Source organism: Janthinobacterium sp. SUN211, assembly GCF_030587315.1.
Lineage (GTDB): Bacteria > Pseudomonadota > Gammaproteobacteria > Burkholderiales > Burkholderiaceae_D > Janthinobacterium > Janthinobacterium kumbetense.
In genome coordinates this window covers 283794-399136 of record NZ_JAPWIC010000006.1, presented here as the reverse complement: position 1 = coordinate 399136, position 115343 = coordinate 283794, and the positions used below count along the sequence as shown (strand labels likewise).

General features: G+C 63.6%; 103 protein-coding genes and 1 pseudogene (2 of these 104 cut by a window edge). 45 read left to right on the top strand and 59 right to left on the bottom strand.

Going from position 1 to position 115343, the window contains the following annotated elements; all coding sequences use genetic code 11:
- The 6 genes from lnt to O3301_RS21605 form a co-directional block, all read left to right on the top strand.
- Nucleotides 1-761: the 3' end of an apolipoprotein N-acyltransferase gene (lnt, locus tag O3301_RS21630; RefSeq protein WP_305057457.1), read on the top strand. The gene continues 820 nt to the left of window position 1, outside the view; only the last 761 of its 1581 coding nucleotides appear in the window; the start codon falls outside the window, past its left edge; the stop codon is at nt 759-761.
- 147 nt (nt 762-908) lie between these two features.
- Nucleotides 909-1826 carry a glycine--tRNA ligase subunit alpha gene (gene glyQ, locus O3301_RS21625; RefSeq protein WP_034780177.1) on the top strand — a complete coding sequence of 306 codons (918 nt, stop codon included), beginning with the start codon at nt 909-911 and terminating at the stop codon, nt 1824-1826.
- 39 nt (nt 1827-1865) lie between these two features.
- On the top strand, nt 1866-3968 hold the full coding sequence (gene glyS / locus O3301_RS21620) for a glycine--tRNA ligase subunit beta (RefSeq protein WP_305057456.1): 2103 nt from the start codon (nt 1866-1868) through the stop codon (nt 3966-3968).
- Nucleotides 3968-4555: a D-glycero-beta-D-manno-heptose 1,7-bisphosphate 7-phosphatase gene (gene gmhB / locus O3301_RS21615; RefSeq protein WP_289913217.1), complete on the top strand. Its 588-nt coding sequence runs from the start codon at nt 3968-3970 to the stop codon at nt 4553-4555. Before glyS ends, gmhB begins: the two co-directional genes overlap by 1 nt.
- 16 nt (nt 4556-4571) lie before the next feature.
- Complete coding sequence (locus O3301_RS21610; RefSeq protein WP_034746739.1) at nt 4572-5312, top strand: 1-acyl-sn-glycerol-3-phosphate acyltransferase; 741 nt, start codon at nt 4572-4574, stop codon at nt 5310-5312.
- Nucleotides 5313-5356: 44 nt separating this feature from the next.
- Nucleotides 5357-6280 (top strand): M48 family metallopeptidase, encoded by a 924-nt coding sequence (locus O3301_RS21605; protein WP_305057455.1) that lies wholly within the window; start codon nt 5357-5359, stop codon nt 6278-6280.
- On the opposite strand, the gene waaA is transcribed toward O3301_RS21605, so the two are convergent.
- The 4 genes from waaA to O3301_RS21585 all read right to left on the bottom strand — a co-directional run bounded on the left by waaA (nt 6277) and on the right by O3301_RS21585 (nt 10396).
- Complete coding sequence (waaA, locus tag O3301_RS21600) at nt 6277-7554, bottom strand: lipid IV(A) 3-deoxy-D-manno-octulosonic acid transferase (RefSeq protein ID WP_305057454.1); 1278 nt, start codon at nt 7552-7554, stop codon at nt 6277-6279. The two genes, O3301_RS21605 and waaA, sit on opposite strands and share 4 nt — an antisense overlap.
- A gap of 32 nt (nt 7555-7586) precedes the next feature.
- Entirely contained in the window at nt 7587-8609 is a 1023-nt protein-coding gene (gene waaC / locus O3301_RS21595) for a lipopolysaccharide heptosyltransferase I (RefSeq protein WP_305057453.1), read from the bottom strand.
- A 4-nt stretch (nt 8610-8613) separates the two neighbouring features.
- The gene (locus O3301_RS21590; RefSeq protein ID WP_305057452.1) at nt 8614-9996 is read right to left on the bottom strand and encodes a phosphomannomutase/phosphoglucomutase; all 1383 of its coding nucleotides are present in this window, start codon (nt 9994-9996) and stop codon (nt 8614-8616) included.
- 91 nt (nt 9997-10087) lie between these two features.
- Nucleotides 10088-10396, bottom strand: coding sequence for an H-NS histone family protein (locus O3301_RS21585; protein ID WP_289917266.1), 309 nt, complete (start codon nt 10394-10396; stop codon nt 10088-10090).
- A 452-nt stretch (nt 10397-10848) separates the two neighbouring features.
- On the opposite strand from O3301_RS21585, the gene O3301_RS21580 reads away from it, so the two are divergent.
- The 7 genes from O3301_RS21580 (at nt 10849) to O3301_RS21550 (ending at nt 17288) form a co-directional block, all read left to right on the top strand.
- Entirely contained in the window at nt 10849-11688 is an 840-nt protein-coding gene (locus O3301_RS21580) for a symmetrical bis(5'-nucleosyl)-tetraphosphatase (RefSeq protein ID WP_305057451.1), read from the top strand.
- Between the two features lie 93 nt (nt 11689-11781).
- Nucleotides 11782-12702, top strand: a complete 921-nt coding sequence (locus O3301_RS21575) for an AraC family transcriptional regulator (protein WP_305057450.1) — start codon at nt 11782-11784, stop codon at nt 12700-12702.
- A gap of 118 nt (nt 12703-12820) precedes the next feature.
- Complete coding sequence (locus tag O3301_RS21570; protein ID WP_099666548.1) at nt 12821-13375, top strand: carboxymuconolactone decarboxylase family protein; 555 nt, start codon at nt 12821-12823, stop codon at nt 13373-13375.
- A 1-nt stretch (nt 13376) separates the two neighbouring features.
- On the top strand, nt 13377-14462 hold the full coding sequence (locus O3301_RS21565; RefSeq protein ID WP_305057449.1) for an acyl-CoA dehydrogenase family protein: 1086 nt from the start codon (nt 13377-13379) through the stop codon (nt 14460-14462).
- Entirely contained in the window at nt 14459-15259 is an 801-nt protein-coding gene (locus O3301_RS21560; RefSeq protein WP_305057448.1) for an ABC transporter ATP-binding protein, read from the top strand. Before O3301_RS21565 ends, O3301_RS21560 begins: the two co-directional genes overlap by 4 nt.
- A 17-nt stretch (nt 15260-15276) precedes the next feature.
- Nucleotides 15277-16521, top strand: coding sequence for an ABC transporter substrate-binding protein (locus O3301_RS21555; protein WP_305057447.1), 1245 nt, complete (start codon nt 15277-15279; stop codon nt 16519-16521).
- A 2-nt stretch (nt 16522-16523) separates the two neighbouring features.
- A complete protein-coding gene (locus O3301_RS21550) occupies nt 16524-17288 on the top strand; it encodes an ABC transporter permease (RefSeq protein ID WP_101482751.1) in 765 nt (254 codons plus the stop codon).
- Here the strand turns inward: O3301_RS21550 and O3301_RS21545 are convergent.
- From O3301_RS21545 to O3301_RS21520, 6 genes are all read right to left on the bottom strand, one after another.
- Nucleotides 17285-18031, bottom strand: a complete 747-nt coding sequence (locus tag O3301_RS21545; protein WP_289913204.1) for a 1-acyl-sn-glycerol-3-phosphate acyltransferase — start codon at nt 18029-18031, stop codon at nt 17285-17287. The two genes, O3301_RS21550 and O3301_RS21545, sit on opposite strands and share 4 nt — an antisense overlap.
- A gap of 87 nt (nt 18032-18118) precedes the next feature.
- Nucleotides 18119-19420: a dihydroorotase gene (locus tag O3301_RS21540; protein ID WP_289913203.1), complete on the bottom strand. Its 1302-nt coding sequence runs from the start codon at nt 19418-19420 to the stop codon at nt 18119-18121.
- Nucleotides 19421-19444: 24 nt separating this feature from the next.
- Nucleotides 19445-20410, bottom strand: coding sequence for an aspartate carbamoyltransferase catalytic subunit (locus O3301_RS21535; protein ID WP_034746695.1), 966 nt, complete (start codon nt 20408-20410; stop codon nt 19445-19447).
- Nucleotides 20403-20927 carry a bifunctional pyr operon transcriptional regulator/uracil phosphoribosyltransferase PyrR gene (pyrR, locus tag O3301_RS21530; protein WP_305057446.1) on the bottom strand — a complete coding sequence of 175 codons (525 nt, stop codon included), beginning with the start codon at nt 20925-20927 and terminating at the stop codon, nt 20403-20405. The genes O3301_RS21535 and pyrR overlap by 8 nt, the downstream gene beginning before the upstream one ends.
- Nucleotides 20928-20965: 38 nt before the next feature.
- A complete protein-coding gene (ruvX, locus tag O3301_RS21525) occupies nt 20966-21364 on the bottom strand; it encodes a Holliday junction resolvase RuvX (RefSeq protein WP_223278885.1) in 399 nt (132 codons plus the stop codon).
- Nucleotides 21361-21963, bottom strand: a complete 603-nt coding sequence (locus O3301_RS21520) for a YqgE/AlgH family protein (protein WP_034746689.1) — start codon at nt 21961-21963, stop codon at nt 21361-21363. The genes ruvX and O3301_RS21520 overlap by 4 nt, the downstream gene beginning before the upstream one ends.
- A gap of 386 nt (nt 21964-22349) precedes the next feature.
- On the opposite strand from O3301_RS21520, the gene O3301_RS21515 reads away from it, so the two are divergent.
- Complete coding sequence (locus O3301_RS21515; protein ID WP_305057445.1) at nt 22350-23813, top strand: deoxyribodipyrimidine photo-lyase; 1464 nt, start codon at nt 22350-22352, stop codon at nt 23811-23813.
- A gap of 1 nt (nt 23814) precedes the next feature.
- On the opposite strand, the gene O3301_RS21510 is transcribed toward O3301_RS21515, so the two are convergent.
- The 6 genes from O3301_RS21510 to O3301_RS21485 form a co-directional block, all read right to left on the bottom strand.
- Nucleotides 23815-29088: an Hpt domain-containing protein gene (locus tag O3301_RS21510; RefSeq protein WP_305057444.1), complete on the bottom strand. Its 5274-nt coding sequence runs from the start codon at nt 29086-29088 to the stop codon at nt 23815-23817.
- Between the two features lie 40 nt (nt 29089-29128).
- Nucleotides 29129-31366, bottom strand: coding sequence for a methyl-accepting chemotaxis protein (locus O3301_RS21505; RefSeq protein ID WP_305057443.1), 2238 nt, complete (start codon nt 31364-31366; stop codon nt 29129-29131).
- A complete protein-coding gene (locus O3301_RS21500) occupies nt 31366-31995 on the bottom strand; it encodes a chemotaxis protein CheW (RefSeq protein WP_305057442.1) in 630 nt (209 codons plus the stop codon). Before O3301_RS21500 ends, O3301_RS21505 begins: the two co-directional genes overlap by 1 nt.
- 2 nt (nt 31996-31997) lie before the next feature.
- On the bottom strand, nt 31998-32363 hold the full coding sequence (locus tag O3301_RS21495) for a PleD family two-component system response regulator (protein WP_077408483.1): 366 nt from the start codon (nt 32361-32363) through the stop codon (nt 31998-32000).
- Between the two features lie 36 nt (nt 32364-32399).
- Nucleotides 32400-32822, bottom strand: coding sequence for a response regulator (locus tag O3301_RS21490; RefSeq protein ID WP_305057441.1), 423 nt, complete (start codon nt 32820-32822; stop codon nt 32400-32402).
- An 85-nt stretch (nt 32823-32907) separates the two neighbouring features.
- On the bottom strand, nt 32908-33060 hold the full coding sequence (locus O3301_RS21485) for a rubredoxin (protein WP_010401308.1): 153 nt from the start codon (nt 33058-33060) through the stop codon (nt 32908-32910).
- A 96-nt stretch (nt 33061-33156) separates the two neighbouring features.
- On the opposite strand from O3301_RS21485, the gene O3301_RS21480 reads away from it, so the two are divergent.
- Nucleotides 33157-34014: a hydroxymethylpyrimidine/phosphomethylpyrimidine kinase gene (locus O3301_RS21480; protein ID WP_289900301.1), complete on the top strand. Its 858-nt coding sequence runs from the start codon at nt 33157-33159 to the stop codon at nt 34012-34014.
- 50 nt (nt 34015-34064) lie between these two features.
- The gene (gene hemL, locus O3301_RS21475) at nt 34065-35354 is read left to right on the top strand and encodes a glutamate-1-semialdehyde 2,1-aminomutase (protein ID WP_077408486.1); all 1290 of its coding nucleotides are present in this window, start codon (nt 34065-34067) and stop codon (nt 35352-35354) included.
- Between the two features lie 2 nt (nt 35355-35356).
- Here hemL and O3301_RS21470 read toward each other — a convergent pair whose 3' ends face one another.
- Nucleotides 35357-36073, bottom strand: coding sequence for an HAD family phosphatase (locus O3301_RS21470; protein ID WP_305054007.1), 717 nt, complete (start codon nt 36071-36073; stop codon nt 35357-35359).
- Between the two features lie 309 nt (nt 36074-36382).
- Nucleotides 36383-37348 carry a magnesium/cobalt transporter CorA gene (gene corA / locus O3301_RS21465; RefSeq protein ID WP_077408488.1) on the bottom strand — a complete coding sequence of 322 codons (966 nt, stop codon included), beginning with the start codon at nt 37346-37348 and terminating at the stop codon, nt 36383-36385.
- On the opposite strand from corA, the gene O3301_RS21460 reads away from it, so the two are divergent.
- The gene (locus O3301_RS21460) at nt 37347-37505 is read left to right on the top strand and encodes a hypothetical protein (RefSeq protein WP_161789554.1); all 159 of its coding nucleotides are present in this window, start codon (nt 37347-37349) and stop codon (nt 37503-37505) included. The two genes, corA and O3301_RS21460, sit on opposite strands and share 2 nt — an antisense overlap.
- Nucleotides 37506-37569: 64 nt before the next feature.
- Here O3301_RS21460 and mtgA read toward each other — a convergent pair whose 3' ends face one another.
- The 7 genes from mtgA to mpl all read right to left on the bottom strand — a co-directional run bounded on the left by mtgA (nt 37570) and on the right by mpl (nt 44805).
- Nucleotides 37570-38316 carry a monofunctional biosynthetic peptidoglycan transglycosylase gene (gene mtgA / locus O3301_RS21455; RefSeq protein WP_369812224.1) on the bottom strand — a complete coding sequence of 249 codons (747 nt, stop codon included), beginning with the start codon at nt 38314-38316 and terminating at the stop codon, nt 37570-37572.
- Nucleotides 38298-39140, bottom strand: coding sequence for a shikimate dehydrogenase (aroE, locus tag O3301_RS21450; RefSeq protein ID WP_305057439.1), 843 nt, complete (start codon nt 39138-39140; stop codon nt 38298-38300). Before aroE ends, mtgA begins: the two co-directional genes overlap by 19 nt.
- Nucleotides 39137-39994: an energy transducer TonB gene (locus tag O3301_RS21445; protein ID WP_289913189.1), complete on the bottom strand. Its 858-nt coding sequence runs from the start codon at nt 39992-39994 to the stop codon at nt 39137-39139. Before O3301_RS21445 ends, aroE begins: the two co-directional genes overlap by 4 nt.
- Nucleotides 39995-40131: 137 nt before the next feature.
- On the bottom strand, nt 40132-42222 hold the full coding sequence (locus O3301_RS21440) for a ribonuclease catalytic domain-containing protein (RefSeq protein ID WP_099666530.1): 2091 nt from the start codon (nt 42220-42222) through the stop codon (nt 40132-40134).
- A gap of 2 nt (nt 42223-42224) precedes the next feature.
- Nucleotides 42225-42839 carry a chorismate lyase gene (locus O3301_RS21435; RefSeq protein ID WP_305057438.1) on the bottom strand — a complete coding sequence of 205 codons (615 nt, stop codon included), beginning with the start codon at nt 42837-42839 and terminating at the stop codon, nt 42225-42227.
- Nucleotides 42836-43420, bottom strand: coding sequence for a YqiA/YcfP family alpha/beta fold hydrolase (locus tag O3301_RS21430; protein WP_305057437.1), 585 nt, complete (start codon nt 43418-43420; stop codon nt 42836-42838). Before O3301_RS21430 ends, O3301_RS21435 begins: the two co-directional genes overlap by 4 nt.
- Nucleotides 43417-44805: a UDP-N-acetylmuramate:L-alanyl-gamma-D-glutamyl-meso-diaminopimelate ligase gene (gene mpl, locus O3301_RS21425; RefSeq protein WP_305057436.1), complete on the bottom strand. Its 1389-nt coding sequence runs from the start codon at nt 44803-44805 to the stop codon at nt 43417-43419. The genes O3301_RS21430 and mpl overlap by 4 nt, the downstream gene beginning before the upstream one ends.
- A gap of 115 nt (nt 44806-44920) precedes the next feature.
- On the opposite strand from mpl, the gene O3301_RS21420 reads away from it, so the two are divergent.
- The 8 genes from O3301_RS21420 (at nt 44921) to O3301_RS21385 (ending at nt 51900) form a co-directional block, all read left to right on the top strand.
- Nucleotides 44921-45559, top strand: coding sequence for a hypothetical protein (locus tag O3301_RS21420; protein WP_289903508.1), 639 nt, complete (start codon nt 44921-44923; stop codon nt 45557-45559).
- 19 nt (nt 45560-45578) lie between these two features.
- A complete protein-coding gene (locus O3301_RS21415) occupies nt 45579-46145 on the top strand; it encodes a TlpA disulfide reductase family protein (protein ID WP_251350275.1) in 567 nt (188 codons plus the stop codon).
- 82 nt (nt 46146-46227) lie between these two features.
- A complete protein-coding gene (gene aroQ / locus O3301_RS21410) occupies nt 46228-46665 on the top strand; it encodes a type II 3-dehydroquinate dehydratase (RefSeq protein ID WP_034746628.1) in 438 nt (145 codons plus the stop codon).
- Between the two features lie 91 nt (nt 46666-46756).
- Complete coding sequence (accB, locus tag O3301_RS21405; RefSeq protein ID WP_077408497.1) at nt 46757-47221, top strand: acetyl-CoA carboxylase biotin carboxyl carrier protein; 465 nt, start codon at nt 46757-46759, stop codon at nt 47219-47221.
- Between the two features lie 101 nt (nt 47222-47322).
- Entirely contained in the window at nt 47323-48738 is a 1416-nt protein-coding gene (accC, locus tag O3301_RS21400; RefSeq protein WP_099666524.1) for an acetyl-CoA carboxylase biotin carboxylase subunit, read from the top strand.
- Nucleotides 48735-49679: a 50S ribosomal protein L11 methyltransferase gene (gene prmA / locus O3301_RS21395; RefSeq protein ID WP_305057435.1), complete on the top strand. Its 945-nt coding sequence runs from the start codon at nt 48735-48737 to the stop codon at nt 49677-49679. Before accC ends, prmA begins: the two co-directional genes overlap by 4 nt.
- Before the next feature lie 8 nt (nt 49680-49687).
- Entirely contained in the window at nt 49688-50950 is a 1263-nt protein-coding gene (locus O3301_RS21390) for a DUF3426 domain-containing protein (RefSeq protein WP_305057434.1), read from the top strand.
- An 11-nt stretch (nt 50951-50961) separates the two neighbouring features.
- Entirely contained in the window at nt 50962-51900 is a 939-nt protein-coding gene (locus tag O3301_RS21385) for a carbohydrate kinase family protein (RefSeq protein WP_099666521.1), read from the top strand.
- Between the two features lie 49 nt (nt 51901-51949).
- On the opposite strand, the gene O3301_RS21380 is transcribed toward O3301_RS21385, so the two are convergent.
- The gene (locus tag O3301_RS21380; RefSeq protein ID WP_251350272.1) at nt 51950-52483 is read right to left on the bottom strand and encodes a YggT family protein; all 534 of its coding nucleotides are present in this window, start codon (nt 52481-52483) and stop codon (nt 51950-51952) included.
- Between the two features lie 253 nt (nt 52484-52736).
- Between O3301_RS21380 and O3301_RS21375 the strand changes: the two genes are divergently transcribed.
- Nucleotides 52737-53744, top strand: a complete 1008-nt coding sequence (locus tag O3301_RS21375) for a hypothetical protein (protein WP_305057433.1) — start codon at nt 52737-52739, stop codon at nt 53742-53744.
- 835 nt (nt 53745-54579) lie between these two features.
- On the opposite strand, the gene O3301_RS21370 is transcribed toward O3301_RS21375, so the two are convergent.
- The 6 genes from O3301_RS21370 to O3301_RS21345 all read right to left on the bottom strand — a co-directional run bounded on the left by O3301_RS21370 (nt 54580) and on the right by O3301_RS21345 (nt 62042).
- Complete coding sequence (locus O3301_RS21370) at nt 54580-55731, bottom strand: ribonucleotide-diphosphate reductase subunit beta (RefSeq protein ID WP_071322017.1); 1152 nt, start codon at nt 55729-55731, stop codon at nt 54580-54582.
- A 118-nt stretch (nt 55732-55849) separates the two neighbouring features.
- Nucleotides 55850-58801: a ribonucleoside-diphosphate reductase subunit alpha gene (locus tag O3301_RS21365; RefSeq protein ID WP_289900290.1), complete on the bottom strand. Its 2952-nt coding sequence runs from the start codon at nt 58799-58801 to the stop codon at nt 55850-55852.
- 391 nt (nt 58802-59192) lie between these two features.
- Nucleotides 59193-59804: a 1,6-anhydro-N-acetylmuramyl-L-alanine amidase AmpD gene (gene ampD / locus O3301_RS21360; protein WP_289903502.1), complete on the bottom strand. Its 612-nt coding sequence runs from the start codon at nt 59802-59804 to the stop codon at nt 59193-59195.
- The gene (locus O3301_RS21355) at nt 59782-60861 is read right to left on the bottom strand and encodes a sigma-54 dependent transcriptional regulator (protein ID WP_354670188.1); all 1080 of its coding nucleotides are present in this window, start codon (nt 60859-60861) and stop codon (nt 59782-59784) included. Before O3301_RS21355 ends, ampD begins: the two co-directional genes overlap by 23 nt.
- A 120-nt stretch (nt 60862-60981) precedes the next feature.
- The gene (locus O3301_RS21350) at nt 60982-61242 is read right to left on the bottom strand and encodes a PP0621 family protein (protein ID WP_077408507.1); all 261 of its coding nucleotides are present in this window, start codon (nt 61240-61242) and stop codon (nt 60982-60984) included.
- On the bottom strand, nt 61239-62042 hold the full coding sequence (locus O3301_RS21345; RefSeq protein WP_077408508.1) for an inner membrane protein YpjD: 804 nt from the start codon (nt 62040-62042) through the stop codon (nt 61239-61241). Before O3301_RS21345 ends, O3301_RS21350 begins: the two co-directional genes overlap by 4 nt.
- A 326-nt stretch (nt 62043-62368) precedes the next feature.
- On the opposite strand from O3301_RS21345, the gene O3301_RS21340 reads away from it, so the two are divergent.
- Nucleotides 62369-62908, top strand: coding sequence for a hypothetical protein (locus tag O3301_RS21340; RefSeq protein ID WP_077408509.1), 540 nt, complete (start codon nt 62369-62371; stop codon nt 62906-62908).
- Nucleotides 62909-62971: 63 nt separating this feature from the next.
- On the opposite strand, the gene O3301_RS21335 is transcribed toward O3301_RS21340, so the two are convergent.
- The 9 genes from O3301_RS21335 to O3301_RS21295 all read right to left on the bottom strand — a co-directional run bounded on the left by O3301_RS21335 (nt 62972) and on the right by O3301_RS21295 (nt 73642).
- On the bottom strand, nt 62972-63961 hold the full coding sequence (locus O3301_RS21335) for an ABC transporter substrate-binding protein (RefSeq protein ID WP_369812219.1): 990 nt from the start codon (nt 63959-63961) through the stop codon (nt 62972-62974).
- Between the two features lie 134 nt (nt 63962-64095).
- Nucleotides 64096-66090 carry a MacB family efflux pump subunit gene (locus O3301_RS21330; protein WP_305057432.1) on the bottom strand — a complete coding sequence of 665 codons (1995 nt, stop codon included), beginning with the start codon at nt 66088-66090 and terminating at the stop codon, nt 64096-64098.
- 5 nt (nt 66091-66095) lie between these two features.
- Nucleotides 66096-67283 (bottom strand): efflux RND transporter periplasmic adaptor subunit, encoded by a 1188-nt coding sequence (locus O3301_RS21325; RefSeq protein ID WP_289917309.1) that lies wholly within the window; start codon nt 67281-67283, stop codon nt 66096-66098.
- A gap of 103 nt (nt 67284-67386) precedes the next feature.
- Nucleotides 67387-67728, bottom strand: a complete 342-nt coding sequence (locus O3301_RS21320; RefSeq protein WP_289900285.1) for a DUF3325 domain-containing protein — start codon at nt 67726-67728, stop codon at nt 67387-67389.
- Nucleotides 67725-69428 (bottom strand): PepSY domain-containing protein, encoded by a 1704-nt coding sequence (locus tag O3301_RS21315; RefSeq protein ID WP_305057431.1) that lies wholly within the window; start codon nt 69426-69428, stop codon nt 67725-67727. The genes O3301_RS21320 and O3301_RS21315 overlap by 4 nt, the downstream gene beginning before the upstream one ends.
- Entirely contained in the window at nt 69425-69688 is a 264-nt protein-coding gene (locus O3301_RS21310) for a hypothetical protein (RefSeq protein ID WP_369812218.1), read from the bottom strand. The genes O3301_RS21315 and O3301_RS21310 overlap by 4 nt, the downstream gene beginning before the upstream one ends.
- A gap of 134 nt (nt 69689-69822) precedes the next feature.
- Complete coding sequence (locus O3301_RS21305) at nt 69823-72033, bottom strand: TonB-dependent siderophore receptor (protein WP_305057430.1); 2211 nt, start codon at nt 72031-72033, stop codon at nt 69823-69825.
- 110 nt (nt 72034-72143) lie between these two features.
- Nucleotides 72144-73136 (bottom strand): FecR domain-containing protein, encoded by a 993-nt coding sequence (locus O3301_RS21300; protein WP_369812217.1) that lies wholly within the window; start codon nt 73134-73136, stop codon nt 72144-72146.
- Complete coding sequence (locus tag O3301_RS21295; RefSeq protein ID WP_305057428.1) at nt 73133-73642, bottom strand: sigma-70 family RNA polymerase sigma factor; 510 nt, start codon at nt 73640-73642, stop codon at nt 73133-73135. Before O3301_RS21295 ends, O3301_RS21300 begins: the two co-directional genes overlap by 4 nt.
- Before the next feature lie 238 nt (nt 73643-73880).
- Here O3301_RS21295 and ffh point away from each other — a divergent pair, with 238 nt between their 5' ends.
- Nucleotides 73881-75248, top strand: a complete 1368-nt coding sequence (ffh, locus tag O3301_RS21290) for a signal recognition particle protein (protein ID WP_034746567.1) — start codon at nt 73881-73883, stop codon at nt 75246-75248.
- Between the two features lie 436 nt (nt 75249-75684).
- Complete coding sequence (locus O3301_RS21285; RefSeq protein ID WP_071650146.1) at nt 75685-76080, top strand: SWIB/MDM2 domain-containing protein; 396 nt, start codon at nt 75685-75687, stop codon at nt 76078-76080.
- Nucleotides 76081-76159: 79 nt separating this feature from the next.
- Here O3301_RS21285 and O3301_RS21280 read toward each other — a convergent pair whose 3' ends face one another.
- The gene (locus O3301_RS21280; protein WP_305057427.1) at nt 76160-76786 is read right to left on the bottom strand and encodes a lytic transglycosylase domain-containing protein; all 627 of its coding nucleotides are present in this window, start codon (nt 76784-76786) and stop codon (nt 76160-76162) included.
- Nucleotides 76783-78522, bottom strand: a complete 1740-nt coding sequence (locus O3301_RS21275; RefSeq protein ID WP_251350261.1) for a proline--tRNA ligase — start codon at nt 78520-78522, stop codon at nt 76783-76785. Before O3301_RS21275 ends, O3301_RS21280 begins: the two co-directional genes overlap by 4 nt.
- 204 nt (nt 78523-78726) lie before the next feature.
- Here O3301_RS21275 and O3301_RS21270 point away from each other — a divergent pair, with 204 nt between their 5' ends.
- Nucleotides 78727-79359: an RNA pyrophosphohydrolase gene (locus O3301_RS21270; RefSeq protein ID WP_305057426.1), complete on the top strand. Its 633-nt coding sequence runs from the start codon at nt 78727-78729 to the stop codon at nt 79357-79359.
- Between the two features lie 100 nt (nt 79360-79459).
- Here the strand turns inward: O3301_RS21270 and mqo are convergent, their stop codons facing one another.
- Both mqo and O3301_RS21260 read right to left on the bottom strand, forming a co-directional pair.
- Nucleotides 79460-81058, bottom strand: a complete 1599-nt coding sequence (mqo, locus tag O3301_RS21265) for a malate dehydrogenase (quinone) (protein WP_305057425.1) — start codon at nt 81056-81058, stop codon at nt 79460-79462.
- Nucleotides 81051-81308, bottom strand: coding sequence for a hypothetical protein (locus O3301_RS21260; protein WP_305054025.1), 258 nt, complete (start codon nt 81306-81308; stop codon nt 81051-81053). The genes mqo and O3301_RS21260 overlap by 8 nt, the downstream gene beginning before the upstream one ends.
- Nucleotides 81309-81522: 214 nt before the next feature.
- Between O3301_RS21260 and O3301_RS21255 the strand changes: the two genes are divergently transcribed.
- Nucleotides 81523-81945 carry a DUF1841 family protein gene (locus O3301_RS21255; protein ID WP_034780276.1) on the top strand — a complete coding sequence of 141 codons (423 nt, stop codon included), beginning with the start codon at nt 81523-81525 and terminating at the stop codon, nt 81943-81945.
- Nucleotides 81946-82080: 135 nt separating this feature from the next.
- Here O3301_RS21255 and O3301_RS21250 read toward each other — a convergent pair whose 3' ends face one another.
- From O3301_RS21250 to nirK, 3 genes are read right to left on the bottom strand one after another with little or no spacing between them, the layout of a single operon-like run.
- Entirely contained in the window at nt 82081-84366 is a 2286-nt protein-coding gene (locus O3301_RS21250) for a nitric-oxide reductase large subunit (RefSeq protein ID WP_305057424.1), read from the bottom strand.
- Nucleotides 84367-84380: 14 nt separating this feature from the next.
- On the bottom strand, nt 84381-85058 hold the full coding sequence (gene ytfE, locus O3301_RS21245; RefSeq protein ID WP_305057423.1) for an iron-sulfur cluster repair protein YtfE: 678 nt from the start codon (nt 85056-85058) through the stop codon (nt 84381-84383).
- Between the two features lie 29 nt (nt 85059-85087).
- Nucleotides 85088-86572, bottom strand: coding sequence for a copper-containing nitrite reductase (gene nirK, locus O3301_RS21240; protein ID WP_305057422.1), 1485 nt, complete (start codon nt 86570-86572; stop codon nt 85088-85090).
- Nucleotides 86573-86722: 150 nt separating this feature from the next.
- Between nirK and norR the strand changes: the two genes are divergently transcribed.
- Nucleotides 86723-88279 (top strand): nitric oxide reductase transcriptional regulator NorR, encoded by a 1557-nt coding sequence (norR, locus tag O3301_RS21235; RefSeq protein ID WP_305057421.1) that lies wholly within the window; start codon nt 86723-86725, stop codon nt 88277-88279.
- A gap of 13 nt (nt 88280-88292) precedes the next feature.
- On the opposite strand, the gene O3301_RS21230 is transcribed toward norR, so the two are convergent.
- Both O3301_RS21230 and O3301_RS21225 read right to left on the bottom strand, forming a co-directional pair.
- On the bottom strand, nt 88293-88634 hold the full coding sequence (locus O3301_RS21230; protein ID WP_215409088.1) for a cytochrome c: 342 nt from the start codon (nt 88632-88634) through the stop codon (nt 88293-88295).
- 14 nt (nt 88635-88648) lie between these two features.
- Nucleotides 88649-88978: a cytochrome c gene (locus tag O3301_RS21225; protein ID WP_092796428.1), complete on the bottom strand. Its 330-nt coding sequence runs from the start codon at nt 88976-88978 to the stop codon at nt 88649-88651.
- A gap of 233 nt (nt 88979-89211) precedes the next feature.
- Between O3301_RS21225 and O3301_RS21220 the strand changes: the two genes are divergently transcribed.
- The 8 genes and pseudogenes from O3301_RS21220 to O3301_RS21185 all read left to right on the top strand — a co-directional run bounded on the left by O3301_RS21220 (nt 89212) and on the right by O3301_RS21185 (nt 98626).
- Complete coding sequence (locus O3301_RS21220) at nt 89212-90081, top strand: MoxR family ATPase (RefSeq protein ID WP_034780284.1); 870 nt, start codon at nt 89212-89214, stop codon at nt 90079-90081.
- Nucleotides 90082-90090: 9 nt separating this feature from the next.
- Nucleotides 90091-90741, top strand: coding sequence for a GNAT family N-acetyltransferase (locus O3301_RS21215; RefSeq protein WP_305057420.1), 651 nt, complete (start codon nt 90091-90093; stop codon nt 90739-90741).
- Nucleotides 90735-91904 carry a VWA domain-containing protein gene (locus O3301_RS21210; RefSeq protein WP_305057419.1) on the top strand — a complete coding sequence of 390 codons (1170 nt, stop codon included), beginning with the start codon at nt 90735-90737 and terminating at the stop codon, nt 91902-91904. The genes O3301_RS21215 and O3301_RS21210 overlap by 7 nt, the downstream gene beginning before the upstream one ends.
- A gap of 312 nt (nt 91905-92216) precedes the next feature.
- Entirely contained in the window at nt 92217-93404 is a 1188-nt protein-coding gene (locus O3301_RS21205; RefSeq protein ID WP_034780723.1) for a cation:proton antiporter, read from the top strand.
- The gene (locus O3301_RS21200; protein ID WP_034780287.1) at nt 93405-94535 is read left to right on the top strand and encodes a YbdK family carboxylate-amine ligase; all 1131 of its coding nucleotides are present in this window, start codon (nt 93405-93407) and stop codon (nt 94533-94535) included. It begins immediately after the preceding gene.
- 207 nt (nt 94536-94742) lie between these two features.
- Nucleotides 94743-95222 (top strand): annotated as a pseudogene (locus O3301_RS21195) (sigma-70 family RNA polymerase sigma factor); the annotation flags it as partial.
- Nucleotides 95223-95279: 57 nt separating this feature from the next.
- Nucleotides 95280-96059 carry a FecR family protein gene (locus O3301_RS21190; RefSeq protein ID WP_369812223.1) on the top strand — a complete coding sequence of 260 codons (780 nt, stop codon included), beginning with the start codon at nt 95280-95282 and terminating at the stop codon, nt 96057-96059.
- 95 nt (nt 96060-96154) lie between these two features.
- On the top strand, nt 96155-98626 hold the full coding sequence (locus O3301_RS21185; RefSeq protein WP_305057418.1) for a TonB-dependent receptor: 2472 nt from the start codon (nt 96155-96157) through the stop codon (nt 98624-98626).
- Here O3301_RS21185 and O3301_RS21180 read toward each other — a convergent pair whose 3' ends face one another.
- Nucleotides 98627-99706, bottom strand: coding sequence for an alginate lyase family protein (locus tag O3301_RS21180; protein WP_305057417.1), 1080 nt, complete (start codon nt 99704-99706; stop codon nt 98627-98629).
- The gene (locus O3301_RS21175; protein WP_305057416.1) at nt 99703-100701 is read right to left on the bottom strand and encodes a gamma-glutamyl-gamma-aminobutyrate hydrolase family protein; all 999 of its coding nucleotides are present in this window, start codon (nt 100699-100701) and stop codon (nt 99703-99705) included. The genes O3301_RS21180 and O3301_RS21175 overlap by 4 nt, the downstream gene beginning before the upstream one ends.
- A 218-nt stretch (nt 100702-100919) precedes the next feature.
- Here O3301_RS21175 and O3301_RS21170 point away from each other — a divergent pair, with 218 nt between their 5' ends.
- The 3 genes from O3301_RS21170 to O3301_RS21160 are packed head-to-tail and all read left to right on the top strand — an operon-like array spanning nt 100920 to nt 102782.
- Entirely contained in the window at nt 100920-101228 is a 309-nt protein-coding gene (locus O3301_RS21170) for a hypothetical protein (protein ID WP_305057415.1), read from the top strand.
- On the top strand, nt 101225-102262 hold the full coding sequence (gene dapA, locus O3301_RS21165; protein ID WP_305057414.1) for a 4-hydroxy-tetrahydrodipicolinate synthase: 1038 nt from the start codon (nt 101225-101227) through the stop codon (nt 102260-102262). Before O3301_RS21170 ends, dapA begins: the two co-directional genes overlap by 4 nt.
- 10 nt (nt 102263-102272) lie before the next feature.
- Entirely contained in the window at nt 102273-102782 is a 510-nt protein-coding gene (locus tag O3301_RS21160; protein ID WP_305057413.1) for a cobyrinic acid ac-diamide synthase, read from the top strand.
- Between the two features lie 54 nt (nt 102783-102836).
- Here the strand turns inward: O3301_RS21160 and O3301_RS21155 are convergent, their stop codons facing one another.
- From O3301_RS21155 to kdpF, 7 genes are all read right to left on the bottom strand, one after another.
- Nucleotides 102837-103586, bottom strand: a complete 750-nt coding sequence (locus tag O3301_RS21155) for a TorF family putative porin (protein WP_305057412.1) — start codon at nt 103584-103586, stop codon at nt 102837-102839.
- Between the two features lie 131 nt (nt 103587-103717).
- Nucleotides 103718-104416: a two-component system response regulator KdpE gene (kdpE, locus tag O3301_RS21150; RefSeq protein ID WP_305057411.1), complete on the bottom strand. Its 699-nt coding sequence runs from the start codon at nt 104414-104416 to the stop codon at nt 103718-103720.
- Nucleotides 104413-107154, bottom strand: a complete 2742-nt coding sequence (locus tag O3301_RS21145; protein WP_305057410.1) for a DUF4118 domain-containing protein — start codon at nt 107152-107154, stop codon at nt 104413-104415. The genes kdpE and O3301_RS21145 overlap by 4 nt, the downstream gene beginning before the upstream one ends.
- Before the next feature lie 58 nt (nt 107155-107212).
- Complete coding sequence (gene kdpC / locus O3301_RS21140) at nt 107213-107788, bottom strand: potassium-transporting ATPase subunit KdpC (RefSeq protein WP_305057409.1); 576 nt, start codon at nt 107786-107788, stop codon at nt 107213-107215.
- Nucleotides 107789-107798: 10 nt separating this feature from the next.
- The gene (gene kdpB, locus O3301_RS21135) at nt 107799-109877 is read right to left on the bottom strand and encodes a potassium-transporting ATPase subunit KdpB (protein ID WP_289913129.1); all 2079 of its coding nucleotides are present in this window, start codon (nt 109875-109877) and stop codon (nt 107799-107801) included.
- A 9-nt stretch (nt 109878-109886) separates the two neighbouring features.
- Nucleotides 109887-111692, bottom strand: a complete 1806-nt coding sequence (gene kdpA, locus O3301_RS21130; protein WP_289913128.1) for a potassium-transporting ATPase subunit KdpA — start codon at nt 111690-111692, stop codon at nt 109887-109889.
- Nucleotides 111692-111781 (bottom strand): K(+)-transporting ATPase subunit F, encoded by a 90-nt coding sequence (kdpF, locus tag O3301_RS21125; RefSeq protein ID WP_034746483.1) that lies wholly within the window; start codon nt 111779-111781, stop codon nt 111692-111694. Before kdpF ends, kdpA begins: the two co-directional genes overlap by 1 nt.
- A 463-nt stretch (nt 111782-112244) precedes the next feature.
- On the opposite strand from kdpF, the gene O3301_RS21120 reads away from it, so the two are divergent.
- Together O3301_RS21120 and O3301_RS21115 are read left to right on the top strand one after the other, a co-directional pair.
- Nucleotides 112245-114242 carry a DNA topoisomerase IV subunit B gene (locus tag O3301_RS21120; protein WP_077408539.1) on the top strand — a complete coding sequence of 666 codons (1998 nt, stop codon included), beginning with the start codon at nt 112245-112247 and terminating at the stop codon, nt 114240-114242.
- Nucleotides 114242-115343: the 5' portion of a molecular chaperone HscC gene (locus tag O3301_RS21115; RefSeq protein ID WP_289913126.1), read on the top strand. 608 nt of this gene lie beyond the right edge of the window; 1102 of the gene's 1710 nt are visible here — the first part of the coding sequence; the start codon lies at nt 114242-114244; its stop codon lies beyond the right edge, outside the window. The genes O3301_RS21120 and O3301_RS21115 overlap by 1 nt, the downstream gene beginning before the upstream one ends.

Sequence of the window (115343 nt, the reverse complement as noted above, 5' to 3'; positions counted from 1 at the left end):
CGCCGGAAACGGCCGTCACCGTGCTGCCGCACCAGCTGCCGCCCGGCTATCTGGATAGCCTGGCGACGTATGCGCGGCAGACGGGCAGCTCGATTTTGGTCGGCATGCCCGTGCTCGACGAGCAGCAGCGCTTTTACAATGCGGCCGTGGGGATCACGCCCAACGGCACGCCGGGACCGTATTACCAGTACCGCAAGCACCACCTGGTGCCGTTCGGCGAATTCGTGCCGCCCGGTCTGCACTGGTTTGTCGCCATGATGGCCATCCCGCTGGGCGACATGGGCCGCGGCGCCGAGGTGCAAGCGCCTTTGGCCGTGCGCGACCAGCTGGTGCTGCCGAATATCTGCTACGAAGACTTGTTTGGCGAGGAAATCGCCGGCCAGCTGGTCAGCGCCCACCGCAATGGCAAGCAGTCGGCATCGGTGCTGCTGAATATCTCGAACCTGGCCTGGTTTGGCGACTCGATCGCCATCCCGCAGCATCTGCAGATCTCGCAGATGCGCAGCCTGGAAACGGGCCGCCCGATGCTGCGCTCGACGAATACGGGCGCCACCGCCGTCATCGACGGCAAGGGCGTGGTGCAAAGCCTGCTGCCGCCGGAACAGCAAGCCACCCTGGCGGCCAAGGTGCAAGGCATGGGCGGCATGACGCCATACATTCTTTACGGCAACAAACTGGTGCTGGCCCTGGCCGCGCTGGCCCTGCTGACGGCCTTCCTGCTGTCGCGCGCCGCCCGCCGTGGCCGCGCCGCGCAGCAATAAGCGGCAGATATTGCCCGAAGAGTCACAGTGGGCCCGTAAAAACCGCTAAAATTAGCAAAACCCCGGCCCGGACGCGCTTCCAAGCATGTGTCCGGGCTTCAAGCAAACCTTAACAAAGCGCAGCCTCCCGCGCGGCGAACTCATACGATGCTCACATTTCAACAAATTATCCTGACCTTGCAAACCTATTGGGACAAGCAAGGTTGCGCCCTGCTCCAGCCTTACGACATGGAAGTCGGCGCCGGCACCTTCCACACCGGCACCTTCCTGCGCGCGATCGGCCCGGAGCCTTGGCGCGCCGCGTATGTGCAGCCGTCGCGCCGCCCGAAAGATGGCCGCTATGGCGAAAATCCGAACCGTATGCAGCACTATTACCAGTATCAGGTGGTGCTCAAGCCCGCGCCGGAAAACATCCTCGACCTGTATCTGGGCTCGCTGGCCGCGCTGGGCCTGGATTTGAAGCAGAATGACGTGCGCTTCGTCGAAGACGACTGGGAAAGCCCGACCCTGGGCGCCTGGGGCCTGGGCTGGGAAGTCTGGCTGAACGGTATGGAAGTGACGCAATTTACCTACTTCCAGCAAGTGGGCGGCCTCGATTGCAAGCCCGTGCTGGGCGAAATCACCTACGGCATCGAACGCCTGGCCATGTACCTGCAAGGCGTGGAAAACGTGTATGACCTGGTGTGGACCGAGTGGGAAGAGAACGGGGTCACGAAAAAACTGACCTACGGCGACGTCTTCCACCAGAACGAAGTGGAGCAATCGACCTACAACTTCGAGCACGCGAATACGGACCTGCTGTTCGAACAGTTCGGCAACTACGAAGCGGAAGCGAAGCGCCTGATCGAACTGCAACTGACCCTGCCCGCCTACGAAAAGATCATGAAGGCTTCGCACAGCTTCAATATGTTAGATGCGCGTGGCGCCATCTCGGTGACGGAACGCGCCGCCTACATCGGCCGCGTGCGCACCCTGTCGCGCCTGGTGGCGCAAGCGTATTACGACTCGCGCGAGCGCCTCGGTTTCCCGATGCTGCCCGCCGCAGACCAACCCGCCGCCGCTTGATTGCCTAGCTCATACACCGCCGTACCAGACAAGAACACCATGAACCAAACACTGCTCATCGAACTGCTGACCGAAGAACTGCCGCCGAAAGCGCTGGCCAAACTGGGCGTCGCCTTCACGGCCGGCATCGTCAACGGACTGAAAGCGCGCGACTTCCTGGAAGCCGACAGCGTCGCCACCAGCTACGCCTCGCCGCGCCGCCTGGCCGTTTCCATCACCAACGTGCGCGAAGTCTCGCCCGATAAATCGATCCGCGAAAAAGTCTTGCCCGTCTCCGTGGCGCTGGACGCGAACGGCAACGGCACGCCGCCGCTGGCCAAGAAACTGGCCGCGCTGGGTTTCCCCGAGCTGACGGTGGCCGAGCTGGAACGCGCCGCCGACGGCAAGGCTGAAAGCTTCTTCTACACCTACACGGCACCCGGCAGCCAGCTCGCCACGGGCGCGCAAGCTGCCCTGGCCGAGTCGGCCGCCAAGCTGCCGATTCCAAAGCTGATGAGCTATCAGCGCCCGGACGGCAGCACCGTGCAATTCGTGCGCCCGGCCCACAGCCTGATCGCCCTGCACGGCATCAATATCCTGCCATTGACCTTGCTGGGTTTGACGGCCGGCCGCACCACCCTGGGCCACCGCTTCCTCACCGACGGCGCGCCGATCACCATTGCGCACGCCGAGAACTATGCACCGTCGCTGATCCTCAACGCCAGCGTCATCGCCAGCAACGAAGAACGCAAGGAGCGCATCCGCGCCCAGCTGCTGGACAAGGCCGGCGCCGACCAGGTGCTGATGCCCGAAGCGCTGCTCGATGAAGTCACGGCCCTGGTCGAATGGCCGGTCGTGTATGAGTGCCACTTCGAGGAAGAATTCCTGGCCGTGCCGCAGGAATGCCTGATTCTCACCATGCAGACGAACCAGAAATACTTCGCCCTGACGGACAGCGAAGGCAAGCTGCGCTCGCGCTTCCTGATCGTGTCGAACATCGAAACGGACACCCCTGAACACATCATCGGCGGCAATGAGCGCGTCGTGCGCCCGCGCCTGTCCGACGCCAAGTTCTTCTTCGAGCAAGACAAGAAGAAAACCCTGGCATCGCGCCTGCCGCTGCTGGCCAATGTCGTCTACCACAACAAGCTCGGCACGCAAGCGGCCCGCACAGAACGCGTCAAGTCGCTGGCCGGCGCGATCGCCGCCAAGCTGCAATATGACGTCGCCCTGGCCGAACGCGGCGCCCTGCTGGCCAAGGCCGATTTGCTGACCGACATGGTAGGCGAATTCCCCGAGCTGCAAGGCATCATGGGCACGTACTACGCGCGCCATGACGGCGAAGCCGAGGAAGTGGCGCTGGCCGCCTCCGAACATTACCAGCCGCGCTTTGCCGGCGACAGCCTGCCATCGACCGCCACCGGTACCGCCGTGGCGCTGGCCGACAAGCTCGAAACCCTGGTCGGCATCTGGGCCATCGGCCTGGCGCCGACGGGCGACAAGGATCCATTCGCGCTGCGCCGCCATGCCCTGGGCGTGCTGCGCATGCTGCTGGAAAAACGCTTGCCTTTGTCGATCCAGGGCTTGCTGGCCGATGCCGCCGCGCAGTTCGCAGCCGTTCCCGGCTTCAAGGACCCGGTCGCGGACGTCACCACCTTCATGCTGGATCGCCTGCGCGGCATCCTGCGCGAGCGCGGTTTTTCGCCGAATGAAATCGAAGCCGTCGTGGCGCAAAACCCGGACCGCCTGGACGACATCGTGCAGCGCCTGGAAGCCGTGCAGGCGTTTGCCGCCCTGCCGGAAAGCGCCTCGCTGGCCGCCGCCAACAAGCGCATCACGAACATCCTGAAAAAGAACGAAGAAGCCGTGAGCCAGGTCGCCGCCGGCGGCGTCAACGTGGCGCTGCTGCAGGACGAGGCGGAGAAAAAACTGGCCGCCGCCGTCTCGCGCGTGCAGCCGGAAGTCGACGCGGCCTTCGCCAAGGGCGACTTCACCAGCACCCTGCAAACGCTGGCGCAGCTGCGCGACGATGTCGATGGCTTCTTCAACGACGTGATGGTGATGGCCGAGGATGTCGCCCTGCGCAACAACCGCCTGGCCTTGCTGTCGTCGCTGCACGGCATGATGAACCGCGTGGCAGACATTTCGAAGCTGGCGGCATAATGGGCACGCCGGCGCTGAAGCTGATTATTCTCGACCGCGACGGTGTCATTAACCATGACTCGCCGGACTTCATCAAGTCGCCCGCCGAATGGCTGCCGATCCCCGGTTCGCTCGAAGCGATCGCCCGCCTGAACCAGGCAGGCTATCGCGTCGTCATCGCCTCGAACCAGTCGGGCATCGCGCGCGAATATTTCGACATGACGGTCTTGAACGCGATCCACCAGAAGATGCACACATTGGCGCAGCAAGTGGGCGCCGATATCGATGCCATCTTCTTTTGCCCGCATGCGGGCGCGGACAATTGCGATTGCCGCAAGCCGAAACCGGGCATGTTCCATGAAATATCGCAGCGCTACAACACCAGCTTGAAAGGCGTGCCCACGGTCGGCGATTCGCTGCGCGACCTGCAGGCAGGCTTCATTAGCGGCTGCGTGCCCTACCTGGTCTTGACGGGCAAAGGCGAAAAGACCAATGAAACGGGCGGCCTGCCGCCTGGCACCCAGGTCTTCCCCGACCTGGCCGCCGTCGTCAGCCACCTGCTCAAGGCGCCGGCGGCAGCGGTGCCCACCGTGGCATTCAGTATCTAATCTTCGGAGAACCGCATTGCGTAATATTTCCCTGTTCCTGCGATCCCTGCTGTTCATGATCATCATGATCGTGGCCACCATCGTCTGGGCCTGCGTGTGCTTTTTTGCCGCGCCATTGAGCTATAACAAGCGCTATTGGGTCACCTCGCGCTGGAACGTGTTTATCCTGTGGTGTGCCAAGGTCATTTGCGGCATCCGCTATGAAGTCAAGGGCGCCGAGAACTTCCCCGATGCGCCGGCCATCGTGCTCTCGAAGCACCAGTCGGCCTGGGAAACCATCTTTTTGCTTCCCAGCCTGCCACGTCCGCTCGTATATGTGTTCAAGAAGGAGATTTTGTACATCCCCTTCTTCGGCTGGGCCATGGCGCTGCTGCGCATGATCCCCATCGACCGCAAACAGGGCAAGCATGCGTTCAAGAGCGTCGTCGCGCATGGCAAGCGCCGCCTGGCAGATGGCCAATGGATTATCATGTTCCCTGAAGGTACCCGCATTCCCGTGGGCCAGGCGGGCAAGTACAAGAGCGGCGGCACGCGTTTGGCTATCGCCACGGGCGCCGTGGTGGTGCCGATTGCGCATAATTCAGGCGAATGCTGGCCCAAGCAGTCATTCCTCAAACGCCCGGGACTGATCACCGTCTCGATAGGCAAACCGATTTCGCCGGAAGGGCAAACCCCGGACAGCATGATGCAACAGGTGGAAAATTGGATAGAATCAGAAATGCGCGTCATTTCGCCTCACGCCTACAACGCTGGCTAGACGGCATCAGCGCGGTCATCCAGGAGCCGACACTGCGCCAGCAGATGAAGACCATCAGGGTCGGCGACCAGCAACTGGATTTGTTCGCGCATGACGTCTCGACCAGCACGCCCCCGGCGGTGCGCCCCACGGCACCGCCAGCGCCGCCCGTGGCGCCACCGCTAGTGGCACTCGCGCCCCCCATCGCTCGTCCTGCCCCGCCTCCCCTGCCTTCCCCGCCACGCACCGCCGATGGCCCGCCACTGCGCCAGCTGCAACTGGACAGCCACCTCGTCGAATTTGCCCTGCGCCGTTCCACGCGCCGTTCCATCGGCTTCATGATCGACGATAACGGCTTGCGCGTCACGGCGCCCAAGCGCGTCACCCTGGCCGAAATCGACAACGCCATCCGCGCCAAGCAAGGCTGGATCGTCTCGAAACTGCTGGAACGGGGCGAGCGCAAGGTGCAGCGCCAGCAGCGCCCGCCCGTGGCCTGGGTCGATGGCGCCGTGCTGCCCTACCTCGGCGGCGACATTACCTTGCGGTTGCACCAGGCGCCGCGCCACCGCGCCAGCTTCCAGCGCGAGACGAATGAGCTGCACGTATGGGTTACGCCCACGGGCAGCGAACAGCAGTTGAAGGAAAAAGTGAAGGGCTGGTTCCAGCACGAAGCGCGCCAGCTGTTCGAGGCGCGCCTGGACGTGTATGCGGACAAGCTGGGCGTGCGCTACGATTCATTGTCGCTGTCGTCGGCCGGCACGCGCTGGGGCAGCTGCACCATCGAGCGCAAGATCCGCCTGAACTGGCGCCTGATCCATTTCGCCCTGCCGCTGATCGACTACGTGGTGGCGCACGAACTGTCGCACCTGCTGGAAATGAACCACAGCCCCCGCTTCTGGGCCACCGTGGAATCGATCTATCCCGATTACGATGGGGCCAAGCAGGCGCTCAGAAAACGCTCGCAGGAATTACCAGTCCTGTTCAATTAAGCTGGCAGCAAAGGCTGGATCGCAGCGATCGTGCGCGGCGTGGCGCCCCGGTGCTGGCTGGCAAACGCCAGCGCTTTTTCTCCCATGGCCGCCAGGCGCGCGGGATCCTGCAGCAGGGCCGCCGCCTGCGCCATCAGCGCGTCGGCGTCCGCCACCAGCGCGGCACCGCCGGCGGCAATCGCCTGTTCGGTCACCAGCGCAAAATTGAAGGTGTGGGGGCCGATCAGCACGGGCTTGCCCAGGGCCGCCGGCTCGATCAGGTTTTGCCCGCCCAGCGGCAGCAGGCTGCCGCCCACGAAAGCGCAATCGCAGGCCGCGTAATACGCAAACATCTCGCCCATCGAGTCGCCCAGCAGCACCTGCGTGCCCGCAGCCACGATGCCATCCTGGCCCAGACCGGACCTGCGCTGCACGGCCAAGCCCTGCGCCGCGATGAGTTTTTCCACCTCGTCAAAGCGCTGCGGATGACGCGGCACGATCAACAGCAGTGCATTCGCGGGCAGGCTGGCGCGGGTATAAGCATCGAGGATCAGCTGCTCTTCCCCTTCGCGCGTGCTGGCGCACAGCAGCACGGGACGTGTGCCGATGGCGCCGCGCAGCCAGGCGCCTGTCGCCAGCGCCGTTTCGGGCACGACGACGTCGAACTTGATGCTGCCCGTGACCACCACGTCCTGCACACCCAGCTGACGTACGCGATCGGCGTCGTCCTGCGTCTGCGCCGCGACCAGGGTGATGCCGCGCGCCGCATCGGCGATGAGTTTCCCCAGGCGCTGCGCCTTGCCCAGCGATCGCTGCGACAGGCGCGCATTGGCCAGCACCACGGGTACTTTGTAGCGATTGCACTGGTGGATCAAATTCGGCCACACTTCCGTCTCCATCAGGATGCAGATGCGCGGCGCGAAATGGCGGATGAAACGGGCCGGCATGGCGCCCGTGTCATACGGCAGGTAGCTTTGCACGAGGCGCGCCCCGTGTTTCGCGAACAGGGCCTTGCCCGTGGCGCGCCCCGTCGGCGTCATGTGCGTGAGAACGATGCGGCACGCGGGCCATGCGGCCAGCAGCGCATCGATCAACGGCTCGGCCGCGCGCGTCTCGCCGACGGAGACGGCGTGCAGCCAGATGGTGTCGGGGGCAGGTGTGGCCTGGCGCCCGTAAAAGCCCAGACGCTCGCCCCAATGCTGGCGGTAGCCGGGTTCCTGGCGTCCGCGCAGCCACAGCCGCGCCAGCACCAGGGGCAAGGCCAGCCACCAGGCAAGGGTATAAAGAAGTCGCATGTTTGTTTGATGTTGAAGTCAGGCGGTTGAAGTCAGGCGGGAGGATAGTCGGCCAGCAGGCGCTGCGCCGCGGCCAGCACTTCCGGCACGCCGGGCGGCGCACCTTTATCGCCCAGGTTGATGATTTTCGGCGACCAGTTGCCTTCCGTTTTCCACAGCGGCGAATCGGCATAGATTTCCACCGTCGGACGTACAAAGGCGGCGGCGATATGCGTCAGGCCCGTGTCGACGCCGATCACCAGCGCCGCATGGCGCGCCAGCAGGGTGGCGTCTTCCATCGACAGCTTCGGCAGCAGGCGCGCGTTGGGCAAGCTGGCCGCCAGTTGTTCGGCTTCCGCCTTTTCCTTGGGCGAACCCCAGGGCAGCAAAATCGGCATGGGAGCGAGCGCGTGGCCCAGGGCGATCCAGTTTTCCGGCGCCCATTTCTTGGCGTCGCGCGCCGTGCCGTGGAAATACACGCAGTAAGGGGCCTCGCCCATCCAGTCCGGGCGCGGCTCGCTGCCTGACACTTCCGGCAGACCGAAATCGGCCGGCGTATCGACCGTATAGCCGAGCGCCGCGCCGGCCACCAGGCGGCCGCGCGCTACCGCATGCGTGTGCGGGTCGAGCGGAATGCTTTTCGTATGAAAAATGCGCGAGATGCCTTCGTAGCCGGAGCCTTCGCTGCCATTGGCCAGGCCGACTTTCTGCCCGCCCGGCGCCAGGCGCGCGGCACCCATGATGATGCCCGTCTTGAGCAAGCCCTGGGTATCGAACACATAATCGTAATGCGTCTGCCGCAGGCTGCGGAAGAAGGCGGCGATTTCCGCGCGCGTTTCTTTCTTGCCCAGGCTCTTGCGCCAGCGCCGCAGCGCGAACGGGAAAATGGTGCCCACGCGCGGATTCAGGCGCACCAGGCTGACATAACCCTCTTCGACCACCCAGTCGATGGTCGCATCCGGATAATGGCGGGCGATATCCGCCACCATCGGCAGGTTATGCAGTACATCGCCCAGCGAGGACACCCGCACCAGCAGGATTTTCAAGGGCGCCTGTGCGCCAGCTTGGCCGGCCATGCTGTCAGAACGGCAGCACAGCGTCTGGCTTGGCGGCCAGGATCACGCTCTTGAACTGTCCCTGGATGCGCGCCAGCGCTGCCGGCGTTTCTGCTTCGAAGCGCATGACGATCACCGGCGTGGTGTTCGACGAGCGGGCCAGGCCGAAACCATCCGCATACTCCACGCGCAAGCCGTCGATGGTGATGATCTGCTCATTGCCGGGGAAGACGGCGTCGCGGCGCAGCATGTCCATCAGCGCGACGTTCTCGCCTTCCTTCAGTTCCAGGTGCAGTTCGGGCGTGCTGTCGGACTGCGGCAGGGAGTTCAGCAGGCTTGACGGGTCGGCTTCGCGCGTGAGGATTTCCAGCAGGCGCGCAGCCGAATACAGGCCGTCGTCGAAACCGTACCAGCGGTCCTTGAAGAAGATATGGCCGCTCATTTCGCCACCCAGCGGCGCACCCGTCTCGCGCAGCTTGGCTTTTACCAGCGAGTGGCCCGTCTTGTACATCAGCGGCACGCCGCCATGCTTGGTGATGTAAGGCGCCAGGTGGCGCGTGCATTTGACGTCGTACAAAATCTGCGCGCCTGGGTGGCGGGTCAGCACGTCGGCCGCGAACAGCATCATCTGGCGGTCGGGGTAGATGATCTGGCCATCCTTGGTGACCACGCCCAGGCGGTCGCCGTCGCCGTCGAAAGCGATGCCGATTTCCGCGTCCGCCTCAGCCAGGCAGCGGATCAGGTCTTGCAGGTTTTCCGGATGCGCCGGATCCGGATGATGGTTCGGGAAATTGCCATCGACTTCGCAGAACAGTTCGATGACCTCGCAGCCCATGCCGCGGAACAGGTCGCCCGCAAATGCGCCGGCCACGCCATTGCCGCAGTCGACGGCGATCTTGATCGGACGCGCCAGCTTGACGTCGCCCAGGATGCGCTCCAAATAGGCGGCGCGGATATCGTGCGTGGCATAGCTGCCTGGCGTGCTGCTGGCGCTGCCGTCGTGCGCGACGATGCTGTGGTACAGGGCCTGGATCGCTTCGCCGTGGATCGCTTCGCCGGCCAGCACCATCTTGAAGCCGTTGTAGTCGGGCGGATTGTGGCTGCCCGTGACCATGATGCCGGAGCGCGTGTCGAGCACATTCGTGCCGAAGTAGACCATCGGCGTGGCCACCACGCCCAGGTCGATCACGTCGACGCCTGCCGCTTGCAAGCCCTGCGCCAGCGCCGCCGTCAATTCCGGCCCCGACAGGCGGCCATCGCGGCCGATCACGACCCGCTGCTCGCCCTTGGCCAGAGCGGCCTGGCCAAATGCCTGACCGATCTTGTGGGCCACGCTGGCATCGAGGGTTTTAGCGATGATGCCGCGAATATCGTAGGCCTTGAAGATCGTTCTGGACAATGGAAGCATGGTGTGGGCGGTATAAAGAGGGTCAAATAGGGTGCCTGGCAAAGTGCAGCGCGGGGCTGACAGCTTGCTACTGCGCCAAGAGTATACCGAATTATACGCGCAGCAGATCGATCGACTTGCCCGATTCCACCCATTGCCTGACCCACAGCGGCTGGCGGCCACGGCCTGTCCATTGTTCGGTCGCATTGTCAGGATGGCGGTAACGCACCGCGACTTTGCCCGTGCGCGGGTGCAAGCCGTCGAGTATCAGTTGTTTCAGCGGAATGCCCGCCTGCTGCGCGATGGCCATGATCTGTTCGCGCGCCTTGTTCAAATCTTCACGTTCGCGGCTGTTCAATTCCTGCTTGATATTATCTTCCAGCTTGCGCAATTCCAGCATCGTCATCGTAGACAGATCCATCCCGTACATCCTTTATATTAATTTAAATAATAAAATAAGCGTGAAATATACTACATTGCATAAACATCTGCGTAGCATTGCATAATCCATCGCCTATTGAATCACGGCTATCGGCTTATTTATCTGCTCCACATTAAGATTCAATGAAAAATATGCCGAAAGTGCGCGTATAAAATAAATAAACATGGATGAGTGGTATTCCGGCCTCCTGCGCAGGCCGCTTGCAAGACCAGCGTGGCGCGGCTATCCATTCCGATAAACACGCTGGCGGATGATTATCGATATACGCCAGCGGGAAATGCCGCCCCATTAAATCTCCGGCAGCATAATCTGCATCCGCTTTTCTTCCCGCCGGCCGTGCGCGAAATCGGGTACCGACCAGGAATGCACCCAACACCAAAGGGCAGGCATGCTTATAATGCAGGCGCGTAGTTCACTTCACCCCGGCACATATGAAAACTTACTTTATCGGCGATCTGCAAGGCTGCCATGCACAAACCATCGAACTGATCGAACGGATCCAGGCGGCAGCGAATGGCCCGTACCGCCTGCTGTTCGCGGGCGACCTGATCAACCGCGGCCCGGCCTCGCTGGCCACGCTGCGCCACGTGTACGCGCTGGCGCAGCAGGGACTGGCCGACAGCGTCCTGGGCAACCATGACTTGCACCTGCTGGCCGTGGCCAACGGCATCCGCCCCGAGCATGCGTCCGATACGCTGGCCGAGATCCTCGACGCACCCGACCGCGACGAGTTGATCAACTGGCTGCGCCAGCGGCCGTTGGCACTGGAGCACGACGGCCACGTGCTCGTGCATGCGGGCTTGCTGCCGCAATGGAGCGCGGCCCAGGCCCTGTCCCTGAGCGGGGAAGTGTCCGCGATGCTGCGCAGCGACAGCTGGGTGGCCTTCCTGCGCACCATGTACGGCAACGAGCCGGCCGCCTGGCGCGACGACCTGCAGGGCGCCGACCGGCTGCGCTGCATCGTCAACGCCATGACGCGGCTGCGCTTTTGCACGCCGGAAGGCGTGATGGACTTCAAGATGAAGGAGAGCGGCAGCCCGCCGCCAGGCTCCGGCCTGCTGCCGTGGTTCGACGTGCCGGGACGGCGCAGCGCCGGCGACACCATCGTCTTCGGCCACTGGTCGGCGCTGGGACTGCAGCTGCGGGAGCACCTGATCGGACTCGATAGCGGCTGCGTCTGGGGTGGAAAACTGTCGGCCGTGTGCCTGGAAGACCGCTCGCTGCTGCAAGTCGCCTGCCCCGCCTTCCAGCAGCACAGCGGCAAGCGCTAGATGGCAAGCATGGCGCGCATATGCTTAGTCGAAATCGGTCGTTGGCCTTGCCGCGCGCAGCCCGTATGATGCAGCTTTTGCCTTTGCGATCCCATGCATCCTGATACCGACAGACTGGCGCGCTGGCTGCTCGGCAGCCTGGAACTCGACACCGCCGTCCTGCATGTAGGCCAGTACTGCGGCCGCTGGCGCGCCTCCACGGCGGGCCGGGAACTGGGCAGCTTTCACCTGGTGCTCGATGGCCACTGCTATTTGCACCTCGACGGGGCGCCGCCGATTGCGCTCGGCCCGCGCGACGGCGTCTTCCTGCTGCGCGACTTGCCGCACTTCCTCAGCCCACACAGCGACCCGCTGCAGGCGGTCAGCGCGCAAGCCATGCTGCCGCTGCAGTCGTCCACGGACCAGCCGGCGACGGCGCTGGCCTGCGGCTTCTTTCAATTTCGCGGCGCCCTCTCCGCGCTGATCGTCGACTCGTTCCCGCCGTACCTGCTGATACGCGGCGACGCGCCCGCCTTCAGCGCCGCTGCGGCGCTGTTCGACCTGATCCTGGCGGAAGCCGGCGGCGACCCGGAACAACCGTCGCCGCTCATCGCACGCCTGGTCGAACTGCTGCTCTTTTACCTGATACGCCATGTGGCGCAGGGCGAGCAGGTGGCGGCCGGCATGCTGTCGCTGCTGCACCAGCCCGCATTTTCGCCGCTGCTCGAACGCATGCTCGATGCCCCCGCCGCCGACTGGTCGATCGAGAACATGGCCAAGGCCGCGTGCATGTCGCGCGCCAGCTTCTGCAAGCATTTCGCCAGCGCCAGCGGCCACTCGCCGGCCCAGTTCCTGCTCCTGCTGCGCATGAAGATCGCCGCGCGGCGCCTGCACGATGGCGTCTCCGTCGAACGCGCGGCCGAACTGGTGGGCTACCGCTCGCACGCCGCCTTTACGCGCGCGTTCAAGCGGGTCACGGGCGAACAGCCAGGCGCCTACCGGCGCGACCAGCGCCAGCGCCAACTGGCCAGCTGAAATCAAGGATCGCACAATCGCAGACGAACGAGCACAAAAGGACGACGCTGACGTCTGTTACCTGCACGGCATGGCCGATATAATGCATGAGTGACTTACCAACTTAGCAAGGTACCCCATGTCCCGTCTGACGCTGCACACTCTCGATACCGCCCCGGCCGATAGCCGCCCCTTCGTGGAAAAGGCCATCGCCAACAATGGCTTCCTGCCCAACCTGATCGGCGTGCTGGCCAATGCCCCGCTGGCCCTGGAAACCTATCTGACCGTCTCCGGCATCAATGCGCGCGCCAGCCTGACGTTAATGGAACGCGAAGTGGTGCAAATCACGGCCGCGCGCATCCACGGCTGCGATTTCTGCATCGCCGGCCATAGCGCCATCTCGCTGAAAAAAGCGGGCCAGACACCGGACACCGTGCGCGCGCTGCAGCATGGCCAGCCGACGGGCGATACAAAGCTCGACGCCGTCGCCGCCTTCGCCACGGCCGTCATCGCCACGCGCGGCGCCGTCAGCGACGCCGAATATCAAACCTTCCTGGCGGCCGGCTACAACGAACAGCAGGCGCTGGAAGTGGTGCTGGGCATCAGCCTGGCCACCCTGTGCAATTTCTCCAACAGCCTGGCCGGCACGCCCGTCAATCCGCAATTGACGCCCTACCTGCCTGGCGCCGTCTGACATGGGCCACCTCAATCACTGGCTGCACACGCATGCCGACCAATTGGACCAATCGTCGGACCTGGCTGAAACCATTTTGCCGGCTCTCGCTGGCGACCAGTTGCTGGCCATCGGCGTGCCGCAGGAACACGGCGGCGCGGGCGGCGACGTACGCGACGCCATCGACGCCATCGCCAACGTGGCCGAACAATCGGTGACGGCCGCCTTTATTTTCTGGGGCCAGCGCTGCTTCATCGAATTCCTGCTGCAAAGCGAAAACCGCGCGCTGGCCGAACGCCGCTTGCCTGACCTGCTGGCAGGCACGCAGGCCGGCGCCAGCGGCCTGTCGAACGCCATGAAATTCTTGTCCGGCATCGAGCAACTGCAAATCACGGGCGCGCGCCACGACGACGGCTTGCTGGTCGACGGCGGCCTGGCCTGGGTGACGAACTTGCGCAAGGCAGGCTTTGTCGCGGCAGCCGCCGTGGCGCCGAACGATGGCGCGCCACCCGTCATCGTCGCCTTCGACAGCGGCACGGCAGGCGTGCAGCGCAGCGACGACCTGGACCTGATCGCCCTGCGCGGCAGCAATACCGCTTCCGTCAAGCTGGCGCAGGTGCACATTCCCGCCGCGGACATCATCAGCGACAACGCGCCAGCCTGGCTGCCGCAGGTGCGCCCATCGTTCCTCGGCATGCAGTGCGGCCTGTCGATCGGCCTGGCGCGCGCCAGCCTGGCCAAAGCGGCGCAAATTTCCGCCGGCTCGCGCAACCAGCTCACGCCGCGCATCGAAGCACTGCAAGCGACCCTGGAGGCCGCCGTCGCGACCTTGCTGGCCGGCGTGCACGATGGCCGCTTCAAGACGCAGGCGCCGGCCATGTTCCGCCTGCGCATACAGCTGGCCGACGTGCTGCAGCAGGCGCTGATGCTGGAACTGCAAGCCATGGGCGGGCGCGCCTACCTGAACGCCGAGCAGCAGGGCTTTGCCCGCCGCTGGCGCGAGTCGTCGTTCATCCCCATCGTTACTCCCAGCCTGACGCAATTGCAGGCAGCCTTGCAGCTGTTCGACAGCCAGCAGGCGGCCAAAGCGGCAGGAGCGCCGGCATGACGGCAGCGACGCAAGACTGGGCGCTGCAGGCGCAGGAGCTGAGCTACGCCTATCCGGGCACGGCACCCGTGTTCCAGCACGTCTCGCTGGGCGTGCGCAAGCGCGAAATCGTCTGCCTGCTGGGCGGCAGCGGCTGCGGCAAATCGAGCCTGCTGCGCGTGCTGGCCGGCTTGCAACCGCCGTCCACGGGTGAGATTCAATTCCTCGACGCCCCCATGCGCGAACCGGACCCGCGTAGCGCCCTCGTCTTCCAGCAAGCCAGCCTGCTGCCCTGGCTGAACGTCACGGGCAATGCCGGTTTTGGCCTGGACTTCAAGCACCAGCCCAAGCTGACGCGCGAAGCGCACCAGGCGCGCGTGGCACAAGCCATCGAGGCGGTGGGCTTGAAGGGACGCGAAAAGCTGTATCCATCCGCCCTCTCCGGCGGCATGGCGCAGCGCGTGGCGCTGGCCCGTGCGCTGGCGCGCGAACCGGAACTGCTGTTCGCCGATGAACCGTTTTCCGCGCTCGACGCCATCACGCGCGCCGAGATGCAGTCGCTGCTGGTCGACGTGGTGCACCGCTGGCACACGGCCGTGCTGCTGGTCACGCACGATATCGATGAAGCGATCCTCGTGGCCGACCGCATCCTGCTGATGGGCGGCAAGCCGGGCAACATCGTGCGCGAATGGTCCGTCGCCATCGATCAGCCCCGCATCAGCCACAGCGCCGACGTGATCGCCCTCAAGATGGACATCCTCGACGCCCTGCAGGCGCTGCAAAAGCAGGATCAAACGCCCGCCTTCGCTCCCAATTAATCGACCGGAACTTTCCCATGACATTCGAAGATCAAAACAAACCCCTGCATATCTGCGCCTCGTCCGATTGCGACTGCGGCCTGACGCGGCGCGACTTCCTGCGCATGTCGGCGCTGGCCACGGCCAGCGTGGCTTCTCCCCTGCTGTTCGCCGGTGACGCCATGGCCCAGCAAGGCCCAAAAGGCGACGACCAGCCCGTGAAAATCGGCTACCTGCCAATTACCGACGCCACCCCGCTGCTCGTCGCCCACGCCCGCAAGCTGTTTGAAGCGGAAGGCCTGCAGGCGGAGACGCCGCGTTTGTTCCGCAGCTGGGCGCAAATCATCGAAGCCTTCGTCGCCGGCCAGGTCAACGTCATCCACCTGCTGTCACCGGCCACCCTGTGGGTGCGCTACGGCGCCAAGTTCCCTGCGAAAGTCGTGGCATGGAACCACGTCAACGGCTCCGCGCTGACGGTGGCCAACGAGATCAACAAGGTCTCCGACCTGGGCGGCCGCACGGTCGCCATCCCGTTCTGGTACTCGATCCATAACATCCTGCTGCAGCAGATCCTGTCCTCGAACGGCCTGATCCCGGTCACGCGGGCGCGCAATGCGGCCATCAAGCCGAATGAAGTCAACCTGATCGTGCTGGCGCCGGCCGAAATGGTCTCGGCCCTGGCCAGCAAGTCCATCGCCGGTTACATCGTGGCCGAACCGTTCAATGCGGCGGCGGAAAACGCCGGCATCGGCAAGATCCTGCGCTTCTCGGGCGACGTGTGGAAAAACCATGCGTGCTGCGTCACCTTCCTGTCCGAGCGCGACATCAACACGCGTCCGGAATGGGCGCAGAAGGTCACCAACGCCATCGTCAAGGCGCAGCTGTGGACGCGTTCGAACCAGGTCGACACGGCCAAGCTGCTGTCGAACGTGGGCGAACACCGCTACACGCCGCATCCGCTGCAAGTGCTGACCAAGGTGCTGGCCACCACCGATTACTCCGGCTATGAAAAGCAGGGCCTGATCGTGCACAAGAACTGGCAGCAGCGCCGCATCGACTTCCAGCCATATCCGTTTGCCTCGTACACGGAAGAACTGGTGCGCGCCATCGGCCGTACCAAGGTGGAAGGCGATACGCGCTTCCTGGCCAACCTCGATCCGAAGTTCGCCGCGCGCGACCTGGTCGATGACCGCTTCGTGCGCAAGGCCATCACGGCAGTCGGCGGCCCGGCCGCCTTCGGCTTGCCGGCCAACCTGCTGCGCAGCGAAACCGTGGCGGTCTGACGATGGCAAGCAAGTTGTTCACGAAGTTCGGCCTGCCCCTGGTGGGGCTGGCCTGTGCCTTGCTGCTGTGGTCCATGGGCGTGACGGCGCTGGAGAAATCCACGCCCATCGCCACCGCCTTTGCGCCGCTGCCCACGGCGCTGGCGTTCAAGGAGATGCTGGGCGGCTCGGATATCTGGCTGCATGTGGTATTGAGCCTGCAAAGGGTGGCCGTGGGCCTGGGACTGGCGATCGTCATCGGCGTGCCGCTGGGCGTGCTGGTGGCCATGTCGAAGAGTTTTTCCGGCGCGGCCATGCCGCTGTTCCAGCTGCTGCGCATGATTTCGCCACTGTCGTGGATGCCGATCGCCGTGATGGTGCTGGGCGTCGGCGACGCGCCCGTGTACTTCCTGCTGGCGTTTGCGGCAGTCTGGCCGATTTTGCTCAATACGGCGGCCGGCGTGGCGCGGCTCGATCCGAACTGGCTGCTGCTGGCGCGCAGTCTGTCGGCCACGCGCAGCGAAATCGTCTTCAAGGTGATTTTGCCGGGCATTACGGCCGACATCCTGACGGGCGTGCGCCTGGCCATCGGCATCATCTGGATCGTGCTGGTGCCGGCGGAAATGCTGGGCGTGTCGGCCGGTCTCGGCTACTTCATCCTCGATACGCGCGACCGGCTCGCGTATTCGGAGCTGATGGCCGCCATTGTGCTGATCGGCATACTTGGATTTATCCTCGACTACCTGGCCCGCGCAGCGCATGCGCGCTGGCTGCACGTCAAAAACTAGGCGGTTTTTTCCAGCGGCAGCGCGGCGGCCACCGCCGCCTGCGTTGCCGTCGCCAGTTCGCGCCGGTGCGCATCGAACGTCGCCACTGGCGCCAGACAGGTCAGGCGCGCCGTGATGGGCGGGCCGCTCAGGATTGCCACCATGCTTTGCGCAAAACTCATTTCGCCGATGAAGTCGACGGCGTGATGCAGTGCTCCCTTGTCATCCACATACACGAGCGCGAACGGCTGCACCGGCACTTGCGCGTCGATGGCCGCCTCGAACAGGTTGGCGTGAAACGGCAGTATCTGTCCCTGCGCGGCGGTGGTGCCTTCGGGGAAGAACGCGATGCGCTCGCCCGCCGTCAATTTATCCACCAGGCCCTGGAAGATCAGGCGCAAATCGCGCTTGCTGCCGCGCGAAATGAAGATGGTGCCGGCGCGCCCCGCCAGCCAGCCCAGGATGGGCCAGGCGCGGATTTCCGCCTTGGCGACGAAACGGCAGGGGTGCACGGCATTGATGACGAAGATATCGAGCCACGACACGTGGTTCGCCACCACCATCGCATGGTCGAGCGCCGGCACGCTGTCTGCCGGCTGCGCCACGTGCACGCCGCAGATGTCGAGCAGCTGCGTCGACCAGCGGCGGATGCGCCGGTTGCGGCCCTCCAGGTCCAGCCAGGGAAAGAGCACGGCGCTCTTGGCCATGCCGCAGCTCAGGTGAATGGCGATGCGCGCGAGGCGGTAGGTAAGCAGAAGTTTCAAATCACACCAACAAATAAACCAGAACCGAAATCCGGGAGCAGACAAGGGATGCCGGGGCAGCGTGCCCCGGTCCACGGATCTGATTTTTTAACGCTGAAACGCCACCTGTCCGGCGACGATGGTCGCCTTGACGATGCCGCTCAGCTCATAGCCGAGGAAAGGCGTGTGCTTGCCCTGGCTGGCCAGCGACGCCGACGACACGGTCCAGCGCGCGGCGGGGTCGAAGACGCAGATGTCGGCAGCTTCGCCCACGGCCAGGCTGCCGGCAGGGATGCCGGCGACACGGGCCGCATCGGACGTGACCTTGGCTACGGCGCGCGCCAGCGGACGGGCGCCCGCCTGCGGTTGCGCCAGCGCATAGTCGTCGGCCCATTTCAGGGCCAGCGACAGCAGCAGTTCGAGGCCAGTGGCGCCGGGCGACGCTTCGCCGAACGGCAGCAGTTTCTCATCGTCGTCGACGGGCGTATGGTCCGAGCACATGGCGTCGACCGTACCGTCGAGCAAGCCGGCGCGGATCGCATCGCGGTCGCGCTGACTACGGAACGGCGGCGTGACCCTCGCGTTCGGGTCGAAGAAACCGATATCGGCGTCCGTCAGGTGCACATGGTGCACGCCCACGTCGCAGGTGACGGGCAAGCCTTCGGCCTTGGCGGCGCGGATCAGTTCCAGGCCCGCCGCCGACGAAATGCGGCACAGGTGCACGCGCGCGCGGCTGGCGCGCATCAGCTCAAAGATCGTGTGCAGCGCGATGGTTTCGGACATCACGGGCACGCCGGACAGGCCCAGGCGCGATGCCAGCGGACCGCTATGGGCGATGCCGCCGCGGCCGATGTGCGGGTCTTGCGGGCGCAGCCAGACCGTGTAGCCGAAGGTGTTCGCGTACTGCATGGCGCGCAGCAGCACAGTGGTGTCTTCGATCGGCTCTTCCGCCTGCGCGAAGCCGATGCAGCCCGCTTCCGTCAATTCGGCCATTTCCGTCAGCGACTTGCCCTTCAATCCCATGGTCAGTGCGCCCAACGGATGCACGTGCGCCTTGTTCTGCGTCTTGGCGCGGTATTTCAGCATTTCCACCAGGCCCGGCTCGTCGAGCACGGGATCGGTGTCGGGCGGGCAGACCAGGCTCGTGACGCCGCCCTGGAGAGCTGCCTGCAATTCCGATTCCAGCGTTGCCTTGTATTCGTAGCCCGGCTCGCGCAGGCGCGCGGACAGGTCGACCAGGCCGGGGGAGACCACCAGGCCGGCCGCGTCAAAGGTAGTATCAGCCTTGAAACCGGCCGGGGCGCTGCCCACGGCCAGCACCTTGCCGTCGGCGATAAACAGGTCTTGCAAGCCATCGATGCCGTTGGCAGGGTCGATCAGGTGGCCATTCTTGATATGTAGTGTCGTCATGCTCGCTTACTCGTCCTTGGGCTATCAGCCCTGATTACCAGCCAAAATACTCATCACCGCCATGCGCACGGCGATACCGAACGTCACCTGCGGCAGAATCACCGCCTGCGGACCGTCGGCCACGGCCGAATCGATCTCCACGCCGCGGTTCATCGGGCCCGGATGCATGACGATGGCGTCCGGTTTTGCCAGCGCCAGGCGCTCGGGCGTCAAGCCATAGCTCTTGAAATATTCCTGCGCCGACGGCAGCAGCGCGCCGCTCATGCGTTCATTCTGCAGGCGCAGCATGATGATCACGTCGACGCCTTTGAGGCCTTCATCCATGTTAGTGAAGGTGCGCACGCCCATCTGTTCCAGGCCGCCCGGCAGTAGGGTATGCGGGCCGATGGCGCGCACTTCCGGCACGCCCAGGGTGGTCAGCGCGTGGATGTCGGAACGGGCCACGCGGCTGTGCAGAATGTCGCCCACGATGGCCACCGTCAGGTTGGTGAAATCCTTCTTGTAGTGGCGGATCGTGTACATGTCGAGCAAACCCTGGGTCGGGTGCGCGTGGCGTCCATCGCCCGCGTTGACCACGTGGACGTGCGGCTGCTTCGTGTCGATCAGGTGCTTGGCGATCAGGTAGGGTGCGCCCGACTGCGCATGGCGCACGACGAACATGTCAGCATGCATGGCCGACAGGTTGTCGATGGTGTCGAGCAGGGACTCGCCCTTGCTGGCCGACGACGCCTGGATGTTCAGGTTGATGACGTCGGCCGACAGCCTTTTTGACGCGATCTCGAAGGTGGTGCGGGTGCGTGTGGAGTTTTCAAAGAACAGGTTGAAAACGCTCTTGCCGCGCATCAGCGGCACCTTTTTCACATCGCGGTCGGAGATGCCGACGAACGAGGAAGCGGTATCGAGGATGTGGTTGACGATAGACTTCGGCAAGCCTTCAATCGTCAGCAAATGTTGCAGTTCGCCGTGTTTATTCAGTTGCGGATTAAGCATGGTGGGTATCTATGGTGAGCGTGAATTTTCCATCGTTGGCTTGCTTCAGGACCAGGGCCTGGCCCGGCGGCACGGCAGTGAAGGCGGCCACGAAATCGGCGGCCACCGGCAGCTGGCGTTCACCGCGGTCGACCAGGGCGGCCAGCATGATCTTCGCCGGGCGGCCATAGTCGAACAATTCGTTGATGGCCGCGCGCGTGGTGCGGCCCGTGTACAGCACGTCGTCGACCAGCAGGATGGTGGCGCCGGCCACGTCAAAGCTGATTTGCGTCGGCTTGACGTCGGCATGCAGACCCTTCTGGGCGAAGTCGTCGCGGTAGAACGAGACATCGAGCACGCCCAGGCGGTCGAGCAGGTTCAGGTCGCGCGCCAGGCGTTCAGCCAGCCAGGCGCCGCCCGAATGGATGCCGACGATGGCCACGTTGGGGATGCCCGCCAGGCCGCTCTGCACCTGTTGCAGCAAGACCGCGTACAGGGCCTCGGCGTCGAGTTGGGAAGGATTCGTAGGATGCGGCATAGGGTTCTTGATCATTCAGGAATGGGTCAAAGGTCAGATTAATAATTCGCGTCGAAATACTGTTGCAGGATGATGGCGGCGGCGCGGTCATCGATGACTTCACCGCGCTTGGCGGCGATGACGGCCGATGAATAACGCTCGTCGACCAGTTCCACCGGCAGGTTGAAGCGGCCATGCACCTGGTTGGCGAAACGGCGGCAGCGCGCGCTCATTTCGTGTTCCGTGCCATCTGGATGGCTGGGCAAGCCCACTACGATGCGGCTCGCGCCCCACTCCTTGATCAGGCTATCGATGGCGGCAAACTTCGGCTCATTCGCCGTGGCCGTGATCACGCTGAGCGGCTTGGCCTGGCAAATCATGGTATTGCCGATGGCCACGCCGATGCGTTTCAAGCCGAAATCGAAGGCGAGGATGGTGTCGATGGCGTCACCGCTCATGCGTGGCCAGCCTCGCTGGCGAGCATGAGCGGATCGATACCGAGCAACTTGATGGCCGCCACGTAGCGCTGCTCGATGGGGAAATCGAACAGGATGTCGGCCGAGGCGCCCACCGTCAGCCAGCCGTTGCGGCCGATCTCGTCTTCCAGCTGGCCCGGGCTCCAGCCCGAGTAGCCGATCGAGACCAGCATGCGCTCGGGGCCATCGCCCTTGGCGACGGCTTCGAGCACGTCGATCGAGGTGGTAAACGCCACTTCATCGGTCACCGTCAGCGACGAGGAATAGCGCGCGCCCGGCGTATGCAGCACGAAGCCGCGGTCGTCCTGCACCGGGCCGCCAAACATGATCGGTTCGTTGATGATGGGCGTGTCGCTGCCGGCCGCCAGTTTCAGGTCGATGCGGTCGAACAGCACTTCCATGGTCATGTCGGTGGGCTTGTTGATGACGACGCCCAGCACGCCGTTTTCATTATGTTCACACACGTACACGACCGTGCCGCCGAAGATCGGATCTTGCATGGCCGGCATCGCAATGAGGAAATGGTTGGCCAGATTCAGGGTGGAGGAACCGGTCGCGGCCGGCTCTCCCACACCCTGCATCAAACGATGTCCTGGTAGAGTCTGGTCGATTTTACTCTTTTTCATACGCGATGCTCTCTCTGTGGGCTTGCTGGCAAGTCTCGCTTACCCCGCTATCGTACGCCTGGCACCTCCTGCCGCGAATGTTGGGCGGCGAGAGCCGTGTTGCCAGGCGCTATTCTTGTTATGTTATAAATTAATGGTCAATTCGCTTTGCCTGCAGGCGCATTTCAATGCCAATTGTAAAATTGATTGCAAAATCGCTGTCGCACATAAAGCACCACGAACATACCCGGTAGTTTACACTGAATTGCCGCCGCAGCGACGCCAAAGGCGCGACGCGAGCGGCGATAAAGCCCCGTTGGCGGCAAAAAATGGCCTATCTTTGACCCTGAACACGCGAAATAATGACAATCAAGACTTCCCTGGTGTGGTTCCGGCGCGATCTGCGCGCGTTTGATCATGCTGCACTGCATCACGCCCTGTGCCAGAGCCTGGCCGTGCATTGCGTCTTCGTGTACGACACCGCCATCCTGGCGGCCCTGCCGCGCCGCGACCGGCGGGTCGACTTCATCCATGCCAGCGTGGCCGAGCTCGCTGGCGAGCTGCGCCAGCTGGGCGGCGACCTGATCGTGCTGCACGCGGACGCGGCCGAGGCCATCCCGCGCCTGGCCGCCGAATTGAACGCCGACGCCGTCTTTGCCAACCACGACTACGAACCGCAAGCCATCGCGCGCGACGCCACGGTGGCCGCCGCGCTCACGCGCGATGCGCGTCTGTGGTTCAGTTTCAAGGACCAGGTGATCTTTGAAAAGGATGAAGTGCTGACGCTCTCGGCCAAGCCGTATACCGTCTACACGCCCTACAAGAATGCCTGGCTGAAGAAAATGCGCGCGGAACCAGGCTGCCTGGCGCCATTCGCTATCGAGCCGCATGCGGCCAGCCTGGCGCCGCCGCGCGCCGGCGCGCCGGTGCCCCTGCCCACCTTGGGCGAGCTGGGTTTCGAACCGAGCAACCTGGCCGAGCTGGCCATTCCCACCGGTATGTCGGGCGCCAGCACGCTGTTCGAGGATTTCCTGCCGCGTGTGGCCCGCTACGACGTGGCGCGCGATTTTCCCGCCTTGAAGGGGCCGTCCTACCTGTCCATGCATCTGCGCTTCGGCACCGTGTCGCTGCGCTACCTGGTGCGCACCATCGTCGACCTGATGGACAGGGGCGGCGGCGGCGATGGCGCGCCCGTGTGGCTGGCCGAACTGATCTGGCGCGATTTCTACGCCATGATTTTGTACCAGAACCCGCACGTGGAAGGCGGCGCCTTCAAGCCGGCCTACGACGCCATCGCCTGGGAAACGGGTCCCGAAGCCGATGCCGCCTTTGCCGCCTGGTGCGAGGGGCGCACCGGCTATCCACTGGTGGACGCGGCGATGGCGCAGCTGAACCAGACGGGCTATATGCACAACCGCCTGCGCATGGTCACGGCCTGCTTCCTGATCAAGGACCTGGGTATCGACTGGCGCCGCGGCGAAGCGTATTTCGCGCTGCACCTCAATGACTTCGACCTGGCGTCGAACAACGGCGGCTGGCAATGGGCTTCGTCGTCCGGCTGCGACGCCCAGCCCTACTTCCGCATCTTCAATCCGATCACGCAATCGGAAAAATTCGATGCCAGCGGGCGCTTCATCCGCCGCTATCTGCCGCAGCTGAAGGCGCTGGGCGACAAGGAAATCCACGCACCCTGGCTGGTGCCGCGCATGCTGCTCGAGCAAAAAAACATCGTGCTGGGGCGCGACTATCCGGAACCGCTGGTGCAGCACGACGAGGCGCGCAAGGAGACCCTGGAGCGTTATGCCGTGGTGAAGGTGGTGGCGTAGGTCAAGATTCGGTCAACAAGCGCCCCACTTCCGCCAGCAATTCCTCTTCCTGGAACGGCTTGCCGAAATACGCATTCACGCCCAGCTCGAACGCATGTGCGCGGTGCTTGTCGGCGCTGCGCGAAGTGATCATGATGATGGGGATGGCGCGCGTCTTGTCGTCGCTGCGCACATTACGCGTCAAATCAAAACCATCCATGCGCGGCATCTCCACGTCGACCAGCAGCAGGGCCGGCATGGCAGCCGGCTCCAGCGCATGCAACTGCTCCAGCGCATCGACGCCATCCTTGGCCAGCAGCACCTGGTAGCCTTCGCGCTCGAACAGGCGCTGCATCACGCGGCGCACCGTCAGCGAATCGTCGACCACCATCACGCGCACAACAGGCGCGGCCAGCGCGCTGGAAACGGCATGCTGCTCGCGGCTGGCCAGCGCATATTGCGACAGCAGTTCCGGATGGTGCTCGAGGTGCTGCGCCAGCGCCACGGGGTTCAGGATCAGCACGATGTCGCCCGTGCCCAGCACCGTGGCACCGGCAATGCCCGGCATGCGCGCCAGTTGCGGACCCACGTGCTTGACCACGACTTCGCGGTTACCCAGCACGTCATCGACCTGCAAGGCCAGCCTGTCATTGCCATTCCTCAGCAACAGCACGGGCGCATAGCGCTGCGTGGCCTGCGCCGCCGGCGTCTCGCCCAGCATGGCCGACAGGTGGTGCAGCGCCAGCGACTGCCCATGCGATTCGATGCACCCGGCCGCCCGCACCTGCTCCAGCTGCTCGCCTTTCAGGTGCAGCACCTGCTCCACCAGCACCGATGGCAAGGCATACGTCTTGCCGTTCGCCGCCAGCAGCACCACCTGGGTGACGGCCAGGGTCAGCGGCAGGTGGATGGCGAAGCGCATGCCCAGGCCCGCCTGCGTCAGCGTTTCCACGCGCCCGCCCAGCGCCAGCGCTTCGGAGCGCACGATGTCCATGCCAAAACCGCGTCCGGCCAATTCCGTCAGGCTGTCGGCGGTGGAAAAACCCGGTGTGAAAATCAGCTCGGCCGCCTGCGCGTCGGTCAATGGCGCGTCCGTCGTCAGCAGGCCGGCGCCGTGCGCCTTGGCGCGGATGCGTTCCATATCCAGCCCCGCGCCATCGTCGGAAAAGGCGATCGCCACTTCGTTGCCCTGCTGACTGACCTGCACCAGCAGCTCGCCCGTTTCGCTCTTGCCCGCAACCAGGCGCGCGTCGCGCGGCTCGACGCCGTGCACGATGGCGTTACGCAGCAGGTGTTCGAACGGAGCAGCCATGCGTTCGAGCACGCTGCGGTCGATTTCCACGCCGCCGCCGCGGATGTCGAGATTGACGCGCTTGTCGACTTCCTTGGCGCTTTGCCGCGCCACGCGGAACAGGCGTTCGGCGATGCTGGCAAACGGTACCATACGGATCTGCATCAGGTCGCGCTGCAGCTCGCGCGTCAGCCGCGCCTGCAGCACCAGGTCGTCCGTCACCGCGTCGACGCTGTGGCTGAGGTTTTCATGGAAGGAGGCCACGTCGTTGACGCTTTCGGCCATCATGCGCGTGAGTTCCTGCAAGCGCGTAAAGCGGTCGAATTCGAGCGGATCGAAATCGCGCTCGCTGCCGACGGCCATGCGCGAGGCAATCTGCGATTCGGCCTGCATTTCCACTTCGCGCAGCTGGCGCCGCAAGCGCGCCAGGTTGTCGGAAAACTCGGACAGCGAGGCGCCCAGCACGCCCACTTCATTCTCCATCTTCGAGCGCGTGATCGACACTTCGCCCGCCTGGTTCACCAGCCGGTCGAGAATATCGGCACGCACGCGCACCAGGGCCGCCTTCGGTTCGGCGATCGGCGTATCTTCCATGCCCGGCAAGGGCAGCAAGGGCTGCTGCAACTGCTCGAACAGGTGCAACGCATGGTCGTAATGGGCCAGCAATTCCTCGAAAGCCTGCGGCGTGGCGGTGCCCGCATGCAGCATGTTTTCGATATGCGTCTCGATTTCATGCGCATGCTGGCCCAGGCGCATGGCGCCGGCCATGCGCGCGCTGCCCTTGACCGTATGCAGGGTGCGCAACAGCATCTGTGCCTGGCCGCTATCGTGCGCCTGCTGCTGCCAGCTGCGCAGCGCCTCGCCGATCTGCGGCAGCAGGTCGGCGCCCTCTTCCAAGAAGACGGACAATAAATCGAGGTCAAGTTCATCGCTGATGCCAGCGCTGGCCTCCAGCAGCGCGGCCGCATCGGCTGGCATGATGGCAGGCGCCGGCGCTTCCGGCGCCGCGTGCTCCAATGGCGGCGCATGTTCGAAACCGGCGTCGAACAGGTCATCGCTGGCGCCGCTGTCCTGCACCGGCGCTGGCAGAGGTACTTCGGCAGCAGCCGGCTGCAGCGCGTCGGCGACGATGCTCGCATACGTCGCCTCGAACAGGGTCTCGAGCTGCGGCACAGGAACCTCGGCCAGCGCGTCGGGCAGCGCTTCCGCAGGGTGCGCCGGTGCGCCGACGATGCTGGCGTAAGCGGCCGCAAACAGGGCGTCGAGCCGCTCTGCCTTGCTCTCGCCGGGCGCCGCCGTCAGGGCGCGCCACAGGGTGTTGAGCGCTTCGATCATGTCCGGCTGCGTTGGCGCCAGATCGCCCAGCGCAAACGCCTGCAGCATTTGCCCGATGCGCTGCGTGGCCTGCTCCAGCACGTCGTGCTGTTCGGCGCGCAGTCCGGCCAGCGGCGGCACCACCGTTTCGATCACCGTCTCGAGCGCATGCGCCAGGTCGCGCAGGGGCTGGAAGCCGACCGTGCCCGACGTCCCCGCCAGGGTATGCACGGCTTGCAGCGCTTCCGCGCTGACGGCGCGCTGCTCATGACGCCATTCGCCGAAGTCGCGCGTGAGCACGCGCAGCAATTCATCCGTCTCGGCCAGGTAGATGTTGTACAAGGGAAGGCTGATGCGCAGTTCGCCCACGTGCTTGAGGTGATCGTCCGGCGCCTCGTGGAGCGCGGGCGCAGTGGCCAAGGGAAGGCCGATCACATTGCCGTTGCCGGCCACGGGCGCGGCCGGGCGCGGCTTGCGCAATTCGAACGGACCGCCTTCGCGCACGCGCTCGGCTGCCGCCAGCAGCATGCCGGCCTCGCGCTCTCGCCCTGCCCCGCCTTCCAGTTCCGCCACCCATTCGCTGAGCTGGTACCAGCCGTAATTCAGCAGGGTAAACAGATCGTCGCTGACGGGTCGCGCTTCGGCCAGCCAGGTATTCATGACGCGCTCGATGGCGCCGGCCGCTTCGGCAAACTGCGCCAGGCCGATCATGCGGCTGCTGCCCTTCAGGGTGTGGAACGAGCGGCGCAGCATGGCCAGGTGGTCGCCGCTGGCGGCTTGCTCGCGCGACAGGGCCAGGGTGGTGTCGATATAGGCCAGCACTTCGCGCGCTTCGGCGATGAAGATGTCGAGCATCTCCGCGTCGACATCGGTCACTGCGGGCGCGGCATCCATGCCGGCAGGCGCGGCGGGCGCCAGGGCCTGGTCGAGCACGGGCACGGCGCCGGCGGCGGCGACTTTTTCAAATGGCAGGGCGCGGAAGGCGCCGGCGGCCGCATCGAAATGGAAACGCCCGCTGGCCGCCTGCGCGTTACGGCCCAGCATATCGACAAAAAATCCCAGCGCGCTGACATTTTGCGCGATCTCGTCGAGCGCCTCCGCCTTGGCGTCCGCATTGGCGTCGCCATCGGCCAGCTGCCGCACGGCCGCATCGACCTGCAGCACGGCGGCGCGCGCCTCTTCCTGTTCCAGCCCGGCCAACTGCTGCTGCAACTGCTCCAGCACGGGCGCGACGCCATCGAGTGTCCCCGCCTTCGCCCCCGCTGCATCCGCGTAGTACGCATTGAGCACCTTTTCCACCTGGCGCAGGCCCGTCTTCATTTCCTCAGCCAGCGCGGCCACCGTCTGCCCCTGTTCGATCTGGCGCGACAACTCGCCCGCCGTGACGGGCGGCGGCGCTTCGCCAGCCAGCAGCGCCTGCAGGCGCGCAGCGATGGTTTCCGCATTGCCGGCGAAATCGTCGGGCAGGCGGCGCACCTGCTCCAGGCCCGTGTCGGCAAACAGCAGCGCCATGCCGATTTCATTTTCCAGGGCCGCACTGCGTCCGCTGGTCACGGCTTGCCGCGCCACGGCCGCGCATTCGCGCAACAGGCTGGCCAGGGCCGGCTGCTTCAGGGACTCCGCATGCGCGGCCACCTGTTGCAGCGAGGCGTCAAAATCCGTGCCCAGGGCAGGATCGAGGTCGGCTTGCGCCAAGCGGCTCCAGCTGGCACGCGCCTGCGCCAGTGCCGTGCGGGCGCCTTGCAGGGCCTCCTGGTCGACCTGGCCGTAGCGCCGCGTTTCCAGATCGGCGGGCACTTGCCCGTCCAAGGCGAAGGCGGCACGCAGCTGGCGCGCCTCCGGCGTCGGTTCGGTGGCGGCGGCAATGAAGAACAGGGCGTCGCGCAGCATCGCTTCGGGCAGGCTGGCCGTGCCCTGCGCCAGGCGGCGCAACTGCAGATTGATCAGGCCGAACAACTGTTTGACGTTGAGCGTACCCATGCCCTCGCCGCTGGCCGCCAGCCCGGCAAACGCCTGCATGGCGAACCAGAAGGTGCGCGCCGGCACTTCCTGCTGCGCATCGGCCACCAGCGTCAGGGTGGCGTGCAAGTCGCTCGCATGCTGACGCCGCGCCGCGTCAGCATGCGCCTTCAGGAACGGCAGCAGGGACTTTTCAAAGCGTCCGCGCCAGGCCGGATAATCGGCTACCGGGGGCGCGTCCGCCAGCGCGATCGCATGCCCTTCCAGCACCGACGCCGGCGGAAAGAACAGGTCGGCCGGGTGACTGCGCTCGGTGCCCAGCATGGTTTGCAGGTCACGGTAGTAGGGGAACAAGCGCGTCGGCTGCGGCGGCGTGCCGGCCACCAGGTCTTCCAGGTATTCCGTCAAGGCCTGATACAGTTCGGCGACGACTTGCGCATGGTCCAGGGTGTATTCGAGGCTGCCGTCGCGAAAGCGCGAAAGCGCCTGCTCCGCGCCGTCCGTCAGCAGGCTGGCGCCGGCCACGTCGACCATCACTAGTGCGCCATGCGCCTGGTGCAGATGCGAGCGCGCATGCTGCAGGGCCGTGGCGCGTTCCTCGCGCTCGCGGCCACCCGCCTCGAACAAAGCTGTTTTCGAGCGGCCCAGCGCTTCGCGGATTTCCACCATTACCCACGACAAAGGTTCGCTGTCGAACGGCTTGGACTGCAGTGGACTATCAGGTGTGCTCATGCATGCCTCGGTAAGGAAATCGCCTGGACTGGCGCGGCGTTCAGGCGGCGACGCGGAAGCGCGACACCGAATTTTTCAGTTCCTGCGCCAGCATCGACAGTTTATGGATCGATTGCGCCGTTTGCTGCGTGCCATCCTGGGTCTGCTCCGTCACGCTCAGGATATGCTGGATATTCAAGGCCACGCCGCTGGCCGAACCGGCCTGCGTGCCGGTGGCGAACGAGATGCCCTGGATCAGTTCAGCCAGGTGTTTCGACACCTGGCTGATATCGTTCAAGGCTGCGCCGGCAGCGTCGGACAGGCGCGCGCCCTCGACCACGCCCTGCGTGGACGTTTCCATCGCCCGCGTCGCATCCTGGGTATCGGCCTGGATGGTGCGCACCAGCGCGCCGATCTGCTTGGCGGCGGCGGCCGAGCGTTCGGCCAGGCGCTGCACTTCCTCGGCGACGACGGAAAAGCCGCGCCCCGCCTCGCCGGCCGAGGCAGCCTGGATGGCAGCGTTCAGCGCCAGCACGTTGGTCTGCTCGGTGATGTCAGAAATGAGCTCGGTGATTTCGCCGATTTCCTGCGACGATTCGCCCAGGCGCTTGATGCGCTTGGACGTATCCTGGATCTGCTCGCGGATTTCATGCATGCCCTTGATGGCGTTTTCCACCGCCGTCGAACCCTGCTGCGCGGCCGCCACCGACTGGCGCGCCACGTCGGCCGAGACACTGGCCGATTTCGACACGTCGGTAATCGCATTGGCCATCTTGACCACGGTGGCGCTGACGCCCTGGATTTCGCGCGACTGCTGCTGCGACGCGATCAACAGCTTGCTGGAGATGCTTTGCGCCTGCGTCGAGGCACGATTGACCTGTTCCGCCGTTGCCGTCACCCGCCCCACCAGACCGCGCAATTCCTCGACCGTGTAATTGACGGAATCGGCGATGGCGCCCGTGATGTCTTCCGAGACGGTCGCCTGCACCGTCAGGTCGCCATCGGCGACCTTCTGCAATTCGTTCATCAGGCGCAGGATGGCCGCCTGGTTCTGCTCATTCTTGGCCTTGGCCTGCTCTTCCTTTTCCTGCGACAGCAGGCGCTGGATTTCCGCTTCCTGGCGCCGTCGCTCGGCGTCGCGCGTGCGGTTGACGGAGTCCTGCAGCAGCACGCGGCCGATGCCGGCCGCCGCGATCAGGGTCAGCAACACGCCGCCGACCATCATCCAGAAGGCGACGCCCAGGGTTTCCTGGTTCACGTGGTACATCTGCTGCAGCAGGGTCAAACGCTGGCGCAGGTCTTCGTTCTCGTTGAAGATCAGCTGTTCGGCGCTTTTCGCCGAGCTGAATTTATCGAGCCGGTCGAGTATCGACGAAACCAGCTTCTGGTAAGTGTCGAAGCTGGCTTTCAGCGCCACCAGCCGGTCGCGCAGTTCGGCGTCGCGCGTGGGCGCCAATTGCAGCGACACGCTGCCATTGAGCAAGCCTTCGACGGCGGTGCGGAAATACGTCGTGTCGCGTCCCAGCGAGAACGCCGTTTCCGAGCTGATGCTGCCCGACGACAGGAACTCGCTGGCGCTGCGGCTCATGCGCTGGCTCAACATCATCAGGCGACCGATGACGGCCAGGTCGCGCGCATTGCCGCCACGCTGCACCTTGAGCGCGGCAATTTCCTCGGTCTGCGCCAGCAGCGCCGGCGACAGCGCATTCAATTGCTGCAAGGTCTTGTCGAATTCGCCCAGTTCCAGTTTCAGGCGCAAGATGGTGCTGGCCGCGCGGTCGCTGCTGGCCCACTTCTTGCGCGCGTCGGCCACCGCAGCCAACAGGGCGGAACGCGACTCGCCGATATCGCGCCCGCGATACGTCCCGCCGCGCAGCATCAGGCGGAAATCCTGATTCAGTTCATTGCGGCTTTCCTCGAGCTGGCGGAAGGCTTCCGGATTGCCTTGCACGGCGTTCGGCGCAGCCTTGCCGATGCGCTGCGAATGCATCAGCGCATCGCTGGCCAGCTGCGTCTGCGCAGAGGCGATATTGCCGCTGCGCGTATTCAGCCCGACGAACAGCAGGCTGGCGGCCAGGCTCAGTGCCATCACCGTCGACAGGATGCTCAATTGTTTTTGCAGCGGAAAATGGCCGATCAGCGGCAGCTTCCAGTCCCCGGCAGGCGCGCTGGCCAGCGACTTGCGCCGTCCCAGCGCGTCGCGCAGGCGCAGCGGCAGGTCGGCCGTCGATGCCGGCGCTTCCGGAGCGTGCTGCGCTTCGGGCAAGCCGGCCGCCAGGATCGGGGAATGGGCACCCATCAGCAAATATCCTTGTGGTCAGGGAGGCCGTCAAAGCCGGCATCGAGGAAGCGTGCCGACTGCGCCAGCTGCGCCAGGTCCAGGCGCAGCCACTGCTGCCCTTCGCTGTCGCGCAGCGCCTGTGCCGCCCACGATGGGAGCACGCCCTGCGCCGTATCCTGCACGGGCTGCATCGCGCGCAACTGGCGCAAGCCCAGTACGCGTTCGACCAGCAATGCGCAATTGAGGCCCAGGCGGGGAGAAAAGGTGATGATGCGGCAGTGATTGCCCGACACGCAAGCCGGCTCGCCCATGTAGCGGGCCAGGTCGACGACCCCCGTCAGACGCCCGCGCATGGCCGCCAGGCCCAGGTACCAGTCCTGCGCCAGCGGCACGCCCTGGATCTGCACACCGGCGGCAATGACGATTTCGCCAAGCTGCGTCAGGTCGAGCAGGCACGGCCGGCCACCGAGCATCACGCCCAGTTCCTTGCGCGCGGCCAGCGCGCCGCTGCGCGCGGCCTGTATCCGCTCGATCAATTGCAGCTGATACTGGCGCAAGCGCCCCTGCCGCGCACCCGTCTCGAAAGATGGCATGGCGGCGGACGAGTAAGCCGCGGTGGATACGCCGTGACCTGGCATCGTCTGCATGCTCAGGAAATCGCGGCGATCTTGGCCAGCAACTCGGCTTCGACCACCGGCTTGACCAGGTAATCGCGCGCGCCCTGGCGCAAGCCCCAGATGCGGTCCGTTTCCTGGCTCTTGCTGGAGCAGATAATCACCGGCACGTCCTGCAGTTCGGGATCGCGCGCGATGGCGCGCGTGATCTGGAAGCCATTCGCACCGGGCATCACCACGTCCATCAGGATCAGGTCGGGCCTGGCCTGCTTGAGTTGCGCCAGCGCGTCGGCGCCGTCCTGCGCCGTGAGGACGGCGTAGCCGGCACGCACCAGGATCTCGCTCAGGTAATAGCGTTCTGTCGGCGAGTCGTCGACGATCAGAATTGTGTGTATGGCCATCTGCTTCCTTGCTGCGTTGTCAATCAATAAAACCACTTACTCAAAATGCCCGGCCAGGTGCAGCCGCACGGCCTCCAGCAGCGCCTCGCGCGCCAGCGGCTTGGCCAGGCAGGCGCTGGCGCCTGCCATGGCGCCGCGCGCGCGGTCGAACAGGCCCTCCTTCGACGACAGCATCAGCACCGGCGTGGCATGATGCGCCGCGCTGGCCTTGATCAGCGCGCAGGTGCGGTAGCCGTCCAGGCGCGGCATCACAATGTCGCACACGATCAGCGCCGGCCGGCAGTCGGCAATTTTTGCCAGGGCCTCGAAGCCGTTTTCCGCCACCACCACGCGATAACCGGCCTCGCCCAGGATCTTCGCGGCCGCGCTGCGTATCGTCGCGCTGTCGTCGATGACGAGTATCGTGATGCCGGTGCATGCGGCATCAGCCGGCGCCTCGGGCAAAAAGGAACGCGTCATGTGATTATTCGACAATCTTTCATACCATAGCACAGGCTGCCGCGATACCTGCTTGCGGCAGCGGCATCCCATGGACTGCGATCAATTACAGCGCCACCATCTCGAAATCATCCTTGCGCGCACCGCATTCAGGGCAGGTCCAGTTCATCGGAACATCGGCCCAACGCGTGCCCGGAGCGATGTCTTCGTCCGGCAGGCCGGCCGCTTCATCATAAACCCAGCCGCAAATAAGACACATCCACGTTTGGAATTGCTGCGTTGTTTCGTTGCTACTCACGTTCTGCCACCCTTCAATCAAGTAAAATGCTGAATTAGGTATCTTAATCTACCCGCCGTGCAAAACCAAACTTCTCCCCTCATATTAAGCTTCGGCGTGTCCGATCCGGTCGGCGCGATCGGTATCCAGGCCGACCTGGCCACGTTTTCAGCCTTCGGCTGCCATGGACTGTCCGTCACCACGGGCCTGCTGATCAGCGATACGGCGCGCGTGGAAGACGTGCAGGCGGTCGATCCGGACTGGGTTTCCGACCAGGCGCGCGTGCTGCTGGAAGACATGTCCGTGGCCGCCATCAAGATCGGCGCGCTGGGCAGCGTGGAAAACGTCACGGCCATCGCCGAAATCGTCTCCGACTATCCGAACGTGCCGCTGATCCTCGATCCCTTCATTTCGGCGCTGCCGGAACAGGGCATGGACGACGAAGACATCCTCACGGCCGTGCGCCAGCTGCTGATCCCGCAAACGACCCTGCTGGTGCTCTCGCCGGTGGAACTGGAACGCCTGGCCGAGACCTGGCGCGACGCCGATCCGGACGACACCCTGCAAAACGACGTCGACTATCTGGTGGCCCTGGGCTGCGAATACGTGCTCGTCACCGGCATGCCGGCCGACGCCAGCAAATCCGGCACGGCCGAAGGCAAATTGCGCGCCAATACCCTGTTCGGCGAGGACGGCGTGGTGCGCCACGACGAATGGCAGCACCTGCCCGGCATCTTCAACGGCGCCGGCAGCACCCTGTCGGCCGCGGCCACCGCCCTGCTGGCCCTGGCGGAAAACGAAGACGACGTGCCGCAGGTGGTCGTGGCGGCGCAGGAATTCACTACCGGCGCACTGGCCCACGCGCAGCGCCACGGCATGGGCAAGCTGGTGCCGAACCGGCTGTTCCGGCAGCAGCGCCCGCGCGGCGGCCAATAGACACTGACCAGACGACACAGACAACGATCCACTTTCAAGGCACGATTATCATGACGACGACTTCACAGAACGACATCCTGTTTGCCCGCGCACAAAAAACCACGCCTGGCGGCGTCAATTCGCCCGTGCGCGCCTTCCGCTCCGTGGGCGGCACGCCGCGCTTCATCACGCGCGCCGAAGGCCCGTACTTCTGGGACGCGGACGGCAAGCGCTATATCGACTACATCGGCTCGTGGGGCCCGGCCATCGTCGGCCACGCCCACCCCGAGGTAGTCAAGGCGGTGCAGGATGCGGCAGCACTGGGCTTGTCATTCGGTGCGCCGACCGAAGGCGAAGTGCTGATGGCCGAGGAAATCACGCGCCTGGTGCCGTCGATCGAGCAGGTACGCCTGGTGTCGTCGGGCACGGAAGCGACCATGAGCGCCCTGCGCCTGGCGCGCGGCGCCACGGGACGCGACAAGATCGTCAAGTTCGAAGGCTGCTACCACGGCCACGCCGATTCGCTGCTGGTGAAAGCGGGCAGCGGACTGCTCACCTTCGGCAACCCGACGTCGGCCGGCGTGCCGGAAGATTTCGTGAAACACACGCTGGTCCTCGACTATAACAACGTGGAACAGTTGAAAGACGCCTTCGACAGCTTCGGCGCGGAAATCGCCTGCGTCATCGTCGAACCCGTGGCCGGCAACATGAACCTGGTGAAAGCCACCCCGGCATTCCTGCAGGCGATGCGCGAACTGTGCACGCAGCACGGCGCCCTGCTCATTTTCGATGAAGTCATGTGCGGCTTGCGCGTGGCCCTGGGCGGCGCGCAGGCGCTGTACGGCATCCAGCCCGACCTCACGGCGCTGGGCAAGGTAATCGGCGGCGGCATGCCGGTGGCGGCCTTCGGCGGCAGCGCGGCGCTGATGCACCATATGGCGCCGCTGGGCGCCGTCTACCAGGCCGGCACCTTGTCCGGCAACCCCGTCGCCGTGGCGGCCGGCATGGCCACCTTGAAACTGATCCAGCAGCCTGGCTTCTACGAGCAGCTGGGCGCCACGGCCAAGCGCCTGGCCGAAGGCCTGACGGCCGCCGCCAAAGAAGCGGGCGTGGTCTTCTGCGCCGACTATATCGGCGGCATGTTCGGCATTTATTTCAGCGCCACCCCACCGACCAGCTACGCGGAAATGATGGCGGGCGACCGCAGCAAGTTCAACGCCTTCTTCCACGCCATGCTGGACGAAGGCGTGTACTTCGCGCCAGCCGCCTTCGAGGCAGGCTTCGTCTCGGCGCAGCACGACGATGCCGTCATCGACGCCACCATCGCTGCCGCACGCAAGGTGTTTGCCAAGCTCGCGTAAAGTTACACCACCGCGGTGTCCATCACCGCGGCCACCAGCGCCGGCAGGCTGGCCATGTCGCTGAACACGACATGCGCGCCAGCCGCCTTCAGGCGCGCTTCCTGGCCGGCGGCGATGTGCCCGCCGCCGATGAATCCCAATACCGTCATGCCCGCCGCCACGGCGGCCGTCACGCCAGTGACGCTGTCTTCCAGCACCAGGCACTGGCCCGGCGGCACGCCGAAAGCAGCCGCCGCTGCCAGGTACAGGCCCGGATGCGGCTTGGCGTGCCCCACCAGGTCCGGCGTGAAGACGCGCTTGTCGAACAGCGGCGCCATGCTAGTCCGCTCGAGCGACGACAGCACGCGCGCGCTGACGCTGTTCGAGGCCACAGCCTTGGGCAGGGGAATGGCGGCCAGCGCCTGCGCCACGCCGGGCACGGCGCGCAACTGCGCATCGCAGGCCACATCGACGGCGTTGCCGATGGCCATGATCTCGTCGGCTGGCAATTGCGGCAAGCCCAGCTCCTTGTAGATGTCCTGCATCAGCGGCACCAGGCGCTGGCCCAGGCGCGGCTCGATCAAGCCCTGCAGGGTGACGCCCTCGGGCAGGTTGGGCAGACGCGGCCCCAGCAATTCCAGCAGCGCTTGCAGGGCCACGGCCTCGCTGTCGACCAGCACGCCGTCGCAGTCGCTGATCAGGTGGGTAAAGCGCGTTGGGATGGTGGCGGTATCAGGCATGGACTCTCCAGAAGGCAACAGTGACGGGAAATGCGGCGGCCAGCCGGCCAAGGCTGGCATCGCAACGATCATAGGTGGAACAGGCGGACGCTACCACGCAGAAAACGTCTGAATGACGATACTTTTCTGCCAAAGGCAGCCAACGGGGAAAGAATCAGGCGTCAGGCAAGCGGCTACGCGCAAATACCAATTCAATACCACGCAATACCAGTGATTATCGCTGATTTTTGAAATTGCTGCGCTCGCATTGAAATCCGGACAAGATCCGGTGGTAGCGCCGGGGCGCGGACGCGTCCCGGCGCCAAGGGCTTATTTCAGCCAGCCGCGGTGGCGGAAGTACAGGAAAGGGGCGATGGCGCTGGTAACCATCAGGCCCCAGGCCCACGGATAGCCGAACGACCATTCCAGTTCCGGCATCAGCTTGAAGTTCATGCCGTACACGCTGGCGATCAGGGTAGGCGGCAGGAAGGCCACGCTGGCCACCGAGAAGATCTTGATGATCTTGTTCTGGTTGATGTTGATGAAACCGACGGTGGCATCCATCAGGAAGTTGATCTTATCAAACAGGAAAGACGTGTGGCCGTCCAGCGATTCGATGTCGCGCAAAATCTGCCGCGCTTCCTCGAACTGCTCGGAATTGAGCAAGCGGCCGCGCATCAAAAAGCTCACGGCGCGGCGCGTATCCATCATGTTGCGGCGGATGCGGCCATTCAAATCTTCCTCGTGGGCAATAGCATTCAGCGCTTCGGCCGCGTGCGCATCCGTAAATTCCTTTTGCAGCACGCGCGTGCTGACTTCTTCCAGGTTCTGGTAGATGCCTTCGAGCACGTCGGCCGAGTATTCGGCATCGGTGGCGTACAGGTCGAGCAGCACGTCCATGTAGTCGGCAATCGAGCCTGGCCGCGAACGGGCGCGCATGCGCACCAGGCGGAACACGGGCAAGTCGTCCGTATGCATGGAAAACAGGATCTTGCGGGCAAGAATGAAGGCTACCGTGATGACGCGCGACGGGCCGTCGTCTTCTTCGCGCAAGAAGTCCGTGCGCAGATGCAAGTCGCCGTTTTCCGCTTCGTAATAGCGGGCCGACGCTTCAATATCCTTGACTTCGTCTTCGCCCGGCAAGGTGACGTTGTAGATGGCCTTGACCCAGGCCCGTTCATCATCGGTGGGGTCGGTCAGGTCGACCCACACCGGTTCGGCATTTTCGAGGTCTGCGCGGCTGTCGATCGGCACCTGGTTGAGCCGGCCATTCTGTAATACAAAGACATTGATCATGCGCGCTCTCAGCCGGATGTTGGGTTATCGTGATGTGCTGGCGCTGGCGCCAAAAATGAAAACAGCGCAAGTGTACCCGCAAAGGCCTTTTCACGACCACCCCCGGCACCGCTTTTTCACGGAAAAAGTGCGGCGTTGCACCAACCGGGCCGATTAAGATGCTGCGCCGCAATAATGCCAATCAGGCAGCCTTGATTTTATGCAAAGAAATTCCACTATCCTCAAGGCAATTCCGCCGCCCCCATGCGGCGCAGGATGACACTGGTACGCCGGTTCAGGTAGCCCGTATCGCGGTGACGGTCATAATAGCGGGGATTCGGCAGCATCACGGCCAGTTTTGCCGCCTGTCCGGCGCTCAGGCTCGCCGCGCTGACCCGGTAATAGTGGCGTCCGGCCGCTTCGGCGCCAAAGATGCCAGTGCCAAACTCCACCACATTCAAATAGATCTCGAAAATGCGCTGCTTCTCCATCAGGCTTTCCAGCATGTACGTGATGATCAGTTCCTGGCCCTTGCGCACATAGCTGCGCGAACCGGACAGGAACAGATTCTTCGCCAGTTGCTGCGTGATGGTGGAGCCGCCTGCCACGACCTTCTGCTTCTTGCTGTTTTTTTCATATGCCTTTTGCAAGGCTTCCCAGTCTACGCCTTCGTGCTCGGAAAAATTCGCGTCTTCCGAGGCGATGATGGCCCGTTTCAAATTGTTCGAGATGCGGTTGTACGGCACCCACGTCTGCTGGATGGTGGCGTTGGGATTCTTGTCCTGCAAGACAGACAACTGTTCGCGCATGAAAGCCGTGCTGGACGGGTTATGGTCGACCCACCACCAGATTTGCAGGAAGAAATACAGTTGCACGACGATAAAGGCCAGCACGGGCAGGATGAACAGCCACTTGATCCAGCCGTAGCGGCTGCCGCTGCCGCCCTTGCGCGCGCCCTTCTTGCCGGCGCTCACAGGGCACTGCGCAATTGCGCCAGCAAATCCTGCGTCTGCGGCCGCACGCCGCGCCACACGTAAAACGCTTCGGCCGCCTGCTCCACCAGCATGCCCAGGCCGTCGCGCACCTGCGCGCCATGCTGGGCGGCAAAGTCCATGAAGACGGTGGGCTGGGCGCCGTACATCATGTCCAGCGCCAGGGTATGGCGGCCGAAAATACCCGGCGGTACGGGCGGCAAGTCGCCCGCCAGACTGGCCGAGGTGGCATTGATGACGATATCGAACTGGCCATCGGGCTGCGCGAAACCGCCGGCGCGCAGCTGCCCGGGGGGTGCCAGCGCATCGGCAAACTGCGCCACCAGCGCCTCGGCCGTAGCCACAGTGCGGTTGGCAATGAACATTTCCTGCGGCCCCTGCTCCAGCAAGGGCAGCACGACGCCGCGCGCCGCGCCGCCGGCGCCCAGCAGCAGGATGCGCTTGCCCGCGACGCTCACGCCCGCGTTGCGCACAATGTCCGCCACCAGGCCCGCGCCATCGGTATTGTCGCCAAGAATGGTTTCATTATCGAAACGCAGGGTATTGACGGCGCCGGCCGCTTGCGCACGCGGCGTCAGCTCGGTGGCCAGCGCGCACGCGTCCAGTTTAAAGGGCACCGTCACGTTCGCGCCCTTGCCGCCCTCGGCGGCAAACGTACGGGCCGCCAGCGCAAAACCGTCGAGCGGCGCCAGCCGGCGATCGTAGACCATGGCTTGCCCTGTCTGCAAGGCAAACGCGGCGTGGATCAAAGGGGACTTGCTGTGGGCGATAGGATTGCCGAAGACGCAATATTGATCTGGATGAATGTTTTGCTTGCTCAATTGCTGCCGCCAGTCAGGTTAGCTTCCATTTTTTCTTCGCGCGTAAATTTGAAGCGGGTGATGACGACCCACAGGTCATCCTTGTCACTCGACAACATATTCGGTGGAAAACGGCCATACGGCGCCGCACGGCGCACGATGGCCAGGGCCGCCGCATCGAGCGCCGGGTTGCCCGAGCTTTTTTCCACGCGGGCGCCGCCTTCCTTCTGGTAAATCGTGCCGTCCTGGAAGATGGGGATATAGACGACCAGTTCGCCATACATCTTGCGGCCATTCTTTTGCGGGAAATTCAGGGTGCCGATTTCCTCGATGCGCTTTTGCAGGGTCTTGTAATACATGGCATAGCCGACTTCCTGCGTGCTGGGCGTAATAAAAGTCTTGCGCGGACGTTTATTCTGGTCTTCCACGGTCTGGCTGATTTCGGCCGCCATGCGCGCGATGGCCTTGCTGCTTTCCATCAAGTCCGAGCCGCTGGCCAGGGGATTGGGCTTGTCCTTTTCCGTGACGGGCGCGGCGCTGTAAGGCGTCGGCTTGGCCGCCTGCGTCAGCAATTCCTGCTGTTTTTGTTCCAGTTCGGCAATGCGCCGGGCGCTGGCCTTGACGCTGTCGCCCTCTTCCACCTTGCGCATGTCGGGCAAGGGCGACTTGGCGCGCCCCTTGTCGGCCTGTCCACCACCGTCGAGGTTGGCTTGCGCCAGCGCCTCGGCCTTCAGCGGCTTGTTCGCATGCTTGGCATTGACCAGGATCACTTCCAGGCCGGGATCGGTAGCCACGGCCCGCTGCGGCGGCGGGGCGACAAAATGCATCGCCAGCAAGGCGCCGTGCGCCAGCAGCGACACCGCCACGGCTATCATCAGGAAACGATTCTCTCGGAAAGACTTCACGCGCAACCCAGTTCGCAACAAGCACAAGATACAAGATGGCTGAATTCTACGTCAAAGGGCGGTGCCGGCAACAGTTTTCAGCACCGCCTGATGGCCTGACGGACGCCTTACTTGACCCCGGGTTCGCTGACCACGTCTTCGCTGGCCAGTTCCGCCACTTCCGCCTCGGCATCGCTGACCTGGTTGGCCGCTTCCGGCGATGCTTCCGGCGCCACATCGCCTTCGTCGGCGCCTTCGTCGCCCGCATCTTCCTCGTAGTCGAGCTCGGCGTCGTCGGCCGCCGCGTCCGGCACGGCGGCGATTTCCAGCAGGCGCGCTTCGATGCTCAGGTCGACTTCATCCCAGCGCAGCAAGTCCAGTTTCACCTGGGCCCCGCGCGCCACCGATGGCATGCCCGGCAGCTTGATGACCAGCGGAATGTCGACTAGGCGCAAGATTTCATCCTTCAAGACGACGGCATCGACCTGGCGCGCGTTTTCCTGGTGCAGCCAGCGCAAGCACCAGTAGCGTTCCATGTTCGACTGGAAATCGCCATACGCGGCATACGCGGCGTCGAAGGCCGAGACGATGGCGAACAAATTCGCATCGCGCGGCTTGAACGGCGCCACCAGCGGCGCCGTCACGCCATGCTCGGCGCAGGCGATGATTTGCCACTGATTCACCAGGTCCGTGTAGCGGCGCAAGGGCGAGGTGCTCCACGCGTACTGATCCACGCCCAGGCCCTGGTGCGGCGCAGCATGGGTGACCATGCGCACCTGCATCTTTGCCGCCCAGCTATTGCCACTGCCGCCGCCCTGGCTGCGGTAGATGCCCGGCACGCCATGGTCGTGCAGCATCTTGCCCCAGGTACTGTTGGCAAAAATCATCAATTCGGCGACGATCTTGTCCAGCGGCGCGCCACGCTTGCGGCGCGCCACGGTGACAATGTCATTTTCCACATAGAAATTGAAATCGACGCGGTTGTTCTGTTCCGGCTTCAAGCCAAACGCTTCGCGCTTTTTCATGCGGCCCTGTTCCAGCTGCTGCGCCCATTGCCACAACACGGCAAAATCGGCCTTGTGCGGATACTCGCCTTCACCGCTGGCCAGGGTTTCCTCGTTGACCAGGTCGTCCAACTGGTTATGGCGCAAATTGCTGGCGATCGGCACCAGTTCCGCGCGCGTGTGCGTGCTGACAACTGCCCAGTCCGCTTTCGGGTCCAGCGTGGCGTACAGCGACAGGGCCGGGCACGTCGTGCCCTCCGCGAGCGTGAAAGCATTCACGATTTCATCCGGCAGCATGGTGATCTTGTCGCCCGGCATGTAGACGGTCGACATGCGCTGGCGCGCCATCTTGTCGATCACGTCTTCCGGACGGATGCCCAGGCCCGGCGCGGCGATGTGAATACCTACTTTCACGGTGCCATCCGGCAACGGTTGCACGGAGAAAGCATCGTCGATCTCGGTGGTGGTCACGTCGTCGATCGAGAAGGCGGCCACGTCGGCCAGCGGCAGCTTGGCCGTCACGGATGGCACGGGCACGCTCGGGAAGCCGGCGCCTTTCGGGAAATTCTCGAAGAGGAATTTCGACAGGTGCAAGTCTTTCGGCGAAGCAATACCACCGACGGCCAGCATCAGGCGCGGCGGCGTCGTGTGCAATTCCGTGCACGCCGCTTCCAGCGCCTTGTATTCGATGGTGTTCTTGTCCGGCTTGAACAGCAGTTGCAGCACCATCGGCTGCATCGAGGCAGGCAAGCGGTTCTGTTTCAGCTCTTCCACATACGCGGCTTGCACCAGCGCCTGCTGTTTTTTCTTTTCGATGCCGGCCAGGGCCGCCTTCAGGGACGCTTCCGGCGCCGCCTTGTAGCGGCCACGGCCCTTCTTGTAGAAATACACGGGCGCCGAATGCAGGGCCAGGATCAGGCCGGCAGCTTCCGGCGGCAATGGTGCGTGACCGAAATACTCGGCGCCCAGCTCGGCAAAGCCGAACTCGTCTTCGCCCGCCACTTCCCACAGGAAATCGAGGTCAATCTCGGCAGCAACAGTCTTGGCTTGCTCCAGCAGCTCGGCAGGGGACGGCTTTTCATACTGCAGCAGCACATCCTTGACCTTGACCTTGGTGCGCTTGCCGCTGGCCATTTCGACCTGGTACGCTTCACCCGCTTGCGACAGGACCGTGCCGACCTTGAAATCGCCGGATTCTTCAAAAAATAGATTCATTGTTATGCTTTGTTTATTAATGTGTCGGTTGCAACGGTGCGAGTGACGGACGTCAACTCCAGCACCGCCGGCAAAAATACTTCGGTTACCAGCAGCAACCCCTGGTGACGCTGGTACAGGCAGCGGCGGGCAAAAAACAGCGACTTGTCATCGACGCGCTGCCCTTCCCCTGCCAGCGCCGCCTGCGCCCGCTGCACCAGCGGGTGCCCGGCGCGCAAGCGGGCAAATTCCAGTTCACCGCGCCGTACCATGCGGTCGCCAAACAGGGTCGTACCCAGCGAACGCTCGCCCAGCGCGGAAAACAAGGGCCAGTCCGTGGCCGTCGCCTGCATGGGCACGACGGTATGGCCAAACACGGCCGGTTTATTATCACAACGCAACAGCACTTCGCGTTCCCACACCCGGCCCGCACGGTGCAAACCGATGATGGCGGCCTCGTCGGTCAAACAGCGCGATGTTTCCTGATGCAAACATTGCACGCGGAACGCGCTGCTATGCGCTTTCAGCTTGGCCGTCAGCGAACCGCCGCCCGTCAGCCAGTGGCGCAAGGCCAGTGGCGCATTGACGGCATTCACGTGCGCATGCCATTGCGCCTGGCGCAGCGAACCCGGCCTCACCGAGCTGAGTCCGCGTCGATGCCGCAAAAGGCCAGCACGGGCGCCAGGTAATCGGCAAATTCGCTGATGCCATGGTCGCTGCCATCGATGACGCACTGCTGCGCCCCCTGATAATGCGCCACCATGTCGCGGTAGTCGAGTACTTCATCGCCGGTGGCGGCAATCAGGAAATAGCGTTGCGGCTGCGTAATTTTCTCTACAGCAAACGTGCGCAGCTCATCGATGTATTCGCGCTTGAACTCGAATGGCTTGTCCGAATGGAATTCGGTCGTCACGCCCACATGTTGTTCCAGGTCAATCAGGGGAACAATTGCCGGATTGAGCAGCACGGCGCGGCAACCGAGCCGTTCGGCCAGCCAGGTGGCGTAATAGCCGCCCAGCGAGGAGCCGATAATCGTCAGGTCGGCCGGCGCCACATCCTTGACCAGCGACAAGGCCAGTTCGATGGCCAGCTTGGGCGAGGCCGGCAACTGCGGGCACAGCCATTCTGCTTCGCGGCCCAGCGCCTGCATCTGCGCGGCCAGCAGGCGCGACTTCATCGACAGGGGCGACGAGCGAAATCCATGCAGGTACAGAATCATCGGCCCAGCGCCTCCAGCAACTTCTGGTGCACGCCGCCAAAGCCGCCGTTGCTCATGACGACGATCTGGTCGCCGGGACGGGCGCTGGCGGCCACGGCCGCCACCAAGGTATCGATGTCTTCATAGGCGCTGGCAATCTGGCCCAGCGGCGCCAGCGCGTCGCCCAGGCTCCAGCCCAGCGCGGCATGGCTGCCGAAACCGAAGACCAGGTCGGCATCCTTCAGGCTACCGGGCAGCGCATCTTTCATGGCGCCCAGCTTCATGGTGTTCGAACGCGGTTCCAGCACGGCCAGGATGCGGCCGCTGCTGCCGATGGTTTGGCTCATTTTTTGGCGCAGCCCGCCCACGGTGGTGGCAATGGCCGTCGGGTGATGCGCGAAATCGTCGTACACGGTAATGTTGTTGACCACGCCGCGCACTTCCATGCGGCGCTTGACGCTCTCGAACGTGGCCAGCGAGGCGCACGCCTGGGCAATCGGCACACCCACATGGCGCGCGGCGGCGATGGCCGCCAGCGCATTGCTGCGGTTGTGCTTGCCCGTGAGCGCCCACGCCACATGGCCTTCCTGCTGGCCATTGAAGTACACGTCGAAGCTGCCATCGGCCTGCTCTTGCAGTTGCCAGTTGGCATCTTGACCAAAACTTTCTTTTTCGCTCCAGCAACCGCGCGCCAGCACGCGCTGCAGCGACGCTTCGTCGCCGTTGAACACGAGGCGGCCGATGCCGGGCACGGTGCGTACCAGATGGTGGAATTGTGTCTCGATCGCGTACAGATCGGGGAAGATGTCGGCGTGATCATACTCCAGGTTATTCATGATGGCCGTCTTCGCGTGGTAATGCACGAACTTGCTGCGCTTGTCGAAGAAAGCCGTGTCGTATTCATCGGCTTCGATGACGAAAAAGTCCGAATCGGCGCTTTTGCCGTCGATCTTGCCGCTGAGGCGGGCGGAAATGCCAAAGTTCATCGGCACGCCGCCGATCAGGAAGCCCGGCGCGTAGCCCGCGTCTTCGAGTATCCAGGCCAGCATGGCCGACGTTGTCGTCTTGCCATGCGTGCCGGCCACGGCCAGCACCCACTTGTTGCGCAAGATGTGTTCGCCGATCCACTGGGGGCCGGACACATACGGCAGGCTGCGGTTGAGGATTTCTTCCACCAGCGGGTTGCCGCGCGAGACCACATTGCCAATCACATACAAATCCGGGTTCAGCTTGGTTTGTTCCGGATCAAAGCCCTGGATCAGTTCGATTCCCTGCGATTCCAGCTGGGTGCTCATCGGCGGATACACGTTGGCATCGCAACCAGTGACTTTATGGCCGGCTTCCTTGGCCAGGACAGCCAGGCCGCCCATGAAGGTACCGCAAATGCCGAGAATATGAATATGCATGTGATCAGTGCGAAAGGTGCACGCTTAAGTAAGTAAGACGGTGAGATAAAAAACAGCAAGTGCAGGATTTTACCTGACGCCATGACTTTTTCCGCTTCGGAGTATCATCTCGTTCATGACGAACGATGCATTTGACGATAGCGCGCAGTTGCGCCTGGAAATCGCCGCCGCTGCCGCGCGCCTCGTGGCGCAGGATGGCGCCGACTATGGCAGCGCCAAGCGCAAGGCGGCGCGGCAAGTCCTGGGCGACGCGCCGAACCGCCCCAATATCTTGCCGGACAACGACATGATCGAAGAACAGGTGCGGCAATACAATGCCCTGTTCCTGGCCGACAGCCAGCCGGCGCGATTGTTCCAGCTGCGCACGATTGCGCTGCAGGTGATGGAAGCGTTGCAACAATTTCATCCCCTGCTCAGCGGCCCCGTGCTCAATGGCACGGCCGGCCCCCACGACGAGATCTATTTGCAGCTGTTTGCCGAGAGCGCCAAGGACATCCACATCTTCTTGCTGAATAAAAATGTCGTGCTCGACATGTCGGAAAGCCCGCATTTCAAGGGAGCGCGTTATGATGCGGTCGAGACAGCCAGTTTCTTGTGGAAAAACGAAGGCGTGCACGCGGCCATGTATGAGCTCGACGATATGCGCGGCGCGCTGAAAGCCAAGGCGGATGGAAAAGTGCTGCGCACCGACATCGCCGGGTTGCGCAGCCTGCTGGCCGCCAGCCTCGCCGACGGCGTACCGACTGCCGACTAACATTGATATAGATAAAGTTATGACAAAAAAGAATTGGATCGCCTGCGCCATCGTGGCGCTGATGTTCGGCGGCATGGGTGCTTACGTCGGTTTGAGCAAGGAAAAAGCGAAAGAAGCGGGGAAAGAAGCGGGACCGCAGACGACCGCCATCGCGCCGGGCGCGAAGGGTCCCGTCAACGAACTGTATGCGCTGTCCCTGCCGGACGCGGCGGGCGTCACGCAGGCGTTATCGCAATGGAAAGGAAAAAACCTGCTGGTGAATTTCTGGGCGCCGTGGTGCCCGCCTTGCGTGGAAGAAATGCCAGAGTTATCCGAAGTGCAAGGCCATTACGGGGCGAAAAACCTGCAGGTGATCGGCATCGGTATCGATTCGGCCAGTAATATTGCCACTTTTGCCAGCAAGGTCAAGATCGCCTATCCCGTGTATGTATCCGGCATGAGCGGCACCGACCTGTCGCGTCATTTTGGCAATGCCACGGGCGGTTTGCCCTTTACGGTACTGATCGGCGCCGATGGCGAAGTCAAAAAGACCTATCTGGGCCGCTTGAAATTTGATCAGTTGCGCGCCGATCTGGATAAATTGTAAATTCGGAGCGTGCTTTTTTCTCTTGCCAATGCGTATCTTTGGCGGCAAAATGCGGAACTTTCGCTAAAACGGTCTTCCATACATGGCAAAAAACCTCCTTCTGCTCAACGGTCCCAACCTGAATTTGCTGGGAACGCGCGAGCCTGAGGTCTACGGCGCCAGCACCTTGGCCGATATCGAGCAGGCAGCAATGGCGCAAGCCATGGCGGCCGGTGCCGACCTGGTTTGCTTTCAAAGCAACCATGAAGGCGCGCTGATCGACCGCATCCATGCCGCGCGAGCGGAAGGGATCGATGCCATCGTCATCAATCCGGGCGGCCTGACCCATACCAGCGTTGCCTTGCGCGATGCGCTGGCCGGGGTCGCCATCCCGTTCGTGGAAGTCCATATCTCGAATATTTATCAACGCGAAACGTTTCGACATCACTCATTTCTCAGCGCGATCGCGCAGGGGACGATCTGCGGCCTGGGTATCGATGGATATCGGTTTGCCATCGACTTTGCGCTTAAAAAACGTTAATCTACGCGATCTGCACGCATTTAGCGCGGCGATAGGTTCTTGGACATCACCGCATCACTCATAAAACAAACTACATTCCTAGGGGTTTTACATGGATCTACGAAAACTCAAGACCTTGATCGACCTGGTCGCCGAATCGGATATCGCAGAGCTGGAAGTTACCGAAGGCGAAAGCAAGGTTCGCATCGTCAAATCGTCGGCCATGCCGCAAAACCAGATGGTCATGATGCAGCCGCAAGGCATGCCAGCCCAATACCAGCCAGCCGCGCCAGCCGCCGCTCCCGCTGCGGCAGCCGCCGTCGTGGTCGCCGCCGAGCCAACGGGCTATGTGGTCAAGTCGCCGATGGTCGGTACCTTCTACCGCTCTTCCGCTCCTGGCAGCGCCGCCTATGTTGAAGTGGGCTCGACCGTCAAGGAAGGTGATACCCTGTGCATCATCGAAGCGATGAAGCTCCTGAATGAAATCGACTCCGATAAAGCCGGTGTCGTGACCCAGATCCTGGTCGAAAACGGCCAACCGGTCGAATTCGGTCAACCCTTGTTTGTGATCGGCTAAAACCCAGTCCACACGGCCGGCAACGGCCGTTTGCAGTTTTAGCCCCTCACACTTGTTGTTTCGCCGGCTCGCCGGCTCTCACAGACATACGCGAACCTACCATGTTTGAAAAAATCCTGATTGCCAACCGTGGTGAAATTGCCCTCCGTATTCAGCGCGCCTGCCGCGAAATGGGCATTAAAACGGTTGTAGTCCACTCCGAAGCCGACAAGGACGCGAAATACGTCAAGCTGGCCGACGAATCCGTTTGTATCGGCCCGGCCCAGTCGTCGCTGAGCTACCTGAACATGCCCGCCATCATCAGCGCCGCTGAAGTGACGGATGCGCAAGCGATTCACCCAGGCTATGGCTTCCTGTCGGAAAACGCCGACTTTGCCGAACGCGTCGAGAAATCGGGCTTCGTCTTCATCGGCCCTCGCTCGGAATCGATCCGTTTGATGGGCGACAAAGTGTCGGCCAAGCAAACCATGATCAAGGCTGGCGTACCGTGCGTCCCCGGCTCGGAAGGCGCGTTGCCGGACGATCCGAAAGCGATCGTGCAAATTGCCCGCAAGATCGGCTACCCGGTCATCATCAAGGCCGCCGGTGGCGGTGGCGGACGCGGCATGCGCGTGGTGCACACGGAAGCGGCCCTGATCAACGCCGTGGCGATGACCAAGACGGAAGCCGGCACGGCCTTCGGCAACCCTGAAGTGTATATGGAGAAGTACCTGGAAAATCCGCGCCACGTGGAAATCCAGATCCTCGCCGACGAACACAAGAACGCCGTCTGGCTGGGCGAGCGCGACTGCTCCATGCAGCGCCGCCACCAGAAAGTGATCGAAGAGGCACCAGCGCCGGGCATCCCGCGCAAGCTGATCGAGAAAATTGGCGACCGTTGCGCCGAAGCTTGCCGCAAGATCGGCTACCGCGGCGCCGGCACGTTTGAATTCCTGTACGAAAACGGCGAGTTCTACTTCATTGAAATGAATACCCGTGTGCAAGTGGAGCATCCGGTCACCGAGATGATCACCGGCATCGACATCGTGCAAGAGCAGATCCGCATCGCCGCCGGCGAAAAACTGCGTTTCCGCCAGCGCGACGTCCTGCTGTCGGGCCACGCCATCGAGTGCCGTATCAACGCGGAAGATCCCTTCAAGTTCACGCCATCGCCAGGCAAAATCGTCTCGTGGCATGCACCGGGCGGCCCCGGCATCCGCGTCGACTCGCACGCCTACGCCGGCTATTACGTGCCGCCGCACTACGACTCGATGATCGGCAAAGTGATCGCTTACGGCGCCACGCGCGAGCAAGCGATCCGCCGCATGCAAATCGCCCTGTCCGAAATGGTGGTCGAAGGCATCAACACGAATATCGCCCTGCACCGCGAACTGATGATCGACGCGCGCTTCATCGAAGGCGGCACCAACATTCACTATCTGGAACAGAAACTGGCCGATATGCCGGACCTGGGCAAGAACCTGAATAGCGGCAGCCCCAGCATCGCCAAGAAATCCGAAATCAAGGCGGGCGCATGAGCTGGACGGAAATCGTCATTGAAATTGCCCGCGACAACGCCGAGGCCATGTCCGACGCGCTGATGGAAGCGGGCGCCCTGTCGGTCTCGGTGGAAGACGCCGATGAAGGCACGGATGCCGAGCAGCCCTTGTTTGGCGAGCCCGGCATGGAACCGAAGGAAGCGGCGTGGGAACGCAGCCGCGTGGTGGCGCTGACGGACGTCGACGCCGACCAAGCCGCCATCGTGGCCGCCGCCGCCCAGGCGGTCGGCATGACGGACGTACCTGCCTTTACCATGCGTCCCGTGGAAGAGCAGGACTGGGTACGCCTGACGCAGTCGCAATTCGCACCGATTCACATCGGCAAGAATATCTGGGTCGTGCCCAGCTGGCACGAGGCACCGGATCCTGACGGCCTGATCCTGGAACTGGACCCGGGCCTGGCTTTCGGCACGGGCAGCCACCCGACCACGCGCCTGTGCATGGAATGGCTGGAAGCAAACCCTGCTCCTGGCAAGACCGTGCTCGACTACGGTTGCGGTTCCGGCATCCTGGCCATGGTGGCCAAGAAACTCGGTGCGGAAACTGTCGCCGGCGTCGATATCGACCCGCAAGCGATCGAATCGGCGCGCGACAATGCCGAGCGCAACCAGTGCGAGATCGAATATTTCTTGCCAGACACGTTTGCCACCTCGGCACACGCCACGGCCAAGTTTGACATCGTCGTCGCCAACATCCTGTCGAGTCCATTGAAGCTGATGGCGCCGATGCTGTCGGGCCGCGTTGCCGACGGTGGCGCCCTGATCCTGTCCGGCGTGCTGGCACGCCAGGCGGAAGAAGTGGCCGCTGCCTACGCACCGTTCATCCAGTTGGGTGTATGGGCCGAGCAAGACGGCTGGGTGGCCCTGCATGGCCGCCTGGGCAGCACGCAAGCACCTGCGCCCCGCGCGGAAGGTGCATAAGCACAGCAATGGCCCTCGCCACCAAATGCCCCCATTGCAACACGATATTTCGGGTCGCTGCTGACCAGTTGAAGTTACGTGGGGGCATCGTGCGCTGTGGCACGTGCAGGGAAGTCTTTGACGGCAATGCCGCGCTGGTCGATCCAGCGGCGGCATCGCCGTTTTTAACATCCGGCCCCGGCACTGCCGCCCCCCTGTCGACCAGTTACCCGGTCGACAACAGCCTGCCGTCCGCCACGGACGACGAACCCATTTATTCCCTCGACTTCGATACCTCGTTCGACCCGTTCGGCATCTTGCCGGAAACGGCGCAGCTCAAGGACGATGCAGACGATGGCGAGCACATCGAGCTGGACCTCGACGTGGTTCTGCCCGACGAGGCGCTGGACCACGTGCCGGCCGCCGCACCGCTCGATATACCTGAAGCAACACCAGTGGAAACACCGGCAGAACTGCCCGAACCACCGTTGCCCCAGCCAATGGCGCCCTTCAAGCGCCGCCAGCTCGATGACGCGCCCGCCTTCGCCACGTATTTGCGCGATAGCCGCCGCGAACCGAATCTGGAAACTGGCGCCGCACCGGCATTGCCTGCCGCCGAAAAAGTCAGCCTGGATAAGCCCCTGCCGGCTGCGCCTGCCGCAGCCAGCCCCGCGCGCCGGGAACCCACGCTGGCCGACCCGCTGCCCGCCGCCCCGATTGCGCCGGATGCCGCCGAAGAGCAGGAGGAACCCGTCCAGCCGCCGGCCGACGACGAGCCGGCCTTTGTGACCTTGGGCCGGCGCCGCGAACAGAGCGGCAAGGCCTTGCGCGTGGCCATGGCCCTCGGCTCGGTGGTACTGCTACTATTATTATTCCTGCAAGTAATGACCACCTTCCGCAATCCGCTGGCGGCGCAATTTCCGCAGTGGAAACCGACCCTGGTAGCACTGTGCAAGCTCAGTGGCTGCCAGATCGACTTGCCGGCGCAGATCGAGGCGCTGGCCATCGAGCAAGGCGAGTTGCAAACCTTGAAGGACCAGACCTTTTCCTACGTATCGCTGCTGCGCAACCAGGGCCGCAGCGTGCAAGCCTGGCCCAGCATCGAACTGATCCTCAACGACGCCAACGACAAACCGGTCTTGCGCCGCGTAATCGCGCCGCGCGACTACCTGCCGGCCACGATCGACGTGAGCACGGGGTTTGCGCCGCGTTCGGAACAAGCCATCAAACTGTACTTTGCATTAGACCAGCTCACGGCGTCTGGCTACCATATCGCCATCTTTTACCCTTAACAGACACTATCATGACCAAAACATCGCTGATCTGCGGCTCGCTTGCCACCGACACCATCATGCAATTCCCCGGCCGCTTCGGCGAATCCCTGCTGGCCGACCAGTTGCACAAGGTAAACGTCTCCTTCCTCGTGCCCACCATGCGCACGGAGTTCGGCGGCTGCTCGGGCAACATCGCCTACAGCCTGAAAATGCTGGGCGGCGACCCGCGCATCGTCGGCGTCATGGGGCAAGATAGCGCCGCCTACCTGGAGCGTCTGCAAAAGCTGGGCATTTCCACCGCCAACATCCTGATCAAGGCCGACAGCTACAACGCGCAGTGCTTCGTCACGGCCGACGCGGACAATAACCAGATCAACGCCTTCCACCCGGGCGCCATGTCGTTTGCACATGAAAACCCGATCGCCAATGCGGGGCCGGCCAAGGTCGCCATCATTTCGCCGGATGGCGACCAGGGCATGCTCAAGCACGCCGCCGACCTGGCCGAGCTGGGCATTCCCTTCATGTTCGACCCGGGCCAGCAGTTGCCACGCTTCAACGGCGAACAGTTGATCGACTTCATCAACAAAGCCACGTATGTGTCGGCCAACGACTATGAAATGGAGATGTTGATGGAACGCACGGGCCTGACCCTGCCGGACATCGCCAGCCGCCTGGAAGCGCTGATCGTCACGCGTGGCGAAAAAGGATCGGAAATCTATACAGATGGCAAGCGCATCGACATTCCTGTCGTGGCCGCCAAGGAAGTACTGGATCCGACCGGTTGCGGCGACGCCTACCGTGCTGGCTTGCTGTTCGGCATCACCAACGACCTGGGCTGGGAAACCAGCGGCCGCCTGGCCAGCCTGCTGGGCGCCATCAAGATCGCCACCCAGGGCGCGCAAAACCACGTGTTTACGCCGGAAAGCATCGCCGACCAGTTCGAAGCGGCGTTCGGTTACCGCTATTAATATGTAGTCCGGTCGGCTTGTGCGCTAGCGCCAGGCCGACCTCCTCGTTTTACCTCAATACAATAATCATCCCCACCAGCACTTGCGCAATCTGCAGCAAGATCAACGCCACCAGCAAAGACAGGTCCAGGCTGCCGACCAGCGGCACGACCTTGCGGATCGGACGCAGCAGCGGCTCGTTCAGGGCCCGTACGAACGGCGCCAGCGGCGCATGCGGGTTGACCCAGCTGAAGATGGCTTCGATGATCAGCAAGGCCATGAAACCGTAGAGTATCCATTGCAGGAAGCGTTGCAGCGACTTGAGCAGTACCACCTCGACGGGATAGCCGGAAATAAACAGCACCGAGCTGGCCAGCAGCACGATCAGGAAGGCGCCGATCAGGCTGGCCCAGTCATACCCGCCCACGCCCGGCACCACGCGGCGCAGGGGACGCACCAGCCAGTCGGACAATTGAAACGTGAATTGCGCCACCGACGAGGGCGGCCGCACGCGCACCGCCTGCATCCAGAAGCGCAGCAGCAACACGCCGCCCAGCAAGGTGGCGATGGTATCAACGATCAATGTAAGGATAACGATCAGCACGACTAATTCTCCAAAAAAAAACCGCTGTGTGATTGAGTCACACAGCGGCGTGTTGCCTCATCCAGGCACCCGTATCGCAGGAATTACGATGGGCGGGTGCTGGTTGGGAATGGCCAGGCTGCAGCCGGTGCCAACACGGTTTTTGCTACAGGTGCGATAGGCGCCGATGGCTTGGCGACAGGAGCTGCCTTCTTCGGTGCGGCCTTTTTAGGCGCGGCCTTCTTGGCTGCTGGCTTGGCTGCCACGGCGGCTGGTGCCGCTGGAGCTGCTGCCGGCGCTGCGGCTGGTGCGGCTGCCACGACTGGCGCTGCAGCTGGCTTGGCGGCAGGTTTCGCTGCGGCTTTCGCTGCCGGCTTGGCGACTGGCTTGGCTGCAGCTTTTGCTGCTGGCTTCGCTGCTACCTTGGCTGCTGGCTTGGCTGCAGGTTTTGCTGCGACCTTGGCGGCAGGTTTCGCTGCTGCTTTGGCTGCCGGCTTGGCTGCGACTTTCGCTGCTGGCTTGGCTGCTACCTTGGCTGCTGGCTTCGCTGCCACCTTGGCCGCTGGCTTGGCTGCCGCTTTCGCTGCTGGCTTCGCTGCTACCTTGGCCGCTGGCTTGGCTGCAGCTTTTGCTGCTGGCTTCGCTACTGCCTTGGCTGCTGGCTTGGCTGCTGCTTTGGCCGCTGGCTTGGCTGCGGCTTTGGCGGCCGGCTTGGCTGCTGCCTTGGCGACGACTTTTTTCGCTGCTGGCTTGGCTGCCGCCTTGGCGGCCGGTTTCGCTGCTGCCTTGGCTGCAGGTTTCGCTGCCGCTTTTTTCACTGCTGGCTTGGCTGCTGCTTTTGCTGCTGGCTTCGCTGCTGCTTTTGCCGCTGGCTTGGCTGCTGCTTTTGCTGCAGGTTTCGCTGCGGCTTTGGCGGCCGGCTTGGCTGCTGCCTTGGCGACGACTTTTTTCGCTGCTGGCTTGGCTGCTGCCTTGGCTACAGGTTTCGCTGCAGCTTTTTTCACCGCTGGCTTGGCTGCTGCCTTGGCCGCTGGTTTTGCTGCGGCTTTTGCTGCTGGCTTGGCGGCCGGTTTGGCTGCGGCTTTTTTCGCGACTGGCTTGGCTGCTGCCTTGGCTGCAGGTTTCGCTGCCGGCTTGGCGGCCGGTTTTGCTGCTGCCTTGGCCGCTGGTTTCGCTGCGGCTTTCGCTACTGGCTTGGCAGCCACTTTTGCTGCAGGCTTGGCTGCGGCTTTGGCGACTGGTTTGGCGGCTGGTTTTGCTGCGGCTTTGGCAGCTGGTTTAGCGGCAACCGTCTTCGCTGCGGCTGCCGGCTTCTTCGCGGCAGGAGCAGCCTTGGCGGCTGGTTTCTTTACTTCTGATTTCTTAGCGGCTGTTGCCATTTGTCTCTCCTTCATCTGAGATGAGAAATTTAAGCTACAAGATTTAAACCCGTCCGACCCACCACAGGGATAGGCCAGGCGAATTATTCATCGGCACAAACGGTCGTTTGCGCTAATGAATTCGGCACCAGCTGAACTGCTGCAACTCCTCACGTTTGCAGCACTTCAGCCATCGTCGGTGCCACCCTGCTTTATCTCGCAGCTGGTGGCAAAGTCTGAATTCGGTCATTCGTTTTCGATGCCGTGCGTTTTTTCGCTCCTCGCATCGCGCTCGCCACAACACCCATCCGTCAAATAAAAAACCGCCATGCCTGAAAAAATTCGGGCACGGCGGCAGACGAAAACGGTGTGGTTTTGTGCATATCCGTGTAAATCTGTATCCCTGTTTTGCGAGGTTTTTTCGCTACCGCGCTGGTTAAAAAACCCCGCATTCTAACGCTCGCATTTGCAATCTCATAAAGTACACGAAAACCTTGTCAATGCGCAACCGGCACGACACGTTTTCGCCCGCTTTTTTGCACGTTACGCGTGCTATCGCACAATCGCGCGGCAAATGCCGCCGCCAGCGTCTCCGGAAATGATTTTTGGGGCCCGCGATGCGGCCATTCGCGGCAGCCGAAAATCCTAGTGCAAACCTCATCGCATGACGCGATGAGGCACGCATTTTTCCGCCGCCATGCAGGCGAAAAAAAAGCGCCGTCTCGATGACGGCGCTTTTGGGCGTTGACTGAAAAAGGGTTACTCCCAGTTCAGCGCACCACCGGTTTGGTACTCGGTCACGCGCGTTTCGAAGAAGTTACGTTCCTTCTTCATGTCGATCATTTCGCTCATCCACGGGAACGGATTTTCTTCCTGGGCGAACAGTGGCTCGATGCCGATCTGCTGCGCGCGGCGGTTGGCGATGAAGCGCAGGTAGCCCTTGAACATCGGCGCGTTCAGACCCAGCACGCCGCGCGGCATGGTGTCTTCCGCGTACGCGTATTCCAGTTCGACGGCTTTCATGAACAGGTCCTTGATCTCTTCGCGGAAGGCGGCCGTCCACAACTGCGGGTTTTCCATCTTGATCGTGTTGATCAAGTCGATGCCGAAATTGCAGTGCATCGATTCGTCGCGCAGGATGTACTGGTACTGCTCGGCCGCGCCCATCATCTTGTTCTGGCGGCCCAGCGCCAGGATCTGCGTGAAGCCGACGTAGAAGAACAGGCCTTCCATCAGGCAGGCAAAGACGATCAGGGATTTGAGCAGCTTCTGGTCATTTTCCACCGTGCCGGTGACAAACGCCGGGTCGGTCAGGGTGTTGATGAACGGAATCAGGAATTCATCCTTGTCGCGGATCGACTTGACTTCGTTGTAGGCGTTGAAGATCTCGCCTTCGTCCAGGCCCAGGGATTCGACGATGTACTGGTAGGCGTGCGTGTGGATCGCTTCCTCGAACGCCTGGCGCAGCAGGTACTGGCGGCATTCCGGCGCCGTGATGTGGCGGTAGGTACCCAGCACGATGTTGTTGGCGGCCAGCGAGTCGGCCGTCACGAAGAAGCCCAGGTTGCGCTTGACCAGGCGGCGCTCGTCGTCCGTCAGGCCGTTCGGGTTTTTCCACAGCTCGATATCGCGCTGCATGTTCACTTCCTGCGGCATCCAGTGGTTGGCGCAGCCGGCCAGGTATTTGTCCCACGCCCACTTGTACTTGAACGGCACCAGCTGGTTGACGTCCGTCTTGCCGTTGATGATGCGCTTGTCGTCGGCATTCACGCGGCGCGCGACTTGCTCGGCGTTCGCTTCGGACGGCTCGGCACCGGCCGGCAGGTTCAATTCGGTATTACCCAGTGGCGCTTGCTGCGCCGGACGCGGCGCAGCTGCCGACGTGGTTTCATCATCCCATGACAACGACATATTCTTCTTCCTTTCCATGCCGGCGAGCCGGCGATCCGCAACAGGCCCGTTGTATCGGACAATGCGGACATTGACAACATTGAATCAGCCCGACCGTGCCGGGCTGACAACTAAAATTTTACTGGCAGGCTTCGCATTCCTCAAAGCCATCGTCACCCGGACGCAGGTAGCAGGCTTCGCCATCGGCGTCGTCCGCTGCCGCTGCCACTACCGGCGCCACGGCCACTGCTGCTGCCGCCACGACCGCCGCCTGGGCGCTCTGCGCGCTGGCCGACATGCCGCCATCGACTGCCACGGCGTTCAGGGCGCCCGTCTTGGAGGTCGATTTCTCCATGTGGGTAGCGGCGATGGTACGCAGGTAGTAGGTGGTTTTCAGGCCACGCAGCCATGCCAGCTTGTAGGTCTCGTCCAGTTTCTTGCCCGATGCGCCAGCCATGTAGATGTTCAGCGACTGGGCCTGGTCGATCCACTTCTGGCGACGCGAAGCCGCTTCCACCAGCCAGCTTGGCGACACTTCAAAGGCGGTAGCGTAGATATCGCGCAGGTCTTGCGGGATGCGGTCGATCTTCACCAGCGAGCCGTCGAAGTACTTCAGGTCGGAGATCATGACTTCATCCCACAGGTCGCGCGCCTTCAGGTCGCGCACCAGGTAGCCGTTGATCTCGGTGAATTCGCCCGACAGGTTCGATTTCACGTACAGGTTCTGGAACGTCGGCTCGATACAGGCCGAGACGCCGATGATGTTCGAAATCGTCGCCGTCGGGGCGATCGCCACGCAGTTCGAGTTGCGCATGCCGAACTTGGCGATGCGTTCGCGCACCGGTGTCCAGTCCATGGCCGACGAGGAATCGACTTCCAGATAGCCGCCGCGCTCTTCAGCCAGCAGCTTGACCGAGTCCTGTGGCAGGATGCCGCGGTCCCACAGCGAACCGGCATACGATTCATAGCGGCCGCGCTCTTCGGCCAGTTCCGTCGACGCCAGGTAGGCGTAGTAGCAGACGGCTTCCATCGAGGTGTCGGCAAACGACACGGCGGCGTCCGAGGCGAACGGGATGCGCATCATGTGCAGGCAGTCCTGGAAGCCCATCACGCCCATGCCGACCGGACGGTGGCGCATGTTCGAATTGCGCGCCTTGTCGACGGCGTAGTAATTGATGTCGATGACGTTGTCGAGCATGCGCATGGCGGTGCGCACGGTCTTGGCCAGCTTGACGTGATCGAGCTTGCCTTCCTTCATGTGCGCCGGCATGTTCACGGAACCAAGGTTGCAGACGGCGATTTCATCGCTGCTGGTGTTCAGGGTGATTTCCGTGCACAGGTTCGAGCTGTGGACGACGCCAACGTGCGACTGCGGGCTGCGGATGTTGCAAGGGTCCTTGAACGTGATCCATGGGTGGCCCGTTTCAAACAGCATCGACAGCATCTTGCGCCACAGGTCCAGCGCGGCGATCTTCTTGAAGACGCGGATTTCGCCAGCGGCGGCCTTGGCTTCATAGCCCACGTAAGCCTGTTCAAAAGCCTTGCCGACCTTGTCGTGCAGATCTGGCGTGTCCGACGGCGAGAACAGGGTCCATTCGCCTTTTTCCATGACGCGCTTCATGAACATGTCGGGAATCCAGTTCGCCGTGTTCATGTCGTGCGTGCGGCGGCGGTCGTCGCCCGTGTTCTTGCGCAGGTCGAGGAATTCCTCGATATCCATGTGCCAGGTTTCCAGGTAGGCGCAGACGGCGCCCTTGCGCTTGCCGCCCTGGTTGACTGCCACGGCCGTGTCATTCACCACTTTCAGGAACGGCACCACGCCTTGCGACTTGCCGTTGGTGCCCTTGATGTGGGCGCCCAGGGCGCGCACTGGCGTCCAGTCGTTACCCAGGCCGCCGGCGAACTTGGCCAGCAGCGCGTTGTCCTTGATGGCGTCGTAGATGCCTTCCAGGTCATCCGAGACGGTGCTCAGGTAGCACGACGACAGCTGCGAGCGCAGGGTGCCCGAGTTGAACAGGGTCGGGGTCGAGCTCATGAAGTCGAACGAGGACAGCAGGCTGTAGAACTCGATGGCGCGCGCTTCGCGGTCCGCCTCGTTCAGCGCCAGGCCCATGGCCACGCGCATGTAGAACGCCTGCGGCATTTCGATGCGCACGTCCTGGATGTGCAGGAAGTAGCGGTCATACAGGGTTTGCAGGCCGATGTAGCCGAATTGCAAGTCGCGATCGGCCACGATAGCTTTGGCCAGGCGTTCCAGGTCGAAGCTGGCGAGTACCGGGTTCAGCAGCTCGGCGGCGATGCCCTTGGCGATGTATTGCGGGAAATACGTCAGGTATTCGGCGGCAGCGGCCGCTTGTGGCACTTCCTTGCCGAACACTTCCTTGCGCACCGTGTGCAGCAGGATGCGGGCCGTGACCTGGCTGTAGGCCGGGTCTTTTTCCATCAGCGCGCGCGCTGCCAGGATGGCCGACTTGTGCAGTTCTTCCACCGGCACGCCGTCATACAGGTTTTTCACCGTTTCAGCCAGGATGGCGTCGGCATCGACGTGCTTTTCCAGGCCGGCGCAGGCGGCATTGATCAGGTCGCGTACTTCCTGCATGTCCAGCAGGCGGCGCACGCCGTTGTCGGTCACGTTCAGTTGTGGTGCGGAAACTTGCGCGGACGCGCCTTGCGCTTCCTTCTGCAGGCGGCGCTCTTCCATGTGTTTGGCGCGGTACAGCACGTAGGCACGCGCCACGTCGTGCTCGCCCGAACGCATCAGCGACAGTTCCACCTGGTCTTGCACGTCTTCGATATGGAAGGTGCCGCCGCCCGGGTGGCGGCGCACCAGCGCAGCGACCACGCCGTCGGTCAATTGTTCCACCAGTTCGCGGATGCGTGCCGAGGCTGCGCCCTGGCCGCCGTTAACGGCCAAAAACGCCTTGGTCATGGCGATGGCGATCTTCGAAGGCTCAAATGCCACCACCGCGCCGTTGCGGCGGATGATGCGATAGTCGCCCAATGCCGCGCCCGTGCTCGCCACGCTGTTGGCCGCGCCTGGCGCTGGCGATACTGGCGTTGGATGGATGGAAATATCTTGTGGTGATTGCATTGAAGCTCCCGTTGTCAGCTAAAGTCAGCCTGCAGTTTTGCTGCCGCGTGTGTTGTTGAATAGAACGCCCGATGGTCAGGGTTTCTTCAGGTATTTGTTGCTAAATAGTAAATTAATAGTGCATAAAACAGCTCAGTATCCATCTCGCCACACCGCACTGCCCGGCTGGCGCAAAACACGATCAAGGGTGATAAACCGCCAGTTCCAGTGCTTTATCAGCAATCCGGGTAGCTTTGACAATAATTCTGAAAACGTCTGTGATGGCACTACATATAGTCTTTACATCCAACTTCTGCACTAATTGTAGTACCCATCGAAGGGCGATGCAATAGTTTTCCGGCATCCGTCGGCGTAATTTTTTGTATTTTCATATACGATTTCGGTTGACTTTTCAGGGCATGGCTGGGAAGCCCAATCCCCGCGAAGTAAGCGCTAACGCAGCTTGTCCGTTAAGGGTTTCCAGCCAGCATTCTTGATAAAAATGCCAGTCAAAAAACGGCCCCGGATCCGTCTTCCTGCCCGGCGCGATATGCTCGTGGCCGCGCACCTGGGACAGCCCGTAGCGCGCCACCAGCGCCGCCGTCAGCGCCGCCAGCACATGATATTGCCGCCGCTGGAACGGCACATCGTCCGCGCCTTCCATTTCGATACCGATGGAATAGCCATTGCACTGCGGGCGCCCTTCGAAGGCGGACGCGCCCGCATGCCAGGCACGTTGATCAGCAGAAACATATTGCAACAACGCACCATCGCGCCGCACAAAAAAGTGCGCCGACACCTGCAAGCCACGCAGGTCGGCGAAAGAAGGATCGGCATTATAATCTACCCGGCCCGTAAACAAGTCCGACACATGCGGCCCGCCAAAGCGGCCACCCGGCAAACTGATGTTATGGATCACCAGCAAATCGACTTGCGCACCGTCCGGGCGCGCATCCCAGTACGGCGAGTCATAGCGCAGCGCGCCGTCGCACCAGCCATCTTCATCTATCGTCCATGCGCTCATCAAGTAGGGCTTCCTGTATCGTCAATTTCTGCATGCGGTAACGCAACTGGCGCACGCTCAGGCCCAGCTGGCGCGCCGCCCGTGCGCGGTGGTAGCGCGCCTGCACCAGCGCCAGCATGATCATGTCGCGCTCGGCCTGGCGCAAATACACGTCCAGCGGCAAGACCTTGGCCACGCCATACGCCGCCATGCCGGGCAGACACTGTTGCCGCTCCGACACAGCCGGCATGGCCGACGCCACCCGCAAGGGCACGTTGCCCGCCGCGGAGGGCAAGGCCAGACCGTCAAGCGCGATCACGCCGCCATCGGCAAAGGCCAGCGCCCGTTCCAGTACGTTTTCCAGTTCGCGCACATTGCCGGGAAACGCATATGCGGCCAGGGCCGCCAGCACCGGCGGCGCCAGGCTCACGGACCGGTGCGGCGACAGGCGTGCGAGGATCACCTCACATAATACCTGCAGATCGCCGCGCCGTTCGCGCAGCGGCGGCAGCGCCAGCTCGATCACATTCAGGCGGTAAAACAGGTCCTGGCGAAACGTCCCGGCCGCCACGCCGCGCGTCAGGCCATGCTGGCTGGCGCACAGGATGCGCACGTCGACGGCTTCGTCAGTACTGCCGCCCAGCTTGCGCACGCGGTGCTCTTGCAGCACGCGCAACAGTTTCACCTGCATGGCCAGCGGCAGATCGTCGACTTCGTCGAGCAGCAAGCTGCCGCCGTGGGCCGCCTGGAACAAGCCCTGGCGCTCGTGCAGCGCGCCCGTATAGGCGCCCGGGCGGCAGCCGAAGAATTCCGCTTCCATCAGCGCTTCGGGAATGGCGCCGCAGTTGACGGCGATAAACGGAAAACTGGCGCGCGCGCCCTGCGCATGGATGGCGCGCGCCGCCAGTTCCTTGCCCGTGCCCGATTCGCCGCGGATGGCCACCGGCGCGCCGCAGCGGGCGATGCGGCCGATCTGCGCGCGCAGCGCCTGCATGGGCAGCGAGTTGCCGCTCAGTTGCGGCGCCGGCGGCCTGCCGTCGGCGGTCGGCGGGATGGAACGGGGGCTGGGACGGGACATGGTGAGCGCGCCTTTCTGCAATGGCGGCGACGAACCGCCTGCTGCAGATGCTACGCCGGACGGATGCCGGAGGACGTTACGATACGGATGAGCAACGCACGCGCGCCTGCGGACCGCCCCTTACAACGTGGCGTGCGCGTGGCTGCAGTAGTCGTGGCCCTTGGCCTGCACGTTTTCCGAGGCCGGGTAGTACACGCCGCAATGGGCGCAGCACAGCATCAGTTCGGCATCCGGCAACTCCTGCGGCCGCACCGGCGGCGTAAACGGATTCGGCCGCTGCTGCTGTTGCGCGCGGGCCCGCTGCTGCATGCCACGGATCTTGCTGCGGATAGCGAACAGCACCAGGAACACCAGCGCCAGCCAGAATAAAACACGTGTCATGCGAATCCTCGGTGTAAAACCACTTCCAGTACAAAACGGCTGCCGACATAGGCCAGCAGCAAGGTGGCGAAACCGGCCAGGGTAAAACTCAGGGCCGTCTTGCCGCGCCAGCCGCGGAAGCGGCGGCCTGCCAGCAGCGAGGCAAACAGCAGCCACGACAGCATGGTAAACACGGATTTGTGATCCCAGTTGAGCGCCTTGCCAAACAATTGCTCGGAAAACACAATGCCCGACAGCACGGTTAGGCTGAGCAAAATAAACCCCAGGCCGATCATGCGGAACAGCAACTTTTCCATCGTCAGCAGGGCTGGCAGCTGGTCCAGCGCGCTGCCGATGAAGCCGCGGCTTTCGCTGCGCGTGTGCAAACGCGACTCCTGCAGCGCCATCAGCACGGCGTGAAAGGCGGCAATCGTCAAGGTGCTGTAGGCGAGCACGGCCACGGCAATATGCCAGCCGAAGACGGCCGACTTGCCTTCCATGCTGACCTGGCTGCCGGGGAAGGCCCAGGCCAGGCCAATGGCGAGGACGGCGCTGGGCATGACCATGCGGCGCAGTCCGTCCAGGCTGAAATTGCGGTTTTCTATCCAGTAGGCGCCTACCGAGACCCACAGCGCGGCCGACAGCATGGCGGAAAAACCGAAGCGCAAGGTGCCCGGCGCCATCAGGTCGAACCACAGGGTGGCGGCGTGCGCCAGCCAGGCGACGCCGGTCAGGCCGGCAATGAGCCGGGCACGGGACGAGGGAAGCACCGCACACACCGCATACAACAGGGCGGCGATGAAAAAGAAATAGATCTGCATAGTTTAAGTTTACACCATAGCCGACAAGCGCGATTCAGGCGACAGCCCGGGTGACAGGCACGACGCCGCCATCCAATGCCGCAAGCCTGTCATGATATCGCGCCTGAGGCATGACGGGGTGACGCACCCTCAAGATTTCGGCAATCTTTCCTGCGGCACACTGTCGCCGCGCTGCGGGTATGTTGCCATCCTGATTAGCCAGTCCTATAATTATGTCCACAAAGCAATATTTATCCACCCTGACGCCACCGCCCCTCGCCATGTCTTTTCTAAAATTGTCCTGGACCTGTCTCTTGCTGGCCGCCTGTACTATATTAGGCGGCTGCATGAAAGATGCACCTTCCCAATCCACGTACGAGGAATACTTCCGCACGTCCATCCAAAGCTATGACCTGTACAAACAGTACTTCGACATCGCGACGCTGGAAAAGCTGAATGGCTGGAAAGAGAACGAACAGTACGAAATCAAGGGCTCAGCCGTGCTGCGCGCCAAGGTGGGCTACCTGGAATTGCTGGCCGACGTGGCCGACAGGCTCGAAACAGAGGCGAAGACGGATGGCTCCGTGGGCATGACCATGGGCCTGGGCCTGATGGCGCGCGGCATGGGCGGTGAAAACAAGGTTTTCCGCGAATTCTGGGCGCAGCAGCAGGAAAAGAAGGCGATCCCCGCGCCGCTGCTGGCGCGTCAGGCGGCGATGACGGCCGAACGTTTCGAGAACCTGATGCAATGGTCGGACCAGATCGTGCAAGACAATTACGGCGCCATCATCAGCCGCCAGCTCAAGAAAGGCGACGAGCTGACCCGCATCTACACGCTGAGCTTCCGCCAGACGGAGAAAGGCTGGATGGGTTTTAACGCCCGCTAAGGCCACCCCGCCACAAGCTCCGCACCAGCACTGGCGCGGAGGTTTTTTTCATGGTTTCCTGATTTACTTCACATTCAGGCTCTTTTTCGCCTGCTCCAGCAAGTCCGTCTTGACCCAGTCCTTGGCCACGGGCGGCTTCGTCATGCGGCCCACGCCCGTTTTTACCATCACGTCCGTCGTGATCTGGATGTGTTCGGGCGAGATGTCATACGAATACGGCGAATTGCTGATCGCATCGTCGAAGTCATCCTTCGTGATCTGGCCACGGAACACCACTTCGCGCACATACTTTTCCGCCGTCGCCTTGTTGTCGATAAAGGTCTTGGTGGCTTCGACGAAGCGGCGCATGAATTTTTCCGCCACGGGACGGCGTTCCTTGTAAAACTTTTCCGTCATCACCATGGTGCGCACGGGTTCGCCGATCGGCGTGTCGTACGGTTTGATGACTTCGGTGCCGAAACCCTTGTTGATCGCCTGCGACGATTGCGGCTCCGACTGCATCATGGCGTCGATATTCTTGCCCATCAGCGCCTGGTTCAAGTCGGCGTAAGCCAGGAACACCAGTTGCACATCCTTGCCCTTGGTTTCGGAATACGTCAGGCCCGCCTGCGCCAGCTCGGCCAACAGCAGCACTTCCTGGATGCCGCCGCGCGTCACGCCCACGCGCTTGCCCTTGAGTTCCTTGACGCTGGCGATCTTTTGCCCGGCGCCCGCCACCAGGCGCGCGCCGCCCTTGGCAAAGCCTGCCACCACATAGATGGGTGCGCCGCCGGCACGGCCGGAAATGGCCGCTTCGGAGGCCGTCGCCCCCACGTCCAACTCGCCCGCGATAATCGCCTGCATCACGTCGAGGCCCTTGGCGAAGACATGCTCTTCGACCTTGATGCCGCACTTGGGCGCGATTTCCTTGATGTACGACACGGCGCCGTAATGGGCGAACTTCAAATTGCCCAGGCGCACGACTTCCTGCGCCTGAGCCTGGCCAGCGCCCATGCCGAAGGCCAGCATGAGGGCGGCGGCAATACCAGTCTTCAAAGTTGATTTTTTCTGCATCGGGTTCTCCTGTGGTGGTTGGTGTGTGCCCGCAAGGGCATAAAACACGGCGCTTTTATTATGAGGAGATAGTACCGTGTGTTGGAGCCAGGGCAACATTTTTTTTGCCGGCAGCCACGCTGCCGGCATTGTCACTACTGCCCCGCCAGCGCCACCACCGGATCGAGCCCCGACGCCTTGCGCGCCGGCATGAAGCCAAACACCAGCCCCGTCACCACGGCGCAGGCAAAGGCGCCGCCGACGGCGCTCAGCGAAAAGATCACCGGCACGTCCCATACCAGCAGCAAGCCGGCCACCGTCACGCCGACCACGATGCCGGCCACGCCGCCCACCACCGACACCAGCACGGCTTCGGTGAGGAACTGGCGCAGGATGTCGCGCCGGCGCGCGCCCGTCGCCATGCGGATACCGATTTCGCGCGTGCGCTCGCGCACCGTCATCAGCATCACGTTCATGACGCCGATGCCGCCCACCACCAGGGAGACTGCGGCGATCAGGCTGAGCATCACGGTCATGTTGTCCTGCGTCTTCGCTTCGGCGGCAATCGACGCGGCCGCGTTGCTGATGCCGTAGTCGCGGATGCGGTGGCGCTCGAACATGGTGGCGTCGACCGCCGCCTCCACCTCCGTCACGCGCTTGACGTCGGCCACCGCCATCACCGTGTACGTCGGCTCGCGCTGGCCGAAGACGCGGATGCCGGCCGTGGAAAACGGCAGCAGCAGCACGTCGTCTTCATCCTTTTCGCCCGTCAGCGCGCCCTTCGCACTCATCACGCCGATCACCTGGAACGGCACATTGCCGATCAGGATGCTCTGCCCCACGGGATTGGCCACGTCGGGCATCAGCTTTTCCGCCAGGTGCGCGCCCAGCACAGCCACGGTGGCCATCTCGCGCTCGTCCTCCTCGGTAAAGAAGCCGCCCTTGGCCACCGGCCAGGTCTGGATCTGCGGCAGGGCCGGCCCCGTGCCCCGCACATAGGTCTGCACATCGAGGTTACCATGGCGTATCACCTTGTTGCCCGTGACATTCGGCAGCACGTGGGTGATGCCCGGCACGTCCTTGAGCGCATCGAGGTCGGCCAGGGTGATGCTGCGCCCGGGGATGCGCGAGCTTTCGCCGCGCGATGCCATGTACAGCAGATTCGAGCCGAACGCGCCCAGCTGCGCCATCACCTGCTGGCGCGTGCCCAGGCCGATGGCCAGCATGACGATCACGGAAGCGACGCCGATGACGATGCCGAGCAGGGTCAGGCCCGTGCGGAAGCGGTTGATCCACAGCACGCGCCAGGCGGCGCGCGCCGCGTCGAGCAATTCCGTGCCCAGCGACGCGCCCGTATCGTGGGCGGCGCGCGACATGTCCAGCGGCGGCAGGGCCGTCGACGTGGACGGAATGGCAACGGCGCCCGAATCTTCGACGATTTCGCCATCGCTGATCTCGATCACGCGGCGCGCCTGGGCCGCCACCTTGCGGTCATGCGTAATCAGGATGATGGTGTGGCCCGCGTCGGCCAATTCGCCCAGCAGGGCCATGACTTCGGCGCCGCTGCTGCTGTCGAGCGCCCCCGTCGGTTCATCGGCGAGGATGATGCGCCCCCCGTTCATCAGGGCGCGGGCGATCGACACGCGCTGCTGCTGCCCGCCGGACAACTGGTTTGGCCGGTGATCGAGCCGCTCGCCGAGGCCCAGGCGCTTGAGCAGCGCTTCCGAGCGGGCGTGGCGGGCGGCTGCCGGCATGCCCGCGTACAGGGCCGGCACTTCCACGTTTTCGCGCGCCGATTCGGTGGCGATCAAGTGATAGCCCTGGAAGACGAAGCCGAACGCTTCGCGCCGCAGCCACGCCAGTTCATCGGGATTCAGGCTGGCCACGTCCTGGCCGGCGAAGCGGTAGGTGCCGTCGCTGGGCCGGTCCAGGCATCCCAGCAAATGCATCAGGGTCGATTTGCCGGAACCGGACGCGCCGACGATGGCGACGAATTCGCCGGCACCGATCGACAAGGTCAGGCCGCGCAGCACTTCCACGGCCGGCGCGCCGTCATGGCCACCGTAGCGCTTGCGGATGCCCTGCAGTTCAATCAGGGGAACCGGCTGGCCAGGTTCCCCTGGCTGCCCCAGCGACCTGGCCTCGCTCATGGCGCTCACAGCTGGAACCTGCTGCTGCCGCTGCCGGCCGGCTGCTCGCCCGTGACCAGCAATTCGCCTTCGCGCAAGCCTTGCAGCACTTCCGCACTGAGGCGGTTGCGCACGCCCACGGTGACGGTGCGCGTATCGACCTTGCCGTCCGCATCCATCACGCGGGCCGTAAACTGCCCCGGCTTGGCTCCCTCTTCCTTCGATGGTTTCAGGGCCGGCAAGGGCACGGCCAGCACATTGTTCGCCGCGGCCGTGACAAACACCACTTGCGCCGTCATCTGCGGCATCAGCTCGCCGTCCGCGTTATCCACGTCGAACAGCACTGTATACAAGATCACCTTGCTGGTCGACGGCGCCAGGGCCGTGCCGGCGGCGGAACCACCGGGTACGGGCGGGGCCGGCAGCACTTGCCGCACCTTGCCGCTCCAGCGCCGCTGGTCGCCGCCCAGGGTGGTGAAATACACGGGCATGTCCGGACGCACGCGGCGCACGTCCGCTTCCGACACTTCCGTCCACACGGTCATGGCCGACAGGTCGGCGATGCGCAGGATGTTCGGCGTCTGGTAGGTGGCGTTCAGGGTTTGTCCTTCCTTCGCGTCCAGGCCCACCACCTTGCCCGCCATGGGCGCATAGATGCGCGTATAGCCGAGGCGCGCCTCGTCCGCCTTCAGGCTGGCCTGGGTCTGGTCGATCTGCGCCTTCAGGTGGTCGATCTTGGCGCCGGCCGAGGCCAGCGTGGCTTCGGCCGTTTCCAGGTCGGCCAGCGGCGTGGAATCGAACTTGGCCATCTGTTTCTGCCGCACGTGCTGCTGGCCCGCCAGGCGGTGCTGCGCCTGCTGGTCGGCCAGCTGCGCGCGCAAGCCCGCCAGGGCAGCGCGGCCCGCATCGACCGTGGCTTGCTGCACGCTGGGGTCGATTTCGGCCAGCAACTGGCCTTTTTCCACGGCGCTGCCCGGCTGCACGTGCAGGCGCGTGATCTGGCCCGACACCTGCGCGCCCACGTCGACATAGGTTTGCGGCTGCAGGGTGCCGATGGCCGTGACGCTGGCTTCGATATTGCCGCGCTTGACGGGGGCCGTGTCGAACACGGTTGCCGGGCCGCGCGTGACCCACAATGCGCCGGCGCCGAACAGCGCCAGCAAGACCACGCCGCCCAGGATACGGGCACGGCGGGAAGGCAGGCGGGCCGCCATCAGGCTGCCGCCTTGGATGCAGTCAAAACGAAATTACAAACGTCAAACGGTGTCGCCAGGCGTGAAAAGTACATCGGTCTATCCTTGAAAATGGCGGTGAACATCACCGCAGGAACGTCACAAGACCTGCCAGCGCGGCGACGGCTGCCAGCAGGGAACTACGAAACAGCAAGCGGGGGGCATACGGCAGCAGCAGGGCCACCAGCAGCGCGCCCACCCCGATGAATCCGAGCCAGGCGACCACGCCGACGGTGGCGCTCCAGCCGGCCACGCAAGGCCAGATGGCCAGCGCCAGCAACAGAGCGCCGGCCAGTTGCAGCGCGCGCCGCACGTTCGGCGCCGCGTCCCGGCCCCAGACCTGGCCATGGTGGCGGTCCATCGCCAGGGACAGGCTGGCCATGCCCGCATACGACAGGCCCAGCGCGCACAGGATGGTATTGATCATGACTGTCCCTCCGTATTGACTTGCAGGCTGGCCGAGGGTGCAGCGCTTTCCCTGACGGCAGCCCTTTTCACTGGCTTTTCCTTGCGCTTGTGGACTTTCCACGCACCCCAGGCGGCCAGCAGGCCGAAGGCCATGCTGCCCAGTTCCACGCCGGCGCTTTCCCAGTCGCCGCGCGCAATCTGCGCGGCCAGGTTGTCGCCCGTGCTCAGGACATTCAATACGGGCAGCAGCAGGCACAGGGCCGCCAGCAAGCCCAATTGCTCGATCCACGCGCGTTTTTCCGCGCGCAGGCAGGCGTGCACCAGCATCAGGAACCAGACGCCAAAGAAGGCGCGCACTTCCCAGCCGGCACGCTGCTCGAGGCCGACGGGAATCAAGCGGTTGGCCCACAGGAAGCCCACGCAGGCGATCGCCAGGCCGGCGATGGCCGCCACGTTCAGGCATGCAATGACGCGGTACACGCGCTGCGTGTAGGCGCCGAACTCGCCGCCGGACTTCTGGCGGCGCTTGACCATAAATAAAATGGCGCCCGTGCCCATCATGGCCGTGCCGGCCAGGCCGCAGAAGAAGTACAGCCAGCGCATGGGCGTGCCGCCGAAGCCGACCATGTGCAGGTTCGACATGACGGAACGCGTCAGGCCGGCGCCGCCCGTGTCCGACTTGCCCGGCAGGCGCACGGCGACCTGTTCGCCCGTGGCCAGCGCATAACAGGCCCTGCCCGAATTGGCGCTGAGGCGCGTGAGCAGTTCCGTGTCCTCATTCCAGCCGTACATGCACACGCGCATGGAGGCATCGTTCGGATTGTCCAGCACCACGGCGCGGATTTCCTGGCCGATGGCCTGTTCGGCGCGCAGCGCGAACGATTCCAGCGCGGGAATGGCCAGCGGCTGGCCCGACCGCGCAGGCTTGCCCGCATCGTTCCAGTCGGCCAGGAAGGCTTTCTTGGGATTGTCCATGCCGTATTGCGCCGCCACGGGGGCCGGTACATAGTCGTCGCTGAAGAATGCCAGGCCCGTGTAGGCGATCATGAACTGGAACGGCAACGTCAGCACGGCCACCGCGTTGTGCGCGTCGAGCCACGAGCGCTGGCCCTTGGCCGGGCGGAAGGTGAAGAAATCCTTGAAGATGCGCTTGTGCGTGATGACGCCGCTCACCAGCGCCACCAGCATGATCATGGTGGTGATGGCAACGATCCACACGCCGATGCGGCCCGCGTGCAGCTCGTAGTGGAAATCGACGAAATGGTGGCCGCCGATGGTTTCCCGTTCCGTTGCCTCGCGCGCAGGCTCGATGACGGCGCCCGTCAGCGGATCGAGGTCCGCCGAGCCATAGCCGCCGCTGGGCTGGAACCAGTATGCGGACAGGCCGTGGCCGGGGCGCTGCACGGGCCAGATTTCCCACATGTCCGCCTTCGGGTGTTCCTTCCCCATGAAGTCGAGCGCCAGCTCCAGGCGGTGCGCGCGGTCCGTGACTTTCGGCAGCGGCGGATCGTTCGCGTGCGCCGCCTCGGCCAAAGCGTGCTCGGGCGTCATCCAGTGGCCGATCGGGTCGTCGAAGACGGCCAGGGAACCGGTCAGGAATATGGCGAACAGCAGCCAGGAAATCCACAGGCCGCTCCACGTGTGCAGCCATGCCATGGCCTGGCGCAAGCCGCCCTGCTGCGGCGTCTTCACCACTTTGCCTGCCTTGACGGCGTTCATGCGGCACCTCGCGACAGCAGCATGCCGATGCCGCCGCAGACGATAGCCGGCAGCAGCATGCCGAGCCAGGCGCGGCGCAGGTCTTGCACGGCAAAGACCCAGATCACGGCGCAAGTGTAGACGACGAAGGCGCTCAGGGTCGCCGTCAGCACGGCTTCGGCGCGCGACAGCGGCAGCACGGCCGACAGCAGCACAGCCACGCCGGACGTGAGCGCATAGCCGCCAAAGATGGCGGCGAGCACGCGCGAGAACAACATCATGTGGGCCGATTTCATCATCGCGGCGCCCCCCGTGCCATACGCGGGTTCACGCCATTGCTGGCGTGGGCCAGATTCAACTGCACATCCATAAGCCATGCATCCTTCATCAAGATAGGTCGTTCAAAAGTGATTATTTACAGCTTGTAGTTCAAGGTCAGCATCAGGTTGCGCGGCGCCCCCACCAGGTTGCCGAAGACATCGGAATAAATGCTCTGGTAATAGTGCTTGTCGAGCGCATTGTTGACGTTCAGGCGCAGCTCGGCGCGGCTGTCGATCTGCCAGGCCGCGTTCAAGCCGAGGATCGCGTAGCGGCCCTGGCGCAGGCGGGCCTCGCCGTCCGCCGATTCCGTCGCGCCCTGCCCGTACACCGAGGCGCCGACGCGCCAGCCCTGCGCCGCGCCGGAGAGGCGGTAGCTGGTGGCCAGCTTGAGCTGCTGGCGCGGATAGCGGCTGTTGAAATCCTTGCCGATATTGGCCGGATCGCTGTCGCGCGTAAATTGCGCCTTGACATAGGTAAAACCGGCCGACAGCTGCCAGTCGGGTGTCAGCGCACCCGCCACGTCCAGCTCCACGCCTTCGCTGCGCACTTCGCCCGACGCGCGCTGGCAATAGCCCCAGGTGCTGCCGGGGCAAGGATTCGGGCCTGCCAGGTCGTCCACGCCGCGGTTTTGCTGGCGGATCTGGAACACGGCCGCGCTGGCATTGAGGGCGCCGCCGAAGTACTCGCCCTTCACGCCCGCTTCATAGTTGGTGCCGCTGACCGGCTTCAAGGGCTGCGCATTGGCGTCCGTGGACGCCTGCGGCTGAAATATCTCGGTCCAGCTGGCGTACACGGAATGCTGCTTGTCGAGGTCATACACGACGCCGGCGTAGGGCGTGAATTCGCGCGCCACCGAGTAGCCGGCGTCGTCCTTGTACCAGCTCACGCGCCCGCCCAGCACCAGCGACAGCGGATCGGCCAGGCGCATGCGCGTGCCCGCATACACGCCGCTTTGCTCGGTGATGCTGGCCGTGCCCCACTGCGCGTAATCGATGACGGGGCGCGCCACGCTGCCCGCATCCCAGTTGAAAGGATCGATCACCGGCGCGCGCTCTTGCCTGCTGTACGACGCCCAGCCGCCATAGCTGTTTTTCGACGAGCGGCGGTGGCTGGCGCCGACCGTCAGCTCATGTTCGCGGCCGAACAGGCTGTAGCTGCCGCTGGCATACGCGTCATAGCTGGTGTTGGCCAGTTCGGCGCGGTAGCTTTGCGAATTGAAGCGCAGGGTGTCGTCGCGGCGGTTGATGCCGGAAAACGTCGTGTCGATCTCGGGCGTCTTGCGCGTGGCCGCCAGCTTGGCCTTCCAGCCGTTGCCGAAGCGGTGTTCCAGTTCGGCGAAAATAGTCTTGTCCGTCTGGCGCCAGTCGTCGAAGTCGGCGCCCAGGTAAGTCGAGCGGGGCAAATTCAAAAAGCGGCCGTCGGCTGCCGTCACCACGCCTGTCGTGACGCCGTCGTTATCGGTCTTGCGGTAATGCGCGCCCAGGGTCACCGTGGTGTCGGGGCGCAGGTCGGCTTCAATGATGCCGTACAGCTGGTGGTTGCGGCCATGCAGCACGTCGACAAAATCCTTCTTGTCCTGCACCGTCGCGACGATGCGCCCGCGCAGGGTCTTCGCTTCGTTGAGCGCGTTGGCCGCATCCGCTTCCAGGCGGTAGTTGCTCCAGCTGCCGATGCTGGCCGAGAACGACGCTTGCGGCGTGGCCGTCGGGCGCTTGCGCACCATGTTGATGGCCGCGCTGGGCGTGCCGCTGCCCGTCATCAAGCCCGTGGCGCCGCGTACCACTTCGATGCGGTCATAGATGGCCAGGTCGTCATTGTCGCCATTGAAAGTGCCGTTCGCGCCCAGGCTGGTGGGCAAGCCATCGAACAGGATGTTGTCGATTGGAAAACCACGTGCGCTGAAACTGCCCGAATCGCCCGTAAAGTTGCCCTTCTGCATGACCAACCCCGTGATCGACTGCACGGCGTCGTCCAGTGTCGTGATGCCCAGGTCATCGATCTGCTGGCGCGTCAGCACGCTGACCGATTGCGGCGTCTCGCGCAGCGACAGGTTCAGCTTGGTTGCCGTATTGCTCACACCCGTCGTATAGGAACCGCTGCCTTCCGTCGTCGCATCGCGCCCTGCCGTGACGGATACGCCGAGCATGGTTTGCTCGGTGGCGGGCGAGGTAGGAATAGCAGGCGCGGCCTGCTGCGCCAGCGCCGGCAGGCTGGCGGCCAGGCACAGGGCCGCGGCCGCTTGCGCCAGCGGGCGCAGCGCGGAGTGAGACGATGGCAAACTGACAAAAGGCAAAGCGTGCGACATGAAAGTTCCTGATGGTGGCGTCATGGGACGGTAAAAAACAGGCGCCCTACTCTGTAGGTGCCGCGAAAACGAAAAACGGGCAGTCCGGCTGCAAATATATTTTGCGGGGACTACGGCGCCGGTTCGACGCTGACCCAATACCGCGTGCGGCTGCGCACCTGCACGGGCAGCGAGTTGGGCAGCATGTTCAGGATGCGCTGGGTGTCGGCCAGCGGGAACACGCCCGACAGGCGCAGCTGGGCGACTTCCGGCGCGCAATGAATCACGCCGGAGCGGTAGCGGGCCAGGTCGGCTAGGAAATCGCCCAGGGTCACGTCGTCGACGATCAGCTGCCCGTGCGACCAGGCGTGCGCATGCGCATCGATGGCGTGCGGCGCATCCGGCGCATGGCGGGAAAATGCCGTGCCGCGCCCGGCCACCAGCAACAAGGGCGCGCCGATATCGTCGCGGGGACGGATTTCAACGGCGCTTTCAAACACGTCCACGGTGCTGTAGCCATCTTGCTGGCGCACGGCAAAGCGCGTGCCCAGCGCGCGCACCCGGCCTTCGCGCGTGACTACCACCAAAGGCGCGTCGCTGCCGGCGCCGTGACCGCTGGTGACGAGGATCTCGCCGGCCAGCAACTCGATCAGGCGGTGGCTGGCGTCGAAACGCACGTTCACGGCCGATCCCGTATTCAGGCTGAGCACGCTGCCATCGTCCAGCACTACCTCGCGCCGCTCGCCCGTCGCCGTGCGGTAGTCGGCACGCAGGGCACGCACGCCGTCCCACGCGCCCGTCTGCGCGGCCAGCAGGCCGCCGCCGGCCGCCACGCCCAGCCACACCAGCAACTGGCGCCGCTTGCCATTGACGGCTTGTCGCTGCGTACCGGCCAGCGCCTGCGCGGCCGCGCCGCGGTGCAAGCCGTTGAAGCGCTGCGACACCGCTTCGATATGCTGCCAGGCCCGTTCGTGTTCCGGGTCGGCCCCGCGCCAGCGCTGCCAGGCGGCGTGTTCCGCTTTGCTGGCCTGCTCCGACATCAGCACCGTCAGCCACTCGGCCGCCTGCAGCTGCACCTCTGCGCGGATGGTTGCAGCGGCTGCGGGTTCTGCCACCGTGCTCATGCTGGCAGGGAGAAAAACACCTGGCGGTTGGCCCGCGTCAGATATTGCTTGACCGAGCTGGCCGACACGTTCAGGCGCGCGGCGATCTCGGCATAGCTGAGGCCTTCCAGCTGCGCCAGCAAAAACGCCGTGCGCACGGGCGCAGGCAAGCCGTCGAGGGCCTGGTCGATTTCCTGCAAGGCTACCAGCGCCAGCAGCCGCTCCTCGGGCGCGGGCGCCACGTCGGGCGGCAGGCAGGCCAGGGCCTCCAGATAGGCGTCTTCCAGCACTTGCCGGCGGTAGCGGTGCGCCACCAGGCGGCGCGCGATGGTGGCCAGAAAAGGCCGCGCTTCGCGGATCTGCGGCGCGGAATCGGCCGTCAGCACGCTGATGAAAGTGTCTTGCGCCAGATCCGCCGCGTCGCCCGCATTGCCCAGCTTATGCCGCAGCCAGCCCTGCAGCCAGCCGTGATGGCTGCTGTAGAGCGCGTGCAGGTCTTGTTGCTGTGCAAAATCGGCAGCCGACATGGCATCCCTTTCCGCTCAGGCGTGCGGCGCCCGAGAATGTAAATAAGAATTATTCTCATTTTAACCGCGCAATGCCTTTCATGCAATCGCGGCATTGCCAGAAATACCAACTAATTCAAAAGCAGGCCAACCGCCAGGCGATGCAGCGCAGAACCGCCAGCCACCCGCGATAAGGTAAAATGACGGCCATCGTCCGGCTTGCGCCGCCCACTCCCAAGCTTTTCATTGCAGGTTCATCATGCTAGATAATCTCACCCAACGGCTTGCCAAAGTCGTCAAGACCATGCGCGGCGAGGCGCGCCTGACCGAAGCGAACACCGCCGACATGCTGCGCGAAGTGCGCCTGGCGCTGCTCGAAGCCGACGTCGCCCTGCCCGCCGTGCGCGAATTCATCGCCAAAGTCAAAGAAAAAGCCATGGGCGAGGATGTCATTTCCTCGCTCACGCCAGGCCAGGCCCTGGTTGGCGTGGTGCAGCGCGAGCTGGCCGCCCTGATGGGCGCCGACCTGGGACCGGAAGCGTCGCAGATCAGCTTTGCCCAGCAGCCGCCCGCCATCATCCTGATGGCCGGTTTGCAGGGTGTGGGTAAAACCACCACCGTCGGCAAGCTGGCGAAGTACCTGAAGGAAGAAAAGAAGAAGAAAGTGCTGACCGTCTCGGCCGACGTGTACCGCCCTGCCGCGATCGCCCAGCTGCAATCGGTCACCGCCCAGGTGGGTGCCGACTTCTTCCCGTCCACCAGCACGGACAAGCCGGTCGATATCGCCCTGGCCGCGCTGGACTGGGCGAAAAAGCATTACCACGACGTGCTGATCATCGATACGGCGGGTCGCCTCGGTATCGACGAAGAGATGATGCGCGAAATCGCCGCCGTCCACGGCGCCGTGAAACCGATCGAAACCCTGTTTGTCGTCGACGCCATGCTGGGCCAGGACGCCATCAACACGGCAAAAGCCTTCAACGATGCGCTGCCGCTGACCGGTATCGTGCTGACCAAGCTCGACGGTGACGCGCGCGGCGGTGCGGCCCTGTCGGTGCGCCATATCACGGGCAAACCGATCAAGTTTGCCGGCGTCTCGGAAAAACTCGACGGCCTGGAAGCGTTCGATCCGACCCGCATGGCCAACCGCATCCTCGGCATGGGCGACATCCTCGCCCTGGTGGAAGAGGCGCGCAAGGGCGTCGACAGCAAGGCGGCGGCCGACCTGGCGCAAAAAATCAAGGTCGGCGGCAAGTTCGACATGAACGACTTCAAGGCACAACTGGGTCAAATGAAGAAAATGGGCGGCATGGCCAACCTGATGGACAAGCTGCCGGCCCAGTTCCAGCAGGCGGCAGGCGGCAAGAACATGGATCAAGCCGACAAACAGGTACGCCGCATGTGCGGCATCATCGACTCCATGACGCCTCAGGAACGCGCCAAGCCTGAACTGATCAAGGCCACGCGCAAGCGCCGCATCGCCGCCGGCGCCGGTGTGCAGGTGCAGGAAGTGAACCGCATGCTGACGCAATTCGAGCAAATGCAGACGATGATGAAGAAATTGTCGGGTGGCGGCATGATGAAGATGATGCGCTCCATGAAGGGCATGATGCCCGGCATGAGGTAGTGGAAGGCTTCAAAATCCGCTGCGCGGGGCGCTTTGCGGCCGGCGATGCTCACCGTACTTCAGTACGGTTGCGCTTCTCGGCCACAAATCATCCCCGCTCGCTGTGATTTTGAAGGCCTTTTTTACGCCGCGTGAAACGTAGTTCAAGTCAAGAAACACCGTTATAAAATCATGCCGGATTGCATTTTCATGTGTCCGGCATCATTACTTCCCTCCCCCGCAGTCCCCCTCCCCGCACAGCCAGCAACCATGCCATTTACGGGCAAAAACGCCGTTCTGCGCTCCCAAGCGGTGCGCCCGGGCGACAGCATTGCCATTTCCCTGCTTTTTCCTCGTGAAAACGTGAAAAACACTTGCATACAAGGTAAATCCACACCAATATTAGCCGTGCGATTAATTGCGCAATTTCCCATGTGTTTGTTAAGGAGGCTCGAAGATGGCAACAGCCAAAAAAACCCCAGTAGCAGCGCCAGCCAAAGCAGCAGCAGCCAAGCCTGCAGCCGCCAAGAAAGCAGCACCCGCAGCCAAGGCAGCAGCTAAACCAGCAGCGGCGAAGAAAGCGGCAGCACCGGCAACACCACGCAAGCCAAACGCAGCATTCATGAAAGCAATGACGCCATCGAAAGATCTGGCTGCCGTTGTTGGCGCAGCACCACTGCCGCGCACGGAAGTGACCAAAAAGGTATGGGATTACATCAAAAAACTCGATCTGCAAGATCCGGCCAACCGCCGCATGATCAATGCGGACGACAAGCTGAAAGCAGTTTTCGGCGGCAAAGCCCAAGTCTCCATGTTTGAAATGACGAAACTGATCTCCGATCATTTGAAATAAATCAGATACGCGCCGGCTTCAACAGCCGAGCGAGTGCCCCGCCGCATCACTGCGAGCGGGGCATTTTTTTGCCGGCGGTTCAACTGGCCGGCTTGAATTCCCACTGCCGCCACGCCGCCCGCACGGCATTCGGGTACTCGGCCCGTCCCCGGCTGCCGTTGTAGCGCCCCAGCGCCAAGTATAGATCGCCCTTTTCCATGTCCAGGTACATGCGCAGGATCGCGCAGCCATAGCGCAGATTCGTCTGCATGTGGAACAGCTTGCTGCGGTCGCTGTCGCCGATGACGCCCGTCCAGAACGGCATCACCTGCATGTAGCCGCGCGCGCCGGCCAGCGAGACGGCATATTTGCGGTAGGCCGACTCCACCTGGATCAGGCCCAGCACCAGGGCCGGTTCCAGGCCCGCGCGGCGCGCTTCATACCAGACCGTTTCCAGGAATTCCGTGCGCAGCTGCGCATCCGGCAGCTTGCGCTGCAGGCGCGACGACATCTGCGCCAGCCATTGCTGGTAGCGCTGCAAGTCGGCGGGAGTGGCAAATTTGGGTTGCGGCGGGCGTTCGTCGCGGATCGCGTGCGACAGCGCCAAGCGGACGGAGTCGGCCAGCGCCTCCTCCTTCTGGTTGCCGGCCTGCGCCGGAAAAGCGCAGGCCAGGCAGGCGGCCAGCGCGAGCGCGCCAGCCGTCTTGCTTACGGATAAGCGCTTCACTGCGCCATTTTGCCCTGGATGAAGGCGACGATCTCGTCCGGCGCCACGCCGGTCGCTTCCGCATCGCGGCGGCCCTGGTACTCCAGCTTGCCTTCTTTCAGGCCGCGCTCGCCGATGACGATGCGGTGCGGCACGCCAATCAGTTCCCAGTCAGCAAACATAGCGCCAGGGCGCAAGCCGCGGTCGTCGACGATGACATCGACGCCAGCGCCTTGCAGGGCCGCGTACAGCTTCTCCGTCTCTTCCTTGACCAGCTCGCTGCGGTCCATGCCCATCGGGCACAGCACGACCTCGAATGGCGCGATGGAGGCAGGCCAGATGATGCCCTTGTCGTCGAAGTTCTGCTCGATGGCGGCGCCCAGGATGCGCGTCACGCCAATGCCGTAGCAACCCATCTGCAGCGGCGCAGGCTTGCCGTTTTCGTCGAGGAAGGTGGCTTTCATGCTTTCCGAGTACGCCGTCCCCAACTGGAACACGTGGCCCACTTCGATGCCGCGCTCGATGGCGAGCGTGCCCTGGCCGTCCGGCGAAGCGTCGCCGGCGACGACATTGCGCAAATCGGCCACGATGGCAGGCTCGGCCACGTCGCGGCCCCAGTTGGCGCCCGTGTAGTGGAAACCGGCGTCATTCGCGCCGCAAACGAAGTCGCTCATGTGGGCAACCGTGCGGTCCGCCACCACGGTGACGGGCGCTTGCGTGCCGATCGGGCCCAGGTAGCCAGGAATCGTGCCGTAGACTTCCAGGATTTCCGCTTCCGTCGAGAAACGGTGACCGGCCAGGCCGGCAACCTTGCCCACCTTGATGTCGTTCAATTCATGGTCACCGCGCAGCAGCAGCATGAAATGCTGTTTCGTGACTTTTTCATCCTTGCCAACGGTTTCCACCGTCAGGGCGATAGTTTTCACGGTCTGCGACAGAGCTATGCCCAGCAGGGCAGCCACGGTTTCGCACTTGACGGTGTCCGGCGTGGCCGTTTTCGTCAGCGCCTGGCTTGCTGCCGGGCGCTCGCCCGCTGGCGGCAGCGCTTCGGCCGCTTCCATGTTGGCCGCATAATCGGAGGTCGGGCAGTACACGAGCGCGTCTTCCCCCGTGTGGGCGATGACGTGGAATTCATGCGAACCGGAACCGCCAATGGCACCGTTATCGGCTGCCACGGCGCGGAATTGCAGGCCGAAACGCGTGAAGATGCGCGTGTAGGCGTCAAACATGACCTTGTACGACGCTTGCATGCCGGCCAGGTCGCGGTCGAACGAGTAGGCGTCCTTCATGGTGAATTCGCGGCCGCGCATCAGGCCGAAGCGTGGGCGGCGCTCGTCGCGGAACTTCGTCTGGATGTGATAAAAGTTCAACGGCAGCTGGCGGTAGGACTTGATTTCCGTGCGCACGACGTCCGTGATGACTTCTTCCGATGTCGGCTGGATCGCGTATTCGCGGCCGTGGCGGTCTTTCACGCGCATCAGTTCGTCGCCCATCTTGGTCCAGCGGCCCGTCTCTTGCCACAGTTCGGCCGGCTGCACGAGCGGCATCAGCAGTTCGATACCGGCGGCTTTGTTCATCTCGTCACGGATGATGGCTTCCACCTTGCGGATCACGCGCAAGCCCATCGGCATGTAGGTATAGATGCCGGAACCGAGGCGTTTGATCATGCCTGCACGCATCATCAATTGGTGGCTGACGATTTCCGCGTCAGAAGGTGCATCTTTAAGTGTGGAAATAAAAAAACGGGAGGCGCGCATAACGGTGAATTCTTTTTAAAAAGAGAGGGTTATAATCAACCTAATTTTAAAGGATTAGCTGGCTGATGCGTCCATACTTTACACAAATGCGCTCAATTGGTGCGATTCCGGCGCTTTTCGCACCCCGAAAAGGTCACCGGCTTGCGAAGTTGTGGGTAATTATGTAAAAAAGGATGCACTGTCGCAGAAAGTTTGAGGTGCATTATGCTCGACCGTGAAGGGTTTCGGCCCAACGTCGGCATCATCCTGCTAAACGCCCAGAACGAGGTGTGGTGGGGCAAGCGGGTGCGCGAGCACTCATGGCAGTTTCCGCAAGGCGGTATCAAATATGGCGAAACACCGGAACAAGCCATGTTTCGCGAACTTGAAGAGGAAATCGGACTCAGACAGGAACACGTCAAAATTGTCGGCCGCACCCGCGACTGGCTGCGCTATGAAGTGCCAGACCACTTCATCAAGCGCGAGATTCGCGGCCATTACCGTGGCCAGAAGCAGATTTGGTTTCTGCTGAGAATGTGCGCGCGCGATAACGACGTCAATCTGCGCCTGACCGACCATCCGGAGTTCGACGCCTGGCGCTGGCATGAATACTGGGTCCCGCTCGATGTCGTCATTGAATTTAAACGCGATGTCTACCAGCGCGCCTTGCAGGAGCTGTCCCGCTTCCTGACCTGGCCCGTGCATGGCAACGCACAGCAAGCGCACCGCCACACGTCGCGCTACCTGCGCCAGCCCCATGCGCCACGGGCACAGGATGGGGCTTCACTGGCCAAGCCTTGCGACGGCATTGCCGCCGAAGGGTGTACGCCGGAGCTGATCTTGCCGGGCAAGGGGTAGTCCACCGCAATGAACGCACTCTCCCACGCAAAAGGGGCAGCCTGAACAGGCTGCCCCTTTTTTCATTCCGGCAGGAAACTCCCCTGCCGGCAAGGCTGACTTAGTTTGCTGCCGGCGCTGGCGCAGCGGCTGGCACGTCGAGCGTGATCGCCTTCAAGCCCAGGATATTGCTGCTGTAGTGGCGGATCTTGTTGGCCAGGGCTGGGTCATTGTTCAGCTTTTGACCGTACGACGGCACCATTTCCACCATCTTGGCTTGCCATTCCGGCGTTGCCAGGCGGCTCTTGAATGCCGTTTGCAGCACCTTGATCATGATCGGCGGCGCGGTCGAGGCGCCTGGCGACGCACCCAGCAGGGCGACGATGCTGCCATCGGCGGCGCCGACGACTTCCGTGCCGAACTGCAGCAAGCCACCTTTTACGGGGTCATCCTTGACGATTTGCACGCGCTGGCCCGCGTTTTGCAAGGTCCAGTCTTCCATCTTGGCGTTCGGCAGATACTCGCGCAAAGTCTTCAGGCGGTCTTCAGGCGTGTTCATGACCTGTTCGACCAGGTATTTCGTCAGCGGAATATTGTCGTAACCGGCTTGCAGCATGGGTTTCACATTGCCAGTGCCGATCGAGGCAGGCAAGTCGATCCACGAACCGTTTTTCAGGAACTTGGTCGAGAAGGTGGCAAACGGGCCAAACAGCAGGGCTTTCTTGCCGTCGATGATGCGCGTGTCCAGGTGCGGCACGGACATCGGCGGCGAACCGACGGACGCCTTGCCGTAGACCTTGGCCGCATGCGCCGCCACCAGTTCCGGATTGGTGGTGACCAGCCATTGGCCGCCCACCGGCACGCCGCCGTAGCCCTTGGCTTCCGGAATGCCCGATTTTTCCAGCAGCGGCAGCGAACCGCCGCCGGCGCCGATGAAGACGAACTTGGCGCGCATGGTCTTTTCCTTGCCGGCGTTCAAGTCTTTCACCGTCACGTTCCATACGCCGTCGGCGCCGCGCTGGATGTTTTCCACCTGGTGGCGCAGGTGCAGGACCATGCCATGGCTGTCCGTCAGGTACTTGACCAGGCCGCGCGTGAGGTTGCCGAAATTGACGTCGGTACCGATTTCCATGCGCGTCGCGGCCACTTTCTGGCCCTTGTCGCGGCCTTGCATCACCAGCGGCGCCCATTGCTCGATCTGCGCCTGGTCTTCCGAGAACAGCATGCCCTTGAACAGGTTTTCCTTTTGCAGCGCGGCGTAGCGCTTCTTCAAAAAGGCAATATTGTCGTCACCCCACACAAACGCCATGTGCGGCACGTTATTGATGAAGGTTTGCGGCGCGCCCAGGTGCCTGTTGGCAACCTGATAAGCCCAGAATTGCTTGGAAATTTCGAATTGCTCGTTGATGGCAACGGCTTTCTTGGTCTCGATGCTGCCATCGGCCGCTTCCGGCGTGTAGTTCAGTTCGGCAAACGCCGAGTGGCCCGTGCCTGCGTTGTTCATCGCATCCGAGCTTTCGGCGGCCACGGAATCGAGGCGCTCAACCATTTCCATCGTCAGCGAGGGATCGAGTTCCTTGAGCATGCTGCCCAGGGTGGCGCTCATGGTGCCGGCGCCGATCAGCAGCACGTCGACCGGTTTTTCGGACGAGGCCGGAGGGGTCTTGTCACATGCCGCCAGGATCAGGCACGACATCAAAAGTAATAGCGATTTACGCATACGTAACTCCGTTTATGAATACTGAAGGATGATTCTTGCGCGCCACCGTGGCGGCACCATCGCCGTATTGAATGAAAAACAGCCGGCCAGCCGGAACGCCAGGGCGGCCGGACAGGTCAATGTCGATGGTGATAGGCATGCTGCCGCGCTCAGGGATATCCCAAGAGCATGATCTGGTGGCAAAGGTGCGGGCAATGGACAGCGCGGACCTCGTTGTCGGCTGAAAAACCGGCAATGAAATCGCCGTCATGTCCAGTGCAAATATCAAGAACGGCGATTTTATCACCGTTATTTGGCGCCGCCGGGCCGTGGCGGTAGTGGATAATACTTACTGCAGGGTATTAAATGACGGTGACTATCGGGTCATGCAAGCGGCCGCCAGACGGCAAAAAGGGCATCCTCGATGCCCTTTATTTATGTACGCGGTACAATGCCGGCTGCCCTTTAGCCATAGTCCTTCAGCCATGTTCAACCCCTCTTCCGACGATGTGCGCCGTTTCTTTTGCGAAACATTGCGCAAGCACCGCGCCCATGAAATCCTCACGCCGATGGAAGCCATTGCGCTCGACTGGATCCTCGAACACCCCGAGTATGAAAACGAGCTCTCCGACGTCGAAGCGGCGCTGGCGCGCGACTATTCCGTCGAAGGGGGACAAGCCAATCCTTTCCTGCACCTGTCCATGCATCTGTCGATCACGGAACAGGTGCAGGTGGATCAGCCGCGCGGCATCCGCCCGGCCGTCCAGCAGCTCACCCAGCGCCTCGATTCGGCCCATGCCGCCCAGCACGAAGTGATGGAATGCCTGGGCCAGATGATCTGGGCATCGCAGCGCTCGGGTTTGCCGCCGGACACGGACGCCTATATCGACTGCGTCCGCCGCCGGTAGGAACACCTGTCAAAACCTGCTGCGCGTCGCGCTTTGCGGCCTGCGATGCTCACCGTACTAGAGTACGGTTGCGCTTCTTAGCCACAAATCGCTGCCGCTCGCTACGGTTTTGCCAGGTGTTGTACCAGTACTACCTCACATCGGTTTTACTGCCTCCTTCATGCGCTGAGGCAAGACCTGTGCCGGCCCTTTGTCCCGCAATCCCAGCACCACCTGCAACGCCATGGCGATGGCGCCGACGATGAAGACCACGTCGCCAAAGGTGCGTATCCAGCGCAGGTTCTGCAACAGCGGCTGCTGCATGAACGCTTCGCTGCGCGCATACCACAGGCCTTCCGTCACGCTGGCGTGGAACTGGATGATGCCAATCGGCAGCAGGCTGGTAAAGATCATCAGCACCAGGCCCGCGTTCAAGCCCCAGAACGCCGTCTTCATCAACGCAGGGCTGAAACGGTAGTCGGGCCGCAGATAGCGCAGCACCAGCAAGGTAAAGCCCAGTGCCAGGAAGCCGTACACGCCGAACAGCGCCGCATGCGCATGCACGGGGGTCGTGTTCAAGCCCTGGATGTAGTACAGCGCGACGGGCGGATTGATCATGAAGCCCAGCACGCCCGCACCCAGCATGTTCCAGAAGGCGACGGCGACAAAGCACATCATGGGCCAACGCAGGTTTTCCATCCATGGCGCGCGTTCCTTCAGGCGCCAGTTTTCCCACGCTTCATGTCCCAGCACGATCAGCGGCACCACTTCCAGCGCGCTGAAACTCGCGCCGATGGCCATCACGGGTGTGGTGGTGCCGGCAAAGTACAGGTGGTGGAAAGTGCCGGGAATCCCGCCCAGCATGAACAGCGAGGCCGACGCCAGGCTGGCCGTCGTGGCCATGCGCACCGACACCAGGCCTAGGGTCGAGAAGATGAAGGCCAGCGCCGTGGTGGCGAACACTTCAAAGAAGCCTTCCACCCACAGGTGCACCACCCACCAGCGCCAGTATTCCATCACCGATAAATGCGTGCGTTCGCCGTAGAACAGGCCGGCGCCATAGAACAGGCCGATGGCGCCCACGGATGCGGTCAAGAGCGCCAGCAAGTTCTTGTCGCCGCCCTTCTGGCACAGGGCCGGTATGACGCCGCGCAACATCAGCACCAGCCACAGCAGGATTCCGACGAATTTGCCGATCTGCCACAAGCGCCCCAGGTCCACATATTCATACCCCTGGTGGCCGAGCCAGAAATTCCACTCGGGCGGCATCACTTGCGCGATGGCCATGTAATTGCCGATAAACGAACCGACGACCACCAGCACCAGGGCCCAGAACAGCACGTCGACGCCCAGGCGCTGCCACCTGGGGTCCTTGCCGCCATTAATCAGGGGCGCCAGGAACAGGCCGGCGGCCAGGAAGCCCGTGGCGATCCAGAACAGCGCGGCCTGGATATGCCAGGTGCGCGTGAGCGCATACGGGAACCAGCGCGACACGTCGATGCCGTAGAACTGCTGCCCTTCCACCGTGTAATGCGCCGTAAAGCCGCCGATGAAGACCTGGAAGATGAACAGGGCCACCACCAGGAACAGGTATTTTCCCAGTCCCCGCTGCGAAGGCGTCAGCGCGAACGTGGTGAGCGGATCGCGCGGACCGGCCGCCGGCAGCGCTTCGTCGTGGTCGCGCAGGAAGGCCCAGCCCCAGACGAGGAAGCCCACGCCGGCCAGCAGCACCACCACGCTGGCGACCGACCAGACGAGGTTTTCGCCGCTGGGCTGGTTGCCGATCAGCGGTTCATGCGGCCAGTTGTTCGTATAGGTCACTTTCTGGCCAGGACGCTCGGTGGCGGCGGCCCATGCCGTCCAGAAGAAGAACTGCGTCATCTGTGCGCGCCGCTCGGCGCTGGGCAAGGTGTTTTCCTTCATGGCGAAATGCTCGCGGCTGGCGTGCAGCGCAGGCGCGTCGGAGAACAGCTGGTCGTAATAGTGCGCCGTGCTGGTGATGGCTTGCACGCGGCGCGGCGACAGGCGCAGCACCTGCGCCTCATCGACCCGGTTGCCGCGGTATTCCAGCCTGAGCGCTTCGCGCAGCGCCGCCTGCGCAGGGCCATCGAGCGCCCCGTACGCCTTGCCATGCTGCTCTTGCGCGGCCAGTTCCAGCCAGGCCGTCAATTCGCGGTGCAGCCAGTCGGCCGTCCAGTCGGGCGCCTGGTAGGCGCCGTGGCCCCAGATCGAACCGAGCTGCATGCCGCCGATGGATTGCCAGGCCGTCTGGCCGTCGAGGATGCCCTCGCGGTCGAACAGTTGCCGGCCATCCTGCGCCAGCACTTGCGCGGGGATAGGCGGCGCCTGCCGGTAGACTTCCGTGCCGTAGTAGCCGAGCAGCGAAAACGTCACGATCAGCACACCGATCAGGGTGAACCAGAGTTTTTTGTACGGACCCATGGGTCATTCCTTTGTCAGTGCACCGCGGCCGGCGCAAAGCGCTCGAACAGGATATTGTTTTCAGTATGGATGTGCGCCATCAGGTCTACACGGAAGGTGCGCAAGCCCGTGTACAGCGCGCGCCAGGTGGTACAGGCGCCGCCAGGGGCGGTGATATCGTTCGTCATTGCCTCCATGGCGCGCAAGGCCACGCCATGGTCGTCATGTTCCATGCGCATGACGTTGATGGGCGCGCCGGCACGCGGGCCCTGGCCGCGCACGATCATCGGGAACAGCACGTCTTCTTCCTTGCGCATATGGCTTTCCAGCTCCTGCGCCATGGCCGACAGGTGTTCCGCCAGCCCGTGCGGACAGTCGGCGCGGTCGCCATGCACCTGCTCGACCTTGCGTGCCAGGCGTATCAGCTCGGGCAGCTGCTCGCGGTGCACGGCGTGGTAGCGCGCCAGCAGGTGCTCCACCAGCTCGGTGGCCGAGGCTTCCTGCCAGTCACGCTCGCCGCTGGCGTCAATCCGTCCTGCCAGCAGTTTCAGTTCCTCGACGATGGGTGCCGCATCCACGCCGGCCGCTTCGGCTGCTGCGCGCAGGGTCTTGTTGCCGCCGCAGCAAAAATCCAGGCGGTGCGCATCGAACAGGCGCGTGGCGCCAGGGATGCGGCGGGCCAGCTGGCCCAGGGATAGCTCGATCATTTCCATAACAGTTCCTTGAGGATGAATAGGTAGATTTATTGCACCGCGCCTGCGTGGTAGACGCCGGGTACGGGTTCGCCCGTCACTTCCAGCACGCCCACGGCGCCCTTGCCGGCGCGCGACAGCGCATGGTCGACCAGCAGGTAGCTGCCGGGGTGCTGTACCTTGAGTTCGACGATGGTCGCGCCGCCCGGTGCCACCAGGGTGGTTTGCACGTCGTGTTTCGGGCTGCTGATCGAGCCTTCGCTGTACACCTTGTCGAAGATCTCGCCGATGATGTGGAACGATGAGATCTTGTTCGGGCCGCCGACGCCGAAATAGATGCGCACCGTCTCGCCCACTTTCGCCTGCAATTTGTGCGTCTTGCTCAAGGCGCCCACTTCGCCATTGAAGACGTAGTAGTCGGGCAGCTCATTGGCCATTTTTTCCAGGTTCGGTTCCTGGTGCACGGGCGCGCCGTGCGGACGGCCCGTGTACATCTCGCCCTGCATCACGTAATACTCGCGGTCCACCTTCGACAAGCCGCCTTCCGGTTCGACCAGGATCATGCCGTACATGCCGGCCGCGATATGCTGCGGCACCAGGGGCGTGGCGCAGTGGTAGACGAACAGGCCCGGATTGAGCGCCTTGAAGGTCACCGTTTTTTCCTGTCCCGGCGCCACCTGCGTGTGCTGTCCGCCGCCATGGCCGCCCGTCACGGCGTGCAGGTCGATCGAGTGGATCATCTTGCTGTCCCTGGCGTTGAACAGGGTCAGTTCGACCGTGTCGCCCACCTTCGCGCGCAGCATCGGACCGGGCACTTGCCGGTTGAAGGTCCAGTAGGTAAAGCTGGTGCCGTCATCGAGCTTGCCCGGCAATTCCACCGTCTCCATGCGGTACTTGAGCAACTGCGGCGCGCGCGCGCCGATGGCGGCGGGCACGGTGGCTGGATTGGCGGCCACGCTGACGGCCGATGGATCGGGACCGCGCATCGGCGACGGTGCGGGCGTGTACAGGGCCAGCGCGGCGGCCTGGCTCGATTCGCTGGCCGCGCTGCCGGCGCCGGCAGCCTTCGGCGCTCCCGCTTCGGCCAGCGAAGTGCCGCTCACGACCAGCTTGCCTTCCATGCCGATCTGGCGGTGGCCGGGAATCGAGCAGTAATAGGTGAACGTACCGGCGCGCGTGACCTTGAAGCGCACGGTGGTGCTGCCGCTATTGGCGCTGAATTTGCTTGAAGCCACGTTCAGTTCGGGGATCAGCAGGTCGTGCTCGGCGCCTTCGCCGCTTTTCAGCACGAGTTCGACCGTTTCCCCCACCTTGGCCGCCAGCACGGGGTTGACCTGGCCCTTGGCGTCGATGAATACCATCTTGCCGTCGACGATATTGGTTTGCAGTTCATAGCGCTTGACCGCAGCGGTGGCAGGTTTGGCGGCAGTGGCGGCAGCGCTGGCAGGCAGGCTCGCCTGGGCCTGCACGGACAGGGGCATGGCCAGGACACAGACGGCGGCGGCAATGGCGCGGAGGGAGGGAGTCGTTTTCATCAAGCTTTCCTTGGTCTTGTATGCCGGTTTGGCACTCATACCTAGGCAAACCGTGTGCCAGGAAAAACTTGTTTTAAATCAACGATTTGAAAAACACAGGGTCGTAATGACCCTTGTTTGCCGTGGTTCGTTGTACCCTGCATGGTACTTATGACCACCACTGCCATCCACCTGCTGCTGCTCACCGACCTGGTCGCCGACCTGCCCGTGGCAGTGCGACTGCAGCGCCTGGTCGGCAGCCTGCGCGCGCACTTCGGCTGCGAAGCCGTGGCCTTGCTCAAGCTCGATGGCGAGCACTTGCGCCCCGTGGCGATGGCCGGCCTGGCTAGCGACGCGCTGGGGCGTCGCTTCGCCGTCGCCGACCATCCGCGTCTGGCCGCCATCCTGCAACGGCGCGGCGTGCTGTGCTTCCATCACGACAGCTCCCTGCCCGATCCCTACGATGGCTTGATCGCCGAGCGGGCCGGCGAGCCGCTGCCCGTGCACGACTGCATGGGCATGGCGCTGGACCTGGAAGGCGAACGCTGGGGTGTGATCACGCTCGACGCCCTGCAGGTAGGCACCTTCGATACGCAAGCGCAGCGCGACCTCGGTGAACTGGCTTGCGCCATCGAGGCGGCCGTGCGCGTGACCCGCCTGGAAACGGAAATCCGCGCCCTGCGCCTGTCGGGCGGCGCCATGCTGGCCGATGCGCAAGCGCCGCGCGAGGAACACGATTTCGTCGGCCAGAGCAGCGCCATCACGCACTTGCTGCACGAATTGCAAGTGGTCGCCGATTCCGAACTGCCCGTGCTGCTGCTGGGAGAGACGGGCGTCGGCAAGGAACTGTGCGCGCACCGCCTGCACCGGCTGTCGCGCCGCGCAGGCAAGCCCTTGATCCATGTCAATTGCGCGGCCTTGCCCGAGTCCCTGGCCGAGAGCGAATTGTTCGGCCATGTACGCGGCGCGTTTTCCGGCGCCGTCAGCGACCGGCCCGGGCGTTTCGAGGCGGCCGAAGGGGGCACCCTGTTTCTCGATGAAGTGGGGGAATTGCCGCTGTCGATACAGGCCAAGCTGCTGCGCACCTTGCAAAATGGCGAAATCCAGCGCCTGGGCGCGGACCGGCCGCGCCGGGTCAACGTGCGCGTGATCGCCGCCACCAACCGCAGCCTGCGCGAACATGTGCGCGACGGCTCGTTCCGCGCCGACCTGTATCACCGCTTGTCCGTGTATCCCGTGCCGATTCCGCCGCTGCGCGAACGGGGCAATGACGTGCTGCTGCTGGCCGGTGGTTTTCTTGAGCTCAACCGCGCGCGCCTGGGCTTGCGCAGCCTGCGCCTGTCCGCCGCGGCCGAAAACGCCCTGTGCCACTACCGCTGGCCGGGTAATGTGCGCGAACTGGAACATGTGATCAGCCGGGCCGCGCTGAAAGCCGTGATCCGCGGTGCGGACCGCAAGGACATCGTGACCCTGGAAACGGATATGCTCGACCTCGATGCGCTGGAGGCGCCGGCCGGCACTGACGCGCAACTGCCTGCGCCGGCTGCGTGCGGAGCACCAGCGGCACCGCTGCTGTCCATGCATCAGATCGTGGAAGCGAGCCAGCGCCAGGCCATCCGGCAAGCGCTGGTGCTACATCAGGATAACTGGGCCGCTGCCGCGCGCCAGTTGGGGCTGGACGCCAGCAATCTACACAAGCTGGCGCGCCGGGTCGGTCTGAAAACCTGAGCCCGGCTAAAACTCAGCGGTGAATGACTAGGGTGGTCGGCAGGCTGTGCAGGTAGGCGGCCAGGTCCTTGATGTCCTGGTTGCTCAGCGGTTTCACCTGGCCCGTCATGATGGCGTTATTGCGGCCATTGGCCTTGTCGCCCCGTTTATACGCCGTCAAGGCGTGTTCCAGGTAATCCTTGTGCTGACCCGCCAATTTCGGATAGGACGGGTCGATGGGCGAACCGTAATCCTTGCCATGGCAGGTGGCGCAGCTGTATTTTTCGGCCAGGGCCTTGCCCGTATTGATATTGCCGGCGGCGCTGGCGGACAACGAGACGGTGGCGCAAACGAGGGCGGCGAGTAGTGTTTTCATCATCTGGCTGCTCCTCAGTTCGGCTTGGCTTGTTGCGCATAATACGCGGCGACATCGGCGATATCCTGGTCCGACAGGCTGCTGGCGATGCCCTTCATGCTGGGGTGCTTGCGATCGCCCTTCTTGTAGGCTTGCAGCGCATTCTCGATATATTTTGCCGGCTGGCCGCCGATCATCGGCACCTGGAACACTTCGGGGAAGGTTGCCTTGTAACCGGGGATGCCATGGCAGCCGATACACATTTCCACCTTGGCAGTCGCTGCCTTGGCGTTTCCTACAATGTCAGCCGCTGTGACGGCATTTGCTATGCCGGCAAGCACGAGAAGTGCAAATATTTTTTTCATAGTGGCAATGTGAACAAAGGTAATCGGAGAAACGCCAGAGCTGGTTTTTATTGATTTTATGTGTTGACAATTAAGGTTGACAATTAATCTGCTGCTTGCCGATTCTAGCCAAGATATTCTTGCAAGTCCACCTATAAAACCCGCATTGTAGGCAGGCAGGCACAGGCCGTCCGCGTGGCAGTGCGCCACAGTTCTGTTTATACTCACCATTTCCCTACTTTGGCAGACCGCTCATGCAAGCACAGCACACCCAGCAAGGCCAACGCTTCGAAGGTTCCGACAGCTATGTCGCCACCGCCGACCTGAAACTGGCCGTGAATGCGGCGCTGACCCTGCAACGCCCGCTGCTGATCAAGGGCGAACCGGGCACGGGCAAGACCATGCTGGCCGAGGAAGTGGCCGCCGCGCTGAACATGCCGCTGATGCAATGGCATATCAAATCGACCACCAAGGCGCAGCAGGGCCTGTACGAATACGACGCCGTCTCGCGCCTGCGCGACTCGCAGCTGGGCGACGAGCGCGTGCGCGACATCCAGAACTACATCGTCAAGGGCGTGCTGTGGCAGGCGTTCACGGCGCCCGAACCGGTGGTGCTCTTGATCGATGAAATCGACAAAGCCGACATCGAATTCCCGAACGACTTGCTGCGCGAACTGGACCGCATGGAATTCTACGTGTATGAGACGCGCGAAATGGTCACGGCGCGCCATCGCCCGCTCGTCATCATCACCTCGAACAACGAAAAGGAACTGCCGGACGCCTTCCTGCGCCGCTGCTTCTTCCATTACATCAAATTCCCGGACAAGGACACGATGGAGCAGATCGTCGCCGTCCACTACCCGCATCTGAAACAGGAATTGCTGGCGCAGGCGCTGCAAACCTTCTATGAAGTGCGCGACGTGCCGGGCCTGAAGAAAAAGCCGTCGACGTCGGAATTCCTCGACTGGCTCAAGCTCCTGCTGGCCGAGGACATCCCCTTTGACGCGCTGCGCAGCAAGGACAACAAGGCCGTCGTGCCGCCGCTGCACGGCGCGCTGCTGAAAAACGAGCAGGACGTGCACCTGTTCGAGCGCCTGATGTTCATGTCGCGCACCAACCGCTAAGGAGCGCCGGTGAACGACATCAGCCCGGACAAGGTCTTCGTCCCCCTGGAACTGCACGGCATCCGCCTCGAAGCGCTGGCGCCGCACCACGCGCCCGGCTTGCGCGCGGCGGCCATGGATGGCGAACTGTGGAACCTGCGCGTCACCTCCGTGCCCGAGCCGGACCAGGTGGACCAGTACATTTTCAAGGGTATCGAGATGCGCCCTTCGCGCTTCGCCTTTGCCGTCATCGACGTGGCCAGCGGCGAGGTGCTCGGCACCACCAGCTACCACGACGTGGTGCCAGCCATCGGACGCCTGGAAATCGGCTACACCTGGTATGCGAAGCGCTGCCAGCGCAGCCACGTCAACACCACCTGCAAATTGCTGCTGCTGGCGCACGCCTTCGACACGCTGGGCTGCGCGCTGGTGGGCCTGCGCACCGACAATTTCAACCATGCTTCGCAGGCGGCCATCGAACGCCTGGGCGCGAAAAAGGATGGCGTGCTGCGCCACCATGCGCTGCGCCGCGACGGCACCGTGCGCGACACGGTCATGTACAGCATCACGCGCGGCGAGTGGCCGGAAATCGCCGCCCATCTGCGCTACAAGCTGGCGCAGCGCCCCATCGCCGCACTGCCTCGCGCAGGCGACGCCGGGGCAGAGGAAGCGCCATGCTGATCGATTTCTTCTTCACGCTCAAGGATGCGAAGATTCCCGTCTCGATCAAGGAATTTTTGACCCTGCTCGAAGCGCTGCAAAAGAACGTCATCGACGCCTCGATGGACGATTTTTACTATCTGGCGCGCCTGACCCTGGTCAAGGACGAAGCCCATTTCGACAAGTTCGACCGCGCGTTTGCCCAGTACTTCAAGGGCGTCAACGCTGCCTTCGACACGAATGCGGCGATTCCCCTCGACTGGCTGCTCAAGCGCATGCAGCACGAGCTGTCCGAGGAGCAGAAGGCGCAGCTGGAGAAATTCGGCTACGACAAGCTGATGGACCGCCTGAACGAGCTGCTGAAGGAGCAGAAGGAGCGCCACGAGGGCGGCAGCAAGTGGATCGGCACGGGCGGCACGTCGCCGTTCGGCAATGGCGGCACGAACCCGGAAGGCATCCGCATCGGCGGCAAGGGTGGCAACCGCACGGCAGTGAAAGTGTGGGAAGCGCGCAGCTACAAGGATTACGACGGCGAGCGCGAACTGGGCACGCGCAACATCAAGGTGGCCTTGCGCCGCCTGCGCAAGTTCGCGCGCGAAGGCGCGGAAGATGAATTGGCGCTCGACGCCACCATCGCCGCCACAGCCAATAACGCCGGCTATCTGGATATCAAAATGCGGCCAGAGCGCAAGAACCGCATCAAGGTGCTGATGTTGCTCGACGTGGGTGGCAGCATGGACGACCATATCGAGCGCACCGAGGAACTGTTTTCGGCGGCGAAAACGGAATTCAAGAACATGGAGTTCTTTTACTTCCATAACTGCGTCTACGACTACCTGTGGAAGAACAACCGGCGCCGTAACGCCGAGCGTTTTCCCACATGGGATGTGCTGCGCAAGTACCCGCCCGACACCAAGCTGATTTTCGTCGGCGACGCCACCATGAGCCCTTATGAAATCCTGCAACCGGGCGGCAGCGTCGAATACAACAACGAGGAAGCGGGATCGACGTGGCTGGCGCGCTTTACCCAGGCATTCCCGAAATTCATCTGGCTCAATCCCGAATCGGAGGGATTGTGGCAATACCGCCAGTCGATCGGCGTGATGCGGCAGTTGATGAACAACCGCATGTTCCCGCTGTCGATCGACGGGCTGGAACGGGGCATGCGTCTGCTCAGTAAATAAAAGCACGCAACAAAAAGTCCATGGCGGCAGGGGGCCGCCATGCCGTACACTGCGACACGGCACTACCGTGCGGAGCATCTCCGCTGCGGGCGGGTACCATACGCTGATACCAGCCCTGCCCAACCTGCTGCATCCTGTGCGCGGCCGCCATGGTCGCGACACTGTTCGATTGCGCACATCGTGCGCGCCTTCTGCTCCGGTAGAATCGGCGCATCGCTCTGCGCAAACCATGCACCATCGCTGCACCACGACATTGCCGCGCCAGCCCCCGTGCTGCCGGCCGGTGCCAGCGCCATTTTCAAAGGAATGAGCATGCAAAGTCTGATCTCGATCGCCGCCGACCTGTCCTGGCCGTTCGCCATTACCCTGGCCTGGGTGGTGGGCGAATTCGGCCACCGCTGGACTGGCCTGCCGCGCATCAGTTTTTACGGCGTGATCGGTTTCGTCCTCGCGCAAACGCAGGTGGGCATCCTGCCGCAGACGGACGCGGGCCCGATGCTGGTGCTGGCCGACGTGGCCTTCGGCCTGATCCTGTTCGAGGTGGGCTACCGCATCAACCTGCGCTGGCTGAAGAACAACCCGTGGATCGCCGTCACGGGCCTGGTCGAATCCTTGCTGACCTTTGCCGTCGTCTACTTCATCGGCATCGAATTCGGTTCCACCTCGATGACGGCGCTGCTGCTGGCGTCCCTGGCCATGTCCACCTCGCCGGCCACCATCATGCGCGTCATCAACGAGGAACGCAGCTCGGGCCAGGTCACGGAACGCATCGTCCACCTCACCGCCCTCAATTGCGTACTGGCCGTCTTCACGTTCAACATCATCGTCGGCTTCTGGATGTTCCAGAGCTCCACCGACCTGATCGAGGCGAGCAGCAGCAGCGCCGCCGTGCTGGCCGCTTCCGTGGCCGCCGGCACCGTCTTCGGCATCGTCGTGCCGGCCATGCTGCGCCGCCTGGGCAATATGGCGCAGGATGCCACCGTGGCCTTCGCGCTGTCGGTGATGCTGCTCGTCGCCCTCACCTACACTACCAGCCTGTCGCCGTTGCTGGCCACCCTCACCTTCGGCCTGGTGGCGCGCCACCGCCGTGTCGCCTTCAGCCAGGCGCAGCGCAATTTCGGCGCGCTCGGCGAGCTGCTGACGGTGCTGCTGTTCGTGTATGCCGCCTCGACCCTGGAATGGGCCAGCGTGGCTGCCGGCGCGGGCCTGGCCCTGGCCGTCGTCGGCGGGCGATTGCTGACGAAAGTCGTCGGCGTGGCCGCGTTCTCGCATGTCAGCGGTATTTCCTGGCGCAAGGGCGTGCTGACGGGCGTGGCGCTGACGCCCGTCTCCGTCTTCATCATCCTCCTGCTGGAACACGCGCGCCAGCATGGCGTGAACTTCGGCGACGAATTGAACGCCCTGGCCGCCATCACCCTGGGCCTGGAACTGGTCGGCCCCGTGCTGGTGCAGCGCGTGCTGATGCTGGCCAAAGAAACCCACGAAATCAAGGAGCGCTAAATGCCGCTGGAACCCTTTGGCCAATCGGCCGCGCTGACCTTCGGCGTCGAACTCGAACTGCAACTGGTGAACCTGTCGGACTATGACTTGACGGCCGCCAGCCCCGACCTGCTGCATCTGCTGAACAAAAAACCGTTCCCCGGCAACGTCACGCCGGAAATCACCGAGAGCATGATCGAGATCAACTCGAGCGTGCACACGCATCACGGCCCCCTGCTGGAGCAGCTGCAGGAAATCCGCGACACCTTGATCACGGCCGGCGACAAGCTCAATATCGGCATCGCGGGCGGCGGCACGCACCCGTTCCAGCAATGGTCGTCGCAAAAGATCTTTTCCAAGCCCCGCTTCCAGGAGATTTCGGAACTGTACGGCTACCTGGCCAAGCAATTCACCATCTTCGGCCAGCACGTGCACATCGGCTGCGCCTCGGGCGACGACGCCATGTTCCTGCTGCATTCGCTGAACCGCTACATCCCCCACTTCATCGCCCTGTCGGCATCCTCGCCCTACGTGCAGGGACGCGACACCCTGTTCGATTCGGCCCGCCTCAATTCCGTGTTCGCATTTCCCATGAGCGGGCGCGCGCCGTTCACCCTGAGCTGGGACCAGTTCTCCAACGAGTATTTCGCCAAGATGGAGAACACGGGCATCATCAAGAGCATGAAGGATTTTTACTGGGATATCCGTCCCAAGCCGGAATTCGGCACCATCGAACTGCGCGTGTGCGACACGCCGCTGACGGTGGAACGGGCCGCCGCGCTGGCCGCCTACCTGCAAGCGCTGTGCCGCTACCTGCTCGAACGCCGCGAAACCCCGCCAGTGGAAGACGATTATCTCGTATATAACTACAACCGCTTCCAGGCTTGCCGCTTCGGCCTCGATGGCGCCATCACGCATCCGAAAACCTACGAAACGATGTCGCTGCGCGAAGACATCATGACCACCCTGCGCAAGATGGAACCGCACGCCGAGGCGCTGGGCAGCACGCCAGCCCTGAAACACCTGTCGGACGTGGCCAAGCAATGGAGCGACGCGCAATACCTGCGCAAGCAGCACAGCTTGCAGGGCAGTGCCGAGGGCATGGTCGATTCGGCGATCCGATGTTTTCGCGGTGAACCGATGAACTATTGACGCTGTCCGGTCCAGCCAACGTCGCGTCCATGGGGTCTGACCCGCCGGGTCAGACCCCAGCATTCAACAACGTCAAACCCAAAAAACCACACCCCATCTCCCCATCGTTTACAGCCGCCGCCACCGCTTGTTACAATAAGTGAGAATGATTCTTATTATTGTTTAAAAACACCAGCCCACCCGGGCCGGCCATGCAAGGGGAATGCGATGCCGCTGGCAGAGCCGCTACAACGCCAGGACATCGCGACACTGTACGCCGACCATCACGGCTGGCTGCAGGGCTGGCTGCGCAAGAAGCTGGGCAGCACGGCATGCGCGGCCGACGTGGCGCACGACACCTTCATGCGCCTGCTCGACCGCGAAGACGCCGTCGCCGCGCGCGAGCCGCGCGCCTTTCTCGCCACCGTCGCGCAGCGCGTGCTGTTCAACCACTACCGCCGTCAGAAACTCGAAGAGGCTTACCTCGACGTGCAGGCGCAACTGCCGCCCCGGCATGCGCCATCGCCAGAGGAGCGGGCACTGCTGCTGGCGACCGTGTTTGAACTCGACCGCATGCTTGACGGCTTGCCGCCTCCCGTGAAACGGGCTTTTTTACTACGCCAGCTCGACGAGCTGCCGCAGGAAGACATCGCGCACCAGCTCGGCATCTCGCTGGCCACGGTAAAACGCCACCTGCAGCGGGCCGGCCGCGCCACACAGGCGTGGCAGCAGTTGCAAACGCAGCATGAACACCTGCCGCCCGCCATGCACGCCACCCTGCTGCGCGCCTGCGTGCAAGCGAATGCGCCGCGCCGCCATGCCGTCAAGACCCTGGCCCTGCTGCTGGCCTGCGGCGCCTCGCTGTATGCGTTTGAGCGCCGCAGCCCATGGCGCGGCTGGATGGCCGATTACCGCACGGCAGTCAACCAGCGCCGCATGGTGACCCTCGATGACGGCACCCAACTCACGCTCAACACCGGCAGCGCCGTGAACATCGCTTACGACGGCGAGCGGCGCAGCATCGAACTGCTGGCCGGCGAAATCTTCATCGCCACCGGCATAGATGCAGCGCGGCGCCCCTTCTTCGTCGCCACGCCGCATGGCAGCCTGCAGGCACTGGGCACGCGCTTCACCGTGCGCCTGCACGATGATTATGCCAGCGCCGGCGTGCTCGAAGGGGCCGTCGCCGTGCTGGCCAGCGACGGCGCCCAGCGTCTGGTGCTGCATCCCGGCGAAGGTGCCCATTTCGACAGCAACAGCCATCATCGCCAGGCGCTGGCGCCATATGGCGGCGCCTGGCTCGACGGCATGCTGGTGGCGCGCGACATGCGCCTGGCCGATTTCCTCGCCGAGCTGGCGCGCTACAGCGAGCATCCGCTGGCCTGCGCGCCCGGCATCGCCGACCTGCGCGTCTCCGGTTCCTACCCGCTGGCCAATGTCGGCGCCATCCTCGACGCCGTCAGCGCCAGCCTGCAATTGCGGCGCAATACCGTCACGCGCTTCTGGGGTCAGCAAGTCGTCAGGATCGAACTGGTGGCCCGCTGAATTAAATTTTCTGCAAAGTGAGCTGTTTCGGCGTGCTCGCGTGACTTGGAAGATAGGTAGTCTCCATCTTGCGCATCCACGAAAGGTTTTATTCCATGTACCACGCTTCGCGTTCCCTCCTTACCCGCACCGTCCTGGCCTGCGCCCTGTCGCAGATCGGCATGGCTCTCACCCTGCCGGCGCTGGCCCAGGCACAAAGCCAGCAAGTGCGCGTCTACAGTATCCCCGCCGGCGCGCTGGGCGATGCGCTGACGCGCTTCGGCAGCGACAGCGCCATTTTATTGTCGTTCTCCAGCGACGCCACGCAAGGCTTGCGCAGCGCCGGCCTGCAAGGCAGCTATGGCGTGCACGATGGTTTCCGCGTGCTGCTGGCTGGCAGCGGCCTGCAAGCCGTGCCGCAATCGAACGGCGGCTACCTGCTGCAAAAGATCGCCACCAGCGCGAACGCTTCCACTGCGGATAGCCGCGGCGTGGCCGTCATGGGCGGCGTCACCGTTGTGGCGGCCGCCGAGCGCAGCGCCGCCACCAGCGGCACGGACAGCTATACGGGCGGCCCCGCCAGCGGCGCCACGGGACTGGCGTTGACGCAACGCGAAACGCCGCAGTCGCTGACCATCGTCACGCGCCAGCAGATGGATGACCAGAACAGCAACGCCGTCTCCGACGTCATGAAGAACGTCAATGGCGTGAGTGTGCAAAACTACGACAGCGACCGCTGGAGCTTCCAGGCGCGCGGCTTTGCCGTCACCAATTTCCAGTACGACGGCGTGTCGGCCATCTATGACGGCGTTTACGACTGGGGCACGACGAACAGCGACATGGCCATCTATGACCGCATCGAAGTGCTGAAAGGCGCGACGGGCCTGATGAGCGGTTCGGGCGACCCGTCGGCCACCGTCAACATGGTGCGCAAGCGCCCCACCGCCAGCTTTGAGGGTTCGGCGACCCTGGGCGCGGGATCGTGGGACAACTACCGCGGTGAAGCCGATGTCTCCGGCCCGCTCAATGCCAGCCGCACGGTGCGCGGCCGCCTGGTGGGCGCCTACCAGGACAAGCACTCCTACCTGGATCGCTACACGCAGCAGAAATCCGTCGCCTACGGCATCATCGAGGCGGACCTGACACCCGTCACCCTGCTCACGACCGGCTTCACGCACCAGGATTACAAGCCGCGCGGGTCGACCTGGACCGGTTTCCCCGTCCTGCTGTCCGACGGCACCCGCACGGATTTCCCCACCTCGTGGAACCCGGCCACGGACTGGAGCCGCCGCGACATGCAGAACACCACCCTATTTACGTCGCTGGAACACAGCTTCGCCAACGCGTGGAAAGTGAAATTGAGCGCCAATCAGTTGCGCAGCAAGCATGACAGCGTGCTCGGTTCGGCCAGCGGCGGCAATCCCGACCCCGCCACGGGCGCAGGCGCGTTTTTCTTCATGGGCAAATACAAGGGCGACCGCCGCCAGACCACCGTCAACGTCGACGCCAGCGGCCCGTTTACCGCGTTTGGCCGCCAGCATGAAGCGATGATCGGTTATTCCAGTTCGACGGCGAAGCAGGATGGTCCCGTCTATGATTCGGTCTACCCGCCCGTCGAAGGCAGTTATTTCGACTGGCGCGGCCAGTACGCGGAACTGGCGTTCAAGCGCCTGGGCAACGACAACGATAGCACGCGCCAGAGCGGCCTGTATGGCGCCGTGCGCCTGCATCCGCTTGACGCGCTGTCGGTGATTCTCGGCGCACGCGTCAGCGATTACAAGCAGGAGCAGGACCGCACTTTCTTCGACGCCGGCACCGCGCGCATCACCTCGCGCATCGAGGAAAACAAGGTCATCACGCCGTATGCGGGCGTCGTGTATGACCTCGACAAGACGTATTCCGTGTTCGGCAGCTACACGAGCATCTTCGCGCCGCAAAGCAGCCGCGACATCAACCGCAACTTCCTGTCGCCCGTGCGCGGCAAGGGTGTGGAAGCGGGTTTGAAGGCAGAGTACCTCGATGGCAAGGTCAATGCCAGCGCGTCCCTGTTCCAGATCCGTCAAAGCAACGTGGCCAGCCCTGTGGGCGAAGTCAACGGTGAGATAATGTATAAAGCCATCGACGGCGTCACCAGTCGTGGCGTGGAAATGGAAGTGACGGGCGAAGTGGCCAAGGATGTGAGGCTGAGCGCCGGCTACACCTACACCCACGTGCGCGATGCGGATGGCAAGGATGTCTTTTCTACCATGTTGAAAACGACGCAGCCTGCCCACCTGGTGCGCGTGCAAGGCACGTGGCGCCTGCCGGCCAGCCTGGACAAGCTGACCGTCGGTGGCGGCATCAACTGGCAAAGCAGCTACGACGGCAATATCTGGAACCCCGCCATCGACGACTATTCGCGCATCAAGCAGGGCGGCTACGCGCTGCTAAACCTGATGGCGCGCTACGAAATCAGCAGGAACGTCACGGCCAGCGTCAATGTGAACAACCTGCTGGACAAGAAATACTTCACGGGCCTCGGCCTGTTCCAGACGGGCTTTTACGGCGAACCGCGCAACGTGATGTTCACCGTGCGCACGAAGTTTTAATCAGCTCCCATACAGCGCCAGCGCCCAGGCTGGCGGGTGCAATTCCAGCGCCAGCGGCAGGTAAGCGGGATCGAAGCGCGCCGCCAGCAGATACACATTGGCGGCGCCTTTGGGCTCCCAATTCCCCGTAAAGCCTTTTTCACCGGCCGCCACGCGCTTGCGGTCGAACGGCACGGCGCTCTTGGCGAACTCCTCGTGCGTCTTTCTCCCCTGCGCGTACGGCGCCAGCCAGGCCAGCGCCTCGGCCAGGCGCCGCGCTTCCGGCGCGCCATACCAGTCGTCGCCATGCGCCTGCGCCATCAGGGCGGTCGTCAGCAACGGCTCCAGGCTGTAGGTGGTGTAATGCAGGGCGTCGCGCTGTTCGAAGTCGAAGGGCACGCCGCCGGCGCCGATATTGCGCGGCGCGTGTGCCAGGAAACGCTCTTTCGCCCGCGCGATCAGCAAGGCGTCGCCCGTGACATACGCGGCGGCTGTGCCGATCTTGATGCGGTGGCTGTGCCAGTTGTTGCGCGCCGTGGACGGGCCGCCAACCTTGATCGGATCACTCAAATAGCCCTGCGCCAGGGTGCGGCAAAACGCCTGCACCTGGTCGCGCTCGACGCCGTTCAAGCGTTCCTGTACCAGGTCAAAGCCCATCAGTAGGCTGGCCAGCTCCGTCTCGTCGACGGGGCTGAACGAGGGCCGGTAGCTGCCGCTCCAGGCCAGCAGCAGCTGGCGCGCCGCCTCGAAATGCGCCATCTCGCCCGACAACCGCCACGCCAGCGCCTGCAGGCGCGCCTGGCGCCAGTCTTCCTGCGCCTGCTGGCTGGTCTCGCGCCCGCCTTCCCCCTTCAGCAAGCCGCCCGTGCGCACTTCCGCCATCAGATGCTCGGGCCGCGCCGCATCCTTGCGCGCCGCCCTGACCACCTGTTCCGCAATGGCCGGCGCCACCCGCGCCTTGAGCGTGCGGGCGCGCGCGGCCGAGGTCAGCGCAAACGCCAGCGCGCCTTCATGCGGGCGCGGCGCCGCGCGCAAGCCCGTCAGGGGCAGCGCCAGCAGGCCGGCCAGCAGCGTGCGCCTGCGCATCAGGTGCGTACTCAAAACCGCGTCTCCCGCGCCGCGCGCAAAAAGTTATCGAGGATGGGCGTGCAATCGAGCAACTCGACGCCGCCCGCCGAATGGAATTCCGGGTGCCACTGCAAGCCCATGACGAAACGGGCCCGCTGGTAGCGGATGGCTTCGACGATGTTGTCACCCTGCGAATACGCTTCCACCGTGATGTCGCGCCCCAGATCCTTCACCGACTGATGGTGGATGGAATTGACGAGTGCCTCGCCCGTCTTCGGGAACAGGCCCGCCAAGGACGAGCCTTTCGGGAAGACGATCGTGTGGCGATGGCGGTCATACAGGTCGTTGACGTGCGAGGTGGCGCCTTCCACGTCCGAGGCGATGTCCTGGTACAGGGTGCCGCCAAAGCCCACGTTGATCAGTTGGCAGCCGCGGCATATGCCCAGTACGGGCTTGCCCGCGTCGACGAATTCGTGCAGCAGCTCCAGCTCGTACAGGTCGCGCGCGCGGTCGCCATTCCATTCGGGTCGCGTGGCCGCCTCGGAATACGTCTGCGGCGAGACGTCGGCGCCGCCTTGCAGCACCAGACCGTCCAGGTGGCGCGCATAGTGGCGCAGGGTGATGTTGCTCGGGTGGAGCTGGCCGCTGGTATTGACCGTCGGGATCATGAACACCAGCACGTCGCGCGACATCACCCACTGCGCAATCGACTCTTCCAGGTATTGCAGGTTCTTGCTACGCAGGCCAATGGCGCCCGGTTCGGGGTGAAAAATGCGCGCCGAGATACCGATGCGCAGGGTGCGCCGCATGAAATCGCGGCTGGCCTTGTCGCGCATGGAGCGGTAGCGCGACGAGATCACCCGCCATGCCAGCGCCAGCGGCGTGTCGTTGTCCTTCAGGTAGCGGGGTGCTGCATCGCGCGCGCGGTGCTCATCATCGGGCGCCCTGCCTACCCGGTCGGGCCGCGCCGAAGCTGGCGCCGCGGGATCGGTGGAAGGGGGAAGCTGGGGATCTTTTTCGTCTGACATGGCGGGGCTGACTGAAAGCGGAGACGTTTTCAATATAAACCCCTGCCCCGGAAAGCACGATTCAATTTTGTAACAAAAGCCCACGCGCGGGGCATCCACGCAACACGTCCACGTCCGATGCATACAGTCCGTTTACGCTGGCGGCCCCGCTTTTTAGAGAATCTTTACGTCCCCGCTGCTAATCTTGAACGTACCTCAACCACCGCTGCAAAGCCACCATGGAACCCCATTCACGCCTGCAAGCGCATCAAGCGCATCAAGCCCTGCCCCACCGCCATCCCCGCCTGCCCACCTTTCTCATGCATATCACGGTCGACAAAGCCTGCCTGGCCGAGCTGCGCCAGCTGGTCGTGCGGACCTGCGGCGGCATGCTGTCATTCATGCGCGTCGAGGCGGTCGACCACGCCGAACGCATGAAAGTCTGGCTGTGCGTGACGGAACCGGCCCTGCGCCTGACCATGGATGCCGTCATGCGCCTGCTGCCGGCGGCGGAGTTTGGCCGCATCAGCCAGGGGAAATCGCTATGAACCAGTATGCCTGCGACCAGGCGATGTCTTCCTCGCGCATCACCGCGCACTTCCAGGGTATCTGGGTGCCGATGGTCACGCCATTCCGTGATGGCGATGGCGAAATCGACTTCGACGCCGCCCAGCAACTGGCGTGCGAGCTGGCCGCCAGCGGCATCGATGGCCTGGTGGTGTGCGGCACCACGGGCGAAGCGGCCATGCTGAGCGCCGCGGAACAGACCATGCTGCTCGACAGCGTGCTCGAAGCCGTCGGCCCCCGCTTTCCCGTCGTGATGGGCATTGGCGGCAGCGATACGCGCGGCGGCGTCGCCACGGTGCAACGCTACAACGACCATCCGCTGGCCGGCCTGCTGGTCTCCGCGCCCGCGTACGTGCGCCCGTCGCAGGACGGCATCGTGCGCCACTTCCAGGCCATCGCCGCCGCCACCGACCAGTCCATCGTGCTGTACAACGTGCCGGCGCGCACTGGCGTCAATATCGAACCGCAGACCGCCGCGCTGCTGGCGCGCGACTCGCACTTCGTCGCCATCAAGGAAGCGGGCGGCAAGCTTCAGCAACTGGGCGAACTGCTGCTCGACACGCGCCTGGACGTCCTGTGTGGCGACGATGCGCTGCTGCTGGCCAGCCTGTCCATGGGCGGCCACGGCGCCATGTCGGCCGCCGCCCAGGTCCGGCCCGATCTGTATGCGCAGTTATATCACCTGGTCAAGCAGGGCCGCCACGGCGCCGCCGGCGCCCTGTTCAAGACCATGCTGCCCGTCATCCGCCTGCTATTTGCCGAACCGAATCCCGCTCCCGTCAAAGCCGCGCTGGCCATGCAAGGCAAGGTGCGCGACGCGTTGCGCCTGCCGATGACGCCCATGTCCGCCGCCGGCCAGGCCGCCCTGGCCGCGGCGCTCGAACCCCTGATGGAACTGCCCGCATGGACCGCCAGCGACAGGGATGCGCCGCGCGAAGGTTGTCTGCTGCAGCTGGTTTCCCACGCCAACATCATGCCAGCCGTGCGCCAAGATGATCATCGCCATCACGGATGAACGCGGGGGGATGGAGAAATCCATCCTGGCCGGACGGCTGGCCGCCTCGCGCGCGCTGGCCGGACGCAAGGTATTGCTGCTCGATGCCGATCCGCGCCAGGGCGCCATGGCGCAAGCCAGGAACCTGCACGACGGCGCCATGCACGGCAGCCTGACGCGGCCGCGCCTGATGGCGCGCGCCATCAGCGCCAAGGGCTTGCAGCCGGAGCTCGAGCACCTGGTGCACTGCTACCACGACATCGTCATCGACAGCGAAGGCCGCGACTCCATGGGCAGCCGTTCGGCCCTGATCGCCGCGCGCGTGCTGGTGGTGCCGCTCGACGGTGTCGTCGATGGCGCCGCGCAGGCGGGCCTGGCGCGCCGCATCGCGCACGCGCGCAGCGTCAATCCGGGCTTGCGCGTCTTGCTGGCAACGGACACGCAAGCGGCGCCCGCCCATGCCCTGGCCGCGCAGATCCCGGCCGCCCGCGTGGTGGGACTAGGGCAGCTGTACTGCGCCGTTTTCAACCTGCCAGCGTAAGTATGCAAAAAAGGCGGCGCATGCGCCGCCTCTCCTTTCAGTCAACTCAGTCCATTAAAACGTCTTGCTGACCGTCAGCTGCAGCGCCGTCTTGCCCATGAATTTGCCATTCACGGGCGAGGCATAGGCCGACTTGCCCGCGTTCGTGCCGATCACGGCCAGCGCGCCCGTCACCACGCCGAAATCGCGCGTGACGCCCACTTTCCAATCCGTGTAGCTCGACGCGTCATTGTTCCTGACCTTCTGGTGGCCCGCGTGCAGGTTGCCGGTCCAGCCGTTCGTCAGGTCGATAGTCGCGCCAATATCCAGATAGCCGCTGTTCTTGCTGTTGACGATGCCGAACAGGTTGGAGACGGCGTGCGAATACTTGACGTAAACGGGACCATACGACAGCTGACCGTAGACTTCCTGCGTGTCCGCATCGGCCAGGCCGGCGACGTGCTTCAAGCCGTTGTCCGCGTACACGTAAGCGAGCATGCCCACGTCATAGCCAATATCACCGCTCAGCTGGCCGCGCTTGCCCGCATACAGGTCCACTTCCACGTCGCCGCTGCCGCCCGCGTCCTTGGTCCACTTGATGGTGGAGGCCCAGGCGCCCGCGTACAGGCCCGTCGGGTTGTTGACATAGTCGACGCCGCCCTGCAGCGCCGGTTTCAAACGCGTCTGCGAAATGCCGCGGTAGCGATAGTCGGACACGCCGGCCACATTGAAACTGACTTCATTGTCGGGCTTGGCCTCTTCCGCGTGGGCCAGGCTGCCTGTAAAGGCGGTGGCGACGGCAAGTGCAAGTAGCATTTTATTCATGGTTTTTTCTTCTTCATGGGTGGTATGGGCCTTTGCCAACATGGCGCAGCTGGCCCGCCGCTGCAAAAAAATGGGTAAAGCGTCCCCCTGGCGCGCGCGGCGCCTGTTTTCCAACAGGGGGTTGACAGGTGTTAGAGCGGCAGCAGCAGCCGGTAGCCGACGGCCGTTTCCGTCAGCAGGTACTGCGGCTGGGCCGGGTCGGCCTCCAGCTTCTGGCGCAGATGGCCCATGTAGATGCGCAGATAGTGGCCGTTTTCGCTGTTCGACGGCCCCCACACTTCGCGCAGCAGCTGCGGATTGGTGACCACCCTGCCGGCATTCTTCACCAGCACCGACAGCAGGCGGAATTCCGTCGGCGTCATGTGCACCAGCTGCTTGTTGCGTGTCACCAGACGGTCCTTCAAATCGACGCGCACGTCGCCAAACTGCACCACGCCATCGTCGCTGGCGGCAAGCTGGCGCTGGCGGCGCAGGGTGGCGCGCACGCGGGCCAGCAGTTCGCCCACGCCGAAGGGCTTGGTGAGATAGTCGTCGGCGCCCGCATCGAGCGCGCGAATCTTGTCCTGCTCGTCGACCCGCGCCGACAGCACGATGATGGGCACGGCCGACCATTTGCGGATGTCGGCGATGAAATCGATGCCGTCGCCATCGGGCAAACCGAGGTCCAGCACGATCAGGTCGGGCCGGCGCGTGCCCGCATCGATCAGGCCCCGCTGCATGGTGGCCGATTCGAAAATCTGCCAGCCCTCGTCTTCCAGCGCGGCGCGCACGAAGCGGCGGATTTGCGGTTCATCCTCGACCAGCAGGGCGGTGGCGGAAGGTTCGTTCATGTTGGTTTTCCTGTTTCATGGTCGTTGGCGTCGTCGAATTCGATCTCCGGCGGCGCCGGAGGCGTGCCCAGCGGCAGGCTGAACACAATGGCGGCGCCCTGTCCCGGAGCGTGCGGCTGCGCGTGGATGGTGCCGCCGTGGGCTTCGACGATGGCGCGGCAAATGGCCAGCCCCAGCCCGACGCCAGGCTTGTTCGATTCGCGTTCGCCGCGCGTAAATTTTTCAAAGATCGCTTCTTCGCGGCCGGGCGGCAAGCCCAGGCCATCATCGGCCACTGTCACCTGCAGGAACTGGCCGTGCACCCCGGCCGCGACCGTGATGGTGCTGCCGGGCGGCGTGTACTTGGCCGCGTTTTCCAGCAGGTTGCACAGCACGCGCTCGATCAGCACAGCGTCGTAGCGCACCAGCGGCAAGTCCGGCGCCAGCTGCGTCTGCACGGCATGTTGCTGCAATTGCGGACCGCTGGCGCGCAGCGCGCTGCCCACCACTTCTTCCAGCGCCTGCCATTGCAGGTTCAGGCGCACTTGCCCGCTTTCGATGCGCGCCATGTCCAGCAAGTTCGCCACCAGGGCGCTCATGCGCACGGTTTCGGATTGCAGCGAGCGCGCCATGTCCAGCTGCGCAGGCGACAAGGCTGGCCGGGACAAGGCCAGCGATTCGGCCAGGCCCACCAGCGACGTCAACGGCGTGCGCAAGTCGTGCGACAGGGCCGCCAGCAGCGAATTGCGCAGCCGCTCGGACTCCATCTGCAGCAGCGCGCCCTGGGCCACGTCGATGTAATGCACGCGTTCGAGGGCGATGGCCGCCAGCGCGGCAAAGGTGTCAAGGTGCTGGCGCTGTTCCGGCACCAGCAGCCAGCGCCCGCGGTGTGCGCCCTCGAGCGGCAGCAGTGCCAGCACGCCCCGTGTGCGCATCGGTGCGATCAGCGGCAGGTAGAAAATGGGCGAAGCGGGCAAGGTATCCGTGCCTGTCCCCGCCGCCTGCGCATGGTCGAAAGCCCACTGCGCGATGCCGATATCGAGCGGCTCGCCGCCGTTCGGGGCTTGTAAGCTGCCCTCGTCATCAGGTAAAAGCAAGGTGGCGCGCGCGCGGAAAGCCCGTTCGATGGCGCTTTTCGTGATGTCGAAAATCTGCTCCGTCTGCAGCACGCCGGACAACTCGCGCGAGAATTCGTACAGGGCGCGGGCGCGCGCTTCGCGGTGCGAGGCCACGCGCGCCTGGAAACGCAAGCCTGCCGTCAGGTGGCCCGTGATCAGGCCCACGGCCAGCATCACGCCAAAGGTAATCACATACTGGAAATCGCCCACGGCAAACGAAAAACGCGGCGGCACGAAGATGAAATCGAAGCAAGCCACGCCCACCAGGCTGGCCAGCGCCGCCGGCCCGCGCCCCAGGCGCACGGCCACCAGCACCACCGTCAGCAAGGACAGCATGGCGATATTGGCCAGGTCCAGGTAAGGTTGCAGGGGGACCGAGGCGAGGGCCGTGGCCAGGCTGGCGCCGGCCGCCAGGATGTAACGCCAATGGCGCGAGGACCGGCGCGGCGCCTCCGCGTCTTCGCCAGCTGCGCGTCGGGGCGCCGCATCGGCTGGCGGCAAGCCCACCTCGACCAGGTCGATATCGGGCGCCAGGCTGGCCATGCGCGCGGCCGGCGACGCATGCCACAGGCGCGCCAGCGCACCGGCGCGGCCACGCCCGACGATGACTTTCGAGATATTCGCACTGCGCGCATATTCGACTACGGCGCCGGCGATGTCGGCGGACGGATTGACGGCCGTGCGCGCGCCCAGGTCCTGCGCCAATTTCAGGGTTTTCAGGATGCGCTCGCGCTGGCCCGCCGGCAGGCGCTGCAAACGGGGCGTTTCCACGTACAGCGCATGCCATTCCGCATTCAGCTGGCTGGCCAGGCGCGCCGTGCTGCGAATCACGTGTTCTCCCCCCGCGTGCGGCCCCACGCAGGCCAGCAGCGCGGCCCCCGTCTTCCACACGGGATTGATGGATTTTTCGACGCGGTAGGCCTGCACGTCGTCCTGCACCCGGTCCGCCGTGCGGCGCAAGGCCAGTTCGCGCAGGGCGATCAGATTACCCTTGCGGAAAAAATGCTGGGACGCCCGCTCGGCCTGCTGCGGCTGATACACCTTGCCCTGTTTCAGGCGGTGCAGCAGTTCATCGGCGGGGATATCGACCAGCACCACTTCGTCGGCGCGGTCGAACACCGTGTCGGGCAAGGTTTCGGCCACGCGCACGCCCGTGATCCCGCCCACCACGTCGTTCAGGCTTTCCAGGTGCTGCACGTTGACGGTCGACAGCACGTCGATGCCGGCCGCCAGCAATTCCTCGACATCCTGCCAACGCTTCGGATGGCGCGAACCGGCCACGTTCGAATGGGCCAGTTCATCCATCAGCATCAGCGCCGGCGCACGGCGCAGCGCTTCGTCCAGGTCGAACTCGTACAGGGTCTTGCCCCGGTATTCGATGGCCTTCAGGGGCAGGACGGGCAAGCCGTCAAGCTGGGCCGCCGTATCCTGGCGCCCATGCGTCTCCACCACGCCCACCAGCAAATCCTGGCCATCGGCCAGCAATTTGCGGGCGGCGGCCAGCATCGCATAGGTCTTGCCGACGCCGGCCGAGGCGCCAAAATAAATGCGCAGCCGGCCGCGCGCGGCTTTCTTTTCCTGCGCCTGCACTTGCGCCAGCAGGGCATCAGGGTCGGGGCGTTGGCTGTCGTTGGGGAGCATGGGCATCTTTTAATGTCAAAACCAGGGGCAAAACCGGCGGCTCTGCCCCTGCATCATCTTACTTCGCGGCCGCATCAAGCGCCAGATTCAGTTCCAGCACATTGACCCGCGGTTCACCGAAAAAGCCGATATACGCGGTTTTCTGCACCTTGGCGATGGCGTTTTCCACCTGCGCCAGCGGCAGCGCGCGCACGCGGGCCACGCGCGGCGCCTGGTACAAGGCACCCGCCAGGCTGATTTCCGGGTCCAGGCCGCTGCTCGACGCCGTCACCAGGTCGACGGGGATCGGGTTGCGGTTGCCCGGATCGGCTGCCTGCAGGGCAGCGATGCGCGCCTTGACGGCGTCCACCAGGGCCGGGTTGCTCGGCCCCTGGTTGGAGCCGCCCGAGCCGGCGCCGTTGTTCGCCATCGGCGCGGTGGCCGATGGACGGCCCCAGAAATACTTGGGCGAGGTGAAGGACTGGCCGATCAGCATCGAGCCGACAGGCTTGCCACCTCGCTCGACGATGCTGCCGTTGACTTCATCGTTGAAAGCGAGCTGCCCGATACCGGCCGTGGCAAACGGATAGACGACGCCGCAGATCACGGTCAGCGCGGCAAACAGGACCAGGGCGGGACGTACGATAGTGCTCATGATGGTTCCTTTAGACTAAATTGAGGGCGGACAGCAGCATGTCGATCAGCTTGATGCCGATGAAGGGCAGGACGATGCCGCCCAGGCCGTAGATCAGCAGGTTGCGGCGCAACAGGCTGGCCGCACCGATGGCGCGGTACTGCACGCCTTTCAGCGCCAATGGAATCAGCACGACGATGATCAAGGCATTGAAGATCACGGCCGACATGATGGCCGACGCAGGGCTGGCCAGGTGCATGATGTCCAGCGCCTTCAATTGCGGATAGGTGCCCACGAAAGCGGCCGGGATGATGGCGAAGTACTTGGCGATGTCGTTCGAGATCGAGAACGTCGTCAGCGATCCGCGCGTCATCAGCATCTGCTTGCCGATTTCAACGATTTCCAGCAGCTTGGTCGGGTTCGAATCCAGGTCGACCATATTGCCCGCCTCCTTTGCCGCCTGGGTGCCCGAATTCATGGCCACGGCCACGTCGGCCTGCGCCAGCGCCGGTGCGTCGTTGGTGCCGTCGCCCGTCATCGCAACGAGGCGGCCTTCGGACTGGTAGCTGCGGATGAGTTTCAGCTTGTCTTCCGGCGTCGCCTCGGCGAGGAAATCGTCCACGCCCGCTTCGGCGGCAATCGCCGCGGCCGTCAGCTTGTTGTCACCCGTGATCATGACCGTCTTGATGCCCATGCGGCGCAGTTCCGCGAAACGCTCCTTGATGCCGCCCTTGACGATATCCTTCAGCTCCACGGCGCCCATGACGCGTCCATCGTCGACCACCACCAGCGGCGTGCTGCCGCGGCGCGCGATGTCGTCGACGGCGCGTCCCACCTCCGCCGGATACGGCTGGCCCAGCGCTTCCACATATTTTTTCATGGAATCGGCCGCGCCCTTGCGCAGCTGGCGCACCTGCTGTTCGCCGGGAATGTCCACGCCGCTCATGCGCGTTTGGGCCGTGAACGGCACGAAGGTGGCGTGCAGGCTGGCCATCTCGCGTTCGCGGATATTGAACTTCTGCTTGGCCAGCACGACGATGCTACGCCCTTCCGGCGTTTCATCGGCCAGGGAGGCCAGTTGCGCCGCATCGGCCAGCTGCTGCTCCGTTACGCCGGGTGCCGGCACAAAACTCGATGCCTGGCGATTGCCCAGGGTGATGGTGCCCGTTTTATCGAGCAGCAGCACGTCCACGTCGCCGGCTGCTTCCACGGCGCGACCCGAGGTGGCGATCACATTGGCCTGCATCATGCGGCTCATGCCGGCCACGCCGATGGCGGACAACAGACCGCCGATGGTGGTCGGGATCAGGCACACCAGCAACGCGATCAGCACGGTGATGGACACCGGCGTGCCACTGCCGGCCGCCTCCACGGAAAACAGCGAATACGGCAGCAAGGTCACGGTGACGATCAGGAAGACGATCGACAGGGCGACGAGCAAAATCGTCAGGGCGATCTCATTCGGCGTTTTCTGGCGTTTGGCGCCTTCGACCATGGCGATCATGCGGTCGATGAAGGCTTCGCCCGGATTGACGGAAACGCGTACCAGCAGCCAGTCCGACAGCACGCGGGTGCCCCCCGTCACGGCGGAAAAGTCGCCGCCCGACTCGCGGATGACGGGCGCCGATTCGCCCGTGATGGCGCTTTCGTCGACGGAGGCCACGCCAGCCGTCACTTCGCCGTCGGCGGGAATCACGTCGCCCGCCTCGACCAGCACCGTCATGCCCTTGCGCAGGTCGGTGGCCGGAGTGGGCAGCCAGGAAGTGCCGTACTTCGGCGTTTGCATTTTCTTTGCCATCACCGTTTGCTTGAGGGCGCGCAGGGACGCCGCCTGCGCCTTGCTGCGGCCTTCGGCCAGCGCTTCGGCGAAGTTCGCGAACAGCACGGTAAACCATAGCCACACGGCGACGGCGACGATGAAGCCGAATGGCGCTTCACCCGGGCCGTTCAGGGCCTGGATGGCCAGCAGGGTCGTGATGATGCTGCCCACGTAGACGACGAACATCACGGGACTGCGCCACTGCGTGCGGGGGTCGAGTTTTTTGAACGCATCGACGACGGCGGGGCCGATCAGTGCGGAATCGAACAAAGTCAGGCTTGTGCGTGACATGGTAGCCTCTTATTTGATGAAAAGTTGCAGGTGTTCGACGATCGGGCCCAGGGCCAGCGCGGGAACGTAATTGAGCACGCCGACCAGCACCACCACGCCGATCAGCAAGCCGATGAACATGGGGCCGTGCGTGGGCATGGTGCCGGCATTGGCCGACAGGCGCTGCTTGGCCGCCAGCGAACCGGCCACCGCCAGCACGGGCACGATCACGCCGAAGCGGCCGAACCACATGGCGATCGCCAGCATCACGTTGTAGAACGGCGTATTGGCGGACAGGCCGGCAAACGCGCTGCCGTTGTTGTTGGCCGCCGACGTGAAGGCATAGAGGATTTCGGAAAAACCATGCGCACCCGGATTGGCCACGCCAACCGTGCCCGGTTCGACCATCACGGCGATCGCCGTGCCCGTCAAGACCAGGGCTGGCGTAATCAGGATGGCCAGCGACACCATCTTCATTTCATACGCCTGGATTTTCTTGCCCAGGTATTCGGGCGTGCGGCCTATCATCAGGCCGGCGATGAAAACGGCCAGGATGGCGAACATCAGCATGCCGTACAGGCCCGTGCCCACGCCGCCGAAAATCACTTCGCCGAACTGCATCAGCAGCAGCGGCACCATGCCGCCCAGGGGCATGTAGGAATCGTGCATGGAGTTGACGGCGCCGCACGATGCGGCCGTCGTCACCGCCGCGAACAGGGTCGAGGAGCTGATGCCGAAGCGCGTTTCCTTGCCTTCCATATTGCCGCCCGATTGCAGGCTGCTGGCCTGCTGGTCCACGCCCAGGCCTTGCAAGGCGGGATTGGCTTGCTGCTCGGCGCTCATCACGCCGGCCGTCATGACGACAAAGATCAGGGTCATGGCGGCCAGCACGGCCCAGCCCTGGCGCATGTCGCCCACCATGCGGCCAAAGGTGAAGCACAGGCCGGCGGGGATGATGAAGATGGCCAGCATCTGCAGGAAGTTCGACAGCACGGTGGGATTTTCATACGGGTGCGAGGAATTGGCGTTGAAGAAGCCGCCGCCGTTCGTGCCCAGCAGCTTGATCGACTCCTGCGACGCCACAGGGCCCATGGCGATCGTCTGCGTGGTCGCCACTTGCGCTTCCATCACGGGCTTGCCGGCCGCATCCAGCACGGGCTGGCCATCGGCGGTCACTTTCGGCGTTTCATACGCCACGTGGTCGAGCAGGGTTACTTCCTTGTACGCGGAAAAATTCTGGATCATGCCTTCGCCCATGAAGACGACGGACAGGGCCAGGGACAGCGGCAGCAGGATGTACAGGGTCGAGCGCACCAGGTCGACCCAGAAATTACCGATCGATTTGCCCGAGCGCGAGGCGAAGCCGCGCACCAGCGCGAAGATCACGGCGATGCCGGTGGCCGCCGAAAAGAAGTTCTGGCATGCCATGCCCAGCATCTGCGTCAGGTAGCTCATGGTCTGTTCGCCGCCGTAGCCCTGCCAATTGGTATTGGCGACGAAACTGACGGTGGTATTGAACGAGGAATCGGGGCTGACGGCGCCGAGACCCTGGGGATTCAAGGGCAAGAAGCCCTGCAGGCGCTGCAGGCCGTAGACGAAGACGGCGCCCACGGTATTGAAGACGATCAGGGCGATGGCATAGCTTTTCCAGCCCATGGCCTTGTCGGCGGGCAGGCCGGACCAGCGGTACAGCAGATTTTCCAGCTTTTGCAGCCAGCCCAGGCCGCGCACGGGGCCATCGCCGGCCACCCTGGCCATGTACAGGCCCAGCGGATAGCCGGCGGCCAGCAGCACGGCCAGGAAAGCCACCAATAACAGTATCGATTGCGTCGTCATCACAGTTCCTCCGCCTTCAGCAGCGCCACCAGCAGGTACACGAGCAGGCCAGCAGAGACGACGGCGCCCAGCACATAAAACGCGTTCATTTGACGCTCCCTAATTTGTCGCAGGCGACGGCAAAGCCGGCCGCCAGGACGAAAAACACGGCAATCAAGCCGAGATACACGAGATCCATTCCCACCCTCATTCAGGTTTGTTTTGATAGTGAGCAGATTAGCCAAAAGGGTCTAAAAAATTCGTAAAGACTGGGGAGGCAGCTGTAAACAAGATGTAAAAACGGGCGCTTTACCGCATAAAATCCTTCACAATGGGCGCCAAACCACGCGCGCGGCGCACTGTTGTTGCCCGGGAGTAGCGCTATTGCTCGCGGGACAAGATAGAATGCGCGAGCGTCCGCACAAGGACGCCAAGCCTGCCGCACTGCCCTCCCCCAGTGACGCTGGACGGGATATACTGTATATTCATACAGTTATCGCCGCCGCTGTCACTGCGCCCCGCAGTGCCCTGGCCTGGCGTTCCAACCACTGTCTTTACTTAGCTTGAACACGTATGGCCACTAAAAAACCAGCATCCGACTACAGCGAATCATCCATCCGTGTCCTGAAAGGACTGGAACCCGTCAAGCAGCGCCCGGGGATGTACACCCGCACTGAAAATCCGCTGCACATCATTCAGGAAGTGATCGACAATGCCTCCGACGAGGCGCTGGGCGGTCATTGCACGCATATCGCCGTGACGCAAAACACGGATGGCAGCATCACCGTCGAAGACAATGGCCGCGGCATTCCCGTCGGCCTGCACCCGGAAGAAGGCGTGCCGACGGTGGAAATCGTGTTTACGCGGCTGCACGCGGGCGGCAAGTTCGACAAGGGTTCGGGCGGCGCCTATGCGTTCTCGGGCGGCTTGCATGGCGTCGGCGTGTCCGTCACCAATGCGCTGTCGACGCGCCTGGAAATCACCGTCTGGCGCAAGGAAAGCGACGGCAACGGCTTGCACCATATGGTGTTTGCCAACGGCGACGTGATCGAGCCCCTGAGCTCCCGCCCCGCCCCGCGCGACGGCAAGAAGTCAGGCACGCGCGTCACCGCCTGGCCCGATGCCAAATACTTTGATTCGCCGAACATTTCGCAAACCGAGCTGCAACGCCTGCTGCGCTCGAAAGCCGTGCTGCTGCCGGGCGTGACCGTCACCCTCACCAACGCGAAAACGGGCGATACGCAAACCTGGCAGTACGCGGAAGGCTTGCGCGGCTACCTGACCGAAACGCTGGCGCAGGTATCGAATGGCGAAACCCTGATTCCCCTGTTCGAAGGCGCGCAGTATGCGGGCCCGGACTCGGAAGGCTTTGCCGAGGGCGAAGGCGCGGCCTGGGTGGTGGCGTGGACGGAAGAAGGCGCCATCGTGCGCGAATCGTATGTCAACCTGATTCCCACTTCGAATGGCGGCACGCACGAATCGGGCTTGCGCGACGGCCTGTTCGGCGCCGTCAAAAACTTCGTCGAAATGCACTCGCTGCTGCCGAAAGGCGTGAAGCTGCTACCGGAAGACGTGTTCGCGCGCGCTTCCTTTGTGCTGTCGGCCAAGGTGCTGGACCCGCAATTCCAGGGCCAGATCAAGGAACGCCTGAACTCGCGCGACGCCGTGCGCCTCGTGTCGACCTTCACCAAGCCACCGCTGGAACTGTGGCTGAACCAGCACGTCGACTACGGCAAGAAGCTGGCCGAATTGGTGATCAAGCAGGCGCAGTCGCGCCAGCGCTCGCTGCAGAAAGTGGAAAAGAAAAAATCCTCGGGCGTGGCCGTCTTGCCGGGCAAGCTGACCGACTGCGAATCGTCGGACATCACGCGCAATGAACTGTTCCTCGTCGAGGGCGACTCGGCGGGAGGTTCGGCCAAGATGGGCCGCGACAAGGAATTCCAGGCGATCCTGCCCCTGCGCGGCAAGGTGTTGAATTCGTGGGAAACGGACCGCGACCGCCTGTTCGCGAATAACGAGATCCACGACATCGCGGTCGCCATCGGCGTCGATCCGCACAGCGTGGGCGACTCGCCAGACCTGTCGGGCCTGCGCTACGGCAAGATCTGTATCCTGTCCGATGCAGACGTGGACGGCTCGCACATCCAGGTACTGCTGCTGACGCTCTTCTTCAAGCACTTCCCGGCGCTGATCAACAAGGGCCACATCTGCATCGCCCGCCCGCCGTTGTATCGCGTCGATGCGCCCGCGCGCGGCAAGAAACCGATGCAGAAGATCTATGCGCTCGACGACGGCGAACTGCTCGCCATCGAGGACAAGCTGCGTAAGGAAGGCGTGAAACAGGGCGCCTGGTCGATCTCGCGCTTCAAGGGCCTGGGCGAGATGAACGCCGAGCAGCTGTGGGAAACGACGATGAACCCGGACACGCGCCGTCTGCTGCCCGTCACGCTCGGTGAAGTCGACCACATGGCCTCAGCCTCCCGCTTCAATATGTTGATGGGTAAAGGCGAAGCGGCAGGACGCCGCGCCTGGATCGAAGAACACGGCAATGAAGCGGAGGCGGATATCTGATGATCATCGGCATCGACCTGGGCACCACCAACAGCCTGGTCGCCATCTGGCGCGACGGCAAGGCTTCCATCATCCCGAATGCGCTCGGTGAACACCTGACGCCGTCGTGCGTGAGCATCGATGACGACGGCACCGTGCTGGTGGGCCGCGCCGCGCGCGAGCGCCTGCAGACGCACCCGCAGCTGACGGCGGCCGTCTTCAAGCGCTACATGGGCAGCGAAAAGAAGATCACCCTCGGCACGCAGCAATTCCGTCCGGAAGAGCTGTCGTCGATGGTGCTGCGCGCGCTGAAGGAAGATGCCGAAGCCTTTTTAGGGCACAAGGTCGAGGAAGCCATCATTACGGTGCCCGCGTATTTCAGCGATGCGCAGCGCAAGGCCACGCGCATCGCGGGACAACTGGCGGGCTTGCGCGTGGAGCGCCTGCTGAACGAGCCGACGGCCGCCGCGCTGGCCTACGGCATCCGCGACAAGGAACAGGAAAGCAAATTCCTCGTCTTCGACCTGGGCGGCGGCACGTTTGACGTGTCGATCCTGGAGCTGTTCGAAGGCGTGATGGAAGTGCGCGCCTCGGCCGGCGATAATTTTTTAGGGGGCGAAGACTTCGTCACCGTGCTGGTCGACGCCTTCCTGGAAGGCAGCGGCTTGCGCGACGCGGCCGGCAGCCGCCTGTTCGACCCGCGCCAGCAACAGCTGCTGCGCGATGAAGCCGAGCGCGTCAAGCGTCTGCTGTCGGACCAGCCGTCCGTGCGCATGGCCACGCGCTACCATGACAAGGAATACAGCTGGGAGATCAGCGAAGAGAAACTGGCGCAGCTGTGCGAACCGCTGCTGGCGCGCTTACGCCTGCCCGTCGAACGGGCGCTGCGCGACGCCACCATCCGCGCCGCGGAATTGAATGAAGTGGTGCTGGCCGGCGGCGCCACGCGCATGCCGCTGGTGCGTAAACTCGTCTCGCGCATGTTCGGCCGCTTCCCCGCCATCCACCTGGACCCGGACGAAGCCGTGGCACTGGGAGCCGCCGTGCAGGCAGGCCTCAAGATGCGCGACTCTGCCCTCGATGAAGTGGTCATGACGGACGTGGCTCCGTACTCGCTGGGCA

Excerpts from the sequence above, each read along its gene's own strand:
- O3301_RS21255 (WP_034780276.1), top strand. The coding sequence starts at position 81,523 with ATGTTCAACCCCTCTTCCGACGATGTGCGCCGTTTCTTTTGCGAAACA.
- O3301_RS21315 (WP_305057431.1), bottom strand. The coding sequence starts at position 69,428 with ATGAACGCCGTCAAGGCAGGCAAAGTGGTGAAGACGCCGCAGCAGGGC.
- O3301_RS21340 (WP_077408509.1), top strand. The coding sequence starts at position 62,369 with ATGAAAGATGCACCTTCCCAATCCACGTACGAGGAATACTTCCGCACG.
- corA (WP_077408488.1), bottom strand. The coding sequence starts at position 37,348 with ATGATCAATGTCTTTGTATTACAGAATGGCCGGCTCAACCAGGTGCCG.
- mpl (WP_305057436.1), bottom strand. The coding sequence starts at position 44,805 with ATGCATATTCATATTCTCGGCATTTGCGGTACCTTCATGGGCGGCCTG.
- aroQ (WP_034746628.1), top strand. The coding sequence starts at position 46,228 with ATGGCAAAAAACCTCCTTCTGCTCAACGGTCCCAACCTGAATTTGCTG.
- waaA (WP_305057454.1), bottom strand. The coding sequence starts at position 7,554 with ATGCGACTTCTTTATACCCTTGCCTGGTGGCTGGCCTTGCCCCTGGTG.
- O3301_RS21535 (WP_034746695.1), bottom strand. The coding sequence starts at position 20,410 with ATGCTTAATCCGCAACTGAATAAACACGGCGAACTGCAACATTTGCTG.
- O3301_RS21370 (WP_071322017.1), bottom strand. The coding sequence starts at position 55,731 with ATGTCGTTGTCATGGGATGATGAAACCACGTCGGCAGCTGCGCCGCGT.
- ytfE (WP_305057423.1), bottom strand. The coding sequence starts at position 85,058 with ATGGAAATGATCGAGCTATCCCTGGGCCAGCTGGCCCGCCGCATCCCT.
- O3301_RS21555 (WP_305057447.1), top strand. The coding sequence starts at position 15,277 with ATGACATTCGAAGATCAAAACAAACCCCTGCATATCTGCGCCTCGTCC.
- ffh (WP_034746567.1), top strand. The coding sequence starts at position 73,881 with ATGCTAGATAATCTCACCCAACGGCTTGCCAAAGTCGTCAAGACCATG.
- O3301_RS21170 (WP_305057415.1), top strand. The coding sequence starts at position 100,920 with ATGGAACCCCATTCACGCCTGCAAGCGCATCAAGCGCATCAAGCCCTG.
- O3301_RS21390 (WP_305057434.1), top strand. The coding sequence starts at position 49,688 with ATGGCCCTCGCCACCAAATGCCCCCATTGCAACACGATATTTCGGGTC.
- O3301_RS21175 (WP_305057416.1), bottom strand. The coding sequence starts at position 100,701 with ATGTCAGACGAAAAAGATCCCCAGCTTCCCCCTTCCACCGATCCCGCG.
- O3301_RS21275 (WP_251350261.1), bottom strand. The coding sequence starts at position 78,522 with ATGCGCGCCTCCCGTTTTTTTATTTCCACACTTAAAGATGCACCTTCT.
- O3301_RS21320 (WP_289900285.1), bottom strand. The coding sequence starts at position 67,728 with ATGATCAATACCATCCTGTGCGCGCTGGGCCTGTCGTATGCGGGCATG.
- O3301_RS21420 (WP_289903508.1), top strand. The coding sequence starts at position 44,921 with ATGACGAACGATGCATTTGACGATAGCGCGCAGTTGCGCCTGGAAATC.
- O3301_RS21365 (WP_289900290.1), bottom strand. The coding sequence starts at position 58,801 with ATGCAATCACCACAAGATATTTCCATCCATCCAACGCCAGTATCGCCA.
- O3301_RS21210 (WP_305057419.1), top strand. The coding sequence starts at position 90,735 with ATGCTGATCGATTTCTTCTTCACGCTCAAGGATGCGAAGATTCCCGTC.
- O3301_RS21550 (WP_101482751.1), top strand. The coding sequence starts at position 16,524 with ATGGCAAGCAAGTTGTTCACGAAGTTCGGCCTGCCCCTGGTGGGGCTG.
- O3301_RS21285 (WP_071650146.1), top strand. The coding sequence starts at position 75,685 with ATGGCAACAGCCAAAAAAACCCCAGTAGCAGCGCCAGCCAAAGCAGCA.
- prmA (WP_305057435.1), top strand. The coding sequence starts at position 48,735 with ATGAGCTGGACGGAAATCGTCATTGAAATTGCCCGCGACAACGCCGAG.
- norR (WP_305057421.1), top strand. The coding sequence starts at position 86,723 with ATGACCACCACTGCCATCCACCTGCTGCTGCTCACCGACCTGGTCGCC.
- O3301_RS21345 (WP_077408508.1), bottom strand. The coding sequence starts at position 62,042 with ATGCAGATCTATTTCTTTTTCATCGCCGCCCTGTTGTATGCGGTGTGT.
- O3301_RS21500 (WP_305057442.1), bottom strand. The coding sequence starts at position 31,995 with ATGCAGACGATGCCAGGTCACGGCGTATCCACCGCGGCTTACTCGTCC.
- O3301_RS21460 (WP_161789554.1), top strand. The coding sequence starts at position 37,347 with ATGCGCGCTCTCAGCCGGATGTTGGGTTATCGTGATGTGCTGGCGCTG.
- O3301_RS21145 (WP_305057410.1), bottom strand. The coding sequence starts at position 107,154 with ATGCTCCCCAACGACAGCCAACGCCCCGACCCTGATGCCCTGCTGGCG.
- pyrR (WP_305057446.1), bottom strand. The coding sequence starts at position 20,927 with ATGCCGCATCCTACGAATCCTTCCCAACTCGACGCCGAGGCCCTGTAC.
- kdpA (WP_289913128.1), bottom strand. The coding sequence starts at position 111,692 with ATGACGACGCAATCGATACTGTTATTGGTGGCTTTCCTGGCCGTGCTG.
- O3301_RS21440 (WP_099666530.1), bottom strand. The coding sequence starts at position 42,222 with ATGAATCTATTTTTTGAAGAATCCGGCGATTTCAAGGTCGGCACGGTC.
- O3301_RS21305 (WP_305057430.1), bottom strand. The coding sequence starts at position 72,033 with ATGTCGCACGCTTTGCCTTTTGTCAGTTTGCCATCGTCTCACTCCGCG.
- O3301_RS21515 (WP_305057445.1), top strand. The coding sequence starts at position 22,350 with ATGACAATCAAGACTTCCCTGGTGTGGTTCCGGCGCGATCTGCGCGCG.
- hemL (WP_077408486.1), top strand. The coding sequence starts at position 34,065 with ATGACGACGACTTCACAGAACGACATCCTGTTTGCCCGCGCACAAAAA.
- O3301_RS21445 (WP_289913189.1), bottom strand. The coding sequence starts at position 39,994 with ATGATAGCCGTGGCGGTGTCGCTGCTGGCGCACGGCGCCTTGCTGGCG.
- O3301_RS21270 (WP_305057426.1), top strand. The coding sequence starts at position 78,727 with ATGCTCGACCGTGAAGGGTTTCGGCCCAACGTCGGCATCATCCTGCTA.
- ampD (WP_289903502.1), bottom strand. The coding sequence starts at position 59,804 with ATGAGCGCATGGACGATAGATGAAGATGGCTGGTGCGACGGCGCGCTG.
- O3301_RS21260 (WP_305054025.1), bottom strand. The coding sequence starts at position 81,308 with ATGACGGCGATTTCATTGCCGGTTTTTCAGCCGACAACGAGGTCCGCG.
- ruvX (WP_223278885.1), bottom strand. The coding sequence starts at position 21,364 with ATGAGCGGTGACGCCATCGACACCATCCTCGCCTTCGATTTCGGCTTG.
- accC (WP_099666524.1), top strand. The coding sequence starts at position 47,323 with ATGTTTGAAAAAATCCTGATTGCCAACCGTGGTGAAATTGCCCTCCGT.
- O3301_RS21155 (WP_305057412.1), bottom strand. The coding sequence starts at position 103,586 with ATGAATAAAATGCTACTTGCACTTGCCGTCGCCACCGCCTTTACAGGC.
- O3301_RS21205 (WP_034780723.1), top strand. The coding sequence starts at position 92,217 with ATGCAAAGTCTGATCTCGATCGCCGCCGACCTGTCCTGGCCGTTCGCC.
- O3301_RS21430 (WP_305057437.1), bottom strand. The coding sequence starts at position 43,420 with ATGATTCTGTACCTGCATGGATTTCGCTCGTCGCCCCTGTCGATGAAG.
- glyS (WP_305057456.1), top strand. The coding sequence starts at position 1,866 with ATGAACCAAACACTGCTCATCGAACTGCTGACCGAAGAACTGCCGCCG.
- O3301_RS21120 (WP_077408539.1), top strand. The coding sequence starts at position 112,245 with ATGGCCACTAAAAAACCAGCATCCGACTACAGCGAATCATCCATCCGT.
- kdpF (WP_034746483.1), bottom strand. The coding sequence starts at position 111,781 with ATGAACGCGTTTTATGTGCTGGGCGCCGTCGTCTCTGCTGGCCTGCTC.
- O3301_RS21605 (WP_305057455.1), top strand. The coding sequence starts at position 5,357 with ATGAAGACCATCAGGGTCGGCGACCAGCAACTGGATTTGTTCGCGCAT.
- O3301_RS21250 (WP_305057424.1), bottom strand. The coding sequence starts at position 84,366 with ATGGGTCCGTACAAAAAACTCTGGTTCACCCTGATCGGTGTGCTGATC.
- gmhB (WP_289913217.1), top strand. The coding sequence starts at position 3,968 with ATGGGCACGCCGGCGCTGAAGCTGATTATTCTCGACCGCGACGGTGTC.
- O3301_RS21490 (WP_305057441.1), bottom strand. The coding sequence starts at position 32,822 with ATGACGCGTTCCTTTTTGCCCGAGGCGCCGGCTGATGCCGCATGCACC.
- O3301_RS21590 (WP_305057452.1), bottom strand. The coding sequence starts at position 9,996 with ATGCTTCCATTGTCCAGAACGATCTTCAAGGCCTACGATATTCGCGGC.
- O3301_RS21415 (WP_251350275.1), top strand. The coding sequence starts at position 45,579 with ATGACAAAAAAGAATTGGATCGCCTGCGCCATCGTGGCGCTGATGTTC.
- mqo (WP_305057425.1), bottom strand. The coding sequence starts at position 81,058 with ATGCGTAAATCGCTATTACTTTTGATGTCGTGCCTGATCCTGGCGGCA.
- accB (WP_077408497.1), top strand. The coding sequence starts at position 46,757 with ATGGATCTACGAAAACTCAAGACCTTGATCGACCTGGTCGCCGAATCG.
- O3301_RS21385 (WP_099666521.1), top strand. The coding sequence starts at position 50,962 with ATGACCAAAACATCGCTGATCTGCGGCTCGCTTGCCACCGACACCATC.
- O3301_RS21225 (WP_092796428.1), bottom strand. The coding sequence starts at position 88,978 with ATGAAAAAAATATTTGCACTTCTCGTGCTTGCCGGCATAGCAAATGCC.
- O3301_RS21570 (WP_099666548.1), top strand. The coding sequence starts at position 12,821 with ATGTCCCGTCTGACGCTGCACACTCTCGATACCGCCCCGGCCGATAGC.
- O3301_RS21190 (WP_369812223.1), top strand. The coding sequence starts at position 95,280 with ATGCACGCCACCCTGCTGCGCGCCTGCGTGCAAGCGAATGCGCCGCGC.
- O3301_RS21560 (WP_305057448.1), top strand. The coding sequence starts at position 14,459 with ATGACGGCAGCGACGCAAGACTGGGCGCTGCAGGCGCAGGAGCTGAGC.
- O3301_RS21295 (WP_305057428.1), bottom strand. The coding sequence starts at position 73,642 with ATGTCGGCTGCCGATTTTGCACAGCAACAAGACCTGCACGCGCTCTAC.
- glyQ (WP_034780177.1), top strand. The coding sequence starts at position 909 with ATGCTCACATTTCAACAAATTATCCTGACCTTGCAAACCTATTGGGAC.
- O3301_RS21300 (WP_369812217.1), bottom strand. The coding sequence starts at position 73,136 with ATGAGCACGGTGGCAGAACCCGCAGCCGCTGCAACCATCCGCGCAGAG.
- O3301_RS21185 (WP_305057418.1), top strand. The coding sequence starts at position 96,155 with ATGTACCACGCTTCGCGTTCCCTCCTTACCCGCACCGTCCTGGCCTGC.
- O3301_RS21335 (WP_369812219.1), bottom strand. The coding sequence starts at position 63,961 with ATGCAGAAAAAATCAACTTTGAAGACTGGTATTGCCGCCGCCCTCATG.
- O3301_RS21310 (WP_369812218.1), bottom strand. The coding sequence starts at position 69,688 with ATGATGTTGTTCTCGCGCGTGCTCGCCGCCATCTTTGGCGGCTATGCG.
- O3301_RS21230 (WP_215409088.1), bottom strand. The coding sequence starts at position 88,634 with ATGAAAACACTACTCGCCGCCCTCGTTTGCGCCACCGTCTCGTTGTCC.
- dapA (WP_305057414.1), top strand. The coding sequence starts at position 101,225 with ATGAACCAGTATGCCTGCGACCAGGCGATGTCTTCCTCGCGCATCACC.
- O3301_RS21505 (WP_305057443.1), bottom strand. The coding sequence starts at position 31,366 with ATGGGTGCCCATTCCCCGATCCTGGCGGCCGGCTTGCCCGAAGCGCAG.
- O3301_RS21520 (WP_034746689.1), bottom strand. The coding sequence starts at position 21,963 with ATGCAGGGTGTGGGAGAGCCGGCCGCGACCGGTTCCTCCACCCTGAAT.
- kdpC (WP_305057409.1), bottom strand. The coding sequence starts at position 107,788 with ATGAGCACTATCGTACGTCCCGCCCTGGTCCTGTTTGCCGCGCTGACC.
- O3301_RS21540 (WP_289913203.1), bottom strand. The coding sequence starts at position 19,420 with ATGACGACACTACATATCAAGAATGGCCACCTGATCGACCCTGCCAAC.
- O3301_RS21355 (WP_354670188.1), bottom strand. The coding sequence starts at position 60,861 with ATGTCCCGTCCCAGCCCCCGTTCCATCCCGCCGACCGCCGACGGCAGG.
- O3301_RS21580 (WP_305057451.1), top strand. The coding sequence starts at position 10,849 with ATGAAAACTTACTTTATCGGCGATCTGCAAGGCTGCCATGCACAAACC.
- O3301_RS21510 (WP_305057444.1), bottom strand. The coding sequence starts at position 29,088 with ATGAGCACACCTGATAGTCCACTGCAGTCCAAGCCGTTCGACAGCGAA.
- kdpB (WP_289913129.1), bottom strand. The coding sequence starts at position 109,877 with ATGTCACGCACAAGCCTGACTTTGTTCGATTCCGCACTGATCGGCCCC.
- O3301_RS21325 (WP_289917309.1), bottom strand. The coding sequence starts at position 67,283 with ATGGCGGCCCGCCTGCCTTCCCGCCGTGCCCGTATCCTGGGCGGCGTG.
- O3301_RS21220 (WP_034780284.1), top strand. The coding sequence starts at position 89,212 with ATGCAAGCACAGCACACCCAGCAAGGCCAACGCTTCGAAGGTTCCGAC.
- nirK (WP_305057422.1), bottom strand. The coding sequence starts at position 86,572 with ATGAAAACGACTCCCTCCCTCCGCGCCATTGCCGCCGCCGTCTGTGTC.
- O3301_RS21160 (WP_305057413.1), top strand. The coding sequence starts at position 102,273 with ATGGAGAAATCCATCCTGGCCGGACGGCTGGCCGCCTCGCGCGCGCTG.
- O3301_RS21575 (WP_305057450.1), top strand. The coding sequence starts at position 11,782 with ATGCATCCTGATACCGACAGACTGGCGCGCTGGCTGCTCGGCAGCCTG.
- O3301_RS21350 (WP_077408507.1), bottom strand. The coding sequence starts at position 61,242 with ATGACACGTGTTTTATTCTGGCTGGCGCTGGTGTTCCTGGTGCTGTTC.
- O3301_RS21470 (WP_305054007.1), bottom strand. The coding sequence starts at position 36,073 with ATGCCTGATACCGCCACCATCCCAACGCGCTTTACCCACCTGATCAGC.
- kdpE (WP_305057411.1), bottom strand. The coding sequence starts at position 104,416 with ATGAACGAACCTTCCGCCACCGCCCTGCTGGTCGAGGATGAACCGCAA.
- O3301_RS21495 (WP_077408483.1), bottom strand. The coding sequence starts at position 32,363 with ATGGCCATACACACAATTCTGATCGTCGACGACTCGCCGACAGAACGC.
- O3301_RS21565 (WP_305057449.1), top strand. The coding sequence starts at position 13,377 with ATGGGCCACCTCAATCACTGGCTGCACACGCATGCCGACCAATTGGAC.
- O3301_RS21485 (WP_010401308.1), bottom strand. The coding sequence starts at position 33,060 with ATGTGTCTTATTTGCGGCTGGGTTTATGATGAAGCGGCCGGCCTGCCG.
- O3301_RS21585 (WP_289917266.1), bottom strand. The coding sequence starts at position 10,396 with ATGGATCTGTCTACGATGACGATGCTGGAATTGCGCAAGCTGGAAGAT.
- O3301_RS21200 (WP_034780287.1), top strand. The coding sequence starts at position 93,405 with ATGCCGCTGGAACCCTTTGGCCAATCGGCCGCGCTGACCTTCGGCGTC.
- waaC (WP_305057453.1), bottom strand. The coding sequence starts at position 8,609 with ATGGCCGGCCAAGCTGGCGCACAGGCGCCCTTGAAAATCCTGCTGGTG.
- O3301_RS21330 (WP_305057432.1), bottom strand. The coding sequence starts at position 66,090 with ATGAGCGAGGCCAGGTCGCTGGGGCAGCCAGGGGAACCTGGCCAGCCG.